The organism is Sphaerisporangium dianthi (assembly GCF_042654065.1).
Classification (GTDB): domain Bacteria; phylum Actinomycetota; class Actinomycetes; order Streptosporangiales; family Streptosporangiaceae; genus Sphaerisporangium; species Sphaerisporangium dianthi.
In genome coordinates, this window is sequence record NZ_JBHSFP010000004.1 from 281341 (window position 1) to 392806 (window position 111466).

Annotated in this window: 110 protein-coding genes and 3 tRNA genes (2 of these 113 running past the window's edge); 55 read left to right on the forward strand and 58 right to left on the reverse strand. The window is 70.6% G+C overall.

Annotated elements, in window-relative coordinates:
- Together ACFO60_RS09190 and ACFO60_RS09195 are read left to right on the forward strand one after the other, a co-directional pair.
- Window positions 1–804, forward strand: partial view of a magnesium and cobalt transport protein CorA gene (locus ACFO60_RS09190; protein WP_380839108.1) — the 3' portion only. 189 nt of this gene lie to the left of the window's left edge; 804 of the gene's 993 nt are visible here — the last part of the coding sequence; its start codon lies beyond the left edge, outside the window; it ends in the stop codon at window positions 802–804.
- Window positions 795–920, forward strand: coding sequence for a hypothetical protein (locus ACFO60_RS09195; RefSeq protein WP_380839110.1), 126 nt, complete (start codon window positions 795–797; stop codon window positions 918–920). Before ACFO60_RS09190 ends, ACFO60_RS09195 begins: the two co-directional genes overlap by 10 nt.
- Before the next feature lie 3 nt (window positions 921–923).
- Here the strand turns inward: ACFO60_RS09195 and ACFO60_RS09200 are convergent, their stop codons facing one another.
- From ACFO60_RS09200 to ACFO60_RS09210, 3 genes are all read right to left on the reverse strand, one after another.
- Window positions 924–2426 (reverse strand): Ig-like domain-containing protein, encoded by a 1503-nt coding sequence (locus ACFO60_RS09200; RefSeq protein ID WP_380839112.1) that lies wholly within the window; start codon window positions 2424–2426, stop codon window positions 924–926.
- 176 nt (window positions 2427–2602) lie between these two features.
- On the reverse strand, window positions 2603–5071 hold the full coding sequence (locus ACFO60_RS09205; RefSeq protein WP_380839114.1) for a SpoIIE family protein phosphatase: 2469 nt from the start codon (window positions 5069–5071) through the stop codon (window positions 2603–2605).
- 222 nt (window positions 5072–5293) lie between these two features.
- Complete coding sequence (locus ACFO60_RS09210) at window positions 5294–5791, reverse strand: FBP domain-containing protein (protein WP_380839116.1); 498 nt, start codon at window positions 5789–5791, stop codon at window positions 5294–5296.
- Window positions 5792–5865: 74 nt separating this feature from the next.
- On the opposite strand from ACFO60_RS09210, the gene ACFO60_RS09215 reads away from it, so the two are divergent.
- Window positions 5866–6453: a TetR/AcrR family transcriptional regulator gene (locus ACFO60_RS09215; RefSeq protein ID WP_380839117.1), complete on the forward strand. Its 588-nt coding sequence runs from the start codon at window positions 5866–5868 to the stop codon at window positions 6451–6453.
- Between the two features lie 48 nt (window positions 6454–6501).
- On the opposite strand, the gene ACFO60_RS09220 is transcribed toward ACFO60_RS09215, so the two are convergent.
- From ACFO60_RS09220 to ACFO60_RS09235, 4 genes are all read right to left on the reverse strand, one after another.
- Complete coding sequence (locus ACFO60_RS09220) at window positions 6502–7473, reverse strand: NAD(P)-dependent alcohol dehydrogenase (RefSeq protein ID WP_380839118.1); 972 nt, start codon at window positions 7471–7473, stop codon at window positions 6502–6504.
- A gap of 150 nt (window positions 7474–7623) precedes the next feature.
- Complete coding sequence (locus tag ACFO60_RS09225) at window positions 7624–8091, reverse strand: type II toxin-antitoxin system PemK/MazF family toxin (RefSeq protein WP_380839120.1); 468 nt, start codon at window positions 8089–8091, stop codon at window positions 7624–7626.
- 69 nt (window positions 8092–8160) lie between these two features.
- Entirely contained in the window at window positions 8161–8931 is a 771-nt protein-coding gene (locus ACFO60_RS09230; protein ID WP_380839122.1) for an N-acetyltransferase, read from the reverse strand.
- A gap of 135 nt (window positions 8932–9066) precedes the next feature.
- Complete coding sequence (locus tag ACFO60_RS09235; RefSeq protein WP_380839124.1) at window positions 9067–9558, reverse strand: glutathione peroxidase; 492 nt, start codon at window positions 9556–9558, stop codon at window positions 9067–9069.
- 379 nt (window positions 9559–9937) lie between these two features.
- Between ACFO60_RS09235 and ACFO60_RS09240 the strand changes: the two genes are divergently transcribed.
- Window positions 9938–10507: a M15 family metallopeptidase gene (locus tag ACFO60_RS09240; RefSeq protein ID WP_380839126.1), complete on the forward strand. Its 570-nt coding sequence runs from the start codon at window positions 9938–9940 to the stop codon at window positions 10505–10507.
- An 18-nt stretch (window positions 10508–10525) separates the two neighbouring features.
- Here the strand turns inward: ACFO60_RS09240 and ACFO60_RS09245 are convergent, their stop codons facing one another.
- Window positions 10526–11632 carry a helix-turn-helix domain-containing protein gene (locus tag ACFO60_RS09245; protein ID WP_380839128.1) on the reverse strand — a complete coding sequence of 369 codons (1107 nt, stop codon included), beginning with the start codon at window positions 11630–11632 and terminating at the stop codon, window positions 10526–10528.
- A 172-nt stretch (window positions 11633–11804) separates the two neighbouring features.
- On the opposite strand from ACFO60_RS09245, the gene ACFO60_RS09250 reads away from it, so the two are divergent.
- Together ACFO60_RS09250 and ACFO60_RS09255 are read left to right on the forward strand one after the other, a co-directional pair.
- Window positions 11805–12839 carry an NlpC/P60 family protein gene (locus ACFO60_RS09250; RefSeq protein WP_380839130.1) on the forward strand — a complete coding sequence of 345 codons (1035 nt, stop codon included), beginning with the start codon at window positions 11805–11807 and terminating at the stop codon, window positions 12837–12839.
- Window positions 12839–13852, forward strand: coding sequence for a hypothetical protein (locus tag ACFO60_RS09255; RefSeq protein ID WP_380839132.1), 1014 nt, complete (start codon window positions 12839–12841; stop codon window positions 13850–13852). Before ACFO60_RS09250 ends, ACFO60_RS09255 begins: the two co-directional genes overlap by 1 nt.
- A gap of 247 nt (window positions 13853–14099) precedes the next feature.
- Here ACFO60_RS09255 and ACFO60_RS09260 read toward each other — a convergent pair whose 3' ends face one another.
- Window positions 14100–14642: an NUDIX domain-containing protein gene (locus ACFO60_RS09260; RefSeq protein ID WP_380839134.1), complete on the reverse strand. Its 543-nt coding sequence runs from the start codon at window positions 14640–14642 to the stop codon at window positions 14100–14102.
- A 210-nt stretch (window positions 14643–14852) separates the two neighbouring features.
- On the opposite strand from ACFO60_RS09260, the gene ACFO60_RS09265 reads away from it, so the two are divergent.
- Window positions 14853–15704: a DUF72 domain-containing protein gene (locus tag ACFO60_RS09265; protein WP_380839135.1), complete on the forward strand. Its 852-nt coding sequence runs from the start codon at window positions 14853–14855 to the stop codon at window positions 15702–15704.
- Between the two features lie 117 nt (window positions 15705–15821).
- Here ACFO60_RS09265 and ACFO60_RS09270 read toward each other — a convergent pair whose 3' ends face one another.
- The 5 genes from ACFO60_RS09270 to ACFO60_RS09290 all read right to left on the reverse strand — a co-directional run bounded on the left by ACFO60_RS09270 (window position 15822) and on the right by ACFO60_RS09290 (window position 19449).
- On the reverse strand, window positions 15822–16208 hold the full coding sequence (locus ACFO60_RS09270; RefSeq protein ID WP_380839137.1) for a barstar family protein: 387 nt from the start codon (window positions 16206–16208) through the stop codon (window positions 15822–15824).
- Window positions 16209–16215: 7 nt separating this feature from the next.
- Window positions 16216–16629 carry a ribonuclease domain-containing protein gene (locus ACFO60_RS09275; protein WP_380839138.1) on the reverse strand — a complete coding sequence of 138 codons (414 nt, stop codon included), beginning with the start codon at window positions 16627–16629 and terminating at the stop codon, window positions 16216–16218.
- Between the two features lie 303 nt (window positions 16630–16932).
- Entirely contained in the window at window positions 16933–17535 is a 603-nt protein-coding gene (locus tag ACFO60_RS09280) for a hypothetical protein (protein ID WP_380839140.1), read from the reverse strand.
- Between the two features lie 200 nt (window positions 17536–17735).
- Entirely contained in the window at window positions 17736–18560 is an 825-nt protein-coding gene (locus ACFO60_RS09285; protein WP_380839142.1) for a neutral zinc metallopeptidase, read from the reverse strand.
- Window positions 18561–18666: 106 nt separating this feature from the next.
- Complete coding sequence (locus tag ACFO60_RS09290; protein ID WP_380839144.1) at window positions 18667–19449, reverse strand: alpha/beta fold hydrolase; 783 nt, start codon at window positions 19447–19449, stop codon at window positions 18667–18669.
- A gap of 294 nt (window positions 19450–19743) precedes the next feature.
- Between ACFO60_RS09290 and ACFO60_RS09295 the strand changes: the two genes are divergently transcribed.
- Entirely contained in the window at window positions 19744–20664 is a 921-nt protein-coding gene (locus tag ACFO60_RS09295) for a GNAT family N-acetyltransferase (protein WP_380839146.1), read from the forward strand.
- On the opposite strand, the gene ACFO60_RS09300 is transcribed toward ACFO60_RS09295, so the two are convergent.
- The 3 genes from ACFO60_RS09300 to ACFO60_RS09310 all read right to left on the reverse strand — a co-directional run bounded on the left by ACFO60_RS09300 (window position 20661) and on the right by ACFO60_RS09310 (window position 22479).
- The gene (locus ACFO60_RS09300; RefSeq protein WP_380839147.1) at window positions 20661–21206 is read right to left on the reverse strand and encodes a DinB family protein; all 546 of its coding nucleotides are present in this window, start codon (window positions 21204–21206) and stop codon (window positions 20661–20663) included. The genes ACFO60_RS09295 and ACFO60_RS09300 overlap by 4 nt on opposite strands.
- Before the next feature lie 124 nt (window positions 21207–21330).
- Window positions 21331–21939 (reverse strand): ArsR/SmtB family transcription factor, encoded by a 609-nt coding sequence (locus ACFO60_RS09305; protein ID WP_380839149.1) that lies wholly within the window; start codon window positions 21937–21939, stop codon window positions 21331–21333.
- Between the two features lie 147 nt (window positions 21940–22086).
- Complete coding sequence (locus ACFO60_RS09310) at window positions 22087–22479, reverse strand: hypothetical protein (protein WP_380839150.1); 393 nt, start codon at window positions 22477–22479, stop codon at window positions 22087–22089.
- A gap of 493 nt (window positions 22480–22972) precedes the next feature.
- On the opposite strand from ACFO60_RS09310, the gene lpdA reads away from it, so the two are divergent.
- The 4 genes from lpdA to ACFO60_RS09330 all read left to right on the forward strand — a co-directional run bounded on the left by lpdA (window position 22973) and on the right by ACFO60_RS09330 (window position 25807).
- Window positions 22973–24373 carry a dihydrolipoyl dehydrogenase gene (gene lpdA / locus ACFO60_RS09315; protein WP_380839152.1) on the forward strand — a complete coding sequence of 467 codons (1401 nt, stop codon included), beginning with the start codon at window positions 22973–22975 and terminating at the stop codon, window positions 24371–24373.
- Between the two features lie 103 nt (window positions 24374–24476).
- Window positions 24477–24986: an RICIN domain-containing protein gene (locus tag ACFO60_RS09320; protein WP_380839154.1), complete on the forward strand. Its 510-nt coding sequence runs from the start codon at window positions 24477–24479 to the stop codon at window positions 24984–24986.
- 10 nt (window positions 24987–24996) lie between these two features.
- On the forward strand, window positions 24997–25506 hold the full coding sequence (locus ACFO60_RS09325) for an RICIN domain-containing protein (protein WP_380839156.1): 510 nt from the start codon (window positions 24997–24999) through the stop codon (window positions 25504–25506).
- Between the two features lie 76 nt (window positions 25507–25582).
- Entirely contained in the window at window positions 25583–25807 is a 225-nt protein-coding gene (locus ACFO60_RS09330; RefSeq protein WP_380839158.1) for a DUF6203 family protein, read from the forward strand.
- Between the two features lie 31 nt (window positions 25808–25838).
- On the opposite strand, the gene ACFO60_RS09335 is transcribed toward ACFO60_RS09330, so the two are convergent.
- Together ACFO60_RS09335 and ACFO60_RS09340 are read right to left on the reverse strand one after the other, a co-directional pair.
- Window positions 25839–27182, reverse strand: coding sequence for an AI-2E family transporter (locus ACFO60_RS09335; RefSeq protein WP_380839160.1), 1344 nt, complete (start codon window positions 27180–27182; stop codon window positions 25839–25841).
- Between the two features lie 271 nt (window positions 27183–27453).
- A complete protein-coding gene (locus tag ACFO60_RS09340) occupies window positions 27454–27840 on the reverse strand; it encodes a hypothetical protein (RefSeq protein WP_380839162.1) in 387 nt (128 codons plus the stop codon).
- A gap of 273 nt (window positions 27841–28113) precedes the next feature.
- Between ACFO60_RS09340 and ACFO60_RS09345 the strand changes: the two genes are divergently transcribed.
- Window positions 28114–28647, forward strand: coding sequence for a peptidylprolyl isomerase (locus ACFO60_RS09345; protein WP_380839164.1), 534 nt, complete (start codon window positions 28114–28116; stop codon window positions 28645–28647).
- A 317-nt stretch (window positions 28648–28964) separates the two neighbouring features.
- Entirely contained in the window at window positions 28965–29684 is a 720-nt protein-coding gene (locus ACFO60_RS09350) for a rhomboid family intramembrane serine protease (protein ID WP_380839166.1), read from the forward strand.
- A 123-nt stretch (window positions 29685–29807) separates the two neighbouring features.
- Here ACFO60_RS09350 and ACFO60_RS09355 read toward each other — a convergent pair whose 3' ends face one another.
- The gene (locus ACFO60_RS09355) at window positions 29808–30053 is read right to left on the reverse strand and encodes a cell division protein CrgA (RefSeq protein WP_380839168.1); all 246 of its coding nucleotides are present in this window, start codon (window positions 30051–30053) and stop codon (window positions 29808–29810) included.
- 251 nt (window positions 30054–30304) lie between these two features.
- Between ACFO60_RS09355 and ACFO60_RS09360 the strand changes: the two genes are divergently transcribed.
- From ACFO60_RS09360 to ACFO60_RS09370, 3 genes are read left to right on the forward strand one after another with little or no spacing between them, the layout of a single operon-like run.
- Window positions 30305–30928, forward strand: coding sequence for a class E sortase (locus tag ACFO60_RS09360; RefSeq protein WP_380839336.1), 624 nt, complete (start codon window positions 30305–30307; stop codon window positions 30926–30928).
- Window positions 30929–30984: 56 nt separating this feature from the next.
- A complete protein-coding gene (locus tag ACFO60_RS09365) occupies window positions 30985–31143 on the forward strand; it encodes a hypothetical protein (RefSeq protein WP_380839170.1) in 159 nt (52 codons plus the stop codon).
- Window positions 31140–31712 carry an anthranilate synthase component II gene (locus ACFO60_RS09370; RefSeq protein WP_380839172.1) on the forward strand — a complete coding sequence of 191 codons (573 nt, stop codon included), beginning with the start codon at window positions 31140–31142 and terminating at the stop codon, window positions 31710–31712. The genes ACFO60_RS09365 and ACFO60_RS09370 overlap by 4 nt, the downstream gene beginning before the upstream one ends.
- Before the next feature lie 162 nt (window positions 31713–31874).
- On the opposite strand, the gene pknB is transcribed toward ACFO60_RS09370, so the two are convergent.
- The 7 genes from pknB to ACFO60_RS09405 form a co-directional block, all read right to left on the reverse strand.
- Window positions 31875–33719 carry a Stk1 family PASTA domain-containing Ser/Thr kinase gene (gene pknB / locus ACFO60_RS09375; protein ID WP_380839174.1) on the reverse strand — a complete coding sequence of 615 codons (1845 nt, stop codon included), beginning with the start codon at window positions 33717–33719 and terminating at the stop codon, window positions 31875–31877.
- An 82-nt stretch (window positions 33720–33801) separates the two neighbouring features.
- Complete coding sequence (locus tag ACFO60_RS09380; protein WP_380839176.1) at window positions 33802–35292, reverse strand: serine/threonine-protein kinase; 1491 nt, start codon at window positions 35290–35292, stop codon at window positions 33802–33804.
- Window positions 35289–36743, reverse strand: a complete 1455-nt coding sequence (locus ACFO60_RS09385) for a peptidoglycan D,D-transpeptidase FtsI family protein (protein WP_380839178.1) — start codon at window positions 36741–36743, stop codon at window positions 35289–35291. The genes ACFO60_RS09380 and ACFO60_RS09385 overlap by 4 nt, the downstream gene beginning before the upstream one ends.
- Window positions 36740–38083 carry an FtsW/RodA/SpoVE family cell cycle protein gene (locus ACFO60_RS09390; protein WP_380839338.1) on the reverse strand — a complete coding sequence of 448 codons (1344 nt, stop codon included), beginning with the start codon at window positions 38081–38083 and terminating at the stop codon, window positions 36740–36742. Before ACFO60_RS09390 ends, ACFO60_RS09385 begins: the two co-directional genes overlap by 4 nt.
- 30 nt (window positions 38084–38113) lie before the next feature.
- Window positions 38114–39406 carry a Stp1/IreP family PP2C-type Ser/Thr phosphatase gene (locus ACFO60_RS09395; protein ID WP_380839180.1) on the reverse strand — a complete coding sequence of 431 codons (1293 nt, stop codon included), beginning with the start codon at window positions 39404–39406 and terminating at the stop codon, window positions 38114–38116.
- Window positions 39403–39870, reverse strand: a complete 468-nt coding sequence (locus ACFO60_RS09400) for an FHA domain-containing protein FhaB/FipA (RefSeq protein WP_380839182.1) — start codon at window positions 39868–39870, stop codon at window positions 39403–39405. The genes ACFO60_RS09395 and ACFO60_RS09400 overlap by 4 nt, the downstream gene beginning before the upstream one ends.
- A gap of 17 nt (window positions 39871–39887) precedes the next feature.
- On the reverse strand, window positions 39888–40628 hold the full coding sequence (locus ACFO60_RS09405) for an FhaA domain-containing protein (protein WP_380839184.1): 741 nt from the start codon (window positions 40626–40628) through the stop codon (window positions 39888–39890).
- 92 nt (window positions 40629–40720) lie between these two features.
- Here ACFO60_RS09405 and ACFO60_RS09410 point away from each other — a divergent pair.
- Window positions 40721–40803 (forward strand) — tRNA-Leu (locus tag ACFO60_RS09410).
- A 478-nt stretch (window positions 40804–41281) separates the two neighbouring features.
- Here ACFO60_RS09410 and ACFO60_RS09415 read toward each other — a convergent pair.
- Together ACFO60_RS09415 and ACFO60_RS09420 are read right to left on the reverse strand one after the other, a co-directional pair.
- Complete coding sequence (locus tag ACFO60_RS09415) at window positions 41282–42322, reverse strand: hemolysin family protein (protein ID WP_380839186.1); 1041 nt, start codon at window positions 42320–42322, stop codon at window positions 41282–41284.
- Complete coding sequence (locus ACFO60_RS09420) at window positions 42319–43674, reverse strand: hemolysin family protein (RefSeq protein ID WP_380839340.1); 1356 nt, start codon at window positions 43672–43674, stop codon at window positions 42319–42321. Before ACFO60_RS09420 ends, ACFO60_RS09415 begins: the two co-directional genes overlap by 4 nt.
- Before the next feature lie 277 nt (window positions 43675–43951).
- On the opposite strand from ACFO60_RS09420, the gene ACFO60_RS09425 reads away from it, so the two are divergent.
- The 6 genes from ACFO60_RS09425 to ACFO60_RS09450 all read left to right on the forward strand — a co-directional run bounded on the left by ACFO60_RS09425 (window position 43952) and on the right by ACFO60_RS09450 (window position 52579).
- Complete coding sequence (locus tag ACFO60_RS09425; RefSeq protein ID WP_380839188.1) at window positions 43952–45355, forward strand: LCP family protein; 1404 nt, start codon at window positions 43952–43954, stop codon at window positions 45353–45355.
- 195 nt (window positions 45356–45550) lie between these two features.
- Entirely contained in the window at window positions 45551–46429 is an 879-nt protein-coding gene (locus ACFO60_RS09430; RefSeq protein WP_380839190.1) for an Fpg/Nei family DNA glycosylase, read from the forward strand.
- A 156-nt stretch (window positions 46430–46585) separates the two neighbouring features.
- A complete protein-coding gene (locus tag ACFO60_RS09435) occupies window positions 46586–46918 on the forward strand; it encodes a rhodanese-like domain-containing protein (RefSeq protein WP_380839192.1) in 333 nt (110 codons plus the stop codon).
- 141 nt (window positions 46919–47059) lie between these two features.
- Window positions 47060–48409, forward strand: a complete 1350-nt coding sequence (locus ACFO60_RS09440; RefSeq protein WP_380839193.1) for a purine-cytosine permease family protein — start codon at window positions 47060–47062, stop codon at window positions 48407–48409.
- A 61-nt stretch (window positions 48410–48470) separates the two neighbouring features.
- Window positions 48471–51452 (forward strand): AfsR/SARP family transcriptional regulator, encoded by a 2982-nt coding sequence (locus tag ACFO60_RS09445; RefSeq protein ID WP_380839195.1) that lies wholly within the window; start codon window positions 48471–48473, stop codon window positions 51450–51452.
- Window positions 51453–51694: 242 nt separating this feature from the next.
- Window positions 51695–52579 carry a M48 family metallopeptidase gene (locus tag ACFO60_RS09450; RefSeq protein WP_380839196.1) on the forward strand — a complete coding sequence of 295 codons (885 nt, stop codon included), beginning with the start codon at window positions 51695–51697 and terminating at the stop codon, window positions 52577–52579.
- A gap of 33 nt (window positions 52580–52612) precedes the next feature.
- On the opposite strand, the gene ACFO60_RS09455 is transcribed toward ACFO60_RS09450, so the two are convergent.
- Window positions 52613–53197 carry a methylated-DNA--[protein]-cysteine S-methyltransferase gene (locus ACFO60_RS09455; RefSeq protein ID WP_380839198.1) on the reverse strand — a complete coding sequence of 195 codons (585 nt, stop codon included), beginning with the start codon at window positions 53195–53197 and terminating at the stop codon, window positions 52613–52615.
- Window positions 53198–53358: 161 nt separating this feature from the next.
- Between ACFO60_RS09455 and ACFO60_RS09460 the strand changes: the two genes are divergently transcribed.
- Window positions 53359–55245 (forward strand): PAS domain-containing sensor histidine kinase, encoded by a 1887-nt coding sequence (locus ACFO60_RS09460; RefSeq protein WP_380839199.1) that lies wholly within the window; start codon window positions 53359–53361, stop codon window positions 55243–55245.
- Window positions 55246–55397: 152 nt separating this feature from the next.
- Window positions 55398–55832 carry an ATP-binding protein gene (locus tag ACFO60_RS09465; protein WP_380839201.1) on the forward strand — a complete coding sequence of 145 codons (435 nt, stop codon included), beginning with the start codon at window positions 55398–55400 and terminating at the stop codon, window positions 55830–55832.
- Here ACFO60_RS09465 and ACFO60_RS09470 read toward each other — a convergent pair.
- The 4 genes from ACFO60_RS09470 to ACFO60_RS09485 all read right to left on the reverse strand — a co-directional run bounded on the left by ACFO60_RS09470 (window position 55815) and on the right by ACFO60_RS09485 (window position 58318).
- Window positions 55815–57017, reverse strand: a complete 1203-nt coding sequence (locus tag ACFO60_RS09470) for an arginine deiminase (protein ID WP_380839203.1) — start codon at window positions 57015–57017, stop codon at window positions 55815–55817. The genes ACFO60_RS09465 and ACFO60_RS09470 overlap by 18 nt on opposite strands.
- Before the next feature lie 91 nt (window positions 57018–57108).
- Window positions 57109–57795, reverse strand: a complete 687-nt coding sequence (locus tag ACFO60_RS09475) for a YidC/Oxa1 family membrane protein insertase (protein ID WP_380839205.1) — start codon at window positions 57793–57795, stop codon at window positions 57109–57111.
- 81 nt (window positions 57796–57876) lie between these two features.
- The gene (locus ACFO60_RS09480; protein WP_380839207.1) at window positions 57877–58149 is read right to left on the reverse strand and encodes a DUF6412 domain-containing protein; all 273 of its coding nucleotides are present in this window, start codon (window positions 58147–58149) and stop codon (window positions 57877–57879) included.
- 1 nt (window position 58150) lies between these two features.
- Window positions 58151–58318 carry a hypothetical protein gene (locus ACFO60_RS09485; protein WP_380839209.1) on the reverse strand — a complete coding sequence of 56 codons (168 nt, stop codon included), beginning with the start codon at window positions 58316–58318 and terminating at the stop codon, window positions 58151–58153.
- Window positions 58319–58609: 291 nt separating this feature from the next.
- Here ACFO60_RS09485 and ACFO60_RS09490 point away from each other — a divergent pair, with 291 nt between their 5' ends.
- The gene (locus ACFO60_RS09490) at window positions 58610–59338 is read left to right on the forward strand and encodes a response regulator transcription factor (protein ID WP_380839211.1); all 729 of its coding nucleotides are present in this window, start codon (window positions 58610–58612) and stop codon (window positions 59336–59338) included.
- Window positions 59335–60462 (forward strand): sensor histidine kinase, encoded by a 1128-nt coding sequence (locus ACFO60_RS09495; RefSeq protein WP_380839213.1) that lies wholly within the window; start codon window positions 59335–59337, stop codon window positions 60460–60462. The genes ACFO60_RS09490 and ACFO60_RS09495 overlap by 4 nt, the downstream gene beginning before the upstream one ends.
- A gap of 25 nt (window positions 60463–60487) precedes the next feature.
- Here the strand turns inward: ACFO60_RS09495 and ACFO60_RS09500 are convergent, their stop codons facing one another.
- The gene (locus ACFO60_RS09500; RefSeq protein WP_380839215.1) at window positions 60488–60979 is read right to left on the reverse strand and encodes a hypothetical protein; all 492 of its coding nucleotides are present in this window, start codon (window positions 60977–60979) and stop codon (window positions 60488–60490) included.
- 263 nt (window positions 60980–61242) lie between these two features.
- Between ACFO60_RS09500 and ACFO60_RS09505 the strand changes: the two genes are divergently transcribed.
- From ACFO60_RS09505 to serS, 6 genes are all read left to right on the forward strand, one after another.
- A complete protein-coding gene (locus ACFO60_RS09505; RefSeq protein WP_380839217.1) occupies window positions 61243–61593 on the forward strand; it encodes an STAS domain-containing protein in 351 nt (116 codons plus the stop codon).
- A 220-nt stretch (window positions 61594–61813) separates the two neighbouring features.
- Window positions 61814–62554, forward strand: a complete 741-nt coding sequence (locus ACFO60_RS09510) for a glycosyltransferase family 2 protein (protein WP_380839219.1) — start codon at window positions 61814–61816, stop codon at window positions 62552–62554.
- A 149-nt stretch (window positions 62555–62703) separates the two neighbouring features.
- On the forward strand, window positions 62704–64392 hold the full coding sequence (mptB, locus tag ACFO60_RS09515) for a polyprenol phosphomannose-dependent alpha 1,6 mannosyltransferase MptB (protein WP_380839221.1): 1689 nt from the start codon (window positions 62704–62706) through the stop codon (window positions 64390–64392).
- Between the two features lie 2607 nt (window positions 64393–66999).
- On the forward strand, window positions 67000–68319 hold the full coding sequence (locus ACFO60_RS09520) for a glycosyltransferase 87 family protein (protein ID WP_380839223.1): 1320 nt from the start codon (window positions 67000–67002) through the stop codon (window positions 68317–68319).
- A gap of 23 nt (window positions 68320–68342) precedes the next feature.
- A complete protein-coding gene (pheA, locus tag ACFO60_RS09525; protein WP_380839225.1) occupies window positions 68343–69263 on the forward strand; it encodes a prephenate dehydratase in 921 nt (306 codons plus the stop codon).
- A gap of 96 nt (window positions 69264–69359) precedes the next feature.
- The gene (gene serS / locus ACFO60_RS09530; protein ID WP_380839226.1) at window positions 69360–70619 is read left to right on the forward strand and encodes a serine--tRNA ligase; all 1260 of its coding nucleotides are present in this window, start codon (window positions 69360–69362) and stop codon (window positions 70617–70619) included.
- Between the two features lie 234 nt (window positions 70620–70853).
- Here the strand turns inward: serS and ACFO60_RS09535 are convergent, their stop codons facing one another.
- Window positions 70854–71057 (reverse strand): cold-shock protein, encoded by a 204-nt coding sequence (locus ACFO60_RS09535; protein WP_189164413.1) that lies wholly within the window; start codon window positions 71055–71057, stop codon window positions 70854–70856.
- A gap of 238 nt (window positions 71058–71295) precedes the next feature.
- Here ACFO60_RS09535 and ACFO60_RS09540 point away from each other — a divergent pair, with 238 nt between their 5' ends.
- Entirely contained in the window at window positions 71296–72096 is an 801-nt protein-coding gene (locus ACFO60_RS09540; protein WP_380839228.1) for an HAD family hydrolase, read from the forward strand.
- 58 nt (window positions 72097–72154) lie between these two features.
- On the opposite strand, the gene ACFO60_RS09545 is transcribed toward ACFO60_RS09540, so the two are convergent.
- A complete protein-coding gene (locus ACFO60_RS09545) occupies window positions 72155–72682 on the reverse strand; it encodes a bacterial proteasome activator family protein (RefSeq protein WP_380839230.1) in 528 nt (175 codons plus the stop codon).
- A gap of 15 nt (window positions 72683–72697) precedes the next feature.
- Window positions 72698–73654 (reverse strand): NAD(P)H-quinone oxidoreductase, encoded by a 957-nt coding sequence (locus ACFO60_RS09550; protein WP_380839232.1) that lies wholly within the window; start codon window positions 73652–73654, stop codon window positions 72698–72700.
- A 114-nt stretch (window positions 73655–73768) separates the two neighbouring features.
- Here ACFO60_RS09550 and ACFO60_RS09555 point away from each other — a divergent pair, with 114 nt between their 5' ends.
- Entirely contained in the window at window positions 73769–76288 is a 2520-nt protein-coding gene (locus tag ACFO60_RS09555; protein WP_380839234.1) for a nucleotide-binding protein, read from the forward strand.
- Between the two features lie 79 nt (window positions 76289–76367).
- Here ACFO60_RS09555 and ACFO60_RS09560 read toward each other — a convergent pair.
- The 4 genes from ACFO60_RS09560 to ACFO60_RS09575 all read right to left on the reverse strand — a co-directional run bounded on the left by ACFO60_RS09560 (window position 76368) and on the right by ACFO60_RS09575 (window position 79268).
- Window positions 76368–76457: transfer RNA gene (locus tag ACFO60_RS09560), tRNA-Ser, on the reverse strand.
- Between the two features lie 92 nt (window positions 76458–76549).
- The gene (locus ACFO60_RS09565; RefSeq protein ID WP_380839342.1) at window positions 76550–77278 is read right to left on the reverse strand and encodes a TIGR03943 family putative permease subunit; all 729 of its coding nucleotides are present in this window, start codon (window positions 77276–77278) and stop codon (window positions 76550–76552) included.
- A 5-nt stretch (window positions 77279–77283) separates the two neighbouring features.
- Window positions 77284–78312, reverse strand: a complete 1029-nt coding sequence (locus tag ACFO60_RS09570) for a permease (RefSeq protein ID WP_380839236.1) — start codon at window positions 78310–78312, stop codon at window positions 77284–77286.
- A 77-nt stretch (window positions 78313–78389) separates the two neighbouring features.
- Entirely contained in the window at window positions 78390–79268 is an 879-nt protein-coding gene (locus ACFO60_RS09575) for an NUDIX hydrolase (protein ID WP_380839238.1), read from the reverse strand.
- A 98-nt stretch (window positions 79269–79366) separates the two neighbouring features.
- On the opposite strand from ACFO60_RS09575, the gene ACFO60_RS09580 reads away from it, so the two are divergent.
- A complete protein-coding gene (locus tag ACFO60_RS09580) occupies window positions 79367–80755 on the forward strand; it encodes a hypothetical protein (RefSeq protein ID WP_380839240.1) in 1389 nt (462 codons plus the stop codon).
- Here ACFO60_RS09580 and ACFO60_RS09585 read toward each other — a convergent pair.
- The 4 genes from ACFO60_RS09585 to ACFO60_RS09600 all read right to left on the reverse strand — a co-directional run bounded on the left by ACFO60_RS09585 (window position 80691) and on the right by ACFO60_RS09600 (window position 83056).
- Window positions 80691–81257, reverse strand: a complete 567-nt coding sequence (locus ACFO60_RS09585; RefSeq protein WP_380839241.1) for a hypothetical protein — start codon at window positions 81255–81257, stop codon at window positions 80691–80693. The two genes, ACFO60_RS09580 and ACFO60_RS09585, sit on opposite strands and share 65 nt — an antisense overlap.
- A 13-nt stretch (window positions 81258–81270) precedes the next feature.
- Complete coding sequence (locus tag ACFO60_RS09590) at window positions 81271–81861, reverse strand: hypothetical protein (RefSeq protein ID WP_380839243.1); 591 nt, start codon at window positions 81859–81861, stop codon at window positions 81271–81273.
- Complete coding sequence (locus tag ACFO60_RS09595) at window positions 81858–82481, reverse strand: hypothetical protein (protein ID WP_380839245.1); 624 nt, start codon at window positions 82479–82481, stop codon at window positions 81858–81860. Before ACFO60_RS09595 ends, ACFO60_RS09590 begins: the two co-directional genes overlap by 4 nt.
- A 110-nt stretch (window positions 82482–82591) precedes the next feature.
- Entirely contained in the window at window positions 82592–83056 is a 465-nt protein-coding gene (locus ACFO60_RS09600) for a M15 family metallopeptidase (RefSeq protein ID WP_380839246.1), read from the reverse strand.
- On the opposite strand from ACFO60_RS09600, the gene ACFO60_RS09605 reads away from it, so the two are divergent.
- The 3 genes from ACFO60_RS09605 to ACFO60_RS09615 all read left to right on the forward strand — a co-directional run bounded on the left by ACFO60_RS09605 (window position 83034) and on the right by ACFO60_RS09615 (window position 85968).
- Window positions 83034–83375, forward strand: a complete 342-nt coding sequence (locus ACFO60_RS09605; RefSeq protein ID WP_380839248.1) for a hypothetical protein — start codon at window positions 83034–83036, stop codon at window positions 83373–83375. The genes ACFO60_RS09600 and ACFO60_RS09605 overlap by 23 nt on opposite strands.
- Before the next feature lie 340 nt (window positions 83376–83715).
- Complete coding sequence (locus ACFO60_RS09610; RefSeq protein WP_380839250.1) at window positions 83716–84897, forward strand: AAA family ATPase; 1182 nt, start codon at window positions 83716–83718, stop codon at window positions 84895–84897.
- 255 nt (window positions 84898–85152) lie between these two features.
- Window positions 85153–85968 (forward strand): endonuclease/exonuclease/phosphatase family protein, encoded by an 816-nt coding sequence (locus tag ACFO60_RS09615; protein WP_380839251.1) that lies wholly within the window; start codon window positions 85153–85155, stop codon window positions 85966–85968.
- A 34-nt stretch (window positions 85969–86002) separates the two neighbouring features.
- On the opposite strand, the gene ACFO60_RS09620 is transcribed toward ACFO60_RS09615, so the two are convergent.
- Together ACFO60_RS09620 and ACFO60_RS09625 are read right to left on the reverse strand one after the other, a co-directional pair.
- Entirely contained in the window at window positions 86003–86845 is an 843-nt protein-coding gene (locus tag ACFO60_RS09620) for a MauE/DoxX family redox-associated membrane protein (RefSeq protein WP_380839253.1), read from the reverse strand.
- A 2-nt stretch (window positions 86846–86847) separates the two neighbouring features.
- Window positions 86848–87789 (reverse strand): hypothetical protein, encoded by a 942-nt coding sequence (locus ACFO60_RS09625; RefSeq protein WP_380839255.1) that lies wholly within the window; start codon window positions 87787–87789, stop codon window positions 86848–86850.
- A 293-nt stretch (window positions 87790–88082) separates the two neighbouring features.
- Here ACFO60_RS09625 and ACFO60_RS09630 point away from each other — a divergent pair, with 293 nt between their 5' ends.
- Both ACFO60_RS09630 and ACFO60_RS09635 read left to right on the forward strand, forming a co-directional pair.
- Window positions 88083–88601 (forward strand): SigE family RNA polymerase sigma factor, encoded by a 519-nt coding sequence (locus ACFO60_RS09630; protein ID WP_380839256.1) that lies wholly within the window; start codon window positions 88083–88085, stop codon window positions 88599–88601.
- 200 nt (window positions 88602–88801) lie between these two features.
- A complete protein-coding gene (locus tag ACFO60_RS09635) occupies window positions 88802–90397 on the forward strand; it encodes a long-chain fatty acid--CoA ligase (RefSeq protein WP_380839258.1) in 1596 nt (531 codons plus the stop codon).
- Here ACFO60_RS09635 and ACFO60_RS09640 read toward each other — a convergent pair.
- Window positions 90378–90860: a MarR family winged helix-turn-helix transcriptional regulator gene (locus ACFO60_RS09640; RefSeq protein ID WP_380839260.1), complete on the reverse strand. Its 483-nt coding sequence runs from the start codon at window positions 90858–90860 to the stop codon at window positions 90378–90380. The genes ACFO60_RS09635 and ACFO60_RS09640 overlap by 20 nt on opposite strands.
- A gap of 137 nt (window positions 90861–90997) precedes the next feature.
- Here ACFO60_RS09640 and ACFO60_RS09645 point away from each other — a divergent pair, with 137 nt between their 5' ends.
- Both ACFO60_RS09645 and ACFO60_RS09650 read left to right on the forward strand, forming a co-directional pair.
- Window positions 90998–91561, forward strand: a complete 564-nt coding sequence (locus tag ACFO60_RS09645) for a YceI family protein (protein WP_380839261.1) — start codon at window positions 90998–91000, stop codon at window positions 91559–91561.
- Window positions 91562–91804: 243 nt separating this feature from the next.
- Window positions 91805–91894: transfer RNA gene (locus ACFO60_RS09650), tRNA-Ser, on the forward strand.
- 85 nt (window positions 91895–91979) lie between these two features.
- Here ACFO60_RS09650 and ACFO60_RS09655 read toward each other — a convergent pair.
- Window positions 91980–92501, reverse strand: a complete 522-nt coding sequence (locus ACFO60_RS09655) for a tyrosine-type recombinase/integrase (RefSeq protein WP_380839262.1) — start codon at window positions 92499–92501, stop codon at window positions 91980–91982.
- On the opposite strand from ACFO60_RS09655, the gene ACFO60_RS09660 reads away from it, so the two are divergent.
- Complete coding sequence (locus ACFO60_RS09660; RefSeq protein ID WP_380839264.1) at window positions 92406–92834, forward strand: NUDIX hydrolase; 429 nt, start codon at window positions 92406–92408, stop codon at window positions 92832–92834. The two genes, ACFO60_RS09655 and ACFO60_RS09660, sit on opposite strands and share 96 nt — an antisense overlap.
- A gap of 857 nt (window positions 92835–93691) precedes the next feature.
- Here the strand turns inward: ACFO60_RS09660 and ACFO60_RS09665 are convergent.
- On the reverse strand, window positions 93692–94291 hold the full coding sequence (locus ACFO60_RS09665) for an SMI1/KNR4 family protein (protein WP_380839266.1): 600 nt from the start codon (window positions 94289–94291) through the stop codon (window positions 93692–93694).
- Window positions 94292–94869: 578 nt separating this feature from the next.
- Here ACFO60_RS09665 and ACFO60_RS09670 point away from each other — a divergent pair.
- On the forward strand, window positions 94870–95187 hold the full coding sequence (locus ACFO60_RS09670) for a hypothetical protein (protein ID WP_380839268.1): 318 nt from the start codon (window positions 94870–94872) through the stop codon (window positions 95185–95187).
- A 1080-nt stretch (window positions 95188–96267) separates the two neighbouring features.
- Here ACFO60_RS09670 and ACFO60_RS09675 read toward each other — a convergent pair.
- Window positions 96268–97548, reverse strand: coding sequence for a hypothetical protein (locus ACFO60_RS09675; RefSeq protein ID WP_380839269.1), 1281 nt, complete (start codon window positions 97546–97548; stop codon window positions 96268–96270).
- Window positions 97545–98057, reverse strand: a complete 513-nt coding sequence (locus ACFO60_RS09680) for an RNA polymerase sigma factor (protein WP_380839270.1) — start codon at window positions 98055–98057, stop codon at window positions 97545–97547. The genes ACFO60_RS09675 and ACFO60_RS09680 overlap by 4 nt, the downstream gene beginning before the upstream one ends.
- 428 nt (window positions 98058–98485) lie before the next feature.
- On the opposite strand from ACFO60_RS09680, the gene ACFO60_RS09685 reads away from it, so the two are divergent.
- Together ACFO60_RS09685 and ACFO60_RS09690 are read left to right on the forward strand one after the other, a co-directional pair.
- A complete protein-coding gene (locus tag ACFO60_RS09685) occupies window positions 98486–99286 on the forward strand; it encodes a nucleotidyltransferase domain-containing protein (RefSeq protein WP_380839273.1) in 801 nt (266 codons plus the stop codon).
- Window positions 99287–99408: 122 nt separating this feature from the next.
- Window positions 99409–100071 carry a tetratricopeptide repeat protein gene (locus ACFO60_RS09690; protein ID WP_380839275.1) on the forward strand — a complete coding sequence of 221 codons (663 nt, stop codon included), beginning with the start codon at window positions 99409–99411 and terminating at the stop codon, window positions 100069–100071.
- A gap of 194 nt (window positions 100072–100265) precedes the next feature.
- On the opposite strand, the gene ACFO60_RS09695 is transcribed toward ACFO60_RS09690, so the two are convergent.
- Window positions 100266–100496, reverse strand: a complete 231-nt coding sequence (locus ACFO60_RS09695) for a hypothetical protein (RefSeq protein WP_380839277.1) — start codon at window positions 100494–100496, stop codon at window positions 100266–100268.
- A 276-nt stretch (window positions 100497–100772) separates the two neighbouring features.
- Here ACFO60_RS09695 and ACFO60_RS09700 point away from each other — a divergent pair, with 276 nt between their 5' ends.
- Window positions 100773–101537 carry a hypothetical protein gene (locus ACFO60_RS09700; protein WP_380839278.1) on the forward strand — a complete coding sequence of 255 codons (765 nt, stop codon included), beginning with the start codon at window positions 100773–100775 and terminating at the stop codon, window positions 101535–101537.
- Window positions 101538–101816: 279 nt separating this feature from the next.
- On the opposite strand, the gene ACFO60_RS09705 is transcribed toward ACFO60_RS09700, so the two are convergent.
- Both ACFO60_RS09705 and ACFO60_RS09710 read right to left on the reverse strand, forming a co-directional pair.
- The gene (locus ACFO60_RS09705; RefSeq protein ID WP_380839280.1) at window positions 101817–102959 is read right to left on the reverse strand and encodes a sensor histidine kinase; all 1143 of its coding nucleotides are present in this window, start codon (window positions 102957–102959) and stop codon (window positions 101817–101819) included.
- A complete protein-coding gene (locus ACFO60_RS09710) occupies window positions 102956–103612 on the reverse strand; it encodes a response regulator transcription factor (protein ID WP_380839282.1) in 657 nt (218 codons plus the stop codon). Before ACFO60_RS09710 ends, ACFO60_RS09705 begins: the two co-directional genes overlap by 4 nt.
- Before the next feature lie 104 nt (window positions 103613–103716).
- Here ACFO60_RS09710 and ACFO60_RS09715 point away from each other — a divergent pair, with 104 nt between their 5' ends.
- The 6 genes from ACFO60_RS09715 (at window position 103717) to ACFO60_RS09740 (ending at window position 110597) form a co-directional block, all read left to right on the forward strand.
- A complete protein-coding gene (locus ACFO60_RS09715; RefSeq protein ID WP_380839284.1) occupies window positions 103717–105219 on the forward strand; it encodes an MBOAT family O-acyltransferase in 1503 nt (500 codons plus the stop codon).
- A gap of 24 nt (window positions 105220–105243) precedes the next feature.
- Window positions 105244–106428, forward strand: a complete 1185-nt coding sequence (locus tag ACFO60_RS09720) for an alginate O-acetyltransferase AlgX-related protein (protein WP_380839286.1) — start codon at window positions 105244–105246, stop codon at window positions 106426–106428.
- 348 nt (window positions 106429–106776) lie between these two features.
- Entirely contained in the window at window positions 106777–108201 is a 1425-nt protein-coding gene (locus tag ACFO60_RS09725; protein ID WP_380839287.1) for an ice-binding family protein, read from the forward strand.
- A gap of 175 nt (window positions 108202–108376) precedes the next feature.
- Window positions 108377–109099, forward strand: coding sequence for a cadmium resistance transporter (locus ACFO60_RS09730; protein WP_380839289.1), 723 nt, complete (start codon window positions 108377–108379; stop codon window positions 109097–109099).
- A gap of 568 nt (window positions 109100–109667) precedes the next feature.
- Window positions 109668–110132, forward strand: coding sequence for a TIGR03668 family PPOX class F420-dependent oxidoreductase (locus ACFO60_RS09735; RefSeq protein ID WP_380839291.1), 465 nt, complete (start codon window positions 109668–109670; stop codon window positions 110130–110132).
- A 9-nt stretch (window positions 110133–110141) separates the two neighbouring features.
- Complete coding sequence (locus ACFO60_RS09740; RefSeq protein WP_380839293.1) at window positions 110142–110597, forward strand: MaoC family dehydratase; 456 nt, start codon at window positions 110142–110144, stop codon at window positions 110595–110597.
- A gap of 69 nt (window positions 110598–110666) precedes the next feature.
- Here ACFO60_RS09740 and ACFO60_RS09745 read toward each other — a convergent pair whose 3' ends face one another.
- Complete coding sequence (locus ACFO60_RS09745) at window positions 110667–111284, reverse strand: response regulator (RefSeq protein WP_380839294.1); 618 nt, start codon at window positions 111282–111284, stop codon at window positions 110667–110669.
- Window positions 111285–111297: 13 nt separating this feature from the next.
- Window positions 111298–111466, reverse strand: the 3' portion of a protein-coding gene (locus ACFO60_RS09750; protein ID WP_380839297.1) for a sensor histidine kinase. The gene runs 1127 nt beyond the window's last position; 169 of the gene's 1296 nt are visible here — the last part of the coding sequence; its start codon lies beyond the right edge, outside the window; it ends in the stop codon at window positions 111298–111300.

Sequence of the window (111466 nt, forward strand, 5' to 3'; positions counted from 1 at the left end):
GCCATCCACGCCCATCAGCGCCCCAAGCTCGAGCACTATGACGACACGCTGTTCGTGGTGCTGAAGACCTTGCACTACGTGGAGGAGACCTCCGACATCGAGGTCGGCGAGATCATGCTGTTCCTCGGCGAGGGGTTCGTCATCACCGTCCGGCACGGCAGGGCCAGTCCGCTGACCGCCGTCCGCAAGCGGATCGAGGCCGACCGCGAACTCCTGGACGCCGGGCCCGCCGGGGTGCTGTACGCGGTGTGCGACCAGATCGTCGACACCTACTCCAACGTCGTCCGCGAGGTCGAGGCCGACCTGATCGCGCTCGAAGCCCAGGTGTTCAGTCCCGACCAGAAGGACGTCACCGAGGACATCTACTCCCTCAAACGCGAGGTTCTGGAGTTCCGCGGCGCCCAGGACCCGCTCATCGCCGTCCTGGAGGAGATCGTGCGGGGCCGGGTCGGGATGTGCGCGCACATCTCCGACCAGTACCGCGACGTCCTGGACCACCTGCTGCGCGTCGACGGACAGGTCGACGCGCACAACGAACTGCTCTCCAACGTCCTGACCGCCCATCTCGCCCTCGTGGGCAGTCTGCAGAACCAGGTGGCCATGCAGCAGAACGCCGACATGCGCAGGATCTCCTCCTGGGCGGCGCTGATCGCGGTCCCGACCATGATCGCCGGGATCTACGGCATGAACTTCGACTACATGCCAGAACTCCACTGGTTGCTCGGTTACCCCCTGGCGATGACCGTCATGGTCATCGCCGTCGTCATCGTCTACCGGCTCCTGCGGAAGAGCGGATGGCTGTGAACCTTCCCCCGAGGATCCCCTGGAGCAGGATCGTCCTGGCCCTCATCGCGCTGTGGATCATCACGGTGACGGTCATCATCGTGCACGACCCCCGAGCGGCCGCGCCTCTCCCGTAGACGTCAGGAGGACGTGCGGCCGCTGGTCATGGGCAGGCACGGCGGCGATCGGAACACCACGCCGTCCAGGAAGTTGCCGGCCGTCGGGGTGCCTCCCGCGGCCGACACCGACGCGAAGGCGAACCGGGTGACGGTCTGCCCCGGCGGGACGACGTACACCCCGGTGTAGAAGCGCCAGGCGGTGTCGTCGTCGGAGATGTCCGCGGAGGAGGCGCCGGCGGGAACCTGGGCGACGGTCGCGCCGGGTGCGCCGATGAGCACGCGCATCACGTCGGTGCCAAGGCGGCCGCGGTGATACAGCGCCCAGGTCATCGGCGTTCCCGGAACGGTGGCCACGTCCTGATAGAGGGTGGAGACCTGGTTGGCGTTGAGCTCGGCGAACTGCTGGCCGTCGGCTGCCGGGATCCCGCTCGCGCCGCCTCGCCAGAACTCCAGCTTGCCGTCGGTGGCGGTGGTGTGCCAGCCGACGCTCGGGTTGGTGGAGGCGTCGGGGATCGACCAGTCGACCGTGGCCACCGGCGGCGCCTCGAAGCTGCCGTTGACCAGGTTGACCGGCGCGTAGGCGCAGGTGACGGCGACCGTGACCGTGGCGGTGCTGGTTCCGCAGGCCGTGGTGATGGTGTAGGTGAAGGTGTCGGTGCCGCTGAGGCCCGCGGCGGGCGTGTAGATCACGTTGCCGCCGGAGATCGTCGCGGTGCCGTTGGCGGGCTTGGTGACGCTGCTGATCACCGGCGAGGCGGCGGTGTCGTTGGCCGGGACGGGCACGCTGACGGCCGTGTCCTGCCTGGTGGCGGCGGTGTCGTCGGCGGCCGTGGTGGGCGAGATGGACTGCCCGCCGACGATCTGGATCGGAGGGGCGGAGGTGTTGTTCCCGAGCTGGCCAGGAGCGGCGATGACGCTGCTGATCCCGGTCGGCCGGATGGTCATGCCGCGCCCGATGGTGCCTTGCCTGACCTGGAAGGTGATGACCTTCGGGGGCGGGTCCGTCTTGGTGTCCGGCGAGGTGATCGTCAAGGTGGTGCCGCTGATGGCGCCGGTCCCCGACTGGCCGACGATGTCGGCGCTGCCCAGCAGCGACGACAGGTCCCACGTGGTGGTGTAGGTCCTCACCAGCAGTGGCCACTGGGCGGTGCGGTGCGTCAGCGTGAGGGTGAAGGTGCCGCCCGGTGCGATCTGCCCGCCCCACAGGGACGGGGAGGTGTCCACCGAGATCGCCCCGCTGCCCAGCCGCATGCCGAACGCGTTCTTCCAGTAGTACTCCACGGGATAGGTCGTCTGCCCGGGCCGGACACAGGGCGCGGCGGCGGCTCGCGTGACGGCGTGCGGCCCGGTGGCGGCGTCGTGCCGCAAGGTGGTGGCATTGTGCCGCAAGGTGGTGGCGTCGTGCCGCACGGAGACGGCGGCGTGCGCGGCGGCACCGGCCGCCACCTGCGTCCCTGACGCGGTCAGCAACGCCACCAGGGCGAAGGCCGACGCGACGAGGGCGGATCTCGGGCGTTGTGACATCAACACTGAGCTCAACTCCGTCGTGAGAGATTTCTCTGGTAGATCGACTTCACGGCGGACGTTACTCTGTGTGATCAACGTATCGCGCCAGGCGTCCGTGGCGTGATCTTCGTGTCGGACTCCGGCCACGCCGTCATCCGGCGAGCGTCACTCGTCCTTGATGCGACTCGCCTGGCTCATGCGGCTGTGGGAACTTCGTCACCTTCGGTCTGGTCCGGACTCGGCGGGGAGGGAGGCAGCGTCTGTTCGCACCAGATGGTCTTGCCGGAGGTGGTCTGCCTTGTTCCCCAGCCCTGTGTGAGCTGTGCGACCAGCAGCAGTCCGCGGCCTCCCTCGTCGAAGACGCGGGCCCGGCGCAGGTGCGGCGCGGTGCTGCTGCCGTCGGAGACCTCGCAGATCAACGTGCGGTCGCGGATCAGCCGCAGCTGGATCGGGGCGGCCCCGTAGCGGATGGCGTTGGTGACCAGCTCGCTGACCACGAGTTCGGTGACGAACTCCATCTCGGCCAGTCCCCAGACGACGAGCTGGTCCAGGGCGAGTTTCCGGGCGTGCGAGACCACGGCCGTGTCGGCGGGGAGGTCCCAGGTGGCGAACTGGTCGGGGGAGAGGGCTTCGGTGCGCGTGAGGAGGAGGGCCGCGTCGTCGCTCGCCCGGCCGCCGAGCAGGGCGCCGGTCACGATGTCGCAGGTGTCTTCGAGCGACGCGGCCGGCGAGGTCAGCGCGCCGCACAGTGCGGCGAGGCCCTGGTCGATGTCGCGGTCGCGGGCCTCGATGAGCCCGTCGGTGAACAGGGCGACGACGCTGCCCGCGGCCAAGGGCAGCTCGATGGTCTCGAACGGCATGCCGCCGATGCCGAGAGGAGGGCCGACGGGCCCGCTCACGAGTTCCGCGGCGCCGCCAGGAGTGATCAGGACGGGCAGGGGGTGACCGGCGGTGGCCATGGTGCAACAGCGGGAGATGGGATCGTAGACGGCATACAGGCACGTGGCTCCCAGCTCGCCGGAGGCGGCCGCTTCGCCCTCGGCCATGCCGGTCTGTTCATCGCTGAGGTGAATGACCAGGTCGTCCAGGTGGGTGAGGAGCTCGTCGGGCGGCAGGTCGACGTCGGCCAGGGTGCGCACGGCCGTGCGCAGGCGCCCCATGGTGGCCGAGGCGTGGACGCCGTGGCCGACGACGTCCCCGACGACGAGGGCGACCCGGCAGCCGGACAGCGGGATCACGTCGAACCAGTCGCCGCCCACCCCTGCCTGTGCGCCCGCGGGCAGGTAACGGGAGGCGATCTCCACCGCCGGCTGCGCGGGCAGCCGCTGGGGCAGCAGGCTGCGCTGCAAGGTAAGCGCGGTGTTGCGCTCAAGGGTGTAGCGGCGGGCGTTGTCGATGGCGACACCGGCCTTGGCGACCAGCTCCGTCGCGTACGACAGGTCCTCTTCGTCGAAATCACCGGGCAGACGTGAGCGCCAGAAGCTGACCACGCCCATCCGCGTCTCCCGGGCGCGTAGCGGCGTCGTGATCAGCGAGTGGAAGCCGCGGTCCAGGATCCGGGCTGCCCCGTCCGGGTCGTGGTACCGCCATGTGGCGGAAGCCCGGAGGTCGGGTTCGATGATGGCGATCCCGAGGTGGTAACTGCGCGACTGAGGCGCGGAGGACTCCCAGTCGATCGTCGTGCCCGCCGAGTGGAACGGAGCGGCCTCCCGGAAGTCGCCGATGGCCACCCGGAACAGTCTCGCCCTCTCGTCCGGCGGCTGCTCTTCGCCTCGCAAGATGCACGCCGCAAGGTCGACGGTGACCAGGTCGGCGAACCGAGGTACCACCACCTGCACCAGTTCCTCCGCCGTCCGCCCGACGTCAAGGGTGGTGCCGACCGCCATGCTGGCGTCGTACAGCAGCTTGAGGCGCATGTGCGCCTCCTCCGTCAGCCGGCGGCTCTCCTCCAGCGAGCTCCCCATGCTGTTGAACGCGACTTCGAGGTCGCCGATCTCGCCGACTCCGGTCTCGGGCATGCGCGCCCCGAGATCACCGTCGGCGAGCCGTGAGGCGACGGCGGCCGCTCTGTGGACCGGGCGGACGATCGCCCGTGTCAGGTATCCGGTGTAGGCGGCGATGAGGAGAGCCGACGCCGCGAGCCCGCCGGCCGCGGCGGCGATCGACCACCGAACCCTGACCGCGGCGTTCCGCTCCCGCGCCTCCAATATGGACCGCGCGTCGTTGTCGAACCGGTCGAACTGGGCCCTGACCTCGTCGATGCGCCGCTTGCCTTCGGCCGTCGTCTCCACGCTCCAGGCGGAGGGATCTCCGCGCCGTACGGCGCCGACCAGCGGGATCGAGTAGTCGCGGATGAAGGAGCTCCCCTCATCACTGATCTTGAGGGCGAGTCTCCGCAGCTCGGGGGTGTCGGTGAGGCTGACGACCTTCCGCGCCTGTCCGGGGAAGGCCACTCTGGCGGCCTCCCACGGCTGAAGGAAACGCTCCTGCCGGGTGATGAGGAAGCCGCGCTCTCCCGTCTCGAGGTCGAGGATGAGCTTCTCGAGGCGCCCGGCCTCGACGAGCGCCGTCCGGGTGCTCCTTCTCGCGTCCGTCGCCTGGAGCATGTCGCTGACGGCCCAGATCAGTGTGCCGAAGACGAGCCCGATCAGCAGCGTTAGCACGCTGCTGGCGATGAGAATAAGGGGCGTCAACCCTCTTTCGACACCCCACTTTGATCGGGTTGCGCTCATTGTGGGCCCTGTTGGCTGGCACGGCTGCTTCACCGAGTCTACGTTGGGGTCATCAGCCCCCTGAGCAGGGGCGTCCTGTCCAAGGACAGCCCCGGCCGCCGCCCGGCCACGCCATCAGAGAGACGCCGTTCGCGGGCCGAACGTCGCGGGCGATCACTCGGTCACCTTGTCCAGGAACGAGTACAGGTTGGCCTTCGTGCGGGCGGTCTTCTCCTCCGGGGTGAGGGACTCGTCGATGGCCGCGCCCCCTGCCGCCTCCTTCTTCCCGCGCGTGTAGAGCGAGCAGGCGAGGTCGGTGCACAGGTACTGCCCGACCGAGTTTCCCTGCCTGCCGGCCTCGCCGGTCCGGCGCGCGGTCATCAGCGCGACGCCGCCGCTGGTGTGGGTGGTCAGGCACAGCGAGCACATGCTGCGCGAGGTGAAGCCGCGCGACGCGCCCGACGTCACCCGGAGTGCGACTCCGACGAGGAGGCCGTCGCGTTCGGCGACCAGGTAGGCGCGTTCGGGCGCGCCCGGATCTCGCCATCCGAGGAAGTCGAGATCTCCCCAGGGATGGTCGGCGAGGTCTTTGGGGAGGTTGATGCGCTTGACCTCCCCCTTGGAGCAGTTGACGAACGATGCGCGGATGTCGTGCTCGGTGGCTGGTCTCATGAGCGGGGAGGCTAGTCTTACTTAAGAGTAGTATGCAAATACTTAAAGACTGTAAGCAAACGAGAAGGGGGCATATGGCACGGGCGGGAGTGACCGCGGAGCGTCTGACCCGGGCGGCGGCGGACCTGGCCGACGAGATCGGCTTCCAGAACGTGACCGTCTCCGAGCTCGCGCGCGGCTTCGGCGTCAAGCCCGCGGCCCTGTACTCGCACATCAAGGACGCGCAGGACGTGAAGGTCAGGGTGGCGTTGCTGGCCCTGGCGGAGCTCGCCGACAGGGCCGCCGACGCGCTGGCCGGCCGTGCGGGCAAGGAAGCGCTGCTGGCCTTCGCGAACACCTACAGGGACTACGCGAAAGAGCATCCAGGGAGGTACGCGGCGATGCAGGTCGTGTTCGACCTGGAGACGGCGGCCACCGGCGCGGCGGGGCGGCACGCGGAGATGACGCGGGCGATACTGCGCGGATACGACCTGCCGGAGCCCGACCAGACGGATGCGGTGCGGATGCTCCACAGCACGTTCCACGGGTACGTGAGCCTGGAGACGGCGGGCGGGTTCCGCCGCCACCCGCGCGAGGTGGACGCCTCATGGTCCAGAACCCTGGACGCCCTCGACGCCGTCCTCAGAAACTGGCCCCCGCCCGATGACCACTCGCCACCCTAGGGTGCGGGCGTCGACGCGTGGCCGTCCGCCTCGACCGGGGCGCCGGGTCTAGCGTGAATGGTCGACGCTGATCACGACGTTCCCGGTCTTCCGGCCCGTCTCGACGTACCGGTGAGCCTCGGTGATCTCGTCCAGCGGATACCGTCTGTCGATGACCGGCCTGAAATCCCCGGACTCGATCAGTTCCTTGAAATGCCGCGCTATCGCCACGTCGTTCTGCGGGAGGGGGAATATCACCTTCTTGCCGCCGAACAGTGGGGTGACGAGCGCCAGGATCAGGTTCTGTGCCATGGGGCCCAGGTCCGACGAGATGTAGATGCCGCGCGGCTTCAGCAGGCGCCTGCACCGGCCGAACGAACTCTTGGCGACCGCGTCGATGACGACGTCGTACGCCTGCTCGTCCTTCGTGAAGTCCTCGGCCGTGTAGTCGATGACCCTGTCGGCGCCCAGCCCTCTGACCAGCTCCATGTCCTTCGTCTCGCAGACGGCGGTCACGCCCGCGCCGAGGCTCCTCAGCAACTGGACCGCCGCCGAGCCGATGGCCCCGGTCGCGCCGTTGACGAGGACGTCCTGCCCGCTCCGGATCTTCCCCCACCTGATCATCGCGAGGGCGTACTGCGAACCCTCGGTGCTGGGAGCGGCCTCCTCGTAGGTCAGGCCCGCCGGGATGATCGCGAGCTTGCCGTCCTCCGGGATCGACATGTACTGGGCGTGGGCCCCGAACCCTCCATCGTTGTATCCGAACACCCTGTCGCCGACCTTGAAAGACGTGACGCCGCCGCCGACCGCCTCGACCTCCCCGGCGAACTCGGTTCCGAGAACCGTCACTCTCGGCCGGACAAGCCCGGTGAAGAATCTCCAGATGAAGGGCTTGGCCGCCCGTAACGCGCAGTCGGTGCGATTGACCGTCGTCGCGTGGACCTTGATGAGCAAGCCGTTCTGCTCGACCGCCGGCTTTTCCACCTGCGAGACGCTGACCACTTCCGGCGCACCATATCGGGAGCGGACCGCAGCCTTCATGACTGAATCGTAGCCACCGTACGCAGAACGGGCGCGGATCCCACGGTCGCAATCTGACCGGGGCCGAGCTCACGGGGAAGGTCGCCGTACGGCGGCCGGGCACGGGAGTCCGTGCCTGCCGCCGCCGTCGGCGGCAGGCACGGGGGCGGCTCAGCGCTCCGCGGCGAACCGCCAGCCGTAGCGGCGGTGCAGCACCGCGGCGACGCGGGCGAACCTCGCCTCGTCGAGGATGGCGCCCTCCCGGCGGATGTCGTCCTCGTCCAGCTCGAAGACCCGGTCCAACCGCAGGTAGGACGTCCGCTGCTCCCGATCCCAGGGACCCGGGCCGACCGCGAGCCAGTCATCCTGGTACTCCTCGTCGGGCTCGCGGCTCGACAGCAGCATGCCAAGGAGTCTCGTTCCATGGCGGCCCGTCCCGTGGCGGCCGACGAGCAGGAGGGGCCTGTCCTTGCCCTGCGTGGCGTCCTCCTCGTACGGCACCCAGGCCCATACGACCTCGCCCGGATCGGCAAGCCCGTCGAGGCTCGGGGAGTATGCCAGGGCCGTCGCCTTCTCCACGTCGTACACCTGCCGCACCGCACCACGAGGCGGGCGCGGATCGTTCTCGTGATCACGCATTGCGGCAGCCTAACGCCACGCCCGCCGTGTCACCTCCCGTGCGGTGTCAGGCCGGCGACTCAAGCCGTGTCACGACACCGTGGGCGGTCCAGCGGCCTGACGGAGCGGGTGACGCACCCAGACGTTGGGCTCGACGTACACCGCGTGGCCGTGATCGACATCGCAGTGGACGGGCACGAGGGCCCCGGGGACCTCGACGTCGCCCGTCGTGCGGAACGGGAGGCCGGTCCAGCCTCGCCACTCCTCAAGGGTGCCCGCCACCACCATGGATCGCGGGGCGACCTTCTCGATGACCCCGCCCGCCCGTACGTGCACGCGCAGCCAGGGATCGGCCGGCAGGCCGTCCTCCCGGCGGAGCGCCGCGTAGTCGGCCATCGGGACGCGAGGCCGCAGGTGCTTGCCGTTCGGACGCACAGGGGCGAACAGCTCACCGAAGCCCAGCCGGGCGGCGTTCGACCGCAGGGCCGAGAGCATGACGGCCGACAGGCCCTTCCCCTGCATGTCGGGCCTGATCGTGATCTCCAGCGCCGAGATCGCGTCGGGGGAGACCCCGCGTCGGCGCGCCGCGGTCGCGCGCCAGAGCACGCCGTCCCAGCCGTTGTCGGGCAGCTCGTCGCCATCGAGCAGGAAGGGCGCCGAGAGGGCGCGCGCCACGAGGTCGCCGGGATCGGCGCGGTCGACGGCGACCAGCACGTACTCCGCGTACTGGGAGGTCGCGACCGGGTAGAACAGGTTCGCGGCCGGATCCTCCTTCATGAAGACCGGCCAGCTGTCGGGCATCCTCCACAGCTGCGGCTCCAGTTCGGGACGTTCCGCCAGCGTGGTGATGTGCAGTTCCATGACTGGATTGTCGCTGTGCGGCATCAACGCGGCAAAGGGGTTCCATTCCGTCTGAGGCCCTTTGTGACGCCGGCGGCGTTCACGCCGTTCACGCCGTTCACGCCGCCGGCGGCCGGGAAGCGGCCGATCGCCGGTCTAACGGCCGATCGTCTTCTCGATCGCCTCGACGACGGACAGGTCCTCGGGGTCGGTACGCGGCCGGAAGCGGGCGACGACGTTGCCCGCGCGGTCGAGGAGGAACTTCTCGAAGTTCCACTGGACGTCGCCCGCGTCACCGGCGGCGTCCGGGGTCTCGACCAGGGACGCGTAGAGCGGGTGGCGGTCGTCGCCGTTGACGTCGGTCTTGTCCAGCAGGGGGAAGTCCACGCCGTAGGTCGTGACGCAGAAGTCCTGGATCTGCTCCGCCGAACCCGGCTCCTGCCCGGCGAACTGGTTGCAGGGCACTCCGATGACCGTGAAACCGCGGTCGCCGAACCGTTCCTGAAGCCGGACGAGCCCGGCGTACTGCGGCGTGAGGCCGCACTTCGACGCCACGTTGACCACCAAGGTCACCGTGTCGCCGGCAAGGTCTCCCAGTGTGGACGGCGCACCGGCCAGCGTGCGCACCGGAATGTCCCGAAGATTCATGGAATCACCTTAATCTGGCCGTGTCCGGCCTCCGCCGCGGGGACGTTCGCCGCGTGCGAGCGGAGCGCCGGCGCGGCGCGGCAGCGGCCCCCGATACCCACCCGATACGCAGGAAAGCGGCGGTGGATACGCGGTCTCAACGGGTTGGACGCCGGCGCGCCGGATGGTGGTCGGCGTGCGAAGAGAACCGGACACGTATGCGGCACCCGCCGCCCCCTCCACCCTGATGCGGGCAGGTGCGGCGCCCCGCTCGCATCCTGCCGCTCCGCGCGAGCACCCCGGCTCGCGTGAGTACCCCGACCCCAGCTGGAGCGCCGGCCCGCGTGAGCGCGCCGACTCCCGGGGAAGCGCCGGCCCGCGCGGGAGGCGGCCGAAAGGCATGCTCGTCCTCGCACTGGTGATCGCCGCCGCGGTGGGTCTGGGACTGGCCGCGTCCGTCTTCGGCGCCCGCTGGGCCCCCTTCTCCTCCGCGGACGGCTCAGGCTCCTTGCGTTCCGGCGGCCCCGTCGGAGTCGAGGACGGGTTCGTGCCGGACGGCGGGCGTATTTCTCCCCGTGACACCGAACTGCCGGCGATCGCCAACCTGAACCCCCGGCTCCTGCGCGCCGTGCGGAAGGCGGCGGACGACGCGGCCCGCGACGGCGTCGACATGTACCTCACGACCGGCTGGCGGAGCAAGGCGTACCAGCGGCGGCTGCTCGCCGAGGCGGTGGTCAAGTACGGCGGCGAGCGGGAGGCCCGCCGTTACGTCGCCACTCCTGAGCAGTCGCACCACGTCACCGGCGACGCGGTGGACATCGGTCCCACCGACGCCGACAGCTGGCTCAGCCAGCACGGGCGCGACTACGGGCTGTGCCAGGTCTACGCGAACGAGATGTGGCATTTCGAGCTCGCGACGACGCCGGGAGGCGTCTGCCCCCGAATGCGCTCCGACGCGAGCGCCAAGTAGTCCGAACGCGGAGATCTGTCAGCCGCCGGCGGCGTCGCGGATGTTGACCGGGCGGTAGGCCCGGAACTGGGTGCCGGAGGTGAGGCCGTGGTCGACGACGCGGTGGTCGGTGCCGTAGCCGGCGCGTTGCTGGTAGGCCCAGTAGGAGGTGTGCGCGGCGTTGGCCCATTTGTCGAAGATGACCACCGCGCGGGCGGTGTTGCCGCCCACCGGGTCGATGACCAGGTCACCCTGGAGCAACTCGGCCATCTTGATCGGACGGCTGTAGGCGCTCGAGGCCAGACTGATCGTGTTGGGGCCCGGTCGCGGGAGCCCGAGCGCCATGGAGGCATAACCCGAGCCGTCGGTCCGGTAACCGCCGTACGTCTTGAACTGGCTGTAGGGCACGCGCCGCGCGGTGGCCGGTCGCCAGCCGCCGGCACGACCGGTCACCTCCGCCCGGCCGGTGACCGGCGCCGCCCGCGGCGTGCCACGGCCCGCTGGGCTTCCGGTGGCCGCCGGTGCGGCTTCCCCGCCCGTTCCGCCTCTGACGGCGGACCCGGTGAGCACCGCGCCGGCGACCGCGCCGATGACCAGGCCCACCGCCGCCCCGACCAGGAACCGTCGCCGCAGCCGGTCGGCCGGCCCGCGTGGCGCCGCCCGCTCGTCTGACGTCGCCGGTTCACGTGGCGCCTGCTCGTGTGGCGCCGCCTGCCCGTGTGGCGCCGGTCCGGATGCCGGTGGCGGAGGCGTGCCAGGGCCGGGGGCGCGCACGGCGGGCGGGGCGAGCCCGGGGTGCTGCTGGAGAGGGGCTTCCTGGTGAGAGGCGTCGCCGTCCGTGGCTCCTGCCGATCGCCGGGCCTGTTCGGCCGCCTCCCACATTTCGCGGAACCGGTTCTCGTCCGCGCGGCACAGCCGGGCGAGCCCTTCCACGGCGTCCAGGGGAATCCAGGTCTCGCCGGCGAGCCAGCGGCCCCACGACGATCGGCTCGCGTGGGTCGCCTGTTCCAGCGCTCGCAGGTCGAACCCCGCCCGTTCCTTCAGGGCCCTCAGCTCCCGCAGAAGCACGCGGGTCGGCACGGGCAGATCGTCGGACAGCGGTCGCAGCCGCCGGTTCCGGCTCGAGTTCTCGATTCCGTTCGCCACGGTGGTTCGTCCCAACCTTGTCTCAGCGGTCTGAGTCATCGCAGGTCATGTCGGCACCTTGGTGGCTATTGTCCCAACTTCACCAATTTCACGATGTGTTTCAGGAATTTCCTGCCAGCGTGTGTGCCCGGCCGGCCAACCGAACGATCAACGGCAGGGACAAGGAGAGCACATGCCCTCGGACCGAAGCTTCTGGATCACGGCGGGAAACCTGGCGGTCGTCACCGTTGTCGTCTGCGGAGGCGCTCTCGCGCCCGCGGCGTCCGCGCAGACGGCGTCCCGCACACCTGGTGACGCGGTGACTTCGACCGCCGGCGTCTCCGGAGTATCGCGGGCCGCGGCGGCCGCGGCCCCGGTCACCCGTTCGCAGATGATCGCCCGGGCCAAGACCTGGAACCCGGGAACCTCCAAGCGCGTGCCCTACAGCCAGAACAAGACGCACGGCGGTTACCGCACCGACTGCTCCGGCTACGTCTCCATGGCGCTCGGCCTGGCCAAACCCGGGCCGATCACCGTCGGACTGGCCAAGAGCGCCTACACCCGGCGCATCCAGCTCTCGGAGCTGCGCAGAGGCGACCTGATCATCGACGCCATCGGCTCCAACACCACCCGTCACGTCGTCATCTTCGATCGGTGGGCCAACTCGGGGCACAGCTCGTACTGGGCCTACGAGCAGCGCGGCAGCTACGGGACCGACTACCGGACGCGCAGCTACGGCCTGTCCTCGGGAAGCGAGTACAAGCCCTATCGCGCGTTGAACATCCGCGAGGACGCGCCGGTGCCGCCCCCCACCGTCACCCGCGCCCAGGTGATCGCCCGGGCCAAGACCTGGAACCCGGCGACCGCGAAGCGGGTGCCCTACAGCCAGGGCAAGCAGTACGGCGGCTACCGGACCGACGGCTCCGGCTACGTCTCCATGACACTGGGCCTGCCCAAGCCCGGACCGCTCACGACCGCCCTGGCCTCGAGCGCCTACAGCCGTCCGATCAAGATGGCCGAGTTGCTCCAGGGTGACCTGGTCATCGACCCGGTGGGAGGCAACACCGCCCGCGCGGTGGTCATCTTCGACAAATGGGCCAACGCCGCGCACACCTCCTACTGGGCCTACCAGCAACGCGCCGGCTACGGCACCGACCACCGCGTCGTCGACCACGGCCTCACCTCCGGCACCCAGTTCCGGGCCTACCGCCCGACGAGGATCCGCTAGTGCGCAGCCCGCGACCGTGCGCCGGCCCGGTCCGAAAGGCCGGGACGGCGGCGGCGTCCCTGATCGCGGCGGCGCTGCTGGTGGCCGTCCCCGGCACTCCCGCACGGGCGGCCGTCTCGACCGCCCCCTGCGGCCTCGCCCCGGTGACGGCGGCCGACGCGGATCTGGCCGCTCAGCTCAACACCCGGCTGGGGATGAAGATGCGCGGCCATCTGGACGGCTACCGCGTCTCCTGCGCCCGGGCGGTGGTCGGGGCGGTCCGCGCCCGAGGGCTGCCGCGGGAGGCCGCCGTGATCGCCGTCACCACGGCCATCGTCGAGACGGGCGTGCGGAACATCGACCGGGAGGTCGACCACGACAGCCTGGGCGTGTTCCAGCAGAGGGCCACCTGGGGCAGTGCCGCGCAGCGGCTGGACGTGACATGGGCGACCGGCGCGTTCCTCGGCAAGATGCTCCGCAAGTATCCCGACGGGTCCTGGCGGTCGGCGGTGGTGGGAGACGTCTGCCAGCGGGTGCAGGTGTCGAAGTACCCGGAGCGGTACCAGCCGCAGGCGGCGGACGGGCAACTGATCGTCGCGGCGCTGTGGCCCGCGTCCGGTGTGACGCGCGCGCAGGTCATCGCCCGCGCGAAAAGCTGGATGCCGGGCACCGCGCGGCGCGTCCCGTACAGCCGGACCAAGACGCAGGGCGGCTACCGCGCCGACGGCTCGGGCTACGCCTCGATGGCGCTGCTGCTCGGCGCCCCGGGGCCCGACTCCCGGGGACTGGCCTCCGCTCGCTACGGCAAGCCCATCCCGGTGACCGCGCTCCAGCCCGGTGACCTGGTCATCAGGGCCACCGGACCGGCCACCGGACGACAGGTGATCATCTTCGACCGCTGGGCCGACGCCGGGCACCGCTCCTATTGGGCGTACCAGCAGCGCCGCGGCTATGGCACCGACCATCGGCGTCTGACGCATGGCCTGTCCCCGGGGACCGGCTTCCTGGCCTACCGCCCGCTCGCCGTCCGCTGACCCACGGCGGACACCGAACGGCCGGGTCGCGTGACCGAACCACGTGACCGACCCGAGCGGCCCGAACCGAACGGCCGGACAGGACAGCGCAACCGAACGGCCGGACGGGACGGCCGAATCGAACGGCCGAGAGAACGCGGGGAGCCCGGTCACGGATGTGACCGGGCTCCTCGTCCGGCCGTGGGAACGGGCGGGCACCGGTGCGAGGACCGGCAAGCCGGCGGCGCCGCGCCCGGCACCGTCTCGGTCAGCCTCGTTCGTGGAGCAGGAGCAGTGAGTAGGCGGCGATGGAGGCCGAGTCGGTGATCGAGCCGGTGAGGATCATCCGCTCGAGCTCCGGCCGGGGGACCCAGCGCTGACGCATGTCCTGCTCGGTGTGCTCGCGGTCGATGTGACCGGGGGTCAGCCCGGTGGCCAGGTAGACGTGCAGGCCCTGGTCGGTGATGCCGTGGGCGTTGTCCAGACGGCCGAGGTGCCGCAGGCGGGCGGCGCGCAGGCCGGTCTCTTCCGCCAGTTCCCGCCTGGCCTCGTCTTCGCGGGTGTCGGCCTCCGCGGAACCCTGCGGGAAGCTCCACGAGCGGCGGCCGATCGGATAGCGGTACTCCTCCACGAGATGGAAGCCGTCGCCCTCCTGGGGGACGATCAGCACGAAGTCGGGCTTGACGACGTACCCGTACAGGCCGGCGGAGCCGTCAGGGTGTTCGATCGCGTCCTCGCGCACCGTCATCCACGCGTTGCTGTAGACGACACGGGAGGACACCTGTCGCACGATGGGCTGCGTCTCGGTCATGACGCCGGATCTTACTCGCGCCTCCCGACGTGGCCGGGCGACCACGCGGCGCCCGGCGTCCCGGTGTCCCGGCTCCAGGCCCGCGCCCGCCGAAGGCCAGGGGGCGAGAGGTCCTCCGCCTTCCCGCAGGCCCGCGTCGTCCGCGTGGCGAGCGGCGGAGGAGCGCCCGGCGGTCTTCGCTTCTCGCCGAGCTTGGATAGCGTCGGGGGTATGCGGCTTCATGTGGGATGCGCGATGTGGACGCACGCGCCATGGCAGGGGCGGTTCCTGCCTCACCCGCTCCCTCCCGGTGAGCGCCTGCGGGCCTACGCGACCTGGTGCGACGCGGTGGAGGGCAACACGACGTTCTACGCGACACCGGCGCGGAGCACCGTTGAGTCGTGGGCGCGGCAGACCGGCCCGGACTTCCGCTTCGTGGTCAAGCTGCCCAAGACGATCACGCACGAGCGGCGTCTCGCCGACGCGGACGAGGAGCTCCGGTCGTTCCTGGAGGCCGTCGAGCCCCTCGGGCCGCGGGCCCACGCCCTGTGGATCCAGTTGCCGGCGTCGTTCACCCCGGCCGACGTCGGCGCCCTGGCGGGTTTCCTGCGCGGGCTGCCCGGCTCGTACAGATATGCCGTCGAGGTGCGCCACCGCGCGTTCTTCGATGACGCGCGCTCGGCGGGGCTTCTCGAACGGGTCCTCGCGGGCGCCGGCGCCGAGTGGGTCCCTTTCGACACCACCGCCCTGTTCCAGAGCCCTCCGACCAGCGACGCCGAGCGAGACGCGTGGACGAAGAAGCCGCGGGTGCCGCGCCGGTCGTCCGCGCTCACCGACCGTCCGATCGTCCGCTACCTCGGCCGGGACGACACGGCGCGCACGGTGGAGGGCTGGCGGCCATGGGTCGCCACGGTCGCCGGCTGGCTGAGGGAAGGCCGCTCGCCGACCGTGTTCGTCCACACGCCCGACAACGCCGACGCGCTCGTGCTCGCCCGTCGCTTCCACGACGAGGTGCGGGCACAGGTGCCCGAGGTCGAACCGCTGCCCGACCCCATGCCGGCCGAGCCGCTGACCCTCTTCTGACCGCCTTCCGGCCGCCTGGAGGAAACACGAGGGCTCGACCGCCGGTGCGGACGCGGGGGCTCGGCCGCCGGTGCGCCGGACGGCGCGGAGGTCACGGTGAGACGGGACGAGGCGCGGTCACGGCAGAGCGGCGGCGAGGCGTTCGCGGAGCGCGGCTTCGTGGGCGGGGTCGGTGCGCATTATCACGGCAAGGCCGGCTTCGGCGGCTTCGTCGGCCTCGGCCAGGACGGCGAGCAACGTGGTGAGTTGCCCGGGGGGTTCGGCGCCGAGGAGGTCCTCGGCGTGCTCCACGGTCAGGACGAGCGTCCCGGTGCTCGTGGCGTCGCGCAGGGAGTCGGCGAAGGCGTCCCAGTTGTGGCCGAAGTAGGCGGGGAGCCCCAAGGCCCGCGCCACCTCCTGGAAGAAGGCGGCGCGGGTCGGGCATGCGCGCCCGTCGACGACCGCCGGCGCCGAGCCGGTGGACACCGTCAGCCATCGCGGCAGCGGACGTGCGGCGGGTGTCATCGGGTTCCTAGAGCCGGTAGAAGTCGGTGTAGTGGTTGGGCGAGAACCAGGTCACGCCGGTGCTGCGGTTGACGACGATGCGGTACGCGTCGCGCGAGGCGCCCCTCGCGCGGGAGTACACGTCGTATTCGTAGTACGTCGCGCCGCTCGGAAGCTGGCCCTCGCGGTTGTAGAAGCGCCCGCCCGTGTAGTTGTACCTGCCGTCGGGCCAGGTGTACCAGCCTGCGCTGGTGGGGTAGCCCTTGGAGGACCAGATCGCGTTGGCCGAGCGCGCGTCGGAGCACCGCGAGATGGTGCAGGAGCCGTAGACCGACGCGTCGGCGGGGGTGACGCCCACCAGGCCGGTCATGGAGAAGAGGGCGGCGAGCATGACGGTCAGCCGTGCCGGCCAGGAAGGTCGCGGGCGATACAGGGTGTGCACGTAGCCTCCTTGTGGGGGGATGCGCGAACGGACATCTGTAATGATCGCCGACAGACCTGGTCAGATAACGACAACGATCGCCAAAAGTGCGGTGAACTCTTCGTACCCCCACGTCTGGCACGCACGTCCGGCGCGCAAGTCCGCTTCGGGCAGGCCCCGGCGGCCGGCCTACAAGCTCGGCCCGAAGCCGTCCTCAGTCCCGGCCCGGAGCCGGTCCCGGTTCGGCCCGAGCCGGTCTTCGAGTCAGGTGCTCAGTCTGGCACCGCTGAACCCCGACTTCCGTGGGACACGCGGGCCTGCCGCTCAGCCGGCGGCGCCCGCGGTGAGCGACGCGAACTCGGTCCGCCGGCGCTCCAGCGGGCGCCGGAGCGGGAGAAGCGCCATCAGATAGCCGGCCGCGCTGAGCGGGATGAGGTCCAGCGTCACGACCGGCAGGAGGCTGCTCACCAGCACCAGCGCCGTGCTCCACCAGGGAAGCACGCGCGCACGCGCCAGCAGCGCGGTGAGCGCGATCATGCCCACGTACAGCAGTTGCGGCCCCACCAGATAGAAGGCGAGATCGACGCCGGGCAGGGAGTGGAACTCGCGGCCGAGCGCGCGCATCTCCGCCTTGTCCGCCGCGAGCAGTCCTTGCACGATGTCGGCCACGAACTGCACGATCGACGTGGCGGCGCCGATGAGGGTGACCGCGACGACGGCGTCCCTGACCCACCCCGGGGAGAGGAGACGGCGCAGCGCCGGCACCAGGAACACGAACAACACCAGGCCGGCGAGGTTGGCCAGGTGGGCGGCCTGCCAGTCCAGGCCGGGCCCGTACACGCCGTCCATCCGGCCGATCAACCTGATGACTCCGTAGGCCATCATGAACAGTGGCGCGGCCACGACGGCGAACCTTGCGATATTCATGCCCCGATGGTGGTCGTCCGGGGCGATCAGGACATCAGGGTCCTTCCCTGCTTTCTCGGCAGGGTTCACCCCGGCGTCACCCCGAGTCCGGCCCTCCCGCGCCCCTCTTCCCGTTCCCGCCGCCGTCTCCGGTTCCCGCGGCCTTACGGCCACTATGCCCTTCCGGGGCCGCGCGAGCCGACGGTCCGCGGTGGATGCGCTCACGCCACGTCGGCGGCGGGTGCGGCCCAGGTGTCGCAGTGGCCGGGACGGCCGCCGCGGAACCCGCCGTTCAGCCAGGCGGCCACGTGCTCGCCGGTCCCATGGGTGCGCAGGCGCACCTCGTCGTCCTCCTCGTCGCCGCGCAGGGCGGCGTCCTCCAGCACGATGCCCCAGTCTTTCCCGGTCACCGGAAGGGACCGGCGCACCGCCGAGAACCAGACGCCCGCGAAGCAGTCGGCCTGCAGTTCGAGGCGGCGGCTGAGGGCGGCGATCACGGCGTCACCGGTCGTGCCGTACTCCTTCTCCGCCTCGGCGTCCATGATGCCGGTGACCTCCTGCACGTGGTGCCCGTACTCGTGCGCCAGGATCGCGCTCAGCACCATCCAGTGCTCGTCGTCCACCGCGCCGAGGTAGATGCCCTGATTGGCCGGGCAGTAGAAGGCCGCGGCGTCCCCCGGATAGTCGCCGCAAGCGCCCCGGCCGGGTCTGGTCCAGAAGACCCTGGTGGGTTCGGCAAGGTGGACGCCGGCGGTTCTCAAAGCCGCGCGCCAGGAGCGGCCCATGCAGTCGGTCAGGGCGTTGAAGAGCACCAGCCGTGATCGGGTGTCGTCCGCCGGCGGGGCGGGGCAGTGATCAACCGGGACGTCCGCCGCGTAGACGAGGTTGCGTTCCAGGCTTCCCCACGTCACCGCGCCCGCCGGCAGGGGCGTGGAGGTGAGCGCCGGGGCGGGCCCCGGGCTCGGCGCCTGTAACACCGTGCTCAGGACGATGCCCAGCGTCACGGCCAGCGCGAGCAACCCGAGCGTGGCGGGTGCGGCGGACATCCGGCCTCGGCGAACAGGCAGGTGTTCGGGAGCCGGTGTGTACCTCTTTCGCACCCTTCGCACTGTACGGGAATCAGTCGAGACGGGACATCGACGCGTCCGCCCGTCAGGACGCGTAGAAGGCGGCCAGCTCGGCGCTGAGGATCTCGGTGTCGACCTGGCCGTGTGCCATGCCTTCGAGGGTCTTGAGCCGGGAGTCGGGCAGCACGGCGTCGACCGCGTGCGCCGCGTCCTTCATGCGCGCGGCGCTGTCCGCGCCGACCAGCACCAGGGTGGGCACGGCGACGGAGGCGAACCGGTCGGCGGGGACCGGCCCGGGGCCGACGATGGCGGCCTCGTAGGCCAGGGTGTGGGCCACGGCCTCCATGCCGGCCCAGAACGGCTGGTCGCGCAGCTGGCCGATCATCTCGGCGGGGACGTCCGCGCCCTTGACCATGAACAGCTCGACCGCGTCGCCGCGGCGGCCCTCGCGCACCAGGGCGGTGATCTCCTGCTCGCTGGGCAGCGCGGGGCGGCTGCCGTCGGTGACGTAGGGGGGCTCGAACACCGCGAGCCTGCTGATCGCGGACCCCGCGTGCGCCGCCTCAAGGGCGAGGGCGCCGCCGGAGGAGCCGCCGAACACCAGGGCCGACCCGCCGGCCTCGGCGATGAGGGCGTCGAGGTCCTCGATCTCGCGCCGCACGGCGTAGGGCTCGGTGTCGCCGCTGTCGCCGCGGCCGCGCCGGTCGTAGTTGTACACGGTGAACCGGGAGGACAGCGCCTCGGCGACCGCCACGAAGATCGGGTTGGTCCTCTCGGCGAAGCCGCCGCCGACCAGGATGACCGCGGGACCGGTGCCCGAGCGGTCGTAGGCGATGGTGGTGCCGTCGGCCGACGTGACCTTCTGCATGGGGATCACTCTTTCCATGGACGTCATCCGGGTGGATGTGACGGGTGCGGTTCTCGGCGGGCGGTGGGGGCTGACGCTCCTTCACCGCCCGCTGCGGCTCCTACGGTGCCACCGAACACTAAAATTGTCAAGAACAGAGTTGTCGTCGGCTCTCGATCCGGCGGACGCGGCGGGCCGACCGGTCGGCCCGCCTGCCGACCTGGTCAGACGCGCCTGCTCGTTGCCGGAGACCCGCCTGTCCGTCTTGGCCCAACCCGCCCGGACCGGTTCGGCGAGGGTGATATACCGGCCGCTATGACGCAGAACGTGATCTCGCGGCCCTACGCCGACGCCGACCTGCCGCGGCTTCTGGCGACCTTCGCGGCGTGGATCGCCGAGGCGGGACGCTGCGGGTACGACCACGTAGGAGAGCTGCCGCATCGGATCTACGGCGATCTCCGGGGCCGCCGTCCCGTGGGCGAGCTGGTGCGGGTCTGGGAGGAGGGCGACCGCTTCGCCGGCCTGGCGATCAACCTCCGCTTCGGCGCCGCGTTCGACGTGTTCGCCGCCCCTCGCCTGCGCGGCACCCCGGCGGAGTCGCGGATGCTGCGCGAGGCGTACGAAACGACGGCCCGGCACATGGAGGACGGCGCGTTCGTGCTCACCGACGTGTTCGACTGCGACACCCGCAGGATCGACCTGCTCGCCCGGCTCGGCTTCGAGCGCTTCCGCGTCTGGGACGACGTCAACGAGCGCGGGCTCGAAGACCGGCTGCCCGAGGCGCCGGCGCCCGCCGGTTTCGTGGTGCGCACCGCCCGCCCGGACGACGCCGGTGGCCTCGCCGACGCCCGCAACCACGCGTTCCAGCAGGAGTGGACCGGCGAACTGTACCGGTCGGCCGTGATGGAGAAGCCGGGTTACGACCCCCGCCGTGAGATCGTCGCCGAGGCCCCGGACGGCACGATCGCGGCATTCGCGGTCTACTGGGTCGACGAGCGCAACAAGACCGGGCACGTCGAGCCGGTGGGCACGCACAGGGATTTCCGGCGCCGTGGCCTGGCCCGCGCGGTCATGCTGCTGGCGATGCGGCGCATGGAGGCGCTCGGCATGGTGACGGTGACGGTGAACCATGACGCGGAGAACCACGCCGCACGCGAGCTGTACCGGTCGCTGGGATTCGCCAAGAGGTACGAGACCCATGGCTATCGCCGCCCGGCTCCCGGCAGGCGCGGTTAGGAGCCCGTGGCGCCGTCGATGCGTTCGCGGAGCAGGTCGGCGTGGCCGTTGTGCCGGGCATACTCGGCGATCGTGCTCACGAGGATGCGGCGCAGCGAGATCGGCTCGCCGGTCGAGAAGCGCGTGCCCGTCGCATCGAGGGATGCGGCGCTCTCGACGATGCGGCGCGAGTGGTCGCACTCGGCCCGCCAGACGGCGAAGGCCTCGTTGACGTCGCCGTCGAGGGAGTCGAAATCTTGGTTCGGGTCGTCGTCGGAGTAGTAGAGGAGGGGGAGGTCCTCACCGGCGAACTGCAGGCGGAACCACCAACGTTCGACCCCGGAGAGATGGCGGAGCAGGCCGTGCAGGCTCAACTCGGACGGCGGGATGCATTTGTCGGACAGCCGTTCGGCCGGGACCCCTGAGCACTTCAGCTCGAACGTCTGGCGATGCCAGTCGAGATAGGACGTGAGGAGCTCGCGCTCGCCGGCCACCGAGGGCGGGTCGGTGCGCGGGTCGTCGGGCCAGGGCTGCGAAAGGTTCTCGGCGGAGATGTGCGTCATGCCTCCGCACCATGCCACGCGGCACCGACACAACCCGGCCCGCCGCGCATGAGGGACTCGGGCGGACGGGCACGGTGCGGATGGGCTCAGTGCGGCCGAACCCGGTGCGGCCGGGCGATGCCGTTCAAAGCTCGCCCGCCGGCTCGGCCGCCTCCGGCTTGACGCTGGGATGGACGGCGACGATGAGGCGATGATCGCGACCGCCCTCGGCGCCCGCGTCGTGGTACTTGCCGACCAGCGCGGCGACCGTCTCGGCCAGCTCGCGGGCGAAGGCCGCACGGTCGGCGGCCGAGGCGAAGCGGACCTCGCCGTCGATGGCGAAGGTGGCGACCTTCTGCCGCGCCTTGGCCGCGCCGGTGATCAACCGGCCGACGTCGTGCACCAGCTGCGAGGCCACCGCCAGCATCCAGCGCGCCGACAGCTGGTCGGGCGCGCGGGATGGATCGGGCGCGACCGCCGACAGCGCCACCGGCGAGATGACGTAAGATGCCGCGGTGGCGCGCATGATGCGCTCGGTGACGTTGCCCTTGCGCCGCTCTTCCACCAGCTCGACCAGGCCGTACCGCTCCAGCGTCTTGAGGTGGTAGTTGACCTTCTGGCGGGGCAGGCCGACCTTGGCCGCCAGCGTGGTGGCCGACCCCGGCTCCGACAGCTCGGCCAAAAGCCTGGCTCTCACCGGATCCAGCGAGACCTCGGCCGCCGCCGGGTCCTCGATCACCGCTACGTCCAACATGCGTCAACAGTCTCACCGACAGAATTAATTGTCAAGACGCTGGAAGTTGTCGGACCGATATCCGGGAAATGGTATGGGCATTCACCCCCGCGCGGACCGTGGTCCGACGACGGGACCACGATCCGCGAGACGGCGGGCATCTTTCCGTCAGGGGATGTTCGGCACCGACGAGGACGTGGTCGGCGAGGAGGTGGCGGTGGCGGACACCGGCGTTCCGGTCGAGTTCGGGAAGATCAGGCGGATGTTGATCGACTGGGCTTGGCGGTTGACACTGTGGCTGCGGCTGTGGCTGCGGTTCAGGTGGCGGGCCCAGTTGCGCGCCCAGCTGCGGGCGAAGGTCCGGTTCCAATTGCGGGCCCAGTTGCGGTTCCAGTTCCGGTTGCGAGGACGTGACCAGTCGCGGTCGCCGCCCCCGCCGCCCATGGTGATGCCGGCGGCGGCGTTCGCGCTGGTGGTGGTCGCGGCCCCTAGGCCGAGCATGCCCCCGGTGAGCGCTGCGCAGACCGTCAGCGTGCTCACGAACTTCTTGGCGTTGGGCATTGCATATCCCCCTTGGATGACTTCGGGTGCTTGAGAGCGGCATTCATCCGTATTGCCAGTGAATGCTGTGGTGACTCAGCGAGTCTGACTACTTGTCTTGTTTTCCTGGTTGCACGCAGCACAAACGAATTACCGCCACTTTTGCTATGTGCTTAAGCTCTTGTTGTGGTCTTCGATTCAATATTTCCCGACTTCACCGGACATGCTCGGCTTGATCTCGTTATAGCGAGACGCCCGCGGCCGACCGGGGGCCGCGCCGGTCCGGGTGGCTATTTCCGGGGAACCAGACCCTTAGTCCTCATTAAGGGGATTTAACAGCTGCGTCCATTGCGTGCGGATGAAGGGTGTTTTCTCGGGCGATAAGGCGCAACGCGTGCAACCTGGTGAAGAAGTGCGTGGATATCGTGACAAGGGGGGCCGTGTCCGTCGCGGCGCACCGTCGCGTCCAACCCCGGTGCGGCGCCACGCGCCGGTACCACATATGGTCCGGTGCATGACTGCTCATTATGACGTCGTGGTTGTCGGAGCCGGCCCCGGTGGGTATGTCGCGGCCATCCGGGCCGCCCAGCTCGGCCTGAGCGCGGCCATCGTCGAAGAACGCTACTGGGGCGGTGTCTGCCTCAACGTCGGGTGCATTCCCTCCAAGGCGCTGCTGCGCAACGCCGAGCTCGCCCACCTGTTCACCCAGGAGGCCAAGACCTTCGGCATCCAGGTGGAAGGCAAGGTCACCTTCGACTACGGCGAGGCGTTCAAGCGCAGCCGCAAGGTCGCCGACGGGCGGGTCAAGGGCGTCCACTTCCTGATGAAGAAGAACGGCATCACCGAGTACGACGGCCGTGGCACCTTCACCGACGCCCACACCTTGCAGGTGGCCCGCGCGGACGGCGGCGCCGAGACGGTGACGTTCGACCACTGCATCATCGCGACCGGCGCGACGACACGGCTGCTCCCCGGCACGTCCGTCAGCGACCGCGTCGTGACCTACGAGGAGCAGATCCTCAGCGACGCCCTTCCCGAGAGCATCGTCATCGCGGGCGCCGGCGCCATCGGCGTCGAGTTCGCGTACATCCTGCGCAACTACGGGGTCAAGGTGACGATCGTCGAGTTCCTCGACCGCATCGTTCCCCTGGAGGACGAGGAGGTCTCCGCCGAGCTGGCGCGCCGTTACAAGCGGCTCGGCATCGAGGTGCTCACCTCGACCCGGGTGGAGGCCATCGACGAGTCCGGCGAGAAGGTGCGGGTCACGGTGGCCACCGGAGACGAGCGGCGGACGATCGAGGCCGACAAGGTGATGCAGGCCATCGGCTTCCAGCCGCGCGTGCAGGGCTACGGGCTGGAGAACACCGGCGTGCGCCTGACCGAGCGCGGCGCCATCGACATCGACGGCCACTGCCGCACGAGCGTGCCGCACATCTTCGCCATCGGGGACGTCACGGCCAAGCTCATGCTCGCGCACGCGGCGGAGTCCATGGGCATCGTCGCCGCCGAGACCATCGCCGAGGCCGAGACGATGGAGCTCGACTACGTGATGATCCCGCGCGCGACCTACTGCCAGCCGCAGATCGCGAGCTTCGGGTTCACCGAGGCGCAGGCGCGCGAGAAGGGCTTCGAGGTCAAGGTGGTGAAGTTCCCCTTCACCGCCAACGGCAAGGCGCACGGCCTCGGGGACGCCGTCGGGTTCGTCAAGATCCTGAGCGATGCGCGGTACGGCGAGCTGCTCGGCGCTCACCTGATCGGGCCCGAGGTCACCGAGCTGCTGCCGGAGCTGACGCTCGCTCAGCAGTGGGATCTCACGGTCCACGAGGTGGCGCGCAACGTGCACGCGCACCCGACGCTCGGCGAGGCGGTGAAGGAGGCCGTCCACGGGCTGGCCGGCCACATGATCAACATGTGATCCCCGCGGCGCGTCGTCGTGTCGGGCCCGCTCGTCCCATCGCTTGGCGTATAACTTCGACTACTCACAGTAGTTGAACGCGCTTGAACAGGGGATCGACACGATGCGTAGGAAGTTCACCAAGGCGGCTCGGGCTCTCGCGGTCGTCTCCGGCTGCGCGGCGATCGTCGCCGGCACGACGGGCGCGTCGGCCGCCGTGGACACCGCCGCGGCGCCCGGGCCGATCCGCAGCCACGCCAACTGGCGGTGCCTGGACGCCGACCTGACCACCATCGGGTCCAACGGCACCAAGGTCCAGCTGTGGAACTGCAACGGCTGGAACAACCAGAAGTGGACCTACGACGTGCAGACGCACACGATCCGCAGCCAGTACAACGGGCGGTGCCTGGACGCCGACCTGAACACCATCGGGTCCAACGGCACCAAGGTCCAGCTGTGGAACTGCAACGGCTGGAGCAACCAGAAGTGGATCTACGACGCGATCAGCCACACGATCTACAGCATGTACAACGGGCGGTGCCTGGACGCCGACCTTAACGGCATCGGGTCCAACGGCACGAAGGTCCAGCTGTGGAACTGCAACGGCTGGGCCAACCAGAAGTGGACCATCTGAGAGCCGGGCCATGCGACGCCACCTCTTGAGAGCGGCCGGGGCGTTCATCATCGTGACCGGTTGCGCCGAGTCCGCCGCCATCGCCGCCGGTGCGCCGGCGGCCGTCGCCGGCACCTCCACGACCGGGCCCATCCGCAACCGCGCCGACGGCCGCTGCCTGGACGCCGACCTCGGCCGCATCGGCAGCAACGGCACGCGCATCCAGCTGTGGACCTGCAACGGCTGGGCCAACCAGTCGTGGACCTACGATCCGGCGACCCACACCCTCAGGAGCCTGGTCAACGGGCGGTGCCTGGACGCCGACCACGGCAACCTCACCAGGAACGGCACCCGCGTGCAGTTGTGGGACTGCAACGGCCACGCCAATCAGCAGTGGCTGTACGACCGGCGTAGCCATGCCGTCTACAGCCTCGCGAACGGGCGGTGCCTGGACGCCGACCTCAAGGCCGTCGGCAGCAACGGCGCCCGCGTCCACCTATGGGACTGCAACCGCTGGAGCAACCAGAAGTGGAGGCTGTGACCCGCGAGCCCCGCACCAGCATGTTCACCGGTCAGGGGGGTAGAGGCAGGCGCAACGACCGGACCGAGGAGAAGGCATGAAGAGAATCCTGAAACTCGTGGTGACCCGCTGGCTGGCCCGCACCCCGTTCGGGCTCGTCATCCTCGGCGTCGGGTGGTGGCTGATGCGCAAGCGCCGCGGCGCGAACGCCGGCAAGCCCGGCGAGCGGCCCGGCGATCGGCACGACGTGCTCCGTGAGCCCGGCCGCTCCTCCCGCAATCCGTACTCCTGGCAGGGGCCTTCGGCGCGCAACCGCCGCTAGGACGCCCGGTCGCCGGCCGGTCCCGCGGTCCTCACACCCGTTCCTGGCGAGGGAAGACCACTTCTCTCACCAGGAGCAGGACCGCTGCCGCCAGCGGGATGCCGAGCAGCGCGCCCACGATGCCGAGCAGCGCTCCGCCGAGCAGCGCGCCGATGATCGTGGCGATCGGCGGCACCGCCACCGACGACTTGAACACCGGCGGCGAGATCACGTAGTTCTCGATCTGCTGGTACACGATGAAGAAGATCACGCAGGCGATGCCGACCTGCACCGAGGTCAGGAAGCCGACGCCGGAGGCCACCACCGCCCCCGCCACCGCGCCGACCATGGGGATGAGGTCGGTGACGGCCACGAAGATGGCCAGCGCCAGGGCGTACGGCACCTTGAGCACCGACAGGAAGATGAAGGTCACCCCACCGGCGATCAGCGAGATGATCAGGTTGCCGGCGACGTAGCCGCCGATCTGCCTGAGGATCTCGTCGCCGAGCAGCCGCACCCGCGTGCGCCGGGAGCGCGGGACCAGCCGGTAGCCCGTCTCCTTGATCGATTGCAGCGAGCCGAGGAAGTACAGCGTCAGCACCAATATGGTGAGCCCGCTGAACAGCGCGCTGATCACGACGCTCGCCACGCCCAGCAGGCCGCCGAACATCTGGCTCGCCAGGTCGCCGCTGGTCACGTACTGCTGCACCTTCTCCAGCACCTGGTAGCGCTCGTCGACCGAGCGGATCAGCGGGTGGTTCTGCAGTTGCTGGACGTACTCCGGAAGATGCTGGATGAAGCCCGTGGTCTGCTCGGTGAGCGGAGGGACGACCGCCAGCCCGAAGACCACGAAGAACGCGATGACCCCGCCGAACACGATCGTGATCGCCAGGCGCCGGGACAGGTTGCGGCGCTGGAGGGCCTCGACGGCGGGGTTCAGTCCGATCGCCAGGAACAGCGAGATGATGATCAGGACCAGGGCGGACCCGGCCGAGGCGATGGCCTGCACGAGCAGCCAGGCGGTGAGCACGCCGAGGGCGCCGGTCAGGCCGAACAGGAACGGGTTGCTCCGCAGGGGACGCCCGGGCCGCCCGAAGGGCTGCTCGTAGTCCTTGGGATCGACTCTGGCGGCTTCCGCCATGCCCTGGCCCGCGGCGCCGGGGTCCGCCGCGGCGGGGGCGGGGCCGTCGGAGGGGCGGGGCGCCGGGGCCGGTACGGAGTCCTTCGACCGGCCGGAGTCGCTGGACGGGCCGGGGCCGCCGGACCGATCCGAGGCGCCGGCCGGATGGACGGCGTCGGACGCGTCGGACGCGCCGGAGGCGTCGGACGCGTCCGCGGGGAACGAAGGGAAGACGCTGGAGATGTCTGCGCGCTCGGAGCTGCCGGTGTCGGACACGCGGTCCTTGCTGCCCCCCGGGCGTCGCTTCAGTCCCGCTCCGTACCTGATAAATGCCGAAATTTCGCGATCTGTACGCCGATCGTGATCGTGACCGTTCGGGCACCCCCCGGGCGATCGGCATCGGCACCCAACGGGGACAACGGGGACAACGGGGACACGGTCAGCGCTCGCCGGTGCCCGCCGCCGGGCGGATCGTCGCCGCGCGCGGGCGCCCCGGACGCGGGAAACGCCCCCCGGGATCGACCCGGGGGGCGCCTCACGGCTCGGCTCAGAACGTCCTGCGCGAGGACTCGTCGGTCCTCATGCCGCCTTCCTCGGCGCCCCCGGTGTCCTCCACTCTGCCTCCGGACCACCTGCTGGCATCGGCCCCGGTGTCCTTCATGGTGTCGTTCCACTGGCGGGCGTTGTTGCGGTAGAGCACGATGCCCACCGCGCAGGCGGCGACGCCCGCCGCCAGTGCGAGCATCGACCAGCGGTTGCGCCGTTTGATCGACGGCGCGGGATCGACACGCTCGGCCGCGCGGACGAGGAACGCGCTGACCTTCGGCGCGATCTGCTCCTCGACCGAATGGGCCGCGCGGTCGAGCATGGGCGCGGCCCAGACGCGGGCGTCTTCGATGCGGTGAGCGGCCACCTCACGGGCGGTTTGCGCCACAGGACGTACTTGGTCGGCCGTCCTCATGGCCTGTGTCTTCATGCGATCCATCCGCGTGGCGGCCATGGGCATGACCAGGCTCACGCGGCGTCTTTTCAGTGTCAGGGACACGATAACCTCCCCTGTGCTTGGGGCCCCGCAGGCTCACCTTCCCGATCGAAAGCGGCTCAATCCTGACGTGGCATGGGAGGATGCGGGGTAGGCCATTGCGCCATAGTCAATGAAGCATCGCGATCTAACCGGTAACCGGACATATCGAAGGGGGCAGTCCTCGTGGCTGAGAATCTCATCGCAAAGCTGCGGACCACTCTGGGTGACGTCAAGCTCCGCCTCTTCCCCGACCACGCGCCCAAGACCGTGCGCAACTTCGTGGAACTGGCCGAAGGCACCCGCGAGTGGACCCACCCAGAGACCGGGCAGAAGACCAACGACAAGCTGTACGACGGCACGATCTTCCACCGGGTCATCCAGGGCTTCATGATCCAGGGCGGCGACCCGCTGGGCCAGGGCATCGGCGGCCCCGGCTACGACTTCGACGACGAGATCCACCCCGACCTGCAGTTCAACCGGCCTTATCTGCTCGCCATGGCCAACGCCGGCAAGCGCTTCGGCCGGGGGACGAACGGCTCGCAGTTCTTCATCACCGTCGTTCCCACCCCGCACCTCAACGGCGCCCACACCATCTTCGGCGAGGTGATCGAGGGGCAGGACGTCGTGGACGCCATCGTCAAGACGCCGACCCGGCAGGACCGCCCGCTCACCGACGTTGTCATCCAGGAGGTCGTGATCGAGCGCGTGCAGGCCTGAGCGAGGTGCCCTCGGCGGCCTCGGCCCATCGGGGCCGCCAGGGGCCACGCCCCCGCTGTGGCAGGTGAATGCGGCGATCCATGGCGCCGCGCGCCCGGCGGCGTGCATAGGGTGGCAGTCTGTGGATAGGCGCGCACAGGTGAAGGGGCCGCGAACAGGCGATGACCACTCAGCCAGATCACCCGAGTCCGTCCGACCGGCCTGAGGACCACCCTCAGCCCGGCCCCTCTGACGCGGTCCCCACCTGTTACCGGCACCCTGAGCGCGAGACCTATGTGCGGTGCCAGCGGTGCGACCGGCCCATCTGTCCCGACTGCATGCGCGTGGCCTCGGTCGGCCACCAGTGCGTCGAGTGCGTGCGCGAGGGCGGCAAGTCCGTCCGCCAGGCCGAGGCGCCCTTCGGCGGCAGGCCCGTGACCACGCCCATCGTGACGTGGGCCCTGCTCGCGATCAACGTGCTCGCCTACCTCGGCGAGGTGGTCGAGCCGAGCCAGGTCATCGGCCGGTTCGCGATGTCGGCCTACAACGTCGCCGGGGGCGAGTGGTGGCGGCTGGTCACCGGCGCCTTCCTGCACGCGCCCCCGCCGTCCTACTGGCACATCCTGTTCAACATGTGGGCCCTGTTCGTCATCGGCCCTCAACTCGAGCGCATGCTCGGCTCCTTGCGGTTCGCGAGCGTCTATCTGCTCGCGGCCCTGGGCGGGTCGGTCGCCGTCTATCTCTTCGGCTCGGTGGCCGTCGGCGCCTCGGGCGCGATCTACGGCCTGTTCGGCGCCATGTTCGTCGTGGCCCGGCGTCTCGGCTACGACGCCAGTGGAGTGATCTGGCTGATCGGGATCAACGTGGTGCTGACCTTCGTGATCCCGGGGATCAGCTGGCAGGGCCACCTCGGCGGCCTGGTCACAGGTGCGCTCGTGACGGCGCTGTTCGCCTACGCGCCCGCCGGCAACCGCAAGGCCGTCCAGTTGGGCACGGTGCTGGTGGTGCTCGCGGCCTGCGTCGCCCTGGTGGCGCTCATGACCCCCTTGGGAGCCTGAGCGGGTGCTTCCCGGGGTGGGACCCCGGGTTGCTTCCCCAGGTTGTGGATAAAACCTGTGGAAAACGTCACTCGCCGCAGGTGCCCGGTCTGACCGTCCGCCGCCGGCGAGTGCGCACGCCTTCTATCGCCAGCGGGTCGACAGCACCACGCCGAAGATGATCAGGACGAAGCCGACCGCCAGGTTCCAGTTGCCCAGGGCGGCGAGGCCCGGCGCGTCCGGCTTGATGTAGAAGACGGCGATCCACAGGATGCCGATGATCCACGTGGTGACCATCGTCGGTGCCAGCCAGCGGGGGCTCACCTTGACCTGCTGCGACTTCTGCGGCGGGGTGTAGACCGCCTTCTTGCGGGTGTTGGACTTGGGCACGGCAGCTCTCCTGGTGGGGCCCGCGCGGTGTCGCGGGCACTGGCAGCCAGCGTAATCGCTGGCCTACGAAGACCGCAGTAAGCCTAGTCGGCGTGGGCGTCGAACGGCGATTCACGCGCAAAATGTAGGTCAAGCGCCGATCGTCGTCGCGACGCCGCGGGAAGCCCTGCCTACGCTGGCCGCGCAGGCGTGGTCCGCACGCCTCCTCCGCTACTCCGGATATGTCGTGATTATGCCTTCTGGCGGTGGATATGAGGACCCTGCTGCGCTCCTGCGGTGAGCTCAGCGTCACGGCGGGCCTTGTGATGCTGCTGTTCTGCGCCTATCTGCTGTGGGGCACCGGCTCCTACACCGAGTGGTACCAGCACCTCCTCAAGCAGCAGCTCCGGCAGCCCGCCAAGCTCGCGGAGCTCGCGAAACTCGGAAAGATCCGCCTCGGCGACGCCGTCGCGCTGATCCGGATCCCCCGCCTCGGGCGCGACTACGAGTACGCCGTCCTGGAGGGCGTCGGCCCGGAGGACCTGCGCCGGGGGCCGGGACACTATCCCGGCACGGCCCGCCCGGGCAAGATCGGCAACTTCGTCCTGTCCGGCCACCGGACGACCTACGCCGCCCCGTTCAACCGCATCGACGAGCTGCGCCGTGGCGACGACATCGTCGTCGAGGCCCCCGAGGCCCGCTACACCTACCGCGTCTCCGGCAAGCAGGTCGTCACCCCCGATCAGGTGGACGTCATCGCCCCCGTGCCCAACCATCCCGGCGCGCGTCCCACCGAGGCGGTCATCACCCTCACGACCTGCCACCCCGAGTACTCCGCCCGGCAGCGGCTGGTCGTCTACGGCGTCCTGGCCGGCAGGCGCGAGCGGCGCACCTGACGGCCACGCACATGCCCGGCGCTCTTTGCGGCTCTCGAGGAAGCGAGGCGGCCACGATGTACGGATGGCTCTGGCGGATCATCCCGGGCGGCACCGGGGTGAAGCTGGCGACGATGCTGGTCCTGGCCGGTGCGGCCGGGGTCGTACTCTGGTATTTCGTGTTCCCTTCACTGGAGCCGCACGTGCCCCTCGACAGGGTGACCGTAGGCCGATGACCCGCGTGCTCGTGGTGGACAACCACGACAGTTTCGTCCACACGATCGTGCAGTACCTTCGCCGGCTGGGCGCCGAATGCGACGTCCGGCCCCGCGACCATGTGCGCGTCCAGGACGCCGAGGGCTTCGACGGCGTGGTCGTCAGCCCCGGGCCCGGCACGCCGGAGGCCGCCGGGGTGAGCGTCCCCCTGGTGACCTTCTGCGCCGAACGCGATCTTCCCCTCCTCGGCGTCTGCCTCGGCCACCAGGCCATCGCCGTCGCCTACGGCGGCGTCGTCGCCCGCGCGCCCGAGTTGATGCACGGCCGCACCAGCGAGATCTTCCATGACGGCAAGGGCGTGTTCGCCGGCCTCCCCTCACCGGTCACCATGACCCGCTACCACTCGCTGTCGGTCGTCCCGGACACCGTGCCGGACGTGCTCTCGGTCAGCGCCGTCACCGACACCGGGGTGATCATGGGCGTGCGGCACGTCACCGCCCGCGTCGAGGGGGTGCAGTTCCACCCCGAGTCCGTGCTCTCCGAGCACGGTCACGAACTTCTCCGAAATTGGCTGGCCCAAATCGTGTAACGCCGGACGGCTCTGTGACGACTATCGGATGAGGGTCTCCGCCGTCGCCCCCGAGCGGCGGAGACCCTCTTCTCATGCCCGGCCCCGGACCACGGGCCCCCGGACGCGGAAAAGCCCCTCCCCGAGCCGGGGAGGGGCTTTTCGCGTCGAGCGGACCAGGCGTCAGTTGCCGAAGTCGTCCGGCGGCGGCTCGCTGAACGGGTCGTCGGTCGTCGGCTCGTCGGTCGGCTGCTGGTTGGGGTCGGTCGGCTGGTCGGTGGGCTGGTCGGTCGGGAAGGTCTCCTCCGGCGGCCCGGAGGACACCACCAGCGTGATCGTCATGCCCGGGGTGAGCTTGGAGCCGGGACGCGGGCTCTGGCTGATGACGCTGCCCTGGGGGACGTCGGTGCTGGTCTGCTCGTTGACCCTCACCTTGAAGCCCGCGCCCTTCAGCGTGGCCGTGGCGTCCTTGACGGTCTGGCCGGTGACGTCGGGCACGTCGGTCTGCGTCTTGGGCACGTAGATCTTGACGATCGCCCCTTCGTCGACCTTCTCGCCCGCGGCCGGCTTGGTCTGGAAGACCTTCTCCTGCTCCTTGGCGGAGACGACGCTGACCACCTGCACGTTGAGCTTGCCGGCTTCGAGGGTCTGAGTGGCCTCCTCCACCGTGCTGCCGATCACGTCGGGCACCGCCACCTGCTTGACGCCCTTGGAGACCTTGAGCTGGACGGTGGCGCCCTTGGCGACCTGCTGGCCCGCGGCGGGCTCGGTGCCGATGACGGTGCCCTTGTCGACGTCGGAGTTGAACTCCTGGACGACCTCGACCTTCAGCCCCAGGCTCTCCAGTTTGGCCTTGGCGGCGTCCTCCGTCTGATTCTTCACCAGAGGGATCGAGACCTGGGTGGCGGCCTCCTGGCCGCCGTCGGAGCTCAGGAAGGCGTAGCCGATGCCGATGAAGGCGCCGATCACCAGAAGGGGGATGAGGATCCACGCGGCCGTCTTGAGCGCGGTGTTCCCCGAGGACGCGCGGTGGCGCTCGGAGCGGCCGCCGGTCTGCGTCGGGGCGTACTCGTAGGCGGGCACCGCGTTGCTGCGCTGGGTCGCCGGCCCGCCGGGCGTGTTCAGCGTGCGGGTCTGCTGGCCGGTGTAGTTGTTGCTCATCGCCATGGTGTGCGAGGCGTCGACCGGCATGCCGGACATGGCCCGCTGGATGTCGGCCCGCATCTCGGCGGCGCTCTGGTAGCGGTGCGCCGGGTCCTTGGCCATGGCCTTCAGCACGATCGCGTCGGCCCACTGGGGGATGTCGGGGTCGATGCGCGACGGCGGGATCGGGTCTTCGCGCACGTGCTGGTAGGCGATGGCCACCGGCGAGTCGCCGGTGAACGGCGGCTGGCCTGTGAGCAGTTCGTAGAACACGCAGCCCGTGGAGTAGATGTCGCTGCGGGCGTCCACGCGCTCGCCGCGAGCCTGCTCGGGGGAGAGGTACTGGGCGGTGCCGATGACCTGCGCCGTCTGCGTCATGGTCGCGGCGGAGTCGGCCATCGCGCGGGCGATGCCGAAGTCCATGACCTTGACGTCGCCGGCGAGCGTGATCATGACGTTGGCCGGCTTGATGTCACGGTGGACGATGCCGCCCCGGTGGCTGTAGTCGAGGGCGCGCAGAATGCCGTCGACCAGCTCGGCCGCCCGCTCGGGAAGCAGGCGCCGGTCGGCTCGCAGCAGGTCGCGCAGGGTGCGTCCGTCGACGAACTCCATGACGATGTAGGGCACGGGCGTGGACTCCGTCATGTCCTCGCCGGTGTCGTACACCGCGACGACGGAGGGGTGGTTCAGCGACGCCGCGGACTGTGCTTCGCGGCGGAAACGGGCCTGGAAGGTGTGATCTCTCGCCAGATCTGAACGGAGCGTCTTGATGGCGACAACTCGGTCCAGCCGGATGTCCCGGGCGCGATACACCTCGGCCATGCCGCCGCGCCCGACGACTCCGTCGAGCTCGTAGCGACCACCGAGTAGCCGAGGCTGAGTCATTTCCTGCACTGTCCCTTGCCGTTCATCTTGGGTACCGGCCCGCGGTGCGGCTGCCGGTGTCCATCATCGACCCCGCACCGCATTACGTCTCCCCGTTCGGGGGGATTGTGGTGCTTGCTGATGAGGTGGGGCTTGGCGTCTCACTCGGCGTGGGGGTCGGTGTGGGCGTCGGAGTAGGGGTCGGAGTAGCGGACGGGGTCGGTGTCGGCGTGCGTCGCCGGGTTGGCGTCGCCGACGTGATTACCGTAGCCGACCGTGACGTCAGCGGCTTGACAGACTTCACCGGTTTCGGTCGAACGGATGCCGCCGAAGTGCGCGCCGGGGCCGAGGACGGCACGGGGTCGCCGGTCACCGGGTTGGGCGGCGCGGCCGGCCCGCCGTCCAGGCGCAACTCGGGGATCGCGCCGGCCGCCAGCGCGCCGAGCCCGACCGCCGCCGCGCAACCCGCGGCGGCGACCAGTCCGATGGCGCCGCGACTGCGACGGCGCCCGCGCCGCGGAAGCGGCCGGGCCGTGCCGGGGCTCGCCGGAGGCCGTCCGATGCGGGTCGGCGTGGCGGGCGGGGCGTCCTGGGTGGTGGGTTCGTACCGGGCGGCGAAGCCGCCGGAGGGCCTGCCGGCCGTGCCGGCCGTCGCGCCGGTCACGGGGACGGGCGTCGCGCCACTCGCGTACAGGGCGCCGGACTCTTCGATCGCCCTGCGGACCGCGAAGCCGGACGGATCGGTGAGCATGCTGAGGTGCGAATCGGTGGCGCCCGCCAGGGAGTCGCGCAGCACCATCGCGCGGTCGGCCAGGTCGCGGGCGGTGCCCGGCCGGTGCTCGGGGGCCTTGGCCAGCATGGCGACGACCAGGTCGCGCACGGGGCTCGGCACCGTGGCGGGCAGCGGAGGCGTCTGCTCGTTCAGGTGGCGCAGGGCGATCGCGACCTGGTTGCCGCCCGTGAACGGCGGCTGCCCGGTCAGGCACTCGTACGCCACGACGCCGAGGGAGTACAGGTCGGTCGACGGGGTGAGCGTGCTGCCGGACGCCTGCTCGGGGCTCACGTACTGCGCGGTGCCGAGCACGGTGCCCGTCATGGTCATGCGCGAGCTCTCGAGGGCCCGCGCGATGCCGAAGTCGGTGACCTTGATGAGGCCGGCCTCGGTGACCAGCAGGTTGCCCGGCTTGATGTCGCGGTGGATGATGCCCGCCCGGTGGGCCGTGTGCAGGGCCCGCGCGGTCTGGCCGACGACGTCGAGGGTCACCTCGGGGCTGAGCGTGCCGTTGCGGGCGAGGATCGCCGACAGCGGCTCACCGGTCACGAGCTCCATCACCAGATAGGCCAGGTCGTCCTGCTCGCCGTAGTCGAAGACCTGGGCGATGCCGGGGTCGGCCAGGGCGGCGGTGATGCGCGCCTCGTTGCGGAAGCGCTCGCGGAACTCAGGATCGGCTGCCACGTGCTGGCGCAGCAACTTCACCGCGACGTCGCGGCCGAGCAGCCGGTCGGTGGCGCGCCAGACCTCGCCCATGCCGCCGGCGGCGATGCGCCCGGTCAGCCGGTAGCGGTCGTTCAGCACCCGGTCGGTGAAGGTCACTGGCCGAGCACCGCCTGCATCACGTCGTGCGCGATGGGCGCGGCCACCTGGCCGCCGGTGGCGTCGTTGCCGGCGCTGCCGGACTCGACGAACACCGCCACCGCGACCTTCGGGTCCTCGGCGGGGGCGAAGGAGATGAACCAGGCGTGGGACGCGGCCCCCTTGGCGGTCTCGGCCGTTCCCGTCTTGCCCGCCACCGTGATGCCGGGAAGCTGGGCCGCCGTGCCGGTGCCGTTCTGCACCACGCTGATCATCATCTGCCGCAGCTTGTCGGCGACGTCGGCGCTGATGGCCTCGTCCAGCTCCTGCGGGCGCGCCTTGTCGATCTCGTCGCCGCCCGGGCTGACGATCTTGTTGACGAGGTAGGGCTTCATGACCTTGCCCTCGTTGGCCACCGCCGCGGCCACCATGGCCATCTGCAGCGGCGTCATCTGGTTGCTGCGCTGGCCGATCGCGGTCTGCACCAGCGCGGCCTTGCCCTCGTCGGAGCCGATGTCGCTCCTGACGACGCTCAGCGGGATGCTCATCTCCTGGCCGATGCCGAACTTCGCGGCCTGCTCCTGGAGCTTGTCGTAGCCCATCTCCAGCGCCATGGTGCCGAACGCCGTGTTGCAGGAGATGGTCAGCGCGTCGAGGAGCGTGGCGCGGCCGCCGCACGACTCGCCGTGGTAGTTGCGCAGGCCGATGGTGGTGCCCGGCAGCGGCAGGATGTCGGGCGCGTCCACCGTGGTGTTGACGTCGCGCGACTCGTCCTCGCTGAGGTAGGCCGCCGAGGTGATCACCTTGAACGTCGAGCCGGGGGCGTAGGTCTTGCTCGTGGCGCGGTTGATCAGCGGCTCGTTGTCGTCGGCGTTGAGCTTGTTGTACGCCTTGGCGGCCTTGCCCTTGTCGGGCACGGCGATCGGGCCGGGGTCGAAGCTCGGCACCGACACCATGGTGAGCACCGCTCCGGTCTTCGGGTCGAGCGCCACGACGGCGCCGCGCTTGCCGCTCTTCCGCATGTCCTCGTAGGCGACCCTCTGTGCCTTGGGCACCAGGGTCAGATCGACTGCCGCGCCTTGGGCCGGCTTGCTGGTGACCAGGTCGACCGCGCGGCGGACGAACAGATCGGGGTGGGTGCCGTTGAGGTACTCGTTCTCGGCGTTCTCGATGCCGCGCTCGCTCTCGGGCGCGAAGAACCCGATGACCGGCGCGAAGACCGGGCCGTCGACGTACTTGCGCTGGAAGCGGAAGGTCTTGCCGTTGCCGGTGTCGACCGACTTGGCGAGCGTCTCGCCGCCCGCGGTGATCATGCCCCGCTCGCTCTCGTAGCGCGCGTAGAAGCTGCGGGCGTTGCGGTTGTCGTGGCGGAGCTGGTCGGCCTTGACGGCCTGCACGTAGTTGATGTTGATCATCAACAGGCCGAACATGAGGAGACAGGCCGCCGCGACCCGCTTGAGCGTGCCGTTCATCGCTGGAACACCTGCGTCAGCCCCTCGTCCTGGATCGCCTGCGGCGGCGGCCTGCGTGCCGCGTCCGACATGCGTACCAGCAGCGCGATAAGGATCCAGTTAGACAGCAGGGCGGAGCCGCCCTGCGACATGAACGGCGTGACCAGGCCGGTCAGCGGGATCAGGTTGGTCACGCCCCCGACGATGATGAAGACCTGCCAGGCGAGGATGAACGACAGGCCGCCCGCCAGCAGCTTGCTGAACGGGTCGCGCGCCGCGATGGAGGTGCGCAGGCCGCGCTCGACGATCAGCGCGTAGACCATGAGCAGCGCCATCAGGCCGGTGAGCCCGAGCTCCTCGCCGGTGGCGGTGAAGATGAAGTCCGAGAAGGACAGCGGGATGAGATAGGGATGGCCCTGCCCCAGCCCGGTGCCGAGGATGCCGCCGGACCCCAGGGCGAACAGGCTCTCCATCAGCTGACCGCTGCCGCCCGCGCGGTAGAACAGCTCGGGGTCGCCCGGGTTGAGCCAGACCTCGAAACGGTTGCCGACGTGGCTGAACAACTGGCCGGCGACGAACGCGCCGCCGACGAACAGCAGCACGCCGATCAGGACCCACGAGGTGCGCTGCGTGGCGATGTAGAGCATCGCGATGAACGCGCCGAACAGCAGCAGCGAGGTGCCGAGGTCCTTCTCGAGGACCAGGACGCCGACGCTGACGATCCAGGTGATGAGCACGGGCCCGAGGTCGCGGGCCCGGGGCAGATCGATGAAGAGCAGGCGGCGCCCGGCGAGCGCGAGGACGTCGCGCTTGGCGACCAGGTAGCCCGCGAAGAACACGACCAGCGCCAGCTTGGCGAACTCGCCCGGCTGGATGGAGAAGCCCCCGACCACGACCCAGATGCGGGCGCCCTGGATCTCTTTGCCCACGAACGGCGCCATGGGCAGGATCAGCAGCCCGAGCCCGACGAAACCCGCCGTGTACGTCATGCGCTGCAGCGCGCGGTGATCGCGCAGCACGATCAGCGTGACGGAGAACATGACGACGCCGAGGGCGGTCCAGAACAGCTGGGTGTTCGGCGAGGCGAGCTTCGTGGCCAGCTCAAGGCGATAGATCATCACCAGGCCGATGCCGTTGACCAGCGTCACCAGGGGAAGAATGAGGGGATCGGCCCAGGGGGCGAACTTCGCCAGCACGAAGTAGGCGGCCAGCATCAGGCCACCGAGGCCGAGGCCGTAGCCCAGCATGCCGGCGGGGATCTTGCCGCCCTCGCCCAGACCGACATTGGCATAGGCGACCATGACGATCGCGACCGCGAAGGCGAGCATGACAAGCTGCGCCCCGCGCCGTTTTGCGGTCATGGGGACGGCCGCGACGTCTACGGCACTCACTTACGAGGACTCCGTGGGGCTCGGGGTAGCAGTCGGCTGCGTGGTCTTCTGGTCGCCGCCGGACTTGGCCTTGAGGTCGTTGATCTTCGTCTGTCCTGCCTGGAGGTCGGCCACGGGGATGCCCCGCCGAACCTGCTCGCGCTCCGGCTCGGGGATCGACGACACGGAAAGGCCGGTGCTCTGGGCGACGGAGTTCAGTTGGATCGGTCCGATGGTGGAGTCGACTCCGCGGAACAAGACTAGCTCGTCGCCTTTGGCGCCGACGTAGTACTGATCCTGCGTCCACCGCCATCCGAAATAACCACCACCCCCCACGACCACCACGAGAAGCCCGATCACGACCGCGGCCATCGGCCACACGCGCCGTCTCCTGACACGCCGCGGGGCGGCCATGGCGTTCGCCGCCGGGCCGCCCGCGGGTTCGTCGGAAAGGTCGTCGTCCACGATCACAGGCTGAGGAGCGGTGATCGTGGACGCGCGCCCCGCCGGCGTGTCGGGAGGCTGGGAACGCAGCCGGTTGGACCCGGCGGCGCCCACGACCGCGGCGTCACCCGCCACGACCTGGCCTTCCTCGATCTCGACGACGTCGGCGACGATGCATGTGATGTTGTCGGGGCCACCGCCCCGGTTGGCGAGGTCGATGAGCTGCCGTACGACGGACTCGGGCTCGTCGACCGTGGTGAGGGTGTGATGCAGGGTCTCGGCGCTGACGACGCTGGACAGGCCGTCCGAGCACAGCAGGTAGCGGTCGTTGATCTGCGCTTCGCGAAGCGACAGATCGGGATCCACCTCGCCGCTGCCGTCGAGGGCGCGCAGCAAGATCGAGCGCTGAGGATGACTGGCGGCTTCCTCCTGTGTGATCCTTCCGTCGTCCACCAGCGACTGCACCAGGGTGTGATCGTGCGTGATCTGGTACAGCTCGCCGTTGCGGAGCAGGTAGGCACGGGAGTCGCCGACGTGGACGAGGGCGACGCGGGTGCCCGACCACAGCATGGCCGTGAGGGTGGTGCCCATGCCCTTGAGGCTGGGATCACGGCCGACCATCTCGTGCAGTTTGCGATTGGCATCGCGCACCGCGGCCTCGATGGCGCTGAGCAGGTCACCCCCGGAGGCGTCCCGGTCAAGGGACGACATGGCGGTGATGGCGACCGAACTGGCCACCTCACCGTGAGCGTGCCCGCCCATACCGTCTGCGACGGCGAGCAGGCGCGGGCTCGCGTACGCCGAGTCCTCGTTTCCTTCGCGGAGGAGGCCGACGTCCGAGCGGGCGGCGTAGCGGAGTGCGATTGTCATTTGCGCAATTCGATGACGGTTTTACCGATGCGGATCGGCTGGCCGAGGTGCACCGGAGTCGGGCGGGTCACTTTGGAGCGGTCGAGATACGTGCCGTTGGTCGAGCCGAGGTCTTCCACGATCCACTGACCGTCCTGGGGGAACAGCCGGGCGTGCCGGCTGGAAGCGTAATCGTCGCTGAGCACCAGCGTGGCGTCATTCGCCCGACCGATAGTGATTGGCGTCTCCGTGAGGTTGATGATGGTTCCTTGCAGGGGACCACCCGTAACGACCAGTTGTTTCGGCTCCCCCTTCTTGGGCTTGGCTGGTTGGCGTGCGGGTTTGCCGGGTTTGCGGGCGACCGCCGGAGCGGTCGAGCGTGATCCGAACAAGTCTGTCCGGATCACTCCCACCGCGGCAATCACAAAGAACCACAGCACCGCGAGGAACGCGAGCCGGATCAGCAGCAGAGTGAGCTCGGACATGGACCGTCTGTCTACCCTTAATCGCGCCGGAACACCAGAGTTGTGCGCCCCAAGGTCACGCGGGTGCCGTCCTGGAGCTCGATCCGGCGTACTGGCTGGCCGTTGACGAATGTGCCGTTCGTTGAACCGAGATCGACGAGGGCGACTGTGGGCCCCTCGACTCTGAGCTCGGCGTGGTGCCTGGAGACGCCTGGATCCACCAGCCGCAGATCGCAGTCGGTGCCCCTCCCGAGAAGCGTCACAGGGGTCGTCAGCTCGAACGATCGCTGGCCCTGCGGGTCGTCCTGAGTGGACACCAGCAGGCGCGGACGCCCGGCGAACGCGCTCGGCTTGCTCGCGGGGAGGTCGCTGACGGGCTGCCGGATCTCGTCCTGCTCGACCGTCGCCCCCCGGATCACCCCCGAGCGGATGCGGAACAAACCCACCGCCAGATCGTCGGCGGTCTCGAAGCGCACCCGGACAGGTCCCACAAAGGAGTACCCCTGCTCCTTGGCGTACTCCCTGGCGAGGTTGGCGAGCTCGTGGCCGATGCTGTCGGCGTACACCTCCAGCCGCTCGCTGTCGGTCGTGGACAGCTCCACCACGAAGTCGTTCGGCACAAGCGTGCGGCCCTGAGCCACGATCGCGGCCCGTTCGTCCATCTCTCGCTGGACCGCGCTGGCGACCTCGACCGGCTGAAGGTCAGATTTGAACGCCCGCGCAAAGGCCCCCTCAACCAAGCCTTCGAGCCTGCGCTCGAAGCGCTGAAGGACTCCCACCGGGTACCTCCCTTCCTCCATCGTCTAGGAGGATCGTATCCGGGTTCGGTGGCATGCACGGATCCGTGCTAGCCTTTCACCGCACTCAACAAGGGCGAGTGGCGGAATGGCAGACGCGCACGGTTCAGGTCCGTGTGTCCGAAAGGATGTGAGGGTTCAAATCCCTCCTCGCCCACTCGGACCCCGCACGGTCGAGGCTCAGGCCTCTTCCCCGGGGTCCTTGTGTTTTCCCAGGGGGACACCCCCTGGAACCCCCGGACCCCGCATGGTCGAGGCTCAGACCTCTTCCCCCGGGGTTCTCGTGTTCTCCAGAGGGACACCCCCCGGAATTCCGAGACCCCGCTGGGCGAAGCTCGGGCGTCCGCCCCGGGGACCTCGTGTCGGTCCGGGGTTCTAAGGCGATCGGTGTCATGCGTCGGCCTCCGGGGTTGGCGTGTCCAAGGAGTCGGCCCCTGGAACCCCCGAAGGTTCGAGGTCTCGCGGCGCCTGATGGGCTTTGCCCAGCAGAAGGCACAAGACACCCCTGTGATGAAGGGGCTTCGATCAAGGTAGTCCGCGGCGCCCGGCGAGAGAAGCCCCGCCGGGCGCTCGCCGGCATATTTCTTGACGTGCGCTGTGGCCGACCCACCCCGGATGTCTAGCCGTCCCGGCTTTCAGATCGCTTTCGGCGTGCTTGCACGCGCGTTCAGCAGTTCTCCGACGAGGTCGCCGAGGCTGACCAGGCCGACGACGCGCCCGTCCCCGCTCGTGACGAGGCCCAGATGGGCGTGAGCGTCCTGGAGACGCTCCACGGCCTCCGGAATGGTGGTGGACGCCTTGAGGCGCGGCGCGGGGCTCATGAGCTTCTCTGGAGGCGTCCCTGGGTGCAGGACGGCGTCCCGGACGTGCAGCACGCCCAGCACGTTCGCCGGGGAGCCGCCGTTGACCAGGAGCCTCAGGTGGCCGGTCGCCGCCGCGACGCGCCGCACGACGCTCTCGGACGCGCCGGAGGGCACGGCCGTGGCCTGCTCGATGGGCACCATCAGCCGCTCCACGGGCTGTGACTGGACGCGGAGCGCGCTGGTCAGCAGGTCGTGCTCGTCCCGGTCCAGCAGCCCCATGCGGGCCGACTCGCCGACCAGCATGGCGAGCTGGGGCGGCGTCCGCGTGGTGGCGAGCTCGTCGCGCGGCCGGACGCCGAAGGCGCGCAGCAGGCCGTTGGAGAGCCCGTTGAGCGCCGCGAGCACCGGCCTGGCGATCCACGTGAATCCGCGGAACGGCAGGGCCAGGCGCATCGCCGCCCGCTCGGGGTGGGTCAGCGCCCAGGACTTGGGCGCCATCTCTCCCACCACCATGTGCAAGAACGTGATGACCGCCAGGGCGATGACGTAGGCGACGCCCACACGCACGGACTCGGGAAGCCCGACGAGCCCGAAGACCGGTTCGAGCAGGTGCTCGATCGCCGGTTCTGTGACCATGGCCAGGCCGAGCGAGCACAGCGTGATGCCGAACTGCGCGCCGGCCAGCATGAGCGAGAGCTCTCGCCCGTTGCGGAGGGCGGCGCGGCCGGCCGCCCTGGTCAGGCGGCCCCCGCCGGAGGCGGCCTCCTCAAGGCGGTGCCGGCTGCCCGACACCACGGCGAACTCGGCCGCGACGAACAGGCCGTTGCCGACGAGCAGCACGACGCCGAGCAGCAGGGCGGTGGCGGTGTTCATCGGACCTCACCGCTCATGACCGCCGCGTCGGAGACCCGGGGCGCGAGCCGCACCCGGTCGGGGATCCTGCGCTGGACGTCCAGCACGGTTACCAGGACCTCCCTGCCGGCGGGCTCGCTGACCTCCAGCAGGTCCGGCTCGGCGACGAGGGGCAGGTTCACCTCGTCCCCCGGCTCGGCGAGGCGGCCGAGGCGGGCCATGATCAGACCCGCCACGGTCTCGTAGTCGTCGCTCTCGGGAAGCCGCAGCCCGGTCGCGCGTTCCACCTCGTCCAGGCGCAGGGTGCCGCGCACGTCCCAGGTGCCGTCCTCCAGGGCGACCGCCTCGGCCGGGTCGGGGTCGTTCTCGTCCACCAGCTCGCCGACGAGCTCTTCGGCCAGGTCCTCCATCGTGACGACGCCGGCCAGGCCGCCGTACTCGTCGATGACGCACGCCAGCTCGCGGCCGGACACGCGCATCCGTTCGCGCAGAGCGGGGAGCGGGAGCGTGGTCGGCACGAGCAGGGGCGCGACGCTGATGCGTTCGATGGGCACGTCGTCGGAGGGGGCCCTGAGCCACTCTCGGAGGCCGGTCACGCCGAAGACGTCGCCGCCCTCACCGAGCACGGGGTAGCGGGAGTGCCCGGAGGACCTCAGGGCGGCGAGCAGGTCGGACGCGGGCCGTCCGGCGCGTAGCGAGACCACGCGCGGACGGGGCACCATGACGTCCTCGGCGGTGCGGTCGCCGAACTCCAGCGCGCGCTCCAGCAGGTCCGACAGGCGCCCGGAGAGGTCGCCCGCGGCCTCCGACTCGGCGATGATGCGCGACAGCTCCTCGGGGGTGGCGCCGTGCTCCACCTCCTCCACGGGCTCGACGCCGAACAGGCGGAGCAACCGCGCGGCCGAGGTGTCGAAGAAGCGGATGACCGGTCCCGCGACGGCCATGTAGACGAGGGTGGGCCCGGCCAGCCACTTGGCGGCCGGCTCGGGACGGGCGATGCCGAAGTTCTTGGGCACCAGCTCGCCGAGCACCATCTGGACGATCGTGGCGGCGACCAGTCCGAGGGTGACCGCGACGCCGGGGATCGCGGCCTGCGGGACGCCGGCGGCCGCGAGGCCGGGGGTGATCAGCGGGGTGAGCGCGGGTTCGGTGATGAAGCCCACGAGCAGCGTGGTCACGGTGATGCCGAGCTGGGCGCCCGACAACATGAACGAGAGCCTGCCGGTGACCTTCAGGGCCCGCTCGGCGGCGGCGTCGCCCGAGGCGGCCTGCTGCCGGAGCGTCGCCCGGTCGGAGGCGACGAACGCGAACTCCTGTGCGACGAAGAAACCCGTCGCCAGGGTGAGAACAAGAACGGCCAGACCGAGAACCATGGTCACAGCTGGGCCGTCCCGGATTTGACGAGGCCCGTGCCGTGGCACGGGCAGGTACTCCACGGGTCCGGAGCGGACACGACTGTCCTTTCGCTAGAGGTCGTCGATAACGGTAACGGTGGGGGGTCGGGCAATGTTTCCCGCGACTCAACATTGGTGACTTACTGTGACTCTGCGTACTTTTACCGGAGAAAACCTTGGTGAGAGAGCTTCCGGTGGCTCTCCGACCGCGTAACTTCGAGGCAGGACGACTCTCGGCACAGGACGGGGACGGAAAGTGGGAGATTGGCCGGGAAACGGCGGGTCGGGGGGATCCGACGAGACCCGCGAGGGTCCGACTCGGGCCATCCGGCGCCCCGCCGGCGCAGGTGCCGAGGGCGGGTACGGCGCGCAGGGCGGTGCCGAGGGCGGCTATTCCGCGGGTCAGCCCGCGCACCGCTTCCCGCCGGGCACGCGGGCTCCCGAGGGTGAGCGCGGACGCGGCGGCGACGCCCCCGCCGGCGGGGGGCGCGGCGAGGCCGACGACGACGCCACGGTTCTGCAGGCCTACGGCGCGGCAGGCCAGGCTCCGCCGGCCGCGCCCTCGGGCGACGGCGCACGGGGCAAGGGCCGTGTGTACGGCAAGCCCCGGCCGGGGCAGTCGCCGGTGCGGCCGCTGCCGGGGACACAGCCGGCCGGCGGGCAACCGCCCGGAGGGCGACCGCCCGGCGGCGAGCGGCCCCGCCGGCCACGGCGCACCGGCCGCCTGATCGTCCGCATCCTGGCGGGGCTGCTCGTCCTGCTGATCGTGCTGGGCGTCGGCGGCTTCTTCTGGATCAACTCCCGGATCAACGTCGTCGATTCGCTCACCGAATACGACGGGCGCCCGGCGGCCACCCCTGGCGAAGACTGGCTGCTGGTCGGCTCCGACAGCCGGGCCGGGTTGTCGGCCGCCCAGCGCAGGAAGCTCGCCACCGGACGGGCCGCAGGCAAGCGCACCGACACGATGATGCTCCTGCACGTGCCGAGCGGCAGCGGCCGGCCGACCCTGGTCAGCCTCCCCCGCGACTCCTACGTGCCGATCGACGGGCACGGCAGCGACAAGCTGAACGCCGCCTACGCCTTCGGCGGGCCGAAGCTGCTGGCCAAGACCGTCGAGAAGGTCACGGGCATCCGCCTCGACCACTACATGGAGATCGGGTTCGGCGGCTTCGTCGGCATCGTCGACGCGATCGGCGGGGTGAACATCTGCGTCAAGCAGAACATCAAGGACCCGAAGGCCGGCATCAACCTCAAGAAGGGCTGCCAGGACATGGAGGGCGGCACCGCCCTGGGGTTCGTCCGCACCCGCGCGACCGGCGCGATTCCCGACTTCGAACGCACCCAGCGCCAGCGGCAGTTCTTCTCGGCCGTGGTCAAGAAGGCCGCGAGCCCCGGCGTCCTGATCAACCCCTTCCGCTCGCTGCCGCTGGCGACGGCCGCCACCGACTCGGTCGCCGTCGACGGCGACACGGGGGCCTTCGACCTGCTGTCGCTCGGGCTGGCGATGAGCGGCGACCCGATCGCCACCGCCGTCCCCATCGGATCGCTGCCGACGATCAACGGCGCCTCGGTCGTCAAGTGGGACACCGAGCGCGCGCTGCGGCTGTTCAACTCCCTGGCCGAGGACAAGCCGGTGCCCAAGGACGTGCTCACCAAATAGGCGGCGGAGACGGGCGCGCCGGGTGCCGAGGAAGGCGCTCGCCGGGCGCCGAGGACGCGCTCGCGGGCGCCCGGGCCGCGCTCGCCGGGTGAGGTGACCAGGGGCGGGGCGTGCCGCGCGCCCGGAGCCGCCCGGCGCGCGGGCGGCTCCGGGCGGAGCAGGGTTGGGCGGGCGCTGAGCGGTTAGTGTGATGGCATGCCCGAGCTTCCCGAGGTGGAGTCGCTCGCCGAGTTCCTGCGCGAACGCGCCGTCGGCCAGGTGGTCGCCGGTGTGGACGTGGTGGCCTTCCAGGCGCTGAAGACCGTGCTGCCGGCGGTCACCTCCCTCGGCGGCCTGACGGTGACGGGCGTGGCCCGCCACGGCAAGTTCCTCGACCTCGACTGCGACGGGCTCCACTTCGTCACCCACCTGGCGCGTGGCGGCTGGCTGCGCTGGCGGGAAGACCTCTCCGGCGCCAAGCCGGTCCGGCCCGGCAAGGGCCCGCTGGCCGTCCGGGTGCGGTTCGCCCCCGCCGACGACGGCCGTGCGCCCGGTTTCGAGCTCACCGAGGCCGGCACACAGAAGCGCCTGGCCGTCTACGTCGTCGCCGACCCCGCCGAGGTGCCCGGCATCGCGGGTCTGGGGCCCGACCCGCTGTCGCCCGGTTTCACGCCCGAGGTGCTCAAGGGCATCGTCGGCGGCAGCCGCACGCAGATCAAGGGGCTGCTGCGCGACCAGAAGGTGATCGCGGGCATCGGCAACGCCTACTCCGACGAGGTGCTCCACGCCGCGAAGATGTCACCCTTCAAGATCGCCGGCTCGCTGAGCGACACGGCGGTCGCCGACCTGTACGAGGCGATCGTCACCACCCTTCGCGAGGCCGTCGAGCGCTCCCGCGGCCTGGCGGCCAAAGATCTGAAGACCGAGAAGAAGTCCGGCCTGCGCGTGCACGGACGCACCGGGCAGTCGTGCGACGTCTGCGGCGACACGATCCGCGAGGTCTCCTTCGCCGACTCTTCGCTGCAGTACTGCCCGACGTGCCAGACCGGCGGCAAGCCGCTGGCCGATCGCCGGCTGTCCCGGCTTCTCAAGTAGGGCTCCGCCCGCCCGAGCGGGAGCACCAGGTCGTCTGCGTCGCGGGGTGGAACGGGATGGTTTGCGGGTCTTCGCCGGGCCGCGGATGGAAAACGTCGCAGCGTCATGACGTGACAACCGTCTGTTAGCGGGCGGAAGGCTCGCGAAGCGGGGACAATGGTCGGCATGACCGTCCCAGAGATCGAGGCCGGGGCCGTGCCCGACGACGTCTACCTGCTCGACGTGCGCGAGCCCGACGAGTGGCAGGCGGGCCACGCCCCGGCGGCCGTCCACATACCGCTCGGCACGCTGCAGCAGCGGGTCGACGAGATCCCCGCAGAAGTTCCCGTGTACGTCGTCTGCCGAATCGGCGGCAGGTCCGCCCAGGCCGCCGCCTGGCTGAACCACGTGGGCCGCGAGGCCGTCAACGTCGGCGGCGGCATGCTCTCGTGGGCCGCGGCCGGCCGCCCGATGGTCGCCGAGAACGGGGGGCAGCCGTACGTCGCCTAAGGTCGGAATGTAATAATTCGCCAAAATCCATACCGCGGGAGCTCGGGCGCTACCGGGCTGAGAGGGCGGTTCCCAGCGAGAGCTGGGCGCGCCGCCGACCGCCGGAACCTGTCCGGGTAATGCCGGCGTAGGGAGCGTGCGATGACGTCCGCCGTCGATGAAGCCCCTCTGACCCTCGACGAGGCCCCTCCGAAGACCCTCGGAGCCCTCGACCAGGGCGCGTTCTGGGCCAACCTGGGGGTGAGCCTTCTCGGCTTCTCCGGAGCCCTGTACCTCCTCGACCCCCTGGGCGACGCGCCGCTGAGCCTGACCGCGGCCGTGCTGGCCGCCGTGGTCGGCAGCCTGATCGGCACCGTCATGGTGGGCCTCGCGGCCGTGCCCGGCGCCCGCACCGGCGCGCCGGCGATGGTGCTGCTGCGCGGGCTGTTCGGTGCGCGCCTGTCCTACGTCCCCACGGTGCTGAACATCGTCCAGATGCTCGGCTGGGGGGCGTTCGAGCTGTGGGTGATCGCCACCGGCGCGCGCGCCGTCTTCGGCGACGCCGTGCCGTACCAGGTGTGGGTGCTGCTGGCCGGCGCGCTGACGATCGGCCTGACCATCCGCCCGCTCGGGGCGATCCGGCTGCTGCGCCGGTTCGTGACGGCCGGCGTCGTCGTCGCGATGGTCTGGCTCGCCGTCGCGCTGCTGCGCGAGGCGCCGCACCTGGGCGGCGGCAGCTGGCACGCGTTCGCCCCCGCGGTGGACTACGTGATCGCGCTGTCGGTCTCGTGGGTGCCCGTGGCGGCGGACTACGCGCGGCATTCCCGGTCGAGCCGGGCGGCGTTCACCGGCGTCGTCACCGGCTACACCGTCGCCCAGGTCGCCTGCCTGGTGCTCGGCGTCGTCGCGCTGGCCCTGGTGGGCAACGACGACACCAAGGTGTGGAGCGCCTTCGTCGCGGTGCCGCTCGGCGCGCTGTTCTTCGGCATCCTGGTGCTGCGGGAGGCCGACCAGTCGTTCGCCAACGTGTACTCCACGGCCATGTCCCTGCAGAACCTGCTGCCCCGCGTGGACCGGCGCGTCTTCTCGGTGGGCGTCGGCGTGCTGACCACCGTCGTCGCGCTGTTCGCCGACGTGAACTCCTACGGGGCGTTCCTGCTGGTGATCGGGGCGGTGTTCGTCCCGATGTTCGCCGTGCTCGCCGTGGACTACTTCGTGCTTGGCGGGGCCGCGGCGTGGAACACCTCGCAGGACGCCCCCTCGCGCTGGGCGATGCTCGTGCCGTGGGTGCTGGGCTTCGTGGCGTACTGGCTGGTCACGGTCACGCCCACGGTGCCGTGGTGGGACGGGCGCTGGGCGGCGGCGCGCGAGCTGATCGGGTTCGAGCGGCAGCCGTGGATGAACGCCGCGCTGGCCGCGTTCGTCGTCTCGGCGCTGGTGACGCTGCTGGTGGGCCTGCCGCGGCGCCGTGCCCGCGACCGCGCCGTGCCCGCCGACGCCCCGATGGCCTAGCTCCGAGCGGGAGTGCCCGGCACATTGACGCTCAGCCGCGCGACTGGTACCCGATGGTGATGTGGCCTGTGTCGGCGATTGTCCGCCCGCCTTCGAGGTGCTCGGCTCGTTGCGGGTGTGGGTCGACGGCCGGGAACGTTCGGCGTCCCGGCCGGCGGTGCGCAGGCTGCTGGGCGCGCTGCTGCTGACACCGGGCCGCCTGGTGGATCGGGCGCGATTGATCGAGTTCGCCTGGGGGGCGTCCGGCTGCGAGCCGGCGGCGCTGCACAGCGCGGTGTACCGGTTGCGGGAGTGGCTGAGGCCGAGCGGCATCGGGGTGGTGCGTGAAGGCGACGGCTACCGCATCGAGGTGCTGCCTGAGCAGGTTGACGCGTCCCGTTTCCGTGTCGCCGTCGCCGGGGCGCGGGAGGAGCCGGATCCCGGTCGCAGGACGGATCTGCTGTTGGCGGCGCTGGATCTGTGGCGCGGGCCGGTGCTGGCCGGGGACCTGGAGTGGCCCCACGCGCTGCCCGCGGTCGCGGAACTGCAGCAGGCCAGGATCCATGGTGCGCGGGATCTGGCGGCGGCCGCCGTCCGCTGCGGGCGCGCCGCCGACGCCGTCGACCCGCTGAAGCGCCTGGCCGAGGCGCTGCCGCATGACGAGACCGTCCACACCCAGCTGATCATCCTGCTCGGGCACGCTGACCGCCGTGCCGAAGGGCTGCGCCGTTACGAGCGGTTTCGGCGCACCCTGGCCGACGACCTCGGTGTGGACCCTGGTCCGGGACTTCGTCGTGCGCACGTGGCCCTGCTCGGCGACGATCTGCCGATGCCCGGCCCGTCACCCTCGCCCGTCTGCCTGCTCCCGTACGACCTGCCCGACTTCACCGGCCGCGAGGTGGAGCTGGAGCGCATCACCTCGACGCTGTCGGCCGATGACGACCGCGCGTCCATGGTGGCGATCTGCGGCATGCCGGGGGTCGGCAAGACCGCGCTGGCCGTCCGGGCTGGGCACCGGCTCCGCGGCCGGTTCCCGGACGGACAGCTGTTCGCAGACTTGAACGGGCCAGAGGGCCGTCCCGCCGACGTGGCGCAGGTGCTGGGACGCTGGTTGCGGGTGCTGGGCGCGCAGCCACATGCCATCCCTGACGGCCTGCAGGAGCGGGCCGAGCTGCTGCGCGCGCGGCTGGCCGGCCGCCGGGTGCTGATGGTGCTGGACAACGTCGCCGATGCCGGGCGGATCCAGCCGCTGCTGCCCACCGGACCCGCTTGTGCCGCCATCCTGACCAGCCGGTTCGACCTGGCGGGGCTGTACGGCATGACGCGCGTCCGGTTGCCCGTCCTGCCGCCCTCGGAAGCCGTCGGGCTGCTGGGGCGTCTGATCGGCGGCGCCCGGATGGAGGCCGAGCCCGAACCGGCGCGGCGGCTCGTCGAAGCCTGCGGGCGCCTGCCGCTGGCGTTGCGCATCGCCGGGGCGCGGCTGGCGGCACGCCCGCACTGGACGGTGGCACGCTTGGCCGACCAGCTCGACCGGGCCCATCGCCCGCTCGACCACCTGGTCCTGGGAGCGATGGAGGTACGCGCCGTCCTGGACGCGGGCTACCGTGCGCTCGGTGCGCCCGAGCGCCGCCTGTTTCGGCTGCTGGGCCTGCTGGACGCGACCGATTTCGCCGCCTGGGTCGCCGCCGCGGTCCTGGACGTTCCGCTCACCGAGGCCGAGGAATCACTGGAACGCCTGGCGGACGCGCAGTTGCTGGAAGCGGTGCGGTCCCAGCCGGGCGGGCAGATCCGCTACCGCCCGCACGATCTGGTACGCGCGTTCTCCCGGGAACGCGCCGAGGCCGAGGAGACGCCGGCGAGCCGAGACGCCGCCCTGCTGCGCGCCCTGGGCGGCTGGCTGGCGCTGACCGAGGACGCCAACGCCGCCCTGTGGGGTGGCGACTACCTCTCGCTGCACGGACGAGCCGCCCGGTGGCGGGTGAGGGAGGGCGTCGAGCACCTGGAGGCCGACCCGCTGAGCTGGTACGACAGCGAGCGGGCCAACATCGTGGCCGCGGTCGGGCAGGCCGCCCGTACCGGAGCCGTCGAGCTGTGCTGGGATCTGGCCGGTTCGGCGCTGCCCTTGTTCGAGGCCCGCTCACATCACGATGAGTGGCGGCAGACGCACGCCGTCGCGTCGGCGGCGGCGCTGCGAGCGGGTGACGACCGGGGCGCGGCCCTGATGAGCGCGAATGAAGGGCTGCTGGAGAACTACCGGGGCGACTGGGAGCGTGCCCGCGCGAAGCTGGACACGGCCATGAAGCTGTTCGAGCGGACCGGCAACCGAGGCGGCCTGGCCCTGGCGAACGTCACCGACGCCCGGATCGCTCAGATGCAGGGCCGTTTCGACGGCGTCCTGGCCCGGTACGAGCAGGCCCTGGCCGTCATGCGGGAGGCGGAGGACCGGGGCGGCCAGTTTCTCGTGCTGGGCAACATCGGCGAGCTCCACCTCGACCAGGGCCGCCCGGATCTGGCCCTGCTCGCCATGGAGCAGGCCTTCGACCTGGCCCATACCGCCCCCGCGTTCGGCCCGCACCAACGCGCCAGGGCCCTGTACTTCGTCGGGGAGGCCCGGCTGGCGGTGGGTGACCTCGACCGCGCCGAGGACGTTCTGACCAAGGCACGCCGGCACGCCGAACAGGCGCGCACTCCCCACCTGCTGGTGTCCGCGCTGCACGGCCTCGGGCTGATCCGCCTGCTGCACGACCGCCCGCGAGAGGCCGAGCCGCTGCTCAGCCGCGCCCTCGCCTTGTCCGTGGACATCGGCGAGGAGGTGCCCCAGGTGCGCGTTCTGCTGACCCTGGGCAGGCTCCACCGCCGTCGCGGCGACGTCGACCAGGCCCTCGCCTGCCTGACCGAGGCCCTGTCACTGTGCCGGGACCTGCGGGCGCCCGTATGGCAGGCGCGCTCGCTGCGCGCTCTCGCCGCCCTTCACCAGGACATGGGCGATGTCGAGGCCGCGATGGCCGAACGGCTCCAGGCCGAAACCCTGCTCCAGCAGAGCGGCCACTCCGCCCCCAGGTGAGAGTCCGGTCAGTTCCCGGTCAGTTCCCGGTCAGATCCCGGTGAGACCGGCTTGCCAGCATCGTGGTCATTCAGCGCCACCGCTGGAAAATGATCATGTGGAACTTCTGTGCGCCAGGCGCACACGGCACCGTCATCGCGATCCGTCCGGAAAGGCCTGCTCTCACCGTGATCACACTGAAGAGGACCGCCGCCCTCTGCATCTCACTCGTGGTGCACGGACTGACCCTTACGATGATCACGATGGGCGTGCTGATCATCTACAGCGCTCCCGGTTTCCTGCCCGCCTGGCTGCTCGGCGGCCTGTTCGTCGCGCTTGGGATCCTGCTGTTCCCCCGGCCGCGCCGCCTCCCCGCCGACGCCGAGGTGCTGAGCCCCTCGTCGGCCCCGGAGACGTATGGGGTGGCGCGCCGCGTCGCCGACGTGGTGGGCGCCCGGCCGCCGTCGGCGGTGGCGGTCAGGGACCTCGCCGTGGCCTGCGAATACGCCGAGGTGGGCTGGCGGCGCCGGCCCGTTCTCATGGTCGGCCTGCCCCTCTGGCTGGTTCTGTCCGCGAGGGAGCGGATGGCGCTGCTGGCCCTGACCTACGCTCAGCGGAGCTACCACGACCTGCTGGTGAGCGGGGCTCTGTGGACGCTGGCGCAGTGGCGCGGGTCGATGAGCAGCGGCGGCCCGCTGAAACAACGGGACGAGGCGCACACCTACATGGTCGGCGTCCTCGCCGGATTCGCACCATCCGGCTCGTACCAGGCCGCCGGCACCCTCGGCATGGTCGTGGGCGCCGTGATCGGCTGGCCGGCGCTCCTGCTGGAACGGCTCCTGCTCCGGCTGACCCGCGAGCACGACGGCCGTACCATCCGGCGGGGCGTTCCCGGCATCGTGACGGAAGCGGAGGCGACCCGGCTGACCGAACTGATGCGGGACAGGCACTTCCTGGTGCCCGTCCAGGCGGCGGCCCTGCGAGGGGCGACCGTGGCCGAGCTCCGCGAAGCGGCCCTGACCCGCTCGAACCCGCCGGATGGGGACACCTCCGCGAGTCTGCTGGATCCGGCGTCGTCGGCGACCATCGACGAGGAACTCACCGCCCACTACGCCCGGGCGATCCGCGGCTTCGGCCTGATCTCGTGACGGCGACTCGCACCGCACCACCAGGCGAGGGCGCTAGCGCTCGGCGGCCCGGCGCTCGCGCTCGGCGCTCTCGAGATGGAGCAGGTGGGCCTTGGCGGCGGGGCCGCCGGCGTATCCCCCGGGACGCCCGGCCGCCTCGACCGCGCGATGGCAGGGGACGATGACGCACACCGGGTTGGCGGTCAGGGCGTTGCCGATGGCGCGCAGCGCCTGCGGCCGTCCGATGCGGCCGGCGATCTGCTGGTGGGTGGTGACGCTGCCGTAGGGCACGGCCATCGTCATCTGCAGCACCGTGCGGGCGAAGGGCGTGGCCAGGCGCAGGTCGACCGGCACGGTGAAGGCCCGGAGCCGGCCGGAGAAGTAGGCGTCCAGCTCGCGGCGGACGGGGTCGAGCCGACGCGGGTCGGGGCCGATGAACGACCCGATCTCGCGCGAGACGCGGGCGAACACGACGTGCTCGTTCTCATAGCTGCACGCGACCAGGCCGCGCGCGGTGACGGCGAGGGCCAGCAGCCCGACCGGGCTCTCGGTCGTGCCGAAGGCCACGTCGGGTGGGGTCTCGCCCACATAGCCGGGAGCGGTCACCCGCACCAGGGCCTCGAGATCCCCTGTCGTCATGGCCGTACCCCTCTCGCCTACCGGCAGCGTATCGGAGGAAGCCCTGCTACCGGCCTTGCCAGGAGCAGTGGCGGCCATGTCATCGATGGATGGGCCGAATGCGACGATTCGCACATCGAAAGTGCCAAGGCGCGAGGGCAAAAACGGGCACGATGGGGGTCATGAGTGACGACTGGGGAGAGAACCCCGATGACGGCTTTGCCCGCGCTGTCATCGCGAGCTCGCCCAATGCCGTCGTAGCCCTCGATCGTGATCTTAACGTACTGGTGTGGAACCCCGCGGCGGAGCGCCTGTTCGGCTGGCCGGCGGGCGACATGACCGGGCGCAGGGCGCCGCTCGTCCCCGACGAGCTGGTGGCCGAGCACAACGCGGTGCTGGAACGCGTGCGCACCGGCGGCCCGGTCTCCCTGCGGACCAAGCGGCTGCGCAGCGACGGCCGGCTGCTCGACGTCGGCGTGGACATCAGCGCGCTGCGGTCGCAGGCCGGCGCGCTGCTCGGGTACGTGAGCGTCTACCACCCCGCGGAGAACGACGAGGCCGCCCGCGAGCGGGCCGCCCGCCGGGCGCGGCTCGTGCGGCGGCTCACCGACGTGGTGGGCGACATCAACGCCGAGCTGCAGCTCGAACCGGTGCTCGACCGCATCGCCGCGAGCCTGACCGAGCTGACCGGGGCGGACGCGGGCGGCTTCGTGCTGATCGAGGACGAGCGGCTGCGGGTGGTGAGCACCCACCGCCTGCCCGAGCGGCTCAAGGGCGCGACGGCCGACCTGCGCACCAGTCTGGTGGGCAAGCTGCTGCGCACCGGCAAGACCGTGCTGCTGGAGACCGGAGACCAGGCCGCGCTGGACGAGCTGATCTGGTCGGAGCTGCCGGGCCTGCACACCATCGCGCTCGGCGTCGCGGCGGTGGGCGGCCGCCCCTACGGCGCGCTGTACGCGCTGTTCGCCGAGCACAAGGCCGGCCACATCGAGCTGGAGCTGCTGGAGCTGCTGGCGGGGCACGCCGGCATCGCGCTCGCCAACGCCATGGCCTATCAGGACGCGGTGCGGCAGCGGGCCCACGAGCGGGCCGTCGTCGACGCGAGCGCTGACGGCATCGCGGTGCTCGACGGGGGCGGGCACGTCACCCAGTGGAACCCGGCCGCCGAGGAGCTGACCGGCCTGCGGGCGCTCGACGTGATCGGCGGCCGGCCGCCGTTCCCGCTGCCCTCACCGGGCGAGAAGCTCACCACACAGCTCACCTCCGGCCGCTGGCTGGACGTGGTGAGCGCCGAGATCGGCGAGACAGCCGAGGTCGTGGTGGACTTCCGCGACGTCACAAGGGCCAAGGAGCTGGAGGAGGCCAAGGACCTCTTCCTCGCCACGACCAGCCACGAGCTGCGCACGCCGATCACGGTCGTCCAGGGCTTCGCCAGCACCCTGGACGCGCGGTGGGACAAGCTGTCGGACGTGGAGCGGCGCTCGGCCGTCCGCACCATCGCCGAGCGGGCCCGCGACCTCGGCCGGCTCATGGACCACCTGCTGCTCGGCGCGCGGGCGGGCGGGGAGAAGTTCAAGATCCGCCTGGAGAGCTTCGACCTTGGAGAGCGCGTCCGCGCGGCGACCCTGGGCATGCCGGTGCTGTCGGACCGGCACCACGTCGAGGTGGACATCCCGGACGACCTGCCGCTCGTCGACGGTGACGCCCTCGCCACCGACATCCTGCTCGGCCAGCTGCTGGAGAACGCCTTCAAGTACTCGCCGGACGGCGGCCTGATCCGGGTGTTCGCCTGGCCGGAGGAAGGCCGGGTGGTTCTGGCGGTCGAGGACGAGGGGGTGGGCATCGCGCCGGAGGACCGCGAGCGCGTCTTCGATCGGTTCGTTCAGGCCGACAGCGGCGACCGCCGGCGCTTCGGCGGCGTGGGGCTCGGGCTCTACATCGCCCGCAGCCTCGCCCGAGCGCAGGGCGGTGAGGTGACCGCGCATCCGCGCCCGGACGGCGGCACCAGAATGCGATTCGTTCTGGGAGTCGCCGGCGCCTATATCGGATCCGACACACCGAAGCGGTAACGAGCTGGTCACGGATGACCGCACCTATTGTCGAATCTGCACAAGCAATGATCGCCGTGCGGTTTCCAGAACCATCGAACGGGGCATTTCGGTCGTACTGGGATGTGTTTTCCTCAGGGGGAAATGCAGGAGAACGGGGAAGTGAGGGCGTCGTGCTGTTGCCGTATGCGCCGACCAGCGTCGCCGTCGCACGCCAGCGTCTCAGCGCCGATCTCGAGACATGCGGAGTGTTCGCCGCGGCCATAGAGGACGCCGCCCTGGTGGTGAGCGAACTGCTGAGCAACGCGTTGCGTCACGCCCACCCGCTCCCATCAGGCCAGATCATGGCCACTTGGGAGTGGGCGGAGGACCACCTCGAGGTCACGGTGAGTGACGGGGGAGCGGCCACGGAGCCCCGCGCGGGCCGGCCGGCTCTTTCCTCGCTCGGCGGGCGAGGGCTCGGCATCGTCGAGTTCCTCGCCGAGCGCTGGGGGGTGCGTCATGACGGTGACGTGACCACGGTGTGGGCGGTCATCCACGCCCCGGTTGCTGTCCTTAATTCGCAAGTGAGAACGTCCGAAATAGGGGCGCTACGCGAGTGCGGCTAGACGCTCCCTGCTGACCGGGCATGACATGCAGCGTGGACCTCCCCGGCCGCTGCCGAGTTCGCTGCCCGCAATTCGGATGACCTTGATCCCCGCGGCCTCCAGGCGGGCGTTGGTCTCGACGTTGCGCTCGTAGGCCACCGTCACGCGCGGGGCCAGGGCGAGGGTGTTGTTGCCGTCGTCCCACTGCTCGCGTTCGGCGGTGACCGGGTCGAGCCCTGTGTCGATGACCTTCACCCGTTCGACCCCCATGGCCGCGGCGGCCGCCTCCAGGAACGGGCGGGGCTCGAAGACTCGCAGCTCGCCGCCCTCGGCGGAGGTCACCGTGTACGCCTGGAGCGAATAGGCCACCGGCGGATACATGACCACGGTGTCCAGGTCCACCATCGTGCAGATGGTGTCCAGGTGCATGGTGGCGCGCTGCTGGGCGATCGGCACCGCCAGGACGGTGTGCGCCAGCCCCGCGGCGAAGACCCGCCGGCACAATCGCTCCACCCCGGCGGGAGTCGTCCGCTCGCCGGTGCCCACGGCGATGACCCCGGGCGCCATCAACAGCACATCCCCGCCCTCGACGTGCTCCAGCCACGGCTCGTACAGGTGGTCGGTGCCGGAGAACCTCGGGTGGTAGGTGTAGATCAGCCGGGTCAGCAGGCTCTCACGGGTGCGGGCGGGCATGGCCAGGCTGGTCACGGCCACCCGGTCGCCGATCCACACGCTGGAGTCCCTGGTGAACAGCAGGTTGGGCAGCGGGTCGATGACGAAGTCGTGCCGGTCCATCAGCTCGTACACAAGGCCCCGCCCGGTCTTCAGCTCCTCGCGGGCCAGGCCCGCGATCAGGGTCTGGGTGAGGTCCTCGGGGTGCAGCTCGGAAAGGTGGCGGCGCGCCAGCTCGGCGAGCCGGTCGCCGAGCTGGCGCTCCTGGAGCACGGCGCCGATGATCTCCTGCCGCCCTTCGTCGTACTCCAGCGTGTCCTGCAGCAGTTCGGTCAGGTAGAGCACCTCGACCCCGTGGTCGCGCAGTGCCTGCGCGAAGGCATCGTGCTCCTCCTGGGCCCTGCCGACCCACGGGATGCCGTCGAAGAGCAGCTTGTCGCTGTTGCGGGGGGTCAGCCGCTTGAGTTCGGCGCCGGGACGGTGGAGCAGCACCGTCACCAGCCGTCCGACCTCGCTGTCGGCACCGTTCATCATTCGGACCTCCCGGTCGGCGCACTGTGTCCTCGCTTCCGGCATTCCACGTTAATGGTGTACAAACCCCCGCCGAGGCGCGAGGGTCGCCGTATCAGGCGGGCCGGGGGTACAGGACCGTGCGCTCGGCCGCCGACCACGCCGTGCTGACCAGCAGGTACAGCCCCGCCGCGAGCGGCAGGAAGGCGGCCGCGAGAACGGTGCCGAACGGCAGCAGGCGGAGCACCCGCGGCCGCACGGTGTCGTCCATGCGCCGCCAGGTCACCCAGGCGACCACCGCCAGCAGCGCGAACAGCCCGGCGAAGACCAGGACGGGCACGCTGAACGGCCCGCTCGCCGCCAGCACGGCGGCGAAGTGGTCGCCGAGCGGCACGCCGAGGGCGCTCTGCGCGAGCAGCAGGTTCGGATGGCCCGCGATCGTCGCCGAGACGAAGACGCGGTAGGTCACCATGAAGAACGGCGCCTGGGCGAGGCCGGGCAGGAGGCCGGCGAACATCGAGGTCCCCTCGGCGGCGTACAGCTTCGAGGTCTCCCGCATGAGCCGCTCGGGGTCGCGGGCGTGCCGCTTGCGCAGCTTGTCCACCTGGGGCGCCAGGCGCAGGCGGGCCTTGTGCGCCTTCGCCTGCCGGAGGCTGAGCGGCACGAGCAGCAGGCGCACCGCGAGGGTGAACAGGACGATCGCCAGGACGGGGCCGGTGAGCGAGGTGATGGCGCTGATGAGCCGGTAAGCGGGGTCGATGACGGCGTCGAACATGGAAAAGCCCTTCGTCTGTGCGGACATGACACATTCGTCCGTGTGCGGACATGACGAAGCGCCCGTCCGGCGTCCGGCGGCGCCGGTGACGGACCGGCGGGCAGGACGCTAGACGGGCGCGGGGCCGGATGTAGGGGCCCTGGGCCTGGGACGGCCGGGTGCGGCGGGGTGGCTGAGCCGGACGAACACCGCGTGCCCGGCCTGCGGGCGGGTGCCTCCGGCCACCGCCACGGCGGGCCGCACGGCCGGGCGCGCGAGCGCCCAGGCGAACAGGACCAGAGTGACGACGCCCACCAGGCCGGCCGTCGCCAGCGTCCCCGGGCCCGTCTGACCGGCCAGGAGCTGTGCGAGGAGCGCGACGGTGGCGTGGAAGGCGGTCATGTCACTTCGAGAGCTTGCCCATCACGGTGACCGCCGCCATGGCGACGGCGCCGATCACGGCGATGATCAGGAAGATCTTCAGGATGCCGGTGATGAGCGGGATGAGGAGCCCGAACACTACATAGAGTGCTAGGAGGACTCCGAGGATGGTGAGCACGATGCGGGCCATATCCAGAAGGTACGTCGCACCGGGCCCGGCCGCGAGTCCTCCGCGATCTTTCCCCTGATCGTGACCTTCCGGGCGACCCGTGGCCCGGCCCGCGGCTCTTACGAAGTGATGACGAGAGTCGTGGCGCCGGCCCGATCGGATCTACCGTGAGGTGTCATTGTCCGCAGGGGAGCGGCCCGATTCGCGGTGCCGTCCGTTGTGCCGGTTTCAAAGAAGTCCAGGAAGCTCTTTCGGCCATTCCGGGTGCTTTATGGAAGTAAAATGTGACAAATTGGGCGAGGTGGGGGGCTGATGACGAGCACCGCTTCGGCGCCTCGCATCCTCGTCGTGGACGACGACCCGATGGTGGCCGAGGTCGTCGTGAAGTACCTGCAACGCGACGGGCACATCGTCGAGAGCGTCGGAGACGGGGCCGAGGCGCTGCGCAGGGCGCTCGCCGACCCGCCCGACCTGCTCGTCCTCGACCTCATGCTCCCCGGCATGGACGGCCTGCAGATCTGCAAGAGACTGCGGGAACGCTGGCCGGTCCCGGTGATCATGCTGACCGCGCTCGGCGAGGAGATCGACCGCGTCGTCGGCCTGGAGACCGGAGCCGACGACTACGTCACCAAGCCCTTCAGCCCCCGCGAGCTGGCGCTGCGCGTCCAGTCGGTGCTGAGGCGCGCCCGCGGCGCCCTGGTCACGTCGGGCACCGGGGTGCTGCGCGACGGCGATCTGCTCGTCGACGTGGGCGCCCACGAGGTGCGCCTGCGCGAGCGCGAGATCACCCTCACCGCCCGCGAGTTCGACCTGCTCGCCTACCTCATGCGCAACCCGCGCCAGGCTTTCAGCCGCGCCGCCCTGCTCGACCAGGTGTGGGGCTGGTCGTTCGGCGACACCTCCACGGTCACCGTCCACGTCCGCCGGCTTCGCGAGAAGATCGAACCGGACCCCGCCGCGCCCCGCCGCATCGTCACCGTGTGGGGCGTCGGATACCGATACGAACCCGTCGACGGCGACCCCGCGGAGGAGAGCCGGTGATCCTCGAGATCGTCGCCGTCACGGGTGGCCTGGGACTGCTGATCGCCGGCCTGGGCATGGCGATCCTGCGGCTGCTGCGCGGCCGGTCGATCGGCGTCATGCTGGCCGTGGTGGCGGTCGTGACCGTGGCCGCCACGCTCGCCGGAGTGGTCGCGATCACCATCGAGATGATCATCGACGGTCATCCCAAGAACGTCGTGCTCACCGTCGTCGCCGTCGCCGGGCTCGTGGGGCTCGGCGTCGCCCTGGCGGTCGCCCGGCAGGTCGTCGCTGCCAGCAGGAAGCTGGTCGCCGCCGTGGAGGCCGTGACCGCCTCCCGCGACTACATCCCGCCCGCCGGTCCCCTCCCCGCCGAGCTCACGACCATCTCCGAGGCCCTGGACCAGGCCTACGGGCGGCTGCGTGAAGGGCGCGAGCGGGAGAGGGCCCTGGAGGGGGCGCGGCGCGAACTGGTCGCCTGGGTCAGCCACGACCTGCGCACCCCGCTCGCGGGCATGCGCGCCATGGTTGAGGCGCTCGAGGACGGCGTCGTCGCGGACGCGGGCACCGTGCGCCGCTACCACAACCAGATCAGGCACGAGGTCGACCGGCTGTCGCACATGGTGGACGACCTGTTCGAGCTCTCGCGGATCCACGCCGGCACACTGCGGCTCTCGCCGCGCCGCGTCGGCGTCGGCGACCTGGTGGCCGACGCGCTCGCGGGCGTGGAGGCCCTGGCCAAGGCCAAGGGAGTGCGCCTGACCGGCGAGGCCGGGCACGTCCTGCCCGTCTACGCCGACGCGGACGAACTGGGACGCGCCTTGCGCAACCTCGTGGTCAACGCCATCAGGCACACGCCGGAGGACGGCGCGGTGGTCGTGCGGGTGGAGGCCGACGAGCGCATCGTGCGGCTGTCGGTGGCCGACTGCTGCGGCGGCATCCCGGAGGAGGACCTGGCGCGGGTCTTCGACGTGGCCTTCCGCGGCGAGGCCGCGCGCACCCCGGGCCCGGACGGAGGCGCGGGCCTCGGGCTCGCCATCGCCCGCGGCATCGTGGAGGCGCACGAGGGCGCCATCGACGTCGTCAACGAGGGACCGGGCTGCCGCTTCGAGATCAGGCTGCCCATATCGGAAGCGGCGACCTGACCGAAACCCGCGACCGACGCCGCCGTCACCGGCTCGCGGTCACGGGACGGCCCGCCGAGGCGGCGCCGAGAAGGCCGGGCGCGGCGCCGCTGAGCAGGCCGGCCACGGGCACGTCGTGACGGGCGCCGGCGGCCGCGTCGCCGGACGCGGCGAGGTCACCCCGCGGGACGGCGAGCGGCAACGACTCCAGCGCCTCCGACATGGCGCGGAACGTCGGGCACGGCCAGCGCCACATGCAGCTCCTGCAGCGCAGGATCGGATGGGCGGCGTCGCTGGTGATGCCGCCGGCGTCACGGGGCTGGTGCAGGTCGAGCAGGCGCAGGCCCAGCCCGGCGAAGCAGATCAGCTCTTCGCGCGCCGCCATGAGCAGGTCGAGGTCGTCGACCGTGAGCCGCGTCTTGATCGGGACGTAACCGTCCCGGTTGAGCAGCGACTGCAACGGAAGCGCGGCGGCCCCCCAGGCGCGCGCCCTGTCAGTGCGCGCGAGGATGCCTTCCAGCCGCTCGCGCATGCTCATTCGCTGGGGATCTTCGGGTATCTCACTGTTCATCGGCGCTGTCGGGCCCGTCACACTCCACGCCCGTCCCTCCTTCTCGAAGTGACGACCGGATGCGGAGGTTCCGGGCCTCCCCCCCTTCCGGCCGAGCCGGTGTCGCATAGCGTTAAGCTTTGCGTACGGAGCGTTTTCGTGAGACCGAAACGGGGAACAAAGGGCGGACGACTCTTCGGTTATCGCGGTAGAGCGTGACCCGGGGCCGGTACGGCGCTAGTGTGCCCGCTGTGGAGCTCAAGGTCTCGACTCGATCACATGCCGGACACGCCATCCTGACGGTCGTCGGCGAAATCGACCTATATACCGCGCCTCGTCTCCAGGCGGAGTTCAGCCGCCTGCTGGAGACCGGGCCCGACCGGGTCGTCATAGACATGTCCGGCGTGGAGTTCTGCGACTCCACCGGCATGAACGTCCTGCTGTCCGCGCTCAAGAGGATGCGAGAACGCGGCGGCGTGCTGGAGGTGGCCTCGCCGCGTCCCGCCGTCCGCAAGATCCTCCAGGTGACGGGCCTGGATTCGGTGTTCACCGTCCACGACACGATCCCCGCCGAACTGCTCACGGCCGAGCACCCCGGCTGACCGCGTCGTCACCTCACCCGCCGCCCGGACATCCAGGACGGACGGCGGTTCAGGCACGCGCCGACCCCGGCGACCGGCGCGACCGGGCGCCGGACGACCGTCACGGCAGGCGAGCCTCGCGCCGGATCACCGTTACGGCCCGGCGGCGAGTCTCGGGCCGGTCTCGATTCGGTGCTAGCGTCGGTCGATCGTCACAAGGCAGCCGACCGGACGAGGAGCGATGAGCGACGCATCCGCACATCCAGACACAGCGGTGATCATCCCGGCCAAGGACGAGGCCGACCGCATCGGCGCCACAGTGACCGCCGCGCTGGCCATCCCGGGCGTCGATCTCGTCGTGGTCGTGGACGACGGCTCGATCGACGCCACGGGCCGGGTGGCCAAGGCGGCGGGCGCGCGCGTCGTCCGCCACAGTCGCAATCGCGGCAAGGCCGCCGCCATGGAGAGCGGCGCCGAGGCGGTGCGCCTCCTCGACGAGCAGCGGTCCCGGCACCTGCTCTTCCTGGACGCCGACCTCGCCGAGACCGCGGGCCGCGCCGCGCCGCTGATCGGGCCGGTCCGGGACGGCTCCGCCGACATGACCATCGCCAGGTTCGTCACCCGGGTCAAGCTCGGCGGCCACGGCTTCGTCGTCCGGCTCGCCCGCGAGGGCATCAAGCGGGCCTCGGGCTGGGAGGCCGGACAGCCGCTCAACGGGCAGCGATGCCTCACCAGAGCGGCCTTCGAAGCGGCCCGCCCGCTGGCCCGCGGGTTCGGGGTCGAGACCGGCCTCACGATCGACCTGGTGCGCAAGGGCTTCCGGGTCGTCGAGGTCGAGGTCGAGATGTCCCACCGGGCGACCGGCACCGACTGGCGCGCGCAACTCCACCGCGCCCGCCAGTTCCGGGACGTCGCGCTCGCCATCGCCGTGCGCGAGAAGGTCGTCACCGACATCAGAGGCGCGGTGCGCGGCTCCCGCTGACGAGGGGCGCGCATCCGGCGGGCCGCTCCCGCTGATGTCGGGCTCGCGTCCGGCGGGCCGCTCTCGCTGATGTGGGTTCGCGTCCGGCGAATCGCTCCCGTGAGGCCGGCGTGGCGCGGGCGGCGTCGCGGATGTGCTGGAATCGTGCGGTGAATCGGGGTGGGCCGGCGGGCCATGAACGCTGGGCGGTCGTCGCGGTCGGGGGCGCGGCGCTCAGCGTCCTCGTCACGATCGCCATCGGCGTTCTCGGGCCCTCGGCCGTGGTGCCGCCGCTTCCCGGGCCCGCATGGCAGCCGCCCTACTTCCTGGACATCAGGCCCGACGGCCACCTGGTCATCGCCATGGAGGCCGCGGCCATCGCGCTGGGCGCCGCGGGCCTCGCAGGCGGGCTGCTCGCCATGCGGCGCGGCTGGGCTCCCGACCCGCGATGGACGCTGCTCGCCGGATGCCTGGCCGCCGCGGTGCTGGCCTTCCTGCCGCCCTCCGGCTCGGCCGACCACCTGAACTACGCGGCCTACGGCCGGATGGCCGTCCTCGGGCATGACCCGTACGTGCTGGGCGCGAACGCCCTGCCGGGCGACCCCGTGGCGGAGGCGGTGGAGCTTCCCTGGGAGGAGGAGCCCAGCGTCTACGGGCCGGTGGCCACGGCCGTGCAGGCGCTGGCCGCCCTCGCCGGAGGCGGGTCGGTGCGGCTGACGGTGTTCGTTCTCGCCGCCGTCAACGCGGCGGCCTTCGTCGCGACGGCGTGGCTGCTGCACCGGCAGGCGCGCGGCGACCGGCCGCGGCAGGCGCGCGCGGCACTGCTGTGGGCGGCCAACCCGCTCGTGATCTATCAGCTGGTCGCCGGCATGCACGTCGACACGCTCGCCATCGCGCTGGTCGTGGCGGCGCTGGCCGCCGGCGCGAGCGGGCGCCGGTGGGCGGCCGGGCCGCTCCTGGGCCTGGGCATCGCCGTCAAGGCCAACGCCGGCCTGGTCGCCCTCGGCCCGGCGTGGGCGCTGCGGCTCCGGCCGAGGTCGCTCGCGGTCGTGGCGGGCACGGCGACGGCGACCGTCCTCGCGGCGTACGCCCTGGCCGGTCCGCACGCGCTCGACCCGGTGCTGCACGCCAGCAAGTCGATCTCGTGGGCCACCCCGTGGCATCTGGTGCAGAGCGGCCTGCAGGCGCTCCTCGGGCCCGGGGCGTACCGCGTCTGGATCCAGCTGGGGTCCATGGCGCTCCTCGTGCTGCTCGCCGTGGCGCTGGCGCGGGCCTTGAGAGAGCCGTACGGCCTGACCGGCGGCGTCCCGGCTCGCGCGACGGGCACGCCCGCCGAGGGCGGCTGGTGGCCGGCCCTCCGTGCGGCGTTCCGGCCGGACGCCGGAGATCCGCCGGACGCCGAACATCGCTCAGGCGCCGGAGGTCCGCCGGGTGCCGGACGGCGATTCGGAGGCGGGAACCGGCCGGGCGCCGGGCGAGGACCAGAGGCCGGGAACCGGCCGGGCGGCGGCTTCGGGCCGGCGGCGGGGGCCGCCGCCGTGGCCGTGGCCGCCTGGCTCTTCGCCACCCCGTACGCTCTGCCGTGGTACGACGGGCTCGCGTTCGCGCTGCTCGCCGCACTCCCGGCCAGTGCCCTGGACGGCTTCATGGTCGCCCGGCTGGGCGTGCTCTCGGCGGCCTACCTGCCGGCCCGCCAGGAGTTCCAGCCGGATGACCTGCACCACCTGCTGGTCATGGTGCTGCGGTCCCAGGTGGTGCCGTGGATCTTGCTGGCGCTGACGGCCGCTCTGGCGTGGTGGGCCCTGACCTCTGGAGCGCGCGGATCGACGCGGCGAGGGTCAGCGGCACCGCCACCGTGAGCGCCATCGCCGGGATCGCGATGCCCGAGTCGTTCACCAGGAACCCGGCCAGCGCCGTGGTGAGCACGCCGAACAACCCCGCCCGCAACGCCGGAGCCTGCGCGTAGGCCAGCCCGAGCGCCGAGGCGCCCCACCGCGACGGCCTGGCCAGCACCAGGAAGAGGAAGGCCAGGGCGGCGAGCGACAGCGCGGTCAGCTGCCAGTTGCCGAGGGTGCCGAGCATGGCGCCGATCTTGCGGCCGACCACCGGCAGCGCCTCGCCGTCGGCCACCTGCTGGACGAAGGCCCCGAGGTGGGTGCGCTGGTCGACGGGCCGCAGCCAGTCGGCCACCGCTATCAGGCCGACCAGCACCGCTCCGGAGGCGGCGACGGCCGCCAGCCTGACCACCGTGATCCGCCGGCCGGACAGGAGCATCATGAACACGGCGAACCCCAGCACGAACGCCGGGACCCCGCCGAAGTCGGCGCCCCATCCCGGCCACCCGTCCGCGAAGATCGCCAGCAGCCCGTACGCGAGGCAGACGGCCAGGGCGAGCGTGCGCCGGCCCCGTTCGGCCAGCGCCTGGGCCACGCCCGTGAGCGCGAGGACCGTGCCGGTCGCGTACACCGCGAAGGCGATGTTGCTGAATCCGTAGAACCGGCCGCCGGTCACCGGCTCGTACCCGGTGACCGCGTTGACCTGGAGCCGTGACCCGGTCACCACGTCGATCAGCAGAGCGAGGGAGGTGACCGCGGCCACGACCGTGAGCGGGCCGAGCGGGTGGGCCCGCCAGGGGCCGGCGAACGCCAGAGCGGCCAGCAGGCCTGTGAAGCCGACGATCGTCAGGATCAGGGCGGCCATCGGGTGGCCGACGCTCCACCACGGCACGAGCTGCGCGAGGAAGGTCGACACGGCGACGGCGCCGCTCACGACGGCCGTGATCTGCGTGGCGACCGGCACCCACCAAGCCCGGCCGCCCAAGCCGCGACCCTCGCCCGCACCGGCGCCCGCCTGGGCGAGGACCTCGGCCGTACCGTCGCCCGCCGCCGCGGGAGTCTCGGCCGTACCGTCGCCCGCCGCCGCGGGAGTCTCGGCCGTAGCGGCGCCAGCCTCGCGGGAGCCGGGCCAGCGGCGGCGCATGGCCAGGGCGGCAAGCCCGTAGAAGAGAAGCTGGACGGAGACGAACACCGCGAAGAACGGCGCGCGGACCTCGACCAGCACCCGGCTGGCGAGGTCGGTGTCCGCCAGTTCAGTGACGGTCTCGGAGATGTCGGCCGGCGCGGGACCGCCTGACGCCCAGGGACGTCCCACGGCTCCTTCGGGCACGGGAGTCCGGAGCAGGCGCAGAACGGTCGTGGTGACGTCGGTGACCGCCACCAGGGCGTCCTGGCGGGTCGAGGCGGCGGTGAGGTGACCGTGACGGTACGGATCTCCCTCTGGGGACGGCCCCCGGGCGATGGCCACGTGGAGGTGGGCGGTGGTCGAGGCGTCGGACAGGCCCGCGACCAGGATGGTCGCGGCGGGGTCGGCGAGGGGGAGGATGCGGCCGATCTCGCGGTCGGCGGCGGCCGCGGCCCGGGCGCGGGCTTCGGCGGTCAGATCTCGGGCGGGGGCGTTCGCGGAGGCCGGCGGCGCCGTGATCCAGGCGCGGGCCAGGTCGTCCACGTCGGCGATGACGAGGTTGTACCGGCGCAGGTCGCCGCCTGCCTCCGCCTTGTCGACATATTGCTGGATGTTGCCTGACTTGTCGGCCGCGGCGAGCGCCGCTCCCGGGCCGACGGCGGCAACGGTGCCTCCGGCGTCGCGTACGGCCTGACCCAGCGACCCGATCGTCGCGCGGTAGGACGTGGCGGCGTTGAACGACGCCAGCTCGGACCAGCCGGGCACGGTCGCCGAGCCGCCGGAGCGCGCCTGGGGGACCGGCGGGAGGGCGCACTCGCTCGCCGCCGACCCGGCCCGCTTGCCCGCCGACACCGTCAGCCACCCCGCGACCGGGCACGTGCTCGCGCGGTCGGGCCGGGGATAGGCGCGGGTCGACATCGACGCCGACGCGCTGTCGCCGGTCAGCGCCCACAGGTTCGGCGTGCCACTCTGGCTGAGGTCCGCCCATCGCAGTCCGGGCACCCCCAGCAGGACCACATGCCCGGCGGCTCTCCGAAGGACCCCGTCGGCGCTTCCGCCGGACCGCGCGTTCGCCGTCCCGATGGCATCCGCGTTCGCCGTCCCGGTGGCCAGGACGGCGAGCGTCGCGGCGCAGAGCGCCGCGAGACCACTCAGGAGCCGCCGAGCCCACCGCCGGTTCACAGGCGCGCGGGCTCCCTGGACGGTCTCTCGCATGTCCAACGGGAACCTCCTCCCCCCTGTGACGACCGGCTTCGCCCTGCAAACCATAGCCAGAACCCAGACCCCTCTTTCCCGGGCTCGACCCCGCCCTCGCCCACAGGTCCGCCTCGCGTCCTTCCCCTCCACGACCGACCCGCCACGGCCCTCCCCGGCCGATGCCAGGGCCCCTCACTGACGACGCCAGGGCCGCATCCCCGAGTCAGGTCCGTTTCGCCCGCCGGCGGGCTCCGTCCGGGACCGCGCGGTCGGCGGGGGTTCGGGTAAAGGGGGTAGCCTGCCACGTCGTGAGGACTGGTGGCGGGCGCGAGGCCGGGCGGTGGTGGGCGTGGCCCGTCGCCTTGCTGATCATCGGCGTGGCCGCGGTCCCGCTCGTGAGCCACTGGCTGGCCAACCCCGCCGACCAGCGTCTCGTCGACCTGGACGTCTACCGCACGGGCGGCGAGAGCCTGCTGCGCGGGCTGCCCGTCTACGACGCGATCACCCCCGCGCCGCAGTTGCTGCCGTTCACCTACCCGCCGATCGCGGCGCTGCTGGCGGCACCGCTGGCCATGATGTCGTGGCCGGCGGCCCAGTGGGTGTGGACGGCCGGCGTGCTGGCCTGTCTGGGGGTCACCACCTGGTTCGCCTTCCGCGACCTCCTCGCGCGCCTGCGGCCCGCCTGGGCGGCGCCGGTGGCCTTCGGCGCGCTGGCGGCGGCACTGCTGTACATGATGCCTCTGCGGGACCAGATCCGGTTCGGGCAGGTGGACATCCTGCTGGTCATGCTGTGCCTGGTGGACTGCGTCGCGCGCCGGCCGTGGTGGCCGCGCGGCATGCTGATCGGGCTCGCCACGGCGGTCAAGCTCACCCCCGGCGTCTTCCTGATATATCTGCTCATCACCGGGTTCGGGAGTGACGCCGTGCCGGAGCAGCGCAGGGCGTTCTCCATGGCGGCCTTCACCGCCGGACTGCTGACGGTGCTGCCGTTCCTGGTGATCCCGCACGACGCCGCGTCCTTCTGGTTCTCGGCCCTGCTCGACGCCGACCGCGTCGGGGCCAACAACGCCACCACCAACCAGTCCATCCGCGGGATGCTGCTGCGTCTCTACCTGCCGGGGTGGCTCACCTCGCTGATCTGGCTCGCGCTGGTGGCCGTGGTGGCCTGGTACGGCTTCCGCGCCGCCCGCGAGGCCCTGCTCCGGGGCGACCGGATGACCGCGGTCGCGCTGACGAGCCTGATGGCCGTGCTCGTCTCACCGGTCGCGTGGATCCACCACTTCGCCTGGCTCGTGGTCGTGCTCGCCGCGCTCACCGGCCGCGCTCTCGACGGCTCCGGCGCAGGACGGCCGGACCGCGGCTCCGGCGTGGGATGGCCGGATCGCTTGACCCGCTTCGCCGTCCCGGCGGCCGTCTGGCTGTACTACGTGCTGCCGATCCCCTGGTGGGGGGTCTCGCTGCGCGCCGCCGAGATCCCGGTGCTCAGCCCGGTAGCCGGGCGCGTCGTCCAGGACGCCTTCGGGCTCGGCGGCGCCGGCCTGGTGTGGCTGCTCGCCCGCCGCCCCCGGCGCGGGCGCTTCCCGGTGAGCCTTGGGGAGCAACCGGTAAATATGCAGGGTGGGCGGTGACGGGCGGCAGGTAGCCTTCTGGTATGCCGAAACTCGCCTACCTCGGGCCGCAGGGCACGTTCTGCGAAGCCGCCCTGCGCATCCTCGTGCCCGATGCCGAGCGCCTGCCCTGCGCCAACGTGACGGCGGCGCTCGACGCGGCGCGCTCAGGCGAGGCCGACGCGGCCGTCGTCCCTCTGGAGAACTCCGTCGAGGGCGCGATCACGGTCACGCTGGACGAGCTGGCCTGGGGCGACCCGCTGATGATCACCGCCGAGCTGCTGCTGCCGGTCGAGTTCTCGCTGCTGGTGCGGCCCGGCACCGAGATGGCGCACATCAAGCGGGTGTACACCCATCCGGCGGCGATCACCCAGTGCCGCAACTTCCTGGCCCGCGAGCTGCCCGACGCCGTGGTGGTCGCCGCGCCGTCGACGGCCGCCGCCGCGCTCGAGGTCTCCATGGAGGACTCCCCGTACGACGCGGCCATCGGCCCGGCGATCGCCGGCGAGCACTACGGCCTCACCGAGCTGGCCTCGCGCATGGGCGACCGTGACGACACCGTCACCCGCTTCGTCCAGGTGTCGCGGCCGGGGCCGCCGCCCGAGCCCACCGGGGCCGACCGGACGTCCCTGGTCGCCTTCCTGCGGGACGACCACCCGGGCGCGCTGCTCGAGATGCTGAGCGAGTTCGCCGTGCGCGGGGTCAACCTGACGCGCATCGAGTCGCGGCCGACCGGCGACGGCATCGGGCGCTATTTTTTCCACTTCGACGCCGAGGGCCACGTCGGCGAGGCCCGGGTCGGCGAGGCGCTGTCCGGTCTGCACCGGCTCTGCGCCGACGTGCGCTTCCTGGGCAGCTATCCGCGGGCCGACCGCATCTCGCCCCAGCTCAAGCCGGGCACCTCAGAGTCCGACTTCACCGAGGCCGCCGGTTGGATCGACAAGATCCGCAGCGGCCGGGGGTGACGACGGGCCTGGTGGGGGGCCGGGCCGGGCGGCGCCGACCACCTCCGGGGGCGATAGACGCGCGAGCGCGGCTCCGACATCGGTAGCCTTTGTCACGTGATTGACCTGCGTACCCTTCGTGAGGACCCCGACCGGCTACGGGCGTCGCAGCGTGCCCGCGGTGAGGACGACTCCGTCGTCGACACGCTGCTCGACCTGGATGAGCGCCGCAGAAGCGCGCTGACCGCATATGAGTCTCTGCGCGCCGAGCAGAAGAGCGTCGGCAAGTCGGTCTCCTCGTCCTCCGGCGACGAGAGGGCCGCGTTCCTGGCGCGCGCCAAAGATCTCGCCGGCGGCGTGAAGGGGGCGGAGGCCGAGGCCGAGAAGCTCGCCAAGGAGCTCGACGAGCTGCTGATGGCCGTGCCCAACATCATCGAACAGGCCCCTCCCGGCGGCGAGGACGATTACGTCGTGCTGGAGGAGGTCGGGCGCAAGCCCGAGTTCGACTTCACGCCGCGCGACCACCTCGAGCTCGGCGAGCTGCTGGGCGCGATCGACACCGAGCGCGGCGCCAAGGTCTCAGGGGCGAGGTTCTTCTTCCTGACCGGCGTCGGCGCGCGGCTCCAGCTCGGCCTGCTCAACATGGCCATGCAGCAGGCCATCGAGGTCGGCTTCACGCCCATGATCACTCCGGTGCTGCTCAAGCCCGAGGCGATGGCCGGCACGGGCTTCCTGGGCTCGCACGCCTCCGAGGTGTACCGCCTGGAGGCCGACGACCTCTACCTGGTCGGCACCTCCGAGGCGCCCATGGCCGCCTACCACTGGAACGAGATCCTCGACGGCGGCTCGCTGCCGAGGCGCTACGCCGGGTGGTCCTCCTGCTTCCGCCGCGAGGCCGGCTCGTACGGCAAGGACACGCGCGGCATCATCCGGGTCCACCAGTTCGACAAGGTCGAGATGTTCTCCTACTGCCGTCCCGAGGACGCCGCGCAGGAGCACGCCCGCCTGCTCGCCTGGGAGAAGGAGATGCTCGCCAAGGCCGAGCTGCCGTACCGGGTGATCGACACCGCGGCGGGCGATCTCGGGGCCAGCGCCGCCAGGAAGTTCGACTGCGAGGCCTGGCTGCCCACGCAGAACCGCTACCTGGAGCTGACCTCGACGTCCAACTGCACCGAGTTCCAGGCCAGGCGGCTCGCCGTGCGCTACAGGGACACCGACGAGAAGCCCCGGCACGTCGCCACCCTCAACGGCACCCTGGCGACCACACGGTGGATCGTGGCCATCCTGGAGAACCACCAGCGGGCCGACGGCTCGGTGGTGGTGCCGGAGGCGATGCGGCCGTATGTCGGGCTGGACGTCCTGGAACCGCTCAAGTAGTCCTGGCCGGTCAAGTCGGTCCCGGTCGGTCAAGTCAGGCCTGGCCGGTCAAGTCGACGTTTCCCGCTAAGTAAGCCGCTTATCCCTTAATGGGGATAAGCGGCTTACTCTCATGCTGTCTGAGATGTTTGTCCGCTTTGTCAGGAACCGTTAGGTTCCATCAGGGGCGCCGGGTCAGAGAGACACGAAGGCGGGGCTCGCCTGACGCGAACCCCGCCTTCTGTGTGTCAGTGGTCAGACGGCGCGTACCTGCGACGCCTGCGGGCCCTTTTGTCCCTGCGTGACCTCGAACTCGACGCGCTGGCCGTCTTCGAGGCTGCGGTAGCCGTTGCCGACGATCTCGGAGAAGTGCACGAAGACATCCGGAGCGTCACCGTCCGGCGCGATGAATCCGTAGCCCTTCTCGGCGTTGAACCACTTGACGGTTCCCTGAGCCATTAAAGCTCTCCCTGCAATTGATCTTGGGGTTCACACCTCGCGAACCCCGGGTTGTGTCGCACAGCTTCCCGGGGCCGCTCAGACAGTCAAGCTGGTTCTGCACATCGGGTTCAGCTAATACAACGCCACCACATCTAACACCATCAGGGGGCCTTTGTTCCCCCCTCCCGGCGAGATTCTTTTACTCCCTGGGCTGACAGCAGGGCTCCGGTTGGCACAGGGCAAACTAGAGCTTGTTATGGCCAGCCCCAGACTCGTCGCCACCGACCTGGACGGAACCGCCCTGCGCTCGGACGGCACCGTCTCGCCCCGCACCGCTGCCGCCTTCGCGCGCGTCGAGCAGGCGGGCGCGACGCTCGTGTTCGTCACCGGCAGGCCGCCCCGCTGGATGGGCAACGTGGCCGGGACGGTGCGCAACCGCGGGCTCGCCATCTGCGCCAACGGAGCGCTCCTGTACGACCTGCACACCGAGAGCATCGTCGAGTCGCATCTCATCGAGCCCGGGGTGCTCTCAGAGGCGGTCGGCCGGCTGAAAGATCGCGTCCCGGGGCTGAGCTTCTCCGTGGAGTACGAAGGGGGCTTCGCCCATGAGAGCGACTTCCGGCTCGGCGGCTGGGACAGCAGAGAGCTCTCAGGGCTCCGCGTAGGCGTCTCCGGGCTGACCTCCCGGCCGTGCGCCAAACTCCTGGCGTTCCATCGCACGATGGAACCCGACATCCTCCACGCGCTCGTCGACGAGGTCGTGGGCGATCTGCTCACCGCCACGCACTCGAGCGGCCGGGCGCTGATCGAGATGAGCGCCCAGGGGGTGACCAAGGCGAGCGCGCTCGCCACCCTGGCCGAGCACCACCTCGTCGGCGCGGCGGAGGTCGTCGCGTTCGGGGACATGCCGAACGACCTGCCGATGCTGGGCTGGGCCGGCACCTCTTACGCCGTGGCCAACGCCCACCCCGACGTGCTGGCCGCCGTCACTCACGTCACGGCGGCCAACGACGACGACGGCGTCGCGATCGTCCTGGAGAAGCTGTACGGCGGCTGACCGCGCCGCGCGGCCGGCCGGCTTCCTTCAGGGCTCGCCGGCCTTTGTGAGCAGGGACCTACAGGTAGGGGCCCGAACCGCGGTGCGGCTGGTGGTCGTCCGTGGGCACGGCGCCGGACATGCCGCCGGGCAGGGCGCGGCGCATCTGCTCTAGCTGGGCCCGCGCGGCCATCTGCTGGGCGAACAAGGTGGTCTGGATCCCGTGGAAGAGGCCCTCGAGCCAGCCGACGAGCTGCGCGTGCGCCACCCGGAGCTCGGCGTCGCTGGGAGGGCTGTCGTCGCCCGTGAACGGCAGCGTGAGCCGCTCAAGCTCGTCCACCAGCTCGGGCGCCAGGCCGTCCTCCAGCTCCTTGATGGAGCTCTGGTGGATGTCCTTCAGGCGCTTGCGGCTCGCCTCGTCCAGGGGGGCGGCGCGGACCTCCTCCAGCAGCTGGCGGATCATGCTGCCGATGCGCATCACCTTGGCGGGCTGCTCCACCAGCTCGGCGACCGAGCGCTCTTCCTGCTGCTCGCCGCCGTCACCCTCGGCCGAAAGGCCGTTGGGGCCCACGACCACGATGTGCGGGGTGCTCTCCTCAGCATTCATGTCATTCAACCTAGCTCACCTGGCCAACAGGACTTTGCCGATGTGCTCCCCAGATTCGAGCATGCGATGGGCCCCCGCCGCATCGGCCATGGGGACGATCTCGTGGACGACGGGCCGGACTGAGCCGGCGCTCACCAGAGGCCACACGTTCTCGCCGACCCCCCGGACGATCACGCCCTTCTCGGCGACCGTGCGGGTGCGCAGGCCCGTCGCGTGGATGGAGGCGCGCTTGCCCAGCAGCATGCCCAGGTCGAGCTCGCCCTTGGCACCGCCCTGGAGCCCGATCACCACCAGCCGGCCGCCGGGGGCGAGCGCGGAGATGTTCCTGCCGAGGTACTTCGCGCCGATGATGTCGAGGATGACGTCGGCCTGGACCTTGTCGGCGAAGTCCTCCTCCCGGTAGTCGATCGCCTCGTCGGCCCCGAGCTCCAGGCACCGCGCGGCCTTGGCGGCGGAGCCGACAGTGACGACGACGCGCGAGCCGAAGGCCTTGGCGAGCTGGACGGCGAAGGTGCCGATGCCGCTGGCGCCGCCGTGGACGAGCAGCGTCTCTCCGCGCCTCAGCCTGCCCACCATGAAGACGTTGGACCACACGGTGCACGCCACCTCCGGGAGCGCGGCGGCCTCCACCAGCGAGACGCCCGCCGGCGCCGGCAGCACCTGCTCCCACGGGACGGCGACCTTCTCCGCGTAGCCGCCGCCGGCGAGCAGGGCGCAGACCTCGTCGCCCGGCTTGAACGCCTCGACGTCCTCGCCGACCTCGGCGACGACTCCGGAGCACTCAAGGCCCGGCAGCTCGGACGCTCCGGGCGGGGGCGGGTAATACCCTTGCCGCTGCAGGAGGTCGGCGCGGTTCAGGCCCGCGGCGGCGACCTCGATCAGCACTTCGCCTCGTGCGGGGCGAGGATCTGGGACCTCCTGCCACTCCAGCACCTCAGGTCCACCAGGCCGGGAAATGACTATCGCGTGCATGTGACCAAACTATCCGGGTAGCCAAGTCGGCGGTTGACCGCGTTCGTCGTGGTAGAGGGCGGTAATCTTCTTTCTGTTTGCTGCCCCTTTAGCCCAGTCCCGAGGGGGAACACGGTGGCAAGACACGATCGTGAGGATCCTCATTCCCTTGAAGAGCAGCTCGCCTGGCTCGACGCGATCAAGGAGAACGAGGAGGCGCCCGTCCCGGTGACCATCACCGCGGACGACACCGTCGTCTCGCCCTACCCCAAGGACCCGTGGGCCATGGTGCCGGCGGAGCCTCCGCCGCCCGCGTCGCCGCTGTTCCGCGCCGCGGGCGATCCCGCGAACGGCGCCGGGCAGCACGACGACGGCCTCGCCGGGCGCGGCGAGAGCGAGACGCGCGAGGTGCGCCCGCCCTCGGCCGAGGGCCTGGGCACCGGCGGCTGGACCGGCCCGCTCGACCTGCCGCCGTCCAGAGCTCCCGACAAGCCCGCGTTCTCGGCGCCGATCACGGCGCCGTCCGAGCCGCTGTCGCGCGCCGACACCAAGGCCGAGCCCTACCCGGACTCCTCCTCCCCCACCGCCGGCGCCTTCGGCGAGCGGCCCTCGCCGTCCTCCGGCACGGGCACGTTCGACCGTCCGGCGAGCAGCGGTGGCGGCTCGTTCGGCGAGCGTCCGTCCGGCGGCGCGGGAGCCTTCGGCGAACGCCCGCCCAGCGGCGGGGGAGCCTTCGGCGAGCGTTCCGCGCCGTCCTCCGGTGCGGGGGCGTTCGGCGAACGCCCGGCGTCGCCGGGCACGGGGGCGTTCGGCGAACGCCCGGCGTCGCCGGGCACGGGGGCGTTCGGTGAGCGTTCCGCGTCGTCGGGCACGAGCGCGTTCGCGGCCTTCGGCGAGCGCCCGTCCTCGTCCGGCGCGGCGGCCCTGGGCGAGCGCCCGGCCCCCGCCGGCTCCGAGGGCTCCACCGACTCCGCTGGCTCCACGGGTTCAACGGGCTCCGCGAGCTCCGCGAGCTCGACGGCCTCGGCGCCTTCCGGCAAGGAGTCCACCGGCGAGGACACCGACAGCTTCAGCTTCGGCCCGCTCACCGACAAGCCGGGCACCGCCCCTTCCTCCGGCTGGCTCTCCCAAGATCCCCTCGGCATCGCCAAGGCAGAGCCTCCCAAGCCGCGCAAAGAGCCCGAGCCCGACCCTGAGCCCGAGACCACGGGCGAGCAGCAGCCGGTGCGCGGATGGCTGGAGGCGGCGATCCCCGCGGCCGAGTCCGCCGAGTCCGCGGAGCTCGACGCCGAGCAAGAACGCTTCAACGCGTTCGTCGCGGGCTCCGACACCGACGACGTGGTCGTCCCCCGGGTCGAACACGGCCTGTACGAGCAGCCGGCCGAGAAGACGCCCCAGCCCGCGCCGCCCGCGAACCGGCAGCCGGCCGCCCCGCCCGCCTCAGAGCCTCCGGCCGCCTCCGCGCCGGCCGCTCCCGCCTCCGCCGCCTTCGCGATCCAGGGCGCCGCGACCCACACCCCTTCCGTGCCGTCCCCGGCGCCCGGCGAGTCCCTGGTGCCCGACAAGGCGCCTGACGAGCGCGAGCCGTACCGGCCGCGCCGCAGGCAGACCGCCCCCACGCCCGCGCAGCCCCTCCAGCCGTCCTTCGGCGCCCCGGCGCGGCAGCAGCCGGGCGCGAAGACCGCGGGGGGCAAGGCCGTCGCGGGCGCCCGGCAGACGGCCGACAGCCTCGACCCGGTGTCCTTGCTGCGCGGACGCAGGAACGCTCCGGCGGGCGGCTGGCGGAAGATCGTCTACAAGGCGTCCGCCGGGCTGATCAAGCCGGGTGAGTCGCACGAGGTGCGCCGTCGCCGCGAGCTGGTCGCACGGGCGCGCACTCCCGTCGCCAGCGGTCACCACAGGGTCGCCGTGCTCAGCCTCAAGGGCGGCGTCGGCAAGACCACCACCACCGTCGGCCTCGGCGCCACGCTGGCCTCGGTGCGAGGAGACCGGGTCATCGCCGTCGACGCCAACCCCGACCGGGGCACGTTGTCGGACAAGGTCGAGCTGGAGACCTCGGCGACCGTGCGCGACCTGCTCAACGAGCGGCAGCAGATCAAGCGGTATGTCGACATCCGCGCCTTCACCTCGCAGGCGACGTCGCGGCTGGAGATCCTCGCCTCCGACCGCGACCCGTCGGTGTCCGAGGCGTTCAGCGCCGCCGACTACCAGGCGGTCTCGCAGGTGCTGGAGAACTTCTACTCCATCTGCCTGACCGACTGCGGCACCGGCCTGCTCCACTCGGCGATGTCCGGCGTCCTCGGCCTGGCCGACCAGCTCGTGCTGGTGAGCTCGCCGTCGGTGGACGGCGCCAGAGCCGCGTCGGCGACCCTCGACTGGCTGGAGGCGCACCACTACGCCGACCTGGTCAAGGCCGCGACGGTGGTGCTGTGCAGCGTGCGGCCGAGATCGAAGTCCACCGTCGACCTCGACCGGCTGGAGGCGCACTTCGCGGCGCGCTGCCGGGCCGTCATCAGGGTGCCGTACGACCCTCACCTGGAGGAGGGCGCCGAGATCGACCTCGACCGGCTGCTGCCCGCCACCCGCGAGGCCTACCTGCTGCTGGCCGCCTCGGTGGGCGACGGCTTCGGGGGAGTGCAAGGCGGCCACTTCTGAGGCGCCCCGCCCACGAGGCGCGGCCACGCCTGCGGCCCGGCGCCGATGCGCCGAATCGGGGGGTTCGGCGGGCGGCCGATGGCGGAGGGTGTGGGATTCGAACCCACGAGGCCGTCGCCGACCTGGCCGCTTTCAAGGCGGCTGCACTCGTCCACTATGCGAACCCTCCAGTGCGACATCAACGATAGCGGTGCTCGGCGGGCGCTCGCGCGGAAGTGAGGGCGGACAGCGTCACAAGACGGATGCGCCGCCCGCGCCGCCCTACTCGTACGGCTCGGCGGGCCGGTCGACCTTCGTCAGGCCGGTGGCCCTCAACTCGGGGGCCACCGTGCCCTTCGGGAGCTGGTCGTAGGGGGTGGGAACCCAGCCGCCGGTCACCTCCACCCAGGTGTCAGGACGCGGCGCGGGCAGCCCGAGCACGGCGACCTTGAGGGGGATGGCGTCGGCCGCGCAGCACAGCAGCCGCATGCGGGTGAGGTACCACTGCCCCTTCTTCTTCGACGGCGCCGCGAACCCGGTCAGCCTGACCTGCCGTCCGGCGAGCGTGCGGCTCTCGTCGCCCCAGGCACGGCCGATGAACTCCCCGAGCGGCATGGCCGTGGCCCTGTCCCCGGCGAGGGCGCCGTACCCGGCGGGCGCCGCCGCCGGACGCGGCTGGGGGGTCTCGTCCCGGGAGGCGGCGAACGAGCCGAGGGCGGGCGGGCTGATCAGGAAGACGGCCACGACGGGGAGGCAGAGCAGCCAGGCCACCCACGGCCCGTGCGGGCGGCCGGCCTTGTGGTCGTGCCCGGCCTTGTCGCGATCTGAGGCCACGTAGGGCCTGCGCCACTCTTGGACCAGGCCGAGGACGCCCAGGGCGAACAGGACCAGCCCGGCCGCGACGAGCGGCACGCGGAAGCCCGGCTTGACGTAGTTGAGGTAGATGGTCGAGAAGGCCGAAACGCGCAGCAGCGCGCCGCCGAGCAGGGTGAGCACCAGGCCCTGGGCCATGCGGTTCACAGCAGCACCCATCCCACCAGCACGCTGACCACGATGGCGAGCGCGAACGTCAGGGGGACGAACCGGGCGGCGAACGCCCGCCCGAACGTCCCCGCCTGCAGGGCGATCAGCTTCAGGTCGACCATCGGCCCGACCACCAGGAAGGCGAGCTTGGCGGTCGGCGAGAAGGTCGTGAGCGAGGCGGCGACGAAGGCGTCCGCCTCGGAGCAGATCGACAGCACGACGGCCAGCAGCGCGAGGACCACCACAGACAGCCAGGGGAACTCGCCCAGCGAGGCGAGCCAGGCGCGGGGGATCGCCACGTTCAGGGTCGCCGCGGTGAGCCCGCCGATGACCAGGAAGCCGCCGGCGTGCAGGAAGTCATGGCGCATCGCCGACAGCAACGCCGTCCACCGGGAGGCGCCGGCGGGGGTGGGGGGAGTGCGGACGCGCAGCAGGCCCGGGCGGCCGAGCGCCTGCCAGGCCCAGCCGGCGAGCACGGCGACCAGAAGAGAGGCGGCGAAGCGGGCGAGCACCATGACCGGCTCGCCGGGGAACGCCACGGCCGTCGCCACGAGCACGACCGGGTTGATCGCCGGAGAGGCCAGCAGGAAGGCGAGCGCCGCCGACGGGGTGACCCCCCGGGCCATCAGCCCGGAGGCCACCGGCACCGAGGCGCACTCGCATCCGGGCAGCACCAGCCCGGCCGCGCCGGCGACGGGCACGGCGGCGTACGGCCGGCGCGGCAGCGCGCGCTCGAAGAAGGACGGCGGCACGAACGCCCTGATGGCCGCCGACAGCGTGACTCCCAGCACCAGGAACGGCATGGCCTGGATGCAGATCGCCACGAAGATCGTCGACCAGGTGCTGAGAGCCGGCGCGGTGAGGTGCGGCGACAGCACGAGGTTGCCGATCAGCAGGAAGCCGGCCAGCGCCGCGAACACCCAGGGCAGCACGTGGGCCTCGGGCGCTCGCCGTCCCCACGTCGGAGGAGGGACCGGACTGTCGGGCTCGGCGGTCCAGTCGAGTGCGGTTCGGTCGCTCATTGGGATCTAAAGCTATTTCTGGATATCGGGGGATATGCGCAAAATGGTGCGCGGGATGTCGCTTCGACGCCCCGACGCTACACCCGCGGGAGTTGGCCGAGCAGCCAACCCGGACCGGCGACCTCGGCGGCCGACTCGGCGACCCGCCGGCGCAGCTCGCGGTCGGCGGTGACGACCAGCACCCGCTCCCACGGCCTGACCTCGCGAATCTCCCTCACCACCGCCACGATGGCGTCGTCCCCGCTGCCCTGGGCCTCCACCACGGTCACCGGGCCGTCCGACCGCACGCCCTTGGCCGCGCCTTCCACCACCATGACCACCCGCGGGAACCACGTCTCGGGAGCGGGGAAGCCCTCAGGGGGCCGCAGGCCGTGCGCCATGAGCCGTTCGATGTCCGAAACAAGGCGCCGCGCGGCGCCCGCCCGGTCGCGCCACCACCCGTGCTCGGCGCGCGCGCCGACGATGTTGGCGGCGTCCAGGACCACGACCGAGGGCGGCAGGGCCGACCTGATCGCCGGCCACGTCTCGGCGAACCCCGGGTGCAGCGTCTCGCCGCAGAGCTCGTCGGCGGGCAGCCACCGCATGTCGGTGCTCTCGTCGTTGGCCGGGGCGGCGGGCAGCAGCGCGTCCGCCTCGGCGATCACCGTCTGGAACGACCAGCCGCCGTGGTCGTCGAGGTAGACGCCGAGGACGCGCAGGCTGTCGCCGCTCAGCGCGGCCTCCTCCAGAGCCTCGCGCAGGGCGCCGGTCACGGCGTCCTCGTGGCTGTCCAGCGCTCCTCCCGGCAGGCCCCAGGTGCCGCCGTGGTGGCTCCACCACGAGCGCTTCTGCATCAGGACGTGCGGCGTGCCTCCGGCGTCGTAGTGGACCGCCAGCAGCCCCGAGGCCCCGTGCAGCCCCCAGTGCCTGTGGCCGCGCCCGCACAGCGCCCACCCGTCGCCGTCCCTCGCCGCCATGTCTCCATCCTGCCTCAAGCGCCATGCGATCCTGTCGTACAGCGCGGTGCCCGAATCGCACCTTTCGTCGTCCTTCGGGCCGCTAGCATCCAACGGCGATGGACGGTTCACTCTCTCCGGTCCGGCTGCCCTACGACACCTTCAGACTCGCGGGGCGTCTCTTCCTGCCTCTGGCCTTCTACTACACCCTCGGCGCGCTCGTCCACCAAGGCGTCCTGCTGGGCGCGGTCCGCATCGCCGAGCCCACCGGCTGGCGGGCCATCCTCGCGTTCGGCGTGCTGAGCTTCGGCGTGCTGGTCACCCTGACGGCGTACATCGCGATGCTGAACGCCGCCGGGCGGGCGCTCGGCTCGCGCCCGGTGCAGACGCGCACGCTCGACGAGCGCGAGCGCGACCTGGTCGACGCGATCGCCCACACCCTGCTGCCCTTCCTCGTCTTCTACAGCGCGTGGGGGCTCTTCGAGGCCGACCTCAGCGCCTTCCAGCGGCTGCTGAACGAGCTCCATCCGGCGCTCGACTTCACCTACATCGGTGTGCTGGCCGACCTGTTCGACGTGAACGTCCTGATCGTGATCATCACGGCGGGCGTCTTCGCGGTCAAGGTGGCGTTCGAGCGCCTCTACAGCGCCACGGGGAAGCGCGTCTTCGGCGTGGCCAACAGCACGTTCGAATGCATGTGGATGTACTTCGGCCTCATCTCGCTGGGCAACTGGGTCGGCAGCGGCGTCGACTGGCTCACCGGCCGCGTGGTGTGGGCGGACTTCCTGAGCCTGTTCGACAAGGTGCCCGCACTGCGGAACCTGCGGCAGCTCGGCGAGTACGCGGCCCCCTACCTGCCCGACGCCAAGGACGGCCTGGTCCAGCCGCTCGTCTGGCTGGCCATGGCGGCCGTCGTCTACAGCTCGTCGATGACCGAGGAGGCCAAGGTCATCGAGGGCACCCGGGTCGAGCCGCACGTCTCGCGGCTCTGGCAGCGGCTGCCGGCCCCGGTCCAGGCCGTCGCCGAGTTCTTCTCCCGGGGGGTCCGTGACAAGTACGTCCCGCTGGCGAACGGATTCCGGTTCGTCCTGAGCGGCGGGGTGCTGTTCTACCTGACGTTCTGCCTGATGTACGTGGCGCTCGAGGCGCTGGCGTCGGTCGGCTTCATCGGCCTCACCCGGCTCGCCGGTGCGCACGAGGCGCTGTGGTGGCTGATGTGGGAGGGCGCTTTCGTGTTCCCGGTCACCCTGCTGCACGAGGTGCTGCGCATCTGCCTGCTCGCCGTGGCCTTCGACCTGGCGCTGCGGCGGGCCTCCGCCCGGTCGGCCGCGCAGGCGGGCCCCGCCGGGCCGCCGGTGGGGGCGGCCGTGCCGCTCCCGGCGCCGGCGTCACCCGCGCCTATGGGAGCGGCCGTACCGCTCCGGGCGCCGACGCCACCTCCGCCTATGGGAGCAGCCGTACCGTTCCCGGCTCCGGCGCCACCCGCACCTCGACCCGCAGGGTCGTGAAGGCGTCGGCGGGCACGACGTGCACCGTCTGGACGGCCAGCTCCTTGCCGACGGGCAGCGGGGCGAGCTTGAAGTCGGCGTCCAGGTTGAAGCAGGAGGCGGCCAGGCCGTTCTTCGGCGCCAGGTCGCTGCGGAACGCCGGCCCCCATGAGCGCCCGGCCGCGTCGGTGAGCTTGATCTTGCAGATGCCCCCGATGTCCCCGAACCACTTGCTCGCCCGCTCGGTCAGCGGCTTGAGGGTGATCACCGCGATGGCGACCTTCGTGCGGGGCGGCAGGGGACGATAGGCGTCGTCCGGCGGCCGGCCCTCGGTGATGCTCTTCAGACGCCACTCGATGCCGTTGAGCAGGGCCGGTCGCCCCGCCGCGGCGACGGCCTCGTGGCCGCCTTTCTGGGTGCCGTTCTCGTATTTCTCCCGCCACGGCAGCACCTCGGCGGCGAGCACCGCGGGGACGAGCGCCAGCAGGCCGAGGCCGTACCCGAGGTTGCGCTTCCAGTTCACGGCCCGGTCCTCTTCACAGCTCGCGCACCGGCCCGACCAGGAGGGTGGGCGGCGCCTGCTCGATGAGCTTCTTCGTGTAGGGGGCGGACAGCCGCAGGTCTACATCGGCGGCGGGACCGAGGTAGTCGCCCCCTACGACGCTGTGGATCCTGACGCTGAGGACCGCGCCCGCCAGCCTGTCGGGGGGCAGCTCGAACAGCATGGGGCCGTACGCCGGGATGCCCGGCTGGAGGAGCGCCTTGTCGAGCGTGCCGATGACCGAGCCGGCCAGGTACTCCGCGCCGTCGGCCGTGCGCAGCCGGGCTCCCTGCACCTGCGTCTCCTCGGTGGTGGCGGCGGCGGTGGCCCAGACGACCACCCAGATGCCCGCGGTCGTCTTCGGCTCGCCGACGAAGCCGTAGGCGTCCTTCAGCCGTACCGATCTGCCGAGCTGGAGGCGGTCCACGCGGAGCTGGAAGGCGGTGGTGTCCACCTGCTCGCCCATCTCGCCCGACGTCGCGATCGGCGCGTACTTCTCCTCTACGTCCGGGGTGGCACGGAGCACTCCCACGATGCCGGCGAGCAGCAGCGCGCCGGTCAGCACGGCCATGATCGTCCGTATCACCGGCCCACCTCGAGGTCGTAGATCGCCAGGTCCTCGCCCGGCAGCCAGTCGGACAGCTCTGAGGAGAACCAGGGCTTGAACTCCTCGTCCTTGAAGGTGGCGGTGAGGCTCGTAGGGTCGGGCGCTCCGGCGGGAACGTTGTAGACGGCCATCACCCGCTCGACCAGGCCGGGCTGGAGCTGCTCGCGGTCGGACCGGCCGTCGCGGATGACGAAACCGGACTTCCTGTCCTTGATCCGGTCGATCACCACGCTGCCGGGCGAGACCTTGATGTTCAGTCTCGCCATGAGGCCGGTGACCGTGCCGGTCAGGTCGCCGACGTTCTCCACCTGGATCTCGATCACCAGGAACCGGCCCGTCTTGGCCTCACCGAGCCCGGGGGCCGGGTCCTTGGTGACGTAAGTGGCCTTGTACGGCTTTATCGCGAAACGGTGGCCCACGGTGGTCTGGCCGAGCCGGCGATGGGGGATGTCCGGCTTGGACTCCTGGAGGCCGCCGGCCGGCCAGGACAGCGCGAGCACCGTGGCCAGCGCGAACACAACGGCGGTGAGGGCGATCCACGGCCGCAGCGGTCCCCGGCGTGACTCCGTGCGTCCGGGGGTGGGCTCCGGAGTGGTCACGGCCAGGGATCATATCCGGCAAACCTCGCGAGAGCCCCGAATATCACGATTCCCCCGCCAACCCGGCGCACCGTGGTAGGCCGCGCAGGGAAGGAGCCGGCCCCAGGGGCTCAGCCGCCGCCCTTGCTGAAGTGCTGGTAGTCCTTGGCACCGTTGAAGTAGCCGCCCCACTCCCAGCCGTACTCGGCGAACAGGCGGACCACGCGGTCGTCGGGATTGATCACACCCGGCATGCGCAGGGGCCGGTCGGCGAAGCGCTCGGCGTTGTCGTGCGCGACCGAGCCGTCGGGCTCCACCCACGGGTTCTCGCGGGGGTTGATGTCGATGGCGTTGCCGTACGAATGCTTGGACCAGCTGCTGGCCCCGGTCGTCTTGCGGCAGTTGAACGCCGAGGTGTTGTCGGCCTCGATGGAGTCGAAGTCGCTGCCCTTGTAGACGTCGATCTGCCTCATGCGGGTGATCGGGTAGCGCCACTGGTAGAGCCGCTTGAACACCCCGGTCACGTCGCCGGTGACCGCGCGGTTCACGATCAGCTCGCCGGTGTGGGCCTTCTTGTCGAACCCCCAGTACGTCATCGTGACCTTCCGCAGGCCGCTCGGCGACACCGGGCAGCCGGGGCGCCAAGAATGGCCGAGCTCCTCCGCCGTGACCGCCGAGACCTTCGCGGTGAACGCCGGCGGCCCCGAGGGGGACGGGGAGGGGGACGGCGGAGCCGGGCTCGCGGACGTGTCCGGGGTCTGCGGTGAGGACGGCGGCGACGCCGCGCCCGACGGCGGGCCCGAGGTGGGCGTGGGCTCGGCGGCGACACCGGAGCCGGCGCCGCCGCACGCGGTCGCGGTGGCGCACGCGCAGGCCAGCACCACCAGGCCAAGGCCGCGGTGCTTCGGTGTGTGAGGCATACGCCAGAGTAAGGCCATCCTGACGCCGCTCGTGACGCAATTGTGATGTCGGCCGTCCGTGGGGCCGGGACAGGCCCTGTGCGACGTGTGCCGCACGTTTTACCCGGAAGACCTCGCGCACATGTTCGAGGAGGCGCTACAGTCTTCGGCATCGGATCGAACACGGGTTCGGGCCGGCAGGTTCAGGCGAAGGGTGGTGTGCTGTGGCGTTGCTCTCGCCACCCGTCCGGCAGGCGTCCGGGCGGCCCTCCGCTCCCCGTCGCTCCGCGACACGCCGTAGCCCTTTCTACGGAAATCTAGGACGGCCTCTATATCCGGTCATAAAGTCCGAGAGCGTGGACCCCGTGCGCAATCCCTACGCCCCCGGTGCGGGGCAGCGCCCTCCAGAGCTCGCCGGGCGCGATCGTGAGCTGCAACAGTTCGAGGTCGTGCTCGAACGGGTGGCGCGTGGCCGTCCCGAGCGCAGCATGGTCCTCACCGGGCTGCGCGGCGTCGGAAAGACCGTGCTGCTCAACACCTTCAAGTCCATGGCCATGCAGCGGCTCTGGGGCACCGGCAAGATCGAGGCCCGACCCGAGCAGTCCCTCCGCCGTCCGGTCGCCGCCGCTCTGCACATGGCGATCCGCGAGCTGGCCCCGCGTCATCGTGCCCCCGATCGCATCGAAGAGTTCCTCGGCGTGCTCAAGGCCTTCGCCATGCGCGACCCCGGGGCGGCCAAGGGCACCTCGCACTGGTCGCCCGCGATCGACGTCCCGGCCGGGCGTGGCAGGGCCGACTCGGGCGACCTCGAGATCGACCTGACCGAGCTGTTCGTCGACGCCGCCTCCGTGGCGACCGACCTCGGCGTCGGGGTCGCCCTGTTCATCGACGAGATGCAAGACGTCCAGGCGCCCGACATCTCGGCCCTGTGCGCCGCCTGCCACGAGCTGTCGCAGAGCGGCGGCCCGCTCATCGTCGTCGGCGCCGGCCTGCCCCACCTGCCCGGCGTGCTCAGCGCCAGCAAGAGCTATTCCGAGCGCCTGTTCCGCTACGCGCGCATCGACAGGCTCGACCGGGAGGCCGCCGACCTCGCGCTCATCGCCCCCGCCTCGCGCGAGGAGGTCGAGTTCACCCCCGAGGCGCTCGACGCGCTGTACGAGGCGGCCGACGGCTACCCCTACTTCGTCCAGGCCTACGGCAAGGTCGCCTGGGATCTCGCGCCTGGCACCCCCATCACGGCCGACGACATCAGGGTCGCCGCGCCCGAGGCCGAGGAAGAGCTCGCGGTCGGCTTCTTCGGCAGCCGCTACGAGCGTGCCACCCCCGCCGAACGCGACTACATGCACGCGATGGCCTCGGTCGGCGACGAGCCCGTGCCGACCGCCGAAGTCGCCGAGTTGCTCGGTCGCAAGCCGTCGAGCCTCTCGCCGGCCCGCGACAGCCTCATCAAGAAAGGACTCATCTTCAGCGCCGAGCGCGGTCTCATCGCCTTCACCGTGCCGCACTTCGGCAAGTTCCTCCGGGCGCAGCCGCTGTAGGCCGCATCCGGTCCCCAAGCCGGGCACGCAGTGACCCTGCGTTCCCATTGACCTCTCTACGGCTTTCTAGAGGGGAAGCTAGAGAGCCGTAGAGAGTTGAATTCAGGGTGTGCGACAGCGTGGTGGCCGGTCGGCGAGGCCGGTCACCACGCCACCCTGGGGCGGGCATCGACAAGATCCCGGGGCTGCTTTACCGTGACCATGGAAAGTGGTGACCATCGGAAGTCGGCATTGCGACCGCACGGGGTGACGACCTTGACCAAGCACGCGTTCGGTAAGCGAGGCGGCGTCCACGCGGCCGCTGTCGTCGTCCTCCTCGCAGCGCTCGGCGCGCTCGCCGGGCCGATCGGCGCCCCCGCGGCGCGGGCCGCCACGGCGTTCAAGGTTCTGCAGGTCAACCTGTGCAACAGCGGGCACGCGGGCTGTTACGAGGGCGGCGCCGTCCCTGAGGCCCAGTCGCTGATCGGACGGGTCAAACCTGACGTTCTCACCGCGAACGAGATATGCGAGAGCGATGTGGGCCCGCTACGGTCCGCCATGGGCAACGGCGACTACGAGTTCCGGCCGGTCGAGGACGAGCGCACCGCCGCCGCCATCCAGTGCACAGGCGGACGTGGCGCCTACGGCGTCGCCGTTCTCGCCGTCCCCCGCTACGGCAAGACCGCGAGCGGCGGCGGCTGGTACTCCTACCAGGACGCCGGCAGCGAGCGGCGCGCCTGGGGGTGCGGCCGCTTCGGCGGGTTCTGGGCGTGCACCACCCATCTGTCGTCCTCCGATGAGCCCGTCGCGCTGCAACAGTGCAGACAACTGATGAACGAGTACATCCCGCAGCTTCACGCCCAGTACGGCGGCCTGCCCACCGTCGTGGGCGCCGACCTGAACCTCGAGTACGACCGATCCGACCCCGAGAACGCCCAGAACTGCGTGCCCGGCGGCTACTTCCGCAAGGGCGACGGCGACGTCCAGCACGTCATCGCCTCCAGCGCCTTCGCCTTCGTCCGCACCGACAAGTACGGCATGTCGCGCACCGACCACGACGCCTTCATGGTGACCCTCACAGCGCCGTGGTGACCGGGCCCGCCTCGCTTAGGCTTTCTATGGTTCTCTAGCGTGTGGTTGATACACCCATAGAATTCCGGAGATGGCCCTCGCCCGCCGACCCGTCCGCGCCGACGACGGCGACCCGCACCGGTGGCCGCCGCCCGCTGAGGTACACCGCGAACACGACATCGGCCCGCGCCCCGACCGCCGTGCGCGCGGGGTACACGAAGAACCGCCAGCACAGCTCGCGCCAGGAGTCCGACGGCTCGTCCGCCAGGAGCAGCGGCGCGTGCGAGCGCCACTCGGCGCTCGCCCGCAGGCGTGCGGCGGCCCGCCCGGACGGCACGGGGCGTTGCTCGCATGGCGCGCGATATTTGACCCGGGCGATCGCCTCGCTCCACTCCGGAGACAGCGCCACCAAGAGCGCCAGGCCGGTCCCGAGCGCCGCCGCCAGCTCCCAGGAGGCCCGTGACAGCAGGTCCATCCCCGAGACCGGGACCACCGACACCACCACCGCCATCCCGGCCAGGACGGCGGCGCGCCCGATGGAGCGCAGCCCGACCGGCGAGCTGCTGGCCTCGCCGAAACAGCCGCAGCCCACGTCCGGGCGCCGCCTGCGCAGCTCCCACAGGACATAGGTGGCGACGGAGAAGAACGTGATCGTCCCCCAGCGGGGCAGGGGATGGCGGGTGAAGAGCAGGCACACCGCCAGAACGACTTCCCCGACGGCACAGAAGATCATGAACGGCTCGCGCCAGCGTTCGGGCACGAGGACACCGGGACCGAGGCGGGAGAGCCCGCCGGGGTCGGCGTCGCTTCCGGCGGTCACCAGCTTCGCCCCGCCGCCGAGCAGCAGGAACAGGACGAGCAGCGCGAGCGCGGCGGTGGCGAGTGTCGGTGTCTCCACGGTCATCCCAATCCGACCCGGGCGTTGAAGCATCCATTGGTGAGCTCTCCGCCGAGCTCGACGTAGGAGAGCGGCGACAGCTCGGCGATGCGGCCCCGGGGAGAGGTGCCGCACTCCACGCACCGGTCGCAGAACCGTCCGGCCATGCACCCGCAGGCGACGATCGGCAGCACCGACGCGCGGCTCTCGCACACGTTCCCGACGTACAGCATCGAGCCCAGCGCGAGGAAGGGCAGCCCCGTGCACGACACGCCGGCGTCCTCGCACTCGGAATCGGCACGTTCCAGCATCGGGTAGGCGACGCCGGCCTCGCCGTCGTCGAAGGCGTCCGACCAGGCGGCGGTTCCGGAGATCTTCGACTGGACGGCCCGGTAGGCGGACGGAGGCGCGGGCACGGCCGTGGCGCGGTAGGTGGGCTGCGAGGTCGCCGGCAGCCGCGCGTGGGTGACCCCTTCCCGCCGCGTGCCGATCGCGTCGAAGAGGTAGCCCGGTTCGAGCTGGGGGTGCCGGACCCGGATGCGCCCCGAAGCGCTGTAGGGGACGACGACCGTACGCCGTCCCCGGTGCGGGCCGCAGTCGAGCTCCACCGTCAGGTCCCTGCCGTCCTTGCCCAGGGCGAGGATGACCCCGGTGACGCGGGTGATGTCCCCCCACAGCCGCTCGGCCACGCGGCCCGACTGGCGGGCGCGGATCATGACGCGGGTGCCGGCCGGCAGGTCCACGGGGGCGGCGGGGCTGCCGTGCCAGGCGGTCGCCCAGGGAGCGATGACCAGCCGCTCCTCTTCGCCGTCCGGGTTCTCCAGGATCACCAGGTGTGGGCTGATGTCGATTATCTGACCGGCGACGCCGGTGAGAGGCGTCGGCTCCTCGATCTCCTCCTTCGCCGGAGCGCCGCTACGGCCGAGTGCGGCGGACGCCAGCGCATGGCGACGCTCAACTCCCATCGGCCCCTCCCCGGTCGCCGCCGCGAGTTTCCTCGGTCGTTCACTAGCGTCACATGAAACTTCACCGACGACGATTATCTCGGGACGAGAAATTCCCCCCGGGGCGATCTGCGTAGCAAATAACCCACTCCAGGAGGAACTAGTCGACGCCCCAGCATGCCATGGGCATGTAACGATCTTTGCCGCCGCCGGGGCGAAACCTGGATCATGGCTCAGCCGTATCAGGGCTTCCGGCTGCGATTCTGACGAAGAGATCGTTCCTTCATGGCCTTCGTCACGGCACCGGTGATCGCATGAGCGGTAAAGACGAGGAGTTCCGCGAGTACGTGGTCGCCCGCGGTCCGGCACTGCTGCGCATGGCCTACCAGTTGACCGGCCAGCCCGCGGACGCCGAGGACCTGCTCCAGGCGGCCCTGGCCAAGACCTATCTCGCCTGGGACCGGATCATCGACAGGGCGTCGCTCGACGGGTACGTGCGCCGTGCGATGGTGAACATCAACATCTCCTGGTGGCGGCGCAGGAAGCTGGAGGAGTACCCCTCCGAGGAGCTTCCCGAGCCGCCGGTCCGGGACGGGCCTACTCCGGGGGAGATCCACGAACTCCTGGAAGAGGCGATCAACCGGCTCCCGGTCCGGCAGCGCACGGCGATCGTGCTGCGCTACTACGAGGACATGAGCGAGCCGGAGATCGCGAAAGCGCTCGGCATCAGCATCGGCACGGTGAAGAGCACTGTGTCGCGGGCGATGGCGAAGCTCAGAGGCGATCTGGTCGTCGTGGAGTCCCGGCAGCCCGAGGCGCAGCCCCAGCTATGACCACGTCCGCCCGGACCGGCCGTGCGGATTCCGCCCGTCCCGCGCACCTGACCGACGCGCGTCTGGTGCGTCCTTCGAACTCGCGCCGCACGTCCTTACGCCGAGCGCTTGTCTAGACGGCGGCAGCGGACCAGACTCGAATCCGGACAATGGTCTTGAAACCGGCGCCGGGCCGGGTTCGGCCAGCGGAGGTGCCATAAATGCGCAGCACCATGCCCGACCACCCGCTCACGATCGCCTCGCTCATGCGGCACGGCACCAGCCTGTTCAGCGATCACGAGGTCGTCACCTATACCGGCGACGGTTACCGGCGCCTGCCGTACGGAGAGCTCGCACGTGAGGCGGCGAGGCTGGCCTCCGCGTTGCGGAGCCTCGGCGTGGACGGCGACCAGAGGGTCGCGACCTTCGGCTGGAACAACGCCGAGCACCTCACCGCCTATCTCGCCGTTCCCAGCATGGGAGCGGTGCTGCACACCTTGAACATCCGCCTGTTCCCCGAGCAGATCGCCTATATCGCCGACCACGCCGAGGACGACGTCGTCATCGTGGACGCCTCGCTCGTCCCCCTGCTCGCCCCGATCCTGCCCGAGATGAAGACGGTGCGGCACGTGATCGTCAACGGGGCCGCGGACACCGGGCCGCTCGCCTCGGCGGGCAAGGACGTGCACGACTACCGCTCGCTGCTCGACCAGGCGCCGGACGTGTTCGACTGGCCCGAACTGGACGAGCGCGCCGCCGCGTCCATGTGCTACACCAGCGGCACCACGGGCAACCCCAAGGGCGTCGTCTACAGCCACCGGTCCTCCTACCTGCATGCCATGAGCGTGTGCACGGCCAACGCCATGGGGATGTCCAGCCGCGACCGGGTTCTGCCGATCGTGCCGATGTTCCACGCCAACGCCTGGGGCCTGCCGTACGCCGCGCTGATGGCCGGCGCCTCGCTCGTCATGCCCGACAGGTTCCTGCAGGGGGAGCACCTCGCCAGGATGATCGCCGAGGAGCGGCCGACGCTCTCCGGGGCGGTTCCGACGATCTGGGGCGACCTGCTGCGCCATGCCCGCCAGCACGGGTCCGACCTGTCGTCGCTGCGGCTGGTGCCGTGCGGCGGCTCGGCGGTGCCGGAAGCGCTGATGCGGGCGCTTTGGGATGAGTTCGGGGTCCAGGTCGTGCATGCCTGGGGGATGACCGAAACCTCGCCGCTGGCGACGGTCGCCCACGGCGACTCCTGGGACCTGCGCGTCACCCAGGGGAGGCTCCTGGCCGGGGTCGAGGGCAGGATCGTCGGCGCCGGCGACGTCGTGATGGACTCCGACGGGGTCGCGGTGGGCGAGTTGGAGGTGCGCGGCCCGTGGGTCACCGCGTCCTACCACCTGGAGGAGGATCCTTCGCGGTTCCATGACGGCTGGCTGCGCACGGGGGACGTCGGCCGGCTGGACGCCCGCGGCTATGTGACGCTGACCGACCGGGCCAAGGACGTCATCAAGTCCGGCGGAGAGTGGATCTCGTCGGTGGAACTGGAGAACGCGTTGATGGGGCATCCCGCCGTGGTGGAAGCGGCGGTGATCGGGGTGCCGGACGAACGCTGGGGGGAGCGTCCGCTGGCATGCGTGGTGCTCGACGGAACGGCCGAAGTGGCCGAACTCCGGGAGTTCCTGTCGGGGAAGGTGGCGCGCTGGCAGGTGCCGGAGCGCTGGGCGTTCGTCGAGACCGTGCCCAAGACGAGCGTCGGCAAGTTCGCGAAGCGAAGCCTGCGCGAGATGCACGCCCGGGGAGAGCTCACGATCGTCGAGAGCTGAGTTCGGGGTGCGCCGCTTCCGCCGAACCGGCTTCCATGGCCCCCGCGGTGGCGCAGGGGCGAACCACGTCACGGATGATGCGCAGGCTGTCCAGAAGCTCCTCCAACCGCTGTGGGGAAAGCAGACCGGTGAACCACTTCTCAATGTCCTCGATGTGCCGTGGGAGGACCGATTCGAGCCGGGTTGCGCCCGCGTCGGTCAGCGTCGCGAAGGAGGCACGCCGGTCGCTGGGACAGGCCACGCGCTCGACCAGGCCCTCGCGTTCCAGCCGGTCCACGACGCGGGTCACCCCGCTGGTGGAAAGCGAGGTCTGGGCCGCGAGGTCGCTCATGCGCAGCCTGCGCCCGGGAGACCGGTACAGGCGGATGATCGTTTCAAAGTCGATCTCGGAGAGACCGGAGGCGGCGAAGGCGGCGTTCATCTTGTCGGAAAGACCATGGTAGACCTCGGCGATGAGGCCCATGGCGGTCAATCTGGGGTCGTCAGCTGGTATCACGCTCATAGTCTAGATGACGTTAGTTGACGGGCGGAATATTCCTCAGGTAGACATCTGTTGCAGCAAGTACCACTCGGCACCACCTACTCCATGGGAGATGGAACATGAGCACTCGCACTTGGGAAGGCCTCACGATCCCGACGTCCGGCACCTTCGACCTGGACGCCTCGCACACCCGCGTCGGCTTCGTCGCCAAGCACATGATGGTCAGCAAGGTCCGCGGCCGCTTCAGCGACTTCTCCGGCACCGTCACGATCGCCGAGAACCCGCTGGAGTCGTCGGCCGAGCTCACCATCAAGACGGCCAGCATCGACACCGGCAGCGACGACCGCGACAACCACCTGCGCAGCGACGACTTCCTCGCGGTGGACAAGTTCCCCGAACTGACCTTCCGCAGCACCCGCGTCACCGGTCACTCCGGCGACGAGCTGATCGTCGTCGGCGACCTCACCATCCGTGACGTCACCAAGGAGGTCACGCTCAAGGTCGAGTACGGCGGCGCCGGCACCAACCCCTGGGGCCAGGAGCTCTTCGGCTTCGAGATCGAGACCGAGATCGAGCGCGAGGAGTTCGGCCTGACCTGGAACGTCGCCCTGGAGACCGGCGGCGTCCTGGTCGGCAAGAAGATCAAGATCGAGATCGAGGGCGAGGCCCAGCGCCGCGCCTGATCGCCCGCGATGCGCACCCTGTGTCCACAGCCTGTGGACAGAGTGTGTGGAAACCTTCCTCCCATGGACCACCAGGGCCGGATCGCACTCCGGCCCTGGTTCATGGCGCCCTCGCCCCCCAGGCGAACCGGTCTCTCCGCGACTCGTTCGCCCGCCATGCCGAATCCACTTTGCCGCCCAGCATCAAGGCCGGTACTCTGTGCTGAGCCAGTCAGGCCCCCGGCGGGGCCGGTCGGGCCACCAGGAGGCTTCGCCTAGTCAGGTCTATGGCGCCGCACTGCTAATGCGGTTTGGGTCTACAGCCCATCCGGGGTTCAAATCCCCGAGCCTCCGCAGGTCAAAGGCCCTCTCCCGTTTCCGGGGTGAGGGCCTTTTTGATCTCTGAATACCGTCGGGGTTGCAGTTTGGGTTGCAGTTGTCAGTCATCGCCCCAGAGTGCGGCCCCCATACGCTTACTCGCATCCTGCATCATGGCGCCGGCCACGTGGGTGTATCGCTCCGTCGTGGTCACTCGCGCATGCCCGAGGATTTCCTGAACGACACGGATGTGTACGCCCTGCTCCACGAGGAGCGTCCCAGCGGTGTGCCGCGCGTCATGGAGCCGAGCATCCCGGACCCCGGCCCGCTTGAGGATGGACTTCCACACCTTGTAGTCCTCGCTGCGCTCCATGGGCCGGCCCCGTTGCGTCGCGAACACGAGATCGTGATCTTCCCAGAGGTCGTCGGCCCTCTCCCTCTCGGCCGCCTGCTGCTCGCGATGTGCCCGTAGAACGGGGAGCAGCTCAGGAGGACATTGCAGGGTGAGACGCGAGGATAGCGACCTGCACCGCCGGAGGTAATCCCGATGGATCACCACAACACGCACTCCGTCAGCGTGGCAGGCGTGATCATCGACGACCAAGGCCGAGCACTCCTCACCCAACGCCGAGACAACGGCCACTGGGAAGCACCGGGCGGCATCCTCGAACGCGACGAGGACATCATCACCGGCCTACTCCGCGAAGTCCGCGAGGAAACCGGCCTCGACGTCGAACCCGTCACCCTCACCGGCGTCTACAAGAACATGAACCGCGGAATCGTCGCCCTGGTCTTCCGCTGCAAGACCATCGGCGGCCACCTCACTGAAACCGACGAGACCCGCTCATACCGCTGGGTCACCGCAGACGAGGTTCGCACCCTCGCCTCCGAGGCATTCGCCGTCCGCGTCCTGGACGCCATGCGCGACGACCACACCCCGGCCATCCGCCACCACGACGGCACACACCTGCTCTGAACGAGTTGAGTCGACGCGCACTGAGGATCTTGCCGAAATTCGCTCTTAGGTATCAAGCGGCGGCGCGCCGCGCCGCCGTACGCCCCGCGCCGGCACCCTCGCGCCGCGCATGCGGCCTGGGGGCCGGTCACGGCGCGGGCGCCACGCGGGGCATCGCCGTATGCGCACCCCGCCGTACCTCAGTGCCTCGCCAACCACCGGCCCGCCGCCGCCCAGGCGCCACGAGCGACTTCGAGGGCATCCCCTTGCGCCCGCTCTCGTCGGTCACGTTCCGCATTCGCATGGTGCAGCGCCAGAAACAGACCCATAGCGGTGAGCATGGTGAGCATCCATAGAGCGAGTCCTACTATCAGCGACAGGGGCATGAGCACCGTTGCCATCGCGCTTGTAGCCACTGGGATGAAAAAGAGGAGCGTCCGCTGGCGCATGATCCAAGTGTGCACCTTAGTGGCTCTGGGTGCAGGGTCGTCGGTGGCTGAGGTGTGGGTGGGCCATCACACCCCTACAGGTTGCGATCGCGCTGTGGCTGGTCACCATACGGGGGGTGAGGGCGATCGAAGGTCCGGGCATCGTTCCTCAGCCCGGCCCGCCGGATGCCAGGGCTGAGGCGGGTAACGCGTGCGGCCAGGTGGTGGCCTCGATCGCGTGCCATTAAGGGCGGGGATCAAGGGGGAGTCACGGGGACCCAGCGCGGGCATGTTGCCGAGGTCAGAGGCGTTTGCCCAGGTGATCAGGCCGTTTTGCAAGCAGGAAGTCAGGGGTTCGAGTCCCGTATGTGCGCGTAGATCACAGATCCGTCGAATCAGAGCCCGGTCTACAGACCGACTTGTCCGCTCTATCGCTGCTGAGCCCAGAAGTCAGTGCTGGAGACTTCGAGTCCATCTGGTGTACCAGTCGAGGAAGGGCACCGGCTCCGTCCATCCGCTGTACGGGAAGCCCCAGCGATCGTGCTTGTGCCAAGGTGCGGACGGCCACCAGTACATGTCCTCGGCCCAGCCCATCTCGGTCATCCACACCGTGTCGGCAAGGTCGCCGTTCATCGCCAGCATGCTGATCCACGTGCAGCCGTGGCCACAGAGGAACATGGTTCCGGGCATCGGCTTGTCGAACCAGAGGATGGGCTTGGTGCCCTCGGCCGCGAGCTGTGGCAGGCGGGACACGTGGGCGCGACTGATCGGGAAAGAAGCTGATACGGAGACTGCGGCTTCCGGTTCCTCCGCGAACCTTTGCTGCTCGCGCAGAGTTTCGTCAATGATCCACTCCAGATTAAGCACCGGGCCAGGCTGGACGCCTGGTCCGAACCGGAGGAGGAACGAGCGGAACTCCTCGGGCAGAGGCGCCCCCACGACGCCTTCGAGCGCCTGTACTTCTTCCTCGGACAGCGGCGCGATAGCCGACAGGTCGGTGAGCTGGGCGAGTTCGTTGCCCAGTTGGGCCAAGCTGACCTCTGATCGCATGCCATCCTCCTCAGGCACTACAAGGGAGTTCGGGCAGGTTGGTGCGGCAGCGCATACAGTAGCGCCGATTAGCACGATCACTTGCAATGAAGTCAGCCACGCGCGGCGCAGGTATTGGACCAGGCTTACTGTACAGCAGCCGGGTACAGCAACGTCGGCTTACACGAGCACATCCCACCGGCCCTTAACTACCGACCAAGCAGGGCGAGAAGCTCTCTACGTCGAGACTGGCACCCGTTTGCAAGCAGGATGTCAGGAGTTCGAATCTCCTAGGCTCCACCCAAAGAAAACCCAGGTCAGGGCACATATCCCGACCTGGGTTTCGCGTTTCAACGGGCCTGTTTCGACTTCCGTGCCCGCTGCGTGCCCGATGCCTTCGTGAGCTGGTCGCGGGCGAGCGAGTCGAGCGGCGCCGCGCCGCGCCGCCGTACGCCCCGCGCCGGCGCCCTCGCGCCGCGCAGTTCACGCGGCTATGGCGGGATGTCTTCCAAACTGGTTGGCAAAGCACCAAGCCTTTCCTGCCCTCGCAGCTTTGCTCATGAAGCACCACACTTGCTGATGTGCATTGGAGGAGACGAGTGATCAAGGAAGATTCGCTACGGTTCCGGGCGAGACGAATACGGCGCTACCAACTGATGATCGTTCCGTGTGCTGCTCTGGTCCTCATAGGCGGGGCCTACCTGACTAACCACGGCGGATCGGAGAAAGCAGGTCGACCAGTCACCACACCGACCGGGGAGGACAGCGGGTCGAACGCGAAGATCATCGATAAAGAGCAGATCATCGACCTTGACACCTTCAGTGAGAAGGACGATCCAATGTGGCCGCTGATCGAGGAGCTTCGAAAGACCGCCCCTCAGATCGACTCCACGGCTCCGAGCTCCACGGGAGATTGATCACGCCTGTCGAGCAGTTGCATTTCCCGTTGCAGTACAGGACCGTTCAGACCCGTTCAGGGTGGACCGCACAGGGCCTCTGGTTGCAATGAACCGTCCAGGGTTCCCGGGTTGCATGCTTCCAGAGACATAGGGCGATGACGGCCTCCGGTGCTATCCAGCATCCCCGGCGTCGTGCCCGATCGCCTACGGTAAGCCGTACCCATGCGGGGAGGCGCGGTGCAATGCCGAAGACCGTCTCGAAGAGCGTACAGTCGTGCCCGTCGCGTGCCCGATGGGACGGGAAACGAGGGGGAACAGCGGGGAGTCACGGGGAACGCAATCAAGGCCCTGATCTGCGTCTTCGCAGGTGAAGAAAGATCGGCATGCGTCTTTGCAAGCAGGAAGTCAGGTTTCTGGTCTAAACGCCTCCGGCGGGGGCGCTCGGCTCCGGGATGATCAGGTGGGGGAGATGTGCGCGTCCGCGCTGGTGAGGACCCCGCTCGGGTTGCAGTTTGGGTTGCAGTTCACCACCGTTCAAGGCCGTTCCAGGAGGACCCGCCGGGCGCGTTGGTGCAGCTTGAACCACTCTGAACGGCCAAGATCCGAGCTGCTAATGCGGTTTGGGTCTACAGCCCATCCGGGGTTCAAATCCCCGAGCCTCCGCACCTCAAAGGCCCTCTCCCGTTCTACGGGCGAGGGCCTTTTTCGTGTCCAGAAGTGTCCCTTAACGTCCAGTCTGCGGGCACAGTGTGAGCACACTGAGACTGATCATGGAGTTCTCCCGCGTCGCGGGATCATCGCGACCGTCGCCGTAGTTCGACTTCGAGCCGGCGGCCGCAGGGCTGGTCCACTTCCCCCAAGGGCGGCGGACGCCGTCCGGTGATGGTTCAGGATGCGAGGACACCGCCATCCGAGTCACGCTCTGGGCGCGTCACCGATGGCGATGGGCTCCGGATTCACCCGGGGATGTCGTCGCCTGCCATGTCGTACTCCGATTCGCACCGGTTACCGGCCTGCCACGCCGCCGGCACGGACAAGGACGCGCGTGTGGTGTCCCGGAGACCGTCCGGGACACCACACGCGCGACGGCGATCAGCGTTACGGGGTATCGCCCAGCTCGTCGACGTAGCCGGTGGACTCGAAGGTCTGCCGGAGCAACGGCGTGGCGTTCCCCTTCTCGATGACGTCCAGCTCCAGGACGCCACCGGTCCGCTCGTCGAAGATCAGCCGGTAGGTGATCCTGCCGGGCCTGCCGGCGTCGTCGGGTCCGAGCGTGTCGAGGGCGACCCCGGTACGCCCCAGCCCGTCGGTCATCCCGGCCTGCGACCTCAGCCCCGAGGCGGAGTCGGCCAGCACCTGGAACAGAGCCGAGCGGGTGCCGGGCGCGATCGGCGCGATCAGCAGGTCCCAGGCCGTCGAGGACAGGTAGGCGGTGAAATCGTCCCCGTCCCGTTTGGCGGGGCTCTCCGCGTACAGCGCCTTGAGCTTCGCCTTCAGACCCGCCTTGTCCTTGGGCAGCTTCGAGAGGTTCGACCAGGTCACGCTGGGGTTGACGATCGACACGACGCGCTCGGCGCCGCTGTCGGCACCACTGGAGGGCGCGCCCTTCTCTTCGGTGGTGCGCGGCTTGTCACCGCCGGACAGCTGGGGCGACCCGGACCGCTTCCACTTCGCCTCGTCCTCCGGAGAGGAAAAAGTGATCTTCACGTCCTGGTTCGAGATGACACGGCCCGCCGTGCCCTTGAGCGAGCGCCAGGTCTCCGTCGTATCGGCCTTGGTCGCCTCGTAGGACAACTGCGTGCTCTTCAGCTCGGCGGCCTTCTCGGCGAAGTCCTTCTCGTACGCCTTGAGCTCGGCGGGCCTGCCCTTCAGCTCCTCCCGCTTGGTCGTCCGCTCGTCGAGCAGCATCTTCATCGCGGTCGTGTAGGTGTCCGGGTCCATCTGGATCAACTGGGTGGTGCGCACCCGCGAGTACCAGACCTGGCCGGCGCCGATCGGCTCCTCGGCGGCCACCTTCGCCACCGCCAGCAGGACGGTCCGGGTGTTCACGGTCTTCGGGCCGGTGGAGGTGCCGGGGGCGCCCGTGCCGTCCCCGGCTGACACGGTCTTCCCCCCGGCGGCCTGTCCGGGAGCGGGACTCCCCGGGGCGAGCTGCGGGACGATGATCGCGGCGGCGGCGAGCGCGGCAACGGCCGTACCCGCGATGAGGTAGAGCGGGCGGCGCTCGGACACGCGGAATCTCCGGGCGTGAGGAGCGGTCCGGGGAGTCTGGAACGCGCGGGCGAGATCGTCCGAGCGGTGCCGCTGGTAGGCGTCCTCGGTGAGCGCGTCGGGACGCAGCGTGGTGAGCAGTTCGCTGAGGGAGTCTCTGTCGTTCATCTCTGTTCCTGGAGGGTGAACGGGGCGTGGGGATGTAGCGCGTCCGCGAGGCGACGGCGTGCCCGGTGGAGCCGGACGTTGTACGTGCGGGCCGAGCAGCCCGCCGCCTGCGCCGCCTGCGCGGGCGACAGGCCGAACCAGCTCGCGAGGATGACCGCCTCGATGTCCTGCTCGCGCAGTCCGGCGAGCACGGCGAGGGCCTCCTGCCGGTTCGCGACCCGTTCGGCGACGTCCGCCTCGACGAGGGTGCTCAACTGGGCGAGCCGGGCGACCAGGTCGTCACCGCGCGACCGCCGGGCGCGCTGGTTGCGCAGCAGGTTCCTGGCGACGCCGAGCAACCACGGCAATGGCGGATCGGGCACATCCTCCAAGCGCCGCCAGGCGACGAGGAAGGTCTCGCTGGTCACGTCCTCCGCCATGGCCGGCTCGGCACGCAGCAGGGCGTATCCCAGTACGTTCCGGTAGTGCCGGTCGTAGAGGTCGGTGAATCGTTCTTCGGGATCGTCCACGCTAAGAACTGCTTCGAGGGACCGTCTGGATTACCTTCATCCTCGAAAAAATTACCGCCTCCCCATCGGGCGGCGGCATCCGCCGGCCGCCTGGGCGGCGGGCGGCGGGCGGCGCTTCGCGCTGGTTAATCGAGTGGATGGTGAAGCGCGCGCTGACATATTCTGCGGGAACCGCGGACGCGCAGTGGTCGCGGCCGTGATCGCCAAGACGTCGATGATTCACGACGTCGACATGCCGTCCGTGCTGTGGCCGCGATGCCCGAAACGCGATCCAGGAATCGTCGACAACGGCCCTACTGCATGGCCGTCCTCGACGCGTCGCCTGGTCGATGAGTCCCGCCTCTGGTGGCCGAGCGGCGGGCGAAGCTCGCCGTCCTGCTTCGGCCGACGCCTCAGCCCAAGGAACCGACCGTGCAGGAGGAAGCGCCGTGAGCTGGACCAAGCACTCCACGCCTGAGTTCCGCGCCATCACCGACTCGACGACGATCCTGCGCTGCCAGGTCGGCTCAGGCGTCCACGGCACGAACATCGCCGGCACTGACGATCGTGACGAAATGGGCATCTGCGTCGAACCCGCCGACTACGTGATCGGCCTCACCGGCTACGGTCTCGGGCTCGAGCACTTCGACCAGTACGTCTTCCGCACCCAGCCCGAGGGCGCGCGGTCCGGGCCCGGCGACCTGGACCTGACCATCTATGGCCTCAGGAAGTGGATGCGACTGGCCGTCACCGGCAATCCCACCGTGCTGCTGCCGCTGTTCGTCCCTCCCGAGGAGATCGTCACCATCACCCCGCTCGGAGAGGACCTGCGCGGCCACGCCGACATGATCCTGTCGCGCCGGGCCGGTGACCGGTTCCTCGGCTACCTCCGCGCGCAACGCGACCGCATGGTGGAGCACCCGGACGGCAAGCGCACCAACCGGCCCGAGCTGATCGCGAAGTACGGTTTCGACGTCAAGTACGCCGGCCACATGGTCCGCCTCGGAGTCCAGGGCGTCGAACTGCTCGAGACCGGCCGCATCACCCTGCCCATGCCGGAGCCGTGGCGGGCCTGGATCGTGGACCTGCGGCAGGGCGCGCACACCCGGGACGAAGCCCTGGCCGTCGCGGCTGACCTGGAGGACCGCCTCGAGCGGCTCATCCCGACGTGCGACCTGCCCGACGAGCCGGACATGGGGCGCGTCAACCAGTGGCTCGTCTCGGCGTACCAGAGCACCTGGGAGGCGTGAGTTCGGACGGATCCGGCATGGACGACGTAACGGCCACCGCCGGCCGTCCACATGACGATCCTGGGCCGGAGTACTCTGCCGATGGTCTACTACGCATTGGCGATATCAGGGCGGGAGCGGCGATGAGCGCCGAAGACCGGATCGAACGTGCCAAGACGCTCTATGAACGGGCGGTGTTCGGCGGCGACGCCAGTGTGCTGACCGACGCCGAACGGGCCCTGGACGCGGTGGAGGCCGATGCCGCGTTGGCCCGTGGGCGGATCCTGCATGCGCGCTTCCTCAGTGAGCGCGCCATCGCCGGCTCGTCACCCGTCGAGGACCCGGCTGAGCTGCCGTTGTTCGAGCGCGCGATCGAGCTGTACCGGGCGCTGGGCGACACGCGCGGCGAGGCCGAGGCGTTGTTCTGGATCGGCTGCCTCCATCAGGTCATCCGGCGTGACAACGAGACCGCGGTTCCGGAACTGGAGCAGTCGTTCAAGCTGGCGGCGCAGGTCGGCGACAGGCCGACCCAGTCCGAGGCCTTGCGGCACTTGGGCATCGCGGCACACATGGCCGGTCGGCCGGATGAAGCGCGCGAGCGGCTGGAGGAGTCGTCGCGGCTGAGCAGGGAGGTCGGGGCCCTGCCGATCGTGGCCGCCAACATGGTCGGGCTGGCCTACATCGCCGCCGCCCAGGACCGCCGGGCGGACGCGCTCGCGACACTCGACGAGGCGCACGCCATCGCACAGGCGCATGGTGCCCATGCCATCGTGCGGCACATCGAGCAGGCAAGAACGGAGATCTAGGCGCACGATCACGCCAGACGCCCAAGCTGCCAACGCCAAGACCGACCACGACTGATACCGACGCACCTCGACCGTCGGCCAGAGTCCACATAATGATCCCCAGCTGACCCGCGATCAGCATGGGCGTTCCCGAATTTGCCATGGGCTCACCGACATGGGCGCGGGTCATTTCCGCGTCGACCCTTCCGCGGGGCTCACCGCCCCTGCCGCCGATGCCGTTCGAGGTCGTCCAGCCCGCGCTGGCAGACGGCCAACTGGATGTTGTCGCTGCCGGCATTGGCCAGCACCACGGTCGCCACGATCGGCTCATGACACGGCGGGGTGCCGTGCTGGCTGCAGCCACCGTTGGCGGCCGTGCCCTTCTGGTCGTTGTACCAACTCCGAGGCTGAGCCGGACGGATGATTTCCACGACTGTCGACTTCATACCGGTAAAGGTAGGAAAGCACCTCTTCGCTGGCAACCCGTTCCCCGGAATAGGGCATTAAGTCTCACTTATCCGATTTTAACGCGATGGATTCGAGACCTCCCATGTGGCTCATGGGGAGGTGTGCGCAGCCGTTTCCCGAGGCCGCGGCCGAGCAACCGATGGTCCGGGAGCTCAGTGCCGCCCGTTTCCAGAAAATCCCTCATAGTCACGGTATGTACGGCAGGATGACGGGTCCTGGTCGCTTTCCCGGAATAGACGGGTGCTGGAGACGCCATGTCGGTCCTACTGATCCTTGCTGTAGTCGTCTGCGTTGTGGCGGTGATCGGAGGAATCCTCATCATCGCCCTCGCCCGCAGACGCCGCCGTGCGGGAAAGGACACCGAATACTGGAAATCGGTGGAGCGCGTCGGGTTCGCGTGCACGGTGGTCTGCACTCCCCTCGCATTGGCGTTGTCGGTCGTGGCGCCGATCGTGACGCAGGCCGCCGTCCCTCCGCCATTGTCCTCCTCGGACACGTCGTCGGCTGTGAGCACGCCTGGTGACGTGGCGTTACCGAGCCCGGAGCGGCCTTCCCGAGTGGCGAGCGATCCCCCGGGTCAGCCCAAGGTGCTGCTGAGCGGCACGGGATTCGCCTTGGGTCCCCCGTCGGCGTTTCCCGCCCCAGAGACCGACAAGATCGACCTGGACACTGGGGAGAGGGGTTACGGGCCGATCGTCGAGCAATGGCAGATCGACGCCCAACCCGACAACGGCCGGCGGACGGATCTCATCATCGAGAAGACCCAAGTCCACGCCTTCAGTGAGGGGGACAGGACCTTTACGGTTCTGAGCGATCAGGAGGCAGGGACTCGCGGCTCGTGCGTGAACGCGCTCGCGCTGGATTCGGAGCGGATCGGCCGTCTCTCGCTGCGCGAGATCGAGCAAGGTTCTCGGCTCTGCGTAGAAACGGATGAAAAGCGAGTCGCCCTGGTAACCATCGGACTTGTCTCCTCTGGTCCCGTGCTGTCGATCGACTACGTCACCTGGGACGCCGCATAGGGCGAGCGACCGGCTGAGCCGACCCTGTGAGCCGGCGTTGGCGAAGCCGACGCGGAGCTTGCGCTTTTCGGGTTGGCCGGTTTCTCTTCCGTGGGTTGCGGTGGGGCGGTCGCGTCTTCGCGCGTCGGTGGCGGCCGGTGTTCACGCGGGAGCCCTCCGGATCGCCGGGCCCGTGAAGGCGGTCGGCGGGGGGACTACAGCGAGTTCTTCCCGTGAGACGGGGAGGGAGCACTCACCGGATGTCCTGCTGCCGGCATGGTGCGGGGACGAGCGGGGTGGTCACTCCCTGCCGGGCAGTCGTACGGTGATCGTGAGGCCGCCGTGGTCGCGGCGTTCGGCGGCGACGGTGCCGCCGTGCGCGGCGGCGATGGCCCGGACGATGGACAGGCCGAGGCCGCTGCCGTGCTCGGAGTCCAGCCGGTCGCCGTGCAGCCGCCGGAACGGCTGGAAGATGGCCTCGATCTCGCCGGGCGGCACGGCGGCGCCGGTGTTCTCGACCACCAGCTCCACCATGTCGCCGCTCCGCCGGGTGGTCACCCACGCCTCGCCGTCGCGAAGGTTGTGCCTGATCGCGTTCTCCACGAGGTTCTGTGTCAGCCGTTCGACGAGCGCCGCGTCACCGGCGGTGGGTGCGCATCGCGGCGTGCTGTGCACGGTGACGCCGCGTTCCTTCGCCTCCGCCGCCGCCTGGTCCACGGCGTGCTCGGCCACGTCGGCCAGGTCGAACGGGCTGCGGTCGAGGATCGGCCGCTCGCCTTCGGCCAGGGCGAGCAGGCCGTCGACCAGCCGCTGGTGCCTGGCGTTGACCAGGAGCAGCGACTCGCCGAGCCGCCGGACCTGCGCGGGCGCGCCGGGCTCGCGGACCGCCACCTCCACCAGCGTGCGGTTGACGGCGAGCGGGGTGCGCAGCTCGTGCGAGGCGTTGGAGATGAACCGCCGCTGCCCGTCCACGACGCGGGCCAGCCGGCCGAGCATGCCGTCGAAGATGTCGGCCAGTTCCTTGACCTCGTCGACCGGGCCGTCGTAGCCGATGCGCTCGGTCAGGTCGTGGCTCTGCGCGACGCGCCGGGCGGCGAGCGTCACCCTCCGGGCGGGACGGAGCGTCCAGCCGGCCGCCCACCAGCCGGCCGCGCCGGCGATCACGGTGGCGCCGGACAGGGCCAGGGCTCCCCAGACGCGCACGGCGTTCAGGGTGGTGGCCAGGTAGACCCGTTGGACCCCCTGCTCGTAGCCGAACCGGATGTCGTCCTTCGGCACCCATTCGCCGGACGGCATCTGGACCAGAAGGGAGCCCGTTTCCTGGGGCAGAGGGCCGAGGCTCCGCTGGACGACGAAGAGGAGGGTGCCCAGCAGCAGGGCGCCGATCAGGAAGGACATTCCTCCGAACATCAGGGCGAACCGCACCCGGATGGAGGTCTTCATGGGATGCGGTACCCAACGCCGGGGACGGTCTCGATGACCTGGGGCTCGCCCAGTTTGCGGCGCAGCTTCACCATCGTGGTCCGCACGGTGTTGGTGAAGGCGTCGACGCGCTCGTCCCACGCCTTCTCCAGCAGGACCTCGGCCGAGACGACGGTGCCACGGGCGCGCAGCAGCTCGGCGAGCAGGCCGAACTCCTTGCGGGCCAGCGGGACGTACCGGCCGGCGCGGAAGACCTGGCGGTGGGCGGGGTCGAGGGTGATGTCCCCGCGCCGCAGTACCGGCGGATCGGCGGGGGTGGCGCGCCGGCCCAGAGAGCGGACCCGGGCCACCAGCTCCTCGAAGGCGAACGGCTTGGTCAGGTAGTCGTCGGCGCCGAGGGACAGTCCGGCCACGCGGTCGCGGACGTCGCCCGCGGCGGTGAGCATGAGGATCCGGACCAGGCCGCCCGCGTCGACCGCCTTCCGGCAGACGTCGTCGCCGTGCACGCCCGGCAGGTCGCGGTCGAGGACGAGCACGTCGTAATGGTGGGCGGCGAGCCGTAGCAGGGCGGCCGCGCCGTCGTAGGCGACGTCCACGGTCAGCGTCTCGCCGCGAAGGCCCGCCGCGATCGAGTCGGCGAGCATCCGCTCGTCCTCGGCGACCAGGACTCGCATCGTGCCCCTCCCGTCGTCCTCCGCGCCCGCACGCGCTTCGCGGGCGAGCACCAGGCTGGCAGCGGCGGAATAACGCGGGCGTAACCAAATGAGGTTACGTCGCCTTGATCGGCCGTTTGGTGGACTTCCCCCGTCGTCCGCACCATCCCCTGGACATCCTCGGAATCCCGATGTCGTTCGCCTCCCCCTTGTTCCTGTGGTTCTTCATGCCGGCCACGCTGGCCGCCTGCTGGTCGCTCCCGGCGCGTCACCGCGACGCGGTGGTCGCCGCGGCCAGCCTGGTCTTCTACACCTGGGGCGCCGGACCGTACACCCTGCTGCTGCTCGCGGCCGTCGCCGTCAACTACGGCGCCGGGCTCGCCCTCGGCTCGCCCCGGCTGCGCGACCGGCCCGGGGCGCGCCGCGGCGTGCTGCTGGCGGCCGCCGGGTGGGACGTGGCGGTGCTGGCGGTGTGGAAGTACGCCGGTTTCGCCGGCCGGCAGGTGGACGCGCTGGCGGGGGCGCTGGGGCTCGGCCACACCCCGATCGTGGCCCTGGCGCTGCCGATCGGAATCTCGTTCTTCACCTTCCACCACCTGTCGTACGTGGTGGACGTCTACCGGGGCAGCACGCCCGCGCAGCGGAGTCCCGTGCGGTTCGTCACCTACATCGCGATGTTCCCGCAGCTCGTCGCCGGGCCGATCGTCCGGTACCACGAGATCGCGGGGCAGCTCGGCGACGTCCGGCGCGACCGCCTCGGCGACCTCGCCGCGGGCTTCCCGCGCTTCGCCCTGGGCCTGGCCAAGAAGGTGGTCGTCGCCGACTCGCTCGCCCCCGTCGCGGACGCGGCGTTCGCGCAGGCGGGCGGCCAGATCACCACCCCGACGGCGTGGCTAGGGGCGTCCGCCTACGCTCTGCAGATCTACTTCGACTTCTCCGGCTACTCGGACATGGCCGTCGGCCTGGGCGCGATGGCAGGGTTCCGGTTACCGGAGAACTTCGACCGGCCGTACACGGCGTACTCCGTCACCGACTTCTGGCGGCGCTGGCACATGTCGCTGTCCCGCTGGTTCCGCGACTACGTGTACATCCCGCTCGGCGGCAACCGGGGCGGCGCGCCGAGGACGTACCGCAACCTGCTGACCGTCTTCGCGCTCTGCGGCCTGTGGCACGGCGCCGACTGGACCTTCCTGGTGTGGGGCCTGTACCACGGGGCCCTGCTGGTGGCAGAACGGCTGCTCGGCTGGGACCGTCCGCCCGCCGCCGCGTGGGCGGCCGTGCTGCGCCGCGGCGCCACTCTGCTGCTGGTCGTGGTCGGCTGGGTGGTCTTCCGGGCGGAGAGCATGCCGGAGGCGTGGGGCATGCTGCGGGCGATGTTCACCTGGCGTCCCGGCGAGCTCGACGAGTTCGTCGCGTACGCCGCGAACCGTCAGCGGATGCTCGTCTTCGCGGCCGCGCTCGCCGTGGTGGCGCTGCCGGCCGGGCCGGCGCTCGGCCCGCTGATCGAGACGGGCCGGGGACCGGCGGCGCGGGTCGCGCGCGCCGCGGTGACCTGGGTGGCCGCCCCTTACGCGGCGATGCTGGTCGCCGCCGGCACGTTCAGCCCCTTCCTCTATTACCAGTTCTGACCGGGTTCGCGGGAAAGGACACCGATGACCACTGTGCGGCCCGGAACGGCGCCGCCCCGGGCCAGGGGCCGCACGGCACGGCGGGCGGTGGCGCCGCTGGCGGCGGCGCTGTTCTTCTTCGGCCCCGCCCTGGCCTTCGCCGCGGGCGACCGCGCGGTGGAGATCGAGAACCGGAGGCTGCCGGATTTCCCGGCGCTGTCGCGCGGCTGGGACGTCATCCCGGACGCGGAGGCGTGGACGACCGCCCACCTGCCGCTGCGGCGGTACGCGGTACGCGCGGACGCCGCCCTGTCGGAGCTCCTGTTCGGGCACGCGCCGTCGCACGCGAGGGCGGGCCGGCCGGGCTACCCGCGGGTGGTGGAAGGGCGCGACGGCTGGCTCTACTTCGGCGATGACGTGACCGAGGCGTGCCGGCCGCGCCGTCCGGTCGCCGCGACCCTCGAACGCCTGCGCCGCCTGGCCGAGATCGTGCGCGGGTCCGGCCGGCGGTTCCTGGTCGCCGTCGCCCCCGACAAGACCACCGTGTACCCGGGCCGGCTGCCGGACCGATTCCCCGGCCAGGACTGCCTGGGCGAACGCAAGCGGGAGTTCTGGGCCGCGCTGCGGGCGGCACGCCTGCCCGGCTACGTGGATCTGCGGGGCCCGCTGGAACGGACGCAGCGCGACTCCGGCGCGCCGGCGTACTGGCGGACCGACAGCCACTGGACCGAGCGCTCCGCGGGACTGTACGGCGCCGAACTCGCCCGTGCCCTCGACGCCGGACTGTCCCAGCACACCCGGCTGGTCAGGGCGGGACAGGGGGTGCGTGACGGCGACCTCGGCCGACTGCTGGGCGTGCCCCGCGAGGAGACCGTCGAGCGGTGGCGCCTGGACCGGGACGGCGTGCGCCGGCTACGCCAGGACGACAGCGAGCTGCCGGTGTCCTTCCGCACCGCCAACGCCTCCGCCCGCGCGCCGCTGTACCGGCGAAGGACGCTGCTCATCGGCGACTCCTTCACCCGCAACTCCCTGCCGTGGGTGCTGCCCTACTTCGCCGACCTCACCTACCTGCGCAGCGACGCCTCCGCGACGGCCGGGCCCGAGCAGGTCGCGCGGAAGGTGGCCGCGAGCGAGACGGTGGTGGTCGAGATCGTGGAGCGCCACCTGGTCGGAGGTCACGCGGAGATACTGGACGACGCCGTGCTCGCCGCCCTCGAACGGGCCCTGTGAGGCGGCCGCCGCGTATGCGAAAGCCGCTCGACGCCCGAGAGTCCTGCGACGACACCGCCTGTCTCGGCCGCGCCGGATAACGCTCTGCCGCGTTCCGGAAAAGGCTCTTCTGTTCCGGTTTCGACCCTTGGCATCCGGTGACTCTCGCGGGCGAAGCCGTCGGCGCCCAGCTCGCCGGCACACAGCCCAGATGGCCATTTCCTTTATTTCGGGAAATAGCTACCGAACTTAAATCGCCCGCATGTCGCGAAAGAGGTGTGCTGGTAACGCTTAGTAAGGTCGGAATCATTGGCGCATGGCTGATAAAGCGCCCTGACTGAGCATTACCGAAAGAAGAGGACATTTTTTATGATGAATGTCTGCCGTCCTCGCGTCGTACCGCGAAATAGCTCTCGCTCCTGGCCGGCCGCCGTCCTGACCATCGTTCTCACCCTGGGGCTGGTCGTCGTCACACCACACGCCGCCGGCGCGGCGCAGGCGCCGGTGGGGCTGGGCACGGCCACCAGCTACGCCGTACTCGCCGGATCCACGGTCACCAACACCGGTCCGACCGTCGTCAACGGAGATCTCGGCGTCAGCCCTGGTTCCGCGGTCACCGGCTTCCCGCCCGGCACAGTGAACGGAACCATCCACGCGGCCGACAGCGCCGCCATCCAGGCGAAAAGCGACCTGGCCATCGCCTACAACGACGCGGCGGGCCGGATCCCCGCCACCACCGTCCCCACGGAGCTGGGTGGAACCACCCTGACTCCAGGCGTCTACAACTCGGCCGCGGGAACCTTCGGGATCACCGGCAACCTCACCCTGAACGCGCTGGGGGACCCGAACGCCGTCTTCATCTTCCAGGCGGCCTCCACCCTCACCACCGCGTCGGCCAGCTCGATCACCCTCATCGGCGGCGCACAGGCGTGCAACGTCTTCTGGCAGGTGGGCAGCTCGGCCACGCTGGGGACGGCCTCCAGCTTCGTCGGGACCATCCTCGCGCTCGCGTCGATCACCGTGACCACCGGTGTGACCGTGAACGGCCGGGTGCTCGCCCGCGTCGGCGCCGTCACCCTGGACTCCGACACCATCACCCGGTCCGACTGCGCGATCCTTCCTCCCCGGACGACCTCTACCACACTGACCTCGTCGAACCCGGTGGCGCGGGAGGGCACCCCGGTGACCTTCACCGCGACGGTGACCTCCACAGCGGGGTTCACTCCGACCGGCACGGTCGTCATCACGGTGGACGGGACCGTCCTGGGCTCGGCCCCGCTCGACGCGAACGGCCAGGCGACCCTGACCACCTCGGCGCTCACCCCTGGGTCGCACCAGGTCGTCGCCACCTACCAGGGCTCGACCCTGCTCAATCCCAGCGCGTCACCGCCGTTGACCCAGGTCATCTTCCGCCCCATCCCGCCGACGCCGACGCCGACACCGACTCCGACACCGACGCCGACCATGACCTCGACGCCGCCCGTCGTTCCCGGTGAAGCCCCCGGCGAGGGCCCCGACTCGAGACACGAGAAGTGCGGTCATGAGGAGCGGAAGCTCGCGAACGCCGGCACGACTGAGACCCAGACCCGCAAACGCCGGGAATGTGACCGCTGGCATCACCGCAGGGACAACGACCGCCAGGTGACCATCCAGACGTTCCACACTCTGCATGGAGTGTTCGGCGGGAATGCGCACAGGAGCCACCACCGAACCAAGAAATCATGGTTCTCCCGGCATCCAGGGCGTCACCGTGGGCACCACAAGTTCAGTGCCCACGGACATCACAGGAGATAGGCCCGCCACGCTCGCCCGCGCCCGTTGACGTGCCGGTCGACGGCCGCCGGGGCCCGTCCCCCGACCGGGGGCGGGCCCCGCCGTTCAGAGCGGCGGGCCGGGGGGCGTGGGCGCGCCCTCCGTGCGGGCGGCCCTCGCGGCCCCTTGATCCTGTTTCGTCCTAGGCTGATCGCTCATGGATGGCTTCGTGGCGACGCTCGGCACCGCGTGCGCCGTTTTCGCGGGCACCAACATCGACGACATCGTCATCCTGACGGTGCTGTTCCTGACGGCCCGCGCCAACGGCGGCCCTCACGGCCGGCGGATCGTCTCCGGCCCTGACGAACGGCGGGTCGTCCCCGGTCCTCACGGACGGCCGATCGTCTCCGGCCCACACGGCCGGCGGATCGGCGCGGGCCTTCGCGGCCGGCAGATCGTCGCGGGACAGTACGCCGGCATCGCCGCGCTGGTGGCCGTCTCGGCCATCGCCGCCCTCGGTCTCGCCGTCATCCCGGACCGATGGGTCGGCCTCCTCGGCCTGGTGCCGCTCGCTCTCGGCGTCCGCGGCCTGATCACGACGCTGCGCGCAGGCGGGGCGGACGGCGGGTCGCCGCCGGCGGTGGCCGGCGGCGTCCTGTCGGTCGCGAGCGTGACGGTGGCCAACGGCGCCGACAACATCTCGGTCTACACGCCGATGTTCCGCACCATCGGTGTGACGGCGAGCCTGGTCACCATCATCGTGTTCGCGGTGCTGACGGCCGTGTGGTGCGCGGCCGGGTTCTGGCTCGGCTCCCACAAGAAGATCGTCGCCGTCGTCGAGCGGTACGGGCACTGGATCGTCCCGCTCGTCTTCGTGGCGATCGGCACGGTGATCGTGCTGGAGTCCGGCGTCGCCGGCCGCCTGATCGACCTTCTCTGAGCGGCGGGCCCGCGGACTTGACCTCGGTGCGAACGGTGCTCGGCGCCTGAGCGGTCACGATGGATCCTTCGAGATGGGATTGCGGACCTGCTCCACGCCGTCTGCCAGAACCTCCGGAGGCGAGCGCGACCGGGCCGATCGCGGAAAGACCGTAAATGGTGCACTTTGGTATAGAAGTCGCACCGGGCTACGTGAGATCATCTTCAACGGCCCCAGGAGCCCCCAGCCTGGCCGTGATGGTCCAGGTTCGCCCTGGAGAACAGGCAGAGCCCATGGATGCGCTCCTCCCCGACTCGGTCCCGCTGCCCCGGCGAGACGAAACCGAACGATGTGCCACCACCGGATCCGGCCGCCGCTGCGTTCTGCCCCTCGGCCACCCCGGCGATCACGTGTACGCGCCGCGACCGCCCGAGTCCTGACGCCGAGTCCGTGGCGGCCCCGGCGTCACGTCCATGGCCGTCCCGGCGTCACGTCCCGTGGCGGCGCCGGCGTGAGGTCCGTCGCGGTCCCGGCGTCACGTCCCGTGGCGGTCCCCGTCCGGGGGCGGCGGACGTGCTTGGATACGCGGGTGGGCAAGGTCGAGATCGGTTCGGACGGGCCCGGCGCCGACTGGGCTCGCGCCAGGATGGCCGGGGCCCGGGTGGCGCGGCTGGCTACCGTCGGCGACGACGGCCGGCCGCACCTGGTGCCGGTGACCTTCTCCCTGGACGGCGACCGCGTCGTGACCGCCGTCGACCACAAGCCGAAGTCGGGAACACGGCTGCGGCGCCTGCGGAACGTCCAGGTCAACCCGAACGTGTGCGTCCTGGTGGACCACTACGACGATGACTGGACGACCCTGTGGTGGGTGCGGGCGGACGGTTTCGCGACCGTCGTGGAGAGGGGAGACGAGCGCATCCCCGAATTGCTCACCCCGCTTGTCATGAAATACCCCCAGTATCGCGATCGGGTGCCCGAAGGGCCGGTCGTCGTGATCGAGGTGACCCGCTACTCCGGCTGGTCATCTCTGGCCGTTCCCGACGTGACCGAATAAGATTCTGATATGCGGATCTTCGCCGGACTCGACGAACTGAAGGCCTCCACCGGTGAGCACCTGGGATACACCGAGTGGCGAGAGGTCACCCAGGAGCAGGTCAACCTGTTCGCGGACGCGACAGATGACCACCAATGGATACACATCGACGCAGAAAGGGCCAAGGACGGGCCGTTCGGTGGGACGATCGCCCACGGGTACCTCAGCCTGGCCCTGCTCCCGTCCTTCATGATGCAGCTCTTCCGGGTCGAAGGACTGAAGATGGGCATCAACTACGGGCTCAACAAGGTGCGCTTCCCCGCGCCGGTGCCCGTGGGCGCCCGCATCCGCGCCGGGGCCGAGCTGATCGACGTGAAGGGCACCCCGTCCGGCACGCTCTCCAGCCTCCGGGTCACGATCGAGGTGGAAGGCGGGCGGAGACCTGCCTGCGTCGCCGAGTCCCTCTCGCTCTTCATCCCCGAGTAACCGACTCCCTCCCCATCCCCGAGTAGCCGGCCACCCGGTCACGGCCCCGGCCATCGGCGTCCAGGCCGCTCACGCCCCCGTGTACAGGATCGCCGCCTGTACGCGACTGCGCAGCCCGAGCTTGCCCAGCATCCGGCTGACGTGGGTCTTCGCCGTCGCCTCTGTCATGTCCAGTTCCCGGGCGATCTCGGCGTTCGACAATCCCTTGGCCACGCAGGCCAGCACCTCCCGTTCGCGGGGGGTGAGGACGCCGAGGTCGGGGGGCCTGCGCGCGCTCGTCTCCGCGAACGTGGCGATCAGCCTCCTGGTCACCGAAGGCGAGAGCAGACCTTCGCCGCGCGCGACCAGCCGTACGGCCTGGATGAGAGCGTCCGCGTCGGTGTCCTTCAGCAGGAACCCGGCGGCGCCCGCGCGCAGCGCGCCGAAGATGTACTCGTCCAGGTCGAAGGTCGTGAGGATCAGCACTTCGGTGATGCCGCTCAACTCGCGTGTGGCGGAGATGCCGTCCAGGCGAGGCATGCGGATGTCCATCAGCACGACATCGGGCCGCAGCTCGCGTGCGGACTCGACCGCGGCCTTCCCGTCGGAGACCTCGGCGACCACCTCGATGTCGGGCTGACCTCGCAGGATCAGGACGACCCCCGCGCGCACCGCCGCGTGGTCGTCGGCGACCAGAACCCTGATCACTCGCCGTCCTCGCTCATGCCTCGTCGTCGTCCCACGCGCTTCCTCCCTCGCCGCCCCGGGCCGGCGTGACCGAGGCGTGCCGGCCCTCCTCGGGAGTCATGACCGAGGCGCGCCGCCCGTCCGCGGGCATCACGACCGAGGTACGCCTGCCGTCCGCGGGAAGCGTGCCGGTGACTCGCCGT

Coding starts and splice junctions, on each gene's coding strand:
- ACFO60_RS09195 (WP_380839110.1), top strand. CDS start 795: ATGGCTGTGAACCTTCCCCCGAGGATCCCCTGGAGCAGGATCGTCCTG.
- ACFO60_RS09200 (WP_380839112.1), bottom strand. CDS start 2,426: ATGTCACAACGCCCGAGATCCGCCCTCGTCGCGTCGGCCTTCGCCCTG.
- ACFO60_RS09210 (WP_380839116.1), bottom strand. CDS start 5,791: ATGAGACCAGCCACCGAGCACGACATCCGCGCATCGTTCGTCAACTGC.
- ACFO60_RS09215 (WP_380839117.1), top strand. CDS start 5,866: ATGGCACGGGCGGGAGTGACCGCGGAGCGTCTGACCCGGGCGGCGGCG.
- ACFO60_RS09220 (WP_380839118.1), bottom strand. CDS start 7,473: ATGAAGGCTGCGGTCCGCTCCCGATATGGTGCGCCGGAAGTGGTCAGC.
- ACFO60_RS09225 (WP_380839120.1), bottom strand. CDS start 8,091: ATGCGTGATCACGAGAACGATCCGCGCCCGCCTCGTGGTGCGGTGCGG.
- ACFO60_RS09230 (WP_380839122.1), bottom strand. CDS start 8,931: ATGGAACTGCACATCACCACGCTGGCGGAACGTCCCGAACTGGAGCCG.
- ACFO60_RS09235 (WP_380839124.1), bottom strand. CDS start 9,558: ATGAATCTTCGGGACATTCCGGTGCGCACGCTGGCCGGTGCGCCGTCC.
- ACFO60_RS09240 (WP_380839126.1), top strand. CDS start 9,938: ATGCTCGTCCTCGCACTGGTGATCGCCGCCGCGGTGGGTCTGGGACTG.
- ACFO60_RS09250 (WP_380839130.1), top strand. CDS start 11,805: ATGCCCTCGGACCGAAGCTTCTGGATCACGGCGGGAAACCTGGCGGTC.
- ACFO60_RS09260 (WP_380839134.1), bottom strand. CDS start 14,642: ATGACCGAGACGCAGCCCATCGTGCGACAGGTGTCCTCCCGTGTCGTC.
- ACFO60_RS09265 (WP_380839135.1), top strand. CDS start 14,853: ATGCGGCTTCATGTGGGATGCGCGATGTGGACGCACGCGCCATGGCAG.
- ACFO60_RS09270 (WP_380839137.1), bottom strand. CDS start 16,208: ATGACACCCGCCGCACGTCCGCTGCCGCGATGGCTGACGGTGTCCACC.
- ACFO60_RS09280 (WP_380839140.1), bottom strand. CDS start 17,535: ATGAATATCGCAAGGTTCGCCGTCGTGGCCGCGCCACTGTTCATGATG.
- ACFO60_RS09285 (WP_380839142.1), bottom strand. CDS start 18,560: ATGTCCGCCGCACCCGCCACGCTCGGGTTGCTCGCGCTGGCCGTGACG.
- ACFO60_RS09290 (WP_380839144.1), bottom strand. CDS start 19,449: ATGCAGAAGGTCACGTCGGCCGACGGCACCACCATCGCCTACGACCGC.
- ACFO60_RS09295 (WP_380839146.1), top strand. CDS start 19,744: ATGACGCAGAACGTGATCTCGCGGCCCTACGCCGACGCCGACCTGCCG.
- ACFO60_RS09300 (WP_380839147.1), bottom strand. CDS start 21,206: ATGACGCACATCTCCGCCGAGAACCTTTCGCAGCCCTGGCCCGACGAC.
- ACFO60_RS09305 (WP_380839149.1), bottom strand. CDS start 21,939: ATGTTGGACGTAGCGGTGATCGAGGACCCGGCGGCGGCCGAGGTCTCG.
- ACFO60_RS09310 (WP_380839150.1), bottom strand. CDS start 22,479: ATGCCCAACGCCAAGAAGTTCGTGAGCACGCTGACGGTCTGCGCAGCG.
- lpdA (WP_380839152.1), top strand. CDS start 22,973: ATGACTGCTCATTATGACGTCGTGGTTGTCGGAGCCGGCCCCGGTGGG.
- ACFO60_RS09320 (WP_380839154.1), top strand. CDS start 24,477: ATGCGTAGGAAGTTCACCAAGGCGGCTCGGGCTCTCGCGGTCGTCTCC.
- ACFO60_RS09325 (WP_380839156.1), top strand. CDS start 24,997: ATGCGACGCCACCTCTTGAGAGCGGCCGGGGCGTTCATCATCGTGACC.
- ACFO60_RS09330 (WP_380839158.1), top strand. CDS start 25,583: ATGAAGAGAATCCTGAAACTCGTGGTGACCCGCTGGCTGGCCCGCACC.
- ACFO60_RS09350 (WP_380839166.1), top strand. CDS start 28,965: ATGCGCGTGGCCTCGGTCGGCCACCAGTGCGTCGAGTGCGTGCGCGAG.
- ACFO60_RS09360 (WP_380839336.1), top strand. CDS start 30,305: ATGAGGACCCTGCTGCGCTCCTGCGGTGAGCTCAGCGTCACGGCGGGC.
- ACFO60_RS09365 (WP_380839170.1), top strand. CDS start 30,985: ATGTACGGATGGCTCTGGCGGATCATCCCGGGCGGCACCGGGGTGAAG.
- ACFO60_RS09370 (WP_380839172.1), top strand. CDS start 31,140: ATGACCCGCGTGCTCGTGGTGGACAACCACGACAGTTTCGTCCACACG.
- pknB (WP_380839174.1), bottom strand. CDS start 33,719: ATGACTCAGCCTCGGCTACTCGGTGGTCGCTACGAGCTCGACGGAGTC.
- ACFO60_RS09385 (WP_380839178.1), bottom strand. CDS start 36,743: ATGAACGGCACGCTCAAGCGGGTCGCGGCGGCCTGTCTCCTCATGTTC.
- ACFO60_RS09390 (WP_380839338.1), bottom strand. CDS start 38,083: ATGACCGCAAAACGGCGCGGGGCGCAGCTTGTCATGCTCGCCTTCGCG.
- ACFO60_RS09395 (WP_380839180.1), bottom strand. CDS start 39,406: ATGACAATCGCACTCCGCTACGCCGCCCGCTCGGACGTCGGCCTCCTC.
- ACFO60_RS09400 (WP_380839182.1), bottom strand. CDS start 39,870: ATGTCCGAGCTCACTCTGCTGCTGATCCGGCTCGCGTTCCTCGCGGTG.
- ACFO60_RS09415 (WP_380839186.1), bottom strand. CDS start 42,322: ATGAACACCGCCACCGCCCTGCTGCTCGGCGTCGTGCTGCTCGTCGGC.
- ACFO60_RS09420 (WP_380839340.1), bottom strand. CDS start 43,674: ATGGTTCTCGGTCTGGCCGTTCTTGTTCTCACCCTGGCGACGGGTTTC.
- ACFO60_RS09430 (WP_380839190.1), top strand. CDS start 45,551: ATGCCCGAGCTTCCCGAGGTGGAGTCGCTCGCCGAGTTCCTGCGCGAA.
- ACFO60_RS09435 (WP_380839192.1), top strand. CDS start 46,586: ATGGTCGGCATGACCGTCCCAGAGATCGAGGCCGGGGCCGTGCCCGAC.
- ACFO60_RS09440 (WP_380839193.1), top strand. CDS start 47,060: ATGACGTCCGCCGTCGATGAAGCCCCTCTGACCCTCGACGAGGCCCCT.
- ACFO60_RS09450 (WP_380839196.1), top strand. CDS start 51,695: ATGGGCGTGCTGATCATCTACAGCGCTCCCGGTTTCCTGCCCGCCTGG.
- ACFO60_RS09455 (WP_380839198.1), bottom strand. CDS start 53,197: ATGACGACAGGGGATCTCGAGGCCCTGGTGCGGGTGACCGCTCCCGGC.
- ACFO60_RS09460 (WP_380839199.1), top strand. CDS start 53,359: ATGAGTGACGACTGGGGAGAGAACCCCGATGACGGCTTTGCCCGCGCT.
- ACFO60_RS09470 (WP_380839203.1), bottom strand. CDS start 57,017: ATGATGAACGGTGCCGACAGCGAGGTCGGACGGCTGGTGACGGTGCTG.
- ACFO60_RS09475 (WP_380839205.1), bottom strand. CDS start 57,795: ATGTCCGCACAGACGAAGGGCTTTTCCATGTTCGACGCCGTCATCGAC.
- ACFO60_RS09480 (WP_380839207.1), bottom strand. CDS start 58,149: ATGACCGCCTTCCACGCCACCGTCGCGCTCCTCGCACAGCTCCTGGCC.
- ACFO60_RS09485 (WP_380839209.1), bottom strand. CDS start 58,318: ATGGCCCGCATCGTGCTCACCATCCTCGGAGTCCTCCTAGCACTCTAT.
- ACFO60_RS09490 (WP_380839211.1), top strand. CDS start 58,610: ATGACGAGCACCGCTTCGGCGCCTCGCATCCTCGTCGTGGACGACGAC.
- ACFO60_RS09500 (WP_380839215.1), bottom strand. CDS start 60,979: ATGAGCATGCGCGAGCGGCTGGAAGGCATCCTCGCGCGCACTGACAGG.
- ACFO60_RS09510 (WP_380839219.1), top strand. CDS start 61,814: ATGAGCGACGCATCCGCACATCCAGACACAGCGGTGATCATCCCGGCC.
- pheA (WP_380839225.1), top strand. CDS start 68,343: ATGCCGAAACTCGCCTACCTCGGGCCGCAGGGCACGTTCTGCGAAGCC.
- ACFO60_RS09535 (WP_189164413.1), bottom strand. CDS start 71,057: ATGGCTCAGGGAACCGTCAAGTGGTTCAACGCCGAGAAGGGCTACGGA.
- ACFO60_RS09540 (WP_380839228.1), top strand. CDS start 71,296: ATGGCCAGCCCCAGACTCGTCGCCACCGACCTGGACGGAACCGCCCTG.
- ACFO60_RS09545 (WP_380839230.1), bottom strand. CDS start 72,682: ATGAATGCTGAGGAGAGCACCCCGCACATCGTGGTCGTGGGCCCCAAC.
- ACFO60_RS09550 (WP_380839232.1), bottom strand. CDS start 73,654: ATGCACGCGATAGTCATTTCCCGGCCTGGTGGACCTGAGGTGCTGGAG.
- ACFO60_RS09565 (WP_380839342.1), bottom strand. CDS start 77,278: ATGGCCCAGGGCCTGGTGCTCACCCTGCTCGGCGGCGCGCTGCTGCGC.
- ACFO60_RS09570 (WP_380839236.1), bottom strand. CDS start 78,312: ATGAGCGACCGAACCGCACTCGACTGGACCGCCGAGCCCGACAGTCCG.
- ACFO60_RS09575 (WP_380839238.1), bottom strand. CDS start 79,268: ATGGCGGCGAGGGACGGCGACGGGTGGGCGCTGTGCGGGCGCGGCCAC.
- ACFO60_RS09580 (WP_380839240.1), top strand. CDS start 79,367: ATGGACGGTTCACTCTCTCCGGTCCGGCTGCCCTACGACACCTTCAGA.
- ACFO60_RS09600 (WP_380839246.1), bottom strand. CDS start 83,056: ATGACGTACTGGGGGTTCGACAAGAAGGCCCACACCGGCGAGCTGATC.
- ACFO60_RS09625 (WP_380839255.1), bottom strand. CDS start 87,789: ATGGGAGTTGAGCGTCGCCATGCGCTGGCGTCCGCCGCACTCGGCCGT.
- ACFO60_RS09630 (WP_380839256.1), top strand. CDS start 88,083: ATGAGCGGTAAAGACGAGGAGTTCCGCGAGTACGTGGTCGCCCGCGGT.
- ACFO60_RS09635 (WP_380839258.1), top strand. CDS start 88,802: ATGCGCAGCACCATGCCCGACCACCCGCTCACGATCGCCTCGCTCATG.
- ACFO60_RS09640 (WP_380839260.1), bottom strand. CDS start 90,860: ATGGGCCTCATCGCCGAGGTCTACCATGGTCTTTCCGACAAGATGAAC.
- ACFO60_RS09645 (WP_380839261.1), top strand. CDS start 90,998: ATGAGCACTCGCACTTGGGAAGGCCTCACGATCCCGACGTCCGGCACC.
- ACFO60_RS09660 (WP_380839264.1), top strand. CDS start 92,406: ATGGATCACCACAACACGCACTCCGTCAGCGTGGCAGGCGTGATCATC.
- ACFO60_RS09665 (WP_380839266.1), bottom strand. CDS start 94,291: ATGCGATCAGAGGTCAGCTTGGCCCAACTGGGCAACGAACTCGCCCAG.
- ACFO60_RS09675 (WP_380839269.1), bottom strand. CDS start 97,548: ATGAACGACAGAGACTCCCTCAGCGAACTGCTCACCACGCTGCGTCCC.
- ACFO60_RS09690 (WP_380839275.1), top strand. CDS start 99,409: ATGAGCGCCGAAGACCGGATCGAACGTGCCAAGACGCTCTATGAACGG.
- ACFO60_RS09695 (WP_380839277.1), bottom strand. CDS start 100,496: ATGAAGTCGACAGTCGTGGAAATCATCCGTCCGGCTCAGCCTCGGAGT.
- ACFO60_RS09700 (WP_380839278.1), top strand. CDS start 100,773: ATGTCGGTCCTACTGATCCTTGCTGTAGTCGTCTGCGTTGTGGCGGTG.
- ACFO60_RS09705 (WP_380839280.1), bottom strand. CDS start 102,959: ATGAAGACCTCCATCCGGGTGCGGTTCGCCCTGATGTTCGGAGGAATG.
- ACFO60_RS09710 (WP_380839282.1), bottom strand. CDS start 103,612: ATGCGAGTCCTGGTCGCCGAGGACGAGCGGATGCTCGCCGACTCGATC.
- ACFO60_RS09720 (WP_380839286.1), top strand. CDS start 105,244: ATGACCACTGTGCGGCCCGGAACGGCGCCGCCCCGGGCCAGGGGCCGC.
- ACFO60_RS09725 (WP_380839287.1), top strand. CDS start 106,777: ATGATGAATGTCTGCCGTCCTCGCGTCGTACCGCGAAATAGCTCTCGC.
- ACFO60_RS09730 (WP_380839289.1), top strand. CDS start 108,377: ATGGATGGCTTCGTGGCGACGCTCGGCACCGCGTGCGCCGTTTTCGCG.
- ACFO60_RS09740 (WP_380839293.1), top strand. CDS start 110,142: ATGCGGATCTTCGCCGGACTCGACGAACTGAAGGCCTCCACCGGTGAG.